Genomic DNA, 100,501 nt, shown 5'->3' with positions numbered 1-100,501 from the left:
GGACCCGCTGGACCCGCTGGACCCGCTGGACCCGCTGGACCCGCTGGACCCGCTGGACCCGCTGGACCCGCTGGACCTGCTGGACCTGCTGGACCCGCCAGTGCGTCCGCCTGCCGTCCCGCCGTCTCGCCGGCGCGTCCGCGTGCCGGAGCGTGTGTGCTTCCGGCGTCGTGCCCGCGGCCGTCGAGCCGCTCGTTCCGCGGCCCGGAAGGCCCGCTCCCGCCCGTGCTTCTGCCGCCCCTCGGATGCTGCCCGTGCGCCGCCCTGCTCCCCTTGCGAGTGCTAGCGCGGACGCGCTAGCTTGAGGTCGTGCCCAAGACTCAGCTGAACGTTCGAGTGGACGAGGCCACCGCCGAGGCGGCGCGCCAGCGCGCCCTGCAACGAGGGATGAGCGTGAACCGCTACATAGAGGAACTCGTCAAACAGGATGCGGGCGAGGTGGGACACACCTTCGTCGAGGCCGCGGCCGACTTCATGAAGCAGTACGAGTCGGTGTTCGCCGAGGAGTTCGGCCCGGAGCGCGAAGGCACCCGTTGAACCTGCAGATCGACCTTTCCTGGCTGCTGATGGTCGCCGAGCACAAGACGCCCGGTGATCCGCAGGTCGTCGACTGGGGTGCGCTCGTCGCCGCTGTCAGCCGGCACGAGGCGGAGATCTTCGGCAGCCCCGTCTACAGCGACCCCCACTCCAGGGCGGCCGCCATGCTCCAGCTGCTCCTCCACGTGCCCGCCCTCGAACACTCCAACGCGATGTTCGCCTCCGCCGTCGCCTACGGCTACCTCATCGCTTCGGGGCTGAAGGTCATCACTTCTCCCGAGCAGGTGCGCGACCTGGCCCGGCTGGTGAAGGAGGGCAAGGCGGACGTGCGGGCCATCGCCGACGAACTGCGCCGGTGGAGTCTGTGACGGTTCCGCCCGGGGCAGCCGGTAACGGTTCCGCCCGCCTCGTCGCGGCGATGAGCGCCCCGACCGCCTGACCGGGGGACCCGACCCGCCCCGACCGCCTGCCCCGGCGGACCCGGTGACCGTCGCGGCCCCTCAGCTCGCCGCCGCCGAGCGGTCCACCACGGCGGACCGGCGGGCCACACCGAGGACGCACGGGGAGTTCGGCAGCCGTACGCCCTTTTCCGGGATACGGAAGCTGCGGTACACCCCCAGCTCGAAGCCGGCCTCCTCGATGGCCGCCGGCGTGTCCCGCGCCGTGTGGCAGCCCCCGAACAGCAGCGGCCACAGCGTGCGGTCCGCCGCACGCTGAACGGTCGCCAGTGCCCGGCCGGGGGCCACGGTGTGCTCGAAGAAGCGCAGCTCACCGCCGGGCCTGAGCACCCGCTCGATCTCCGCGAGCGCCCGGGGCAGGTCGCGCACGGTGCACAGGACCAGTGAGGCCACCGCCGCGTCGAACGCCTCGCTCTTGACCGGCAGCGCCTCGGCCGTCCCCGGCACCACGTCGACCGGCACCTCCGCCCGGAACGCCGCCCCGGCCGCGAGTTGTCGCAGGCCGCGCTCGGGTTCGATCGCCACCACCTCGGACACGGTCCCCGGGTAGTGCGCGAAGTTGAGGCCGTTGCCCGCGCCGATCTCGATCACGCGCCCGGAGAGACCGCTGAGGAGTTCCCGGCGGCGGGCCGCCACACCCCCCTTGAGGTCGGCGGTCACGCTCAGCCGTGCGTAGAAGCGGGCGAATACCGGGTGGTGCACCGCGTCCCGGGGGACAGGTGAGCTGCGCCGACGCATGACGGGGCCTCCTCGGAGGGCACGTGGATACGGCTCTCCTACGATTCTCCCCCGGGCCCGCTCAGCCGCTCATCCGGGGCGACGATTCCCACCGAGCTCCGGTGCCAGCCAACCGGCCGCCCGCGCCTGGAAGTCGGCCGGCTCAAGAGCGCCCGCTCCGGCCGGCACCGCGCCGAGCAGCGGGGCGCCCGCCGAGACCGGCAGGTCGTCCAGGTTGCACCGTGCGGCCAGGTCCGGATCGGCCGGCATGCTGCCCACGACCACTCCGGGACACGAGAGCCCCCGCGCCCGCAGGGCCTCCGTCGTCAGCGCGGTGGCGTTCAGGGTGCCGAGACCCGCGGGTGCCACCACCAGCACGGGCGCCTCCATCAGCCGCGCGGCATCGGCGAGCGTGGCACCCCGCTCGTCGTAGCGGACGAGCAGGCCGCCCGCGCCCTCGACCAGGACCAGGTCGTGCTCCGTCGTCAGCTTCTGGGCCGCCTCGGCGATCTCGTACGGGCGTACGGGGGTGAGGCCGGCCCGGCGTGCTGCCGTCTCGGGCGCCAACGGCTCCGGGAAACGGGCCAGTTCGACCGCCGTGACGTGTGCGCCCGCCAGCCGCGCGACCTCGGCCGCGTCCCCCGGTTCGCCGGGGGCGAGACCCGTCTGGGCGGGCTTGAGGACCGCGACCCGGAGATCCCGGAAGGCGGCCGCCACCGCCGCGGTCACGATCGTCTTGCCGATCTCGGTGCCCGTACCGCTCACCACGAGGATCGTCATCTCAGCCCTCCTCCGCCGCGGCGCACACGGCCCGGCAGATCCGTGCCACGTCGTCGTCGCCCGTCACGTAGGGCGGCATCGTGTACACGAGGTCCCGGAACGGCCGCAGCCACACACCCTCGCGTACCGCGGCCCGCGTCGCGGCCGCCATGTCCACCTCGTGATCGAGCTGGACGACCCCGATCGCACCCAGCACCCGGACATCACGTACACCCGGTACGGCGGCGGCTTCGGCCAGTCCCTGGCGCAGCCCCGCACCGATCCGCTTCACCTCCAGCTCCCAGTCCTGGCCCAGCAGGAGGTCCACGGACGCGCAGGCCACCGCCGAGGCGAGCGGGTTGCCCATGAAGGTCGGACCGTGCGCCAGCACCGGCACGTCCCCGCTCGAGATGCCCTCCGCCACCCGTGAGGTGCAGAGCGTCGCCGCAAGCGTCAGATAACCGCCGGTCAGTGCCTTGCCGACGCACATGACGTCCGGTGACACACCTGCGTGCCCGGCCGCGAACAGCTGTCCGGTACGGCCGAACCCGGTCGCGATCTCGTCGAAGACCAGCAGCACGTCGTGCGCGTCGCACGCCTCGCGGAGCACCCGCAGATACGCGGGGGAGTGGAAACGCATCCCGCCCGCCCCCTGCACCACGGGCTCCACGATCACCGCCGCCAGTTCATCGGCGTGCGTGGCCACCAGTTCGCGCAGATGGGCCGCGTAGGCGGCGTCCGGCTCGGCGTCGAAGCCGTCCGGTGGGGCGTCCGCGAAGACCTGCCGCAGGAGGGACCCCGACCACAGCTCGTGCATCCCGCCCTCCGGGTCGCACACCGACATCGGCTGCCAGGTGTCCCCGTGGTAACCGCCGCGCCAGGTCATCAGCCGGTGCTTGCCGGGCCGCCCCGCCGAGCGCCAGTACTGCAGGCACATCTTCACCGCGACCTCGACGGAGACCGATCCCGAATCGGCGAGGAAGACGTGCCGCAGGGGCTCCGGGGTGATCTCCACCAGCCGCGTCGCCAGCCGGACGGCGGGCTCGTGCGTGAGCCCGCCGAACATCACATGGCTCATCCGGTCCAGTTGGCCGCGGGCGGCCTCGTTGAGGACCGGATGGTTGTAGCCGTGCACCGCCGACCACCACGACGACATGCCGTCCACCAACTCGTCCCGGCCGTAGGCCGGTTCGGCGAGCCGGAGACGCACCCCGGACGCGGACTCCACGACCAGCGGCTCCTGCCGGCCCGGCATCGGGCCGTAGGGGTGCCAGACGTGGGCCCGGTCCAGGGCGCGGAGTTCCGCGGGGCTGAACCGATCAGGCATTGGGAGCGAGGTCCGTTCCGGCCCCGCGACGGCGGACCGCCACCAGATCCGTACGCGCCGCCGGATCCGTACGCGCCGCAAGCACCTCCGGCGCCTCCGGGACCGCCTCGGCGGTGTCGCCGCACGGAGCGCAGCCGCCCTCGTGCGAGCCGCAGCCGCCGGCCGGTGCGCGGTGCTCGGGAAGCGTCGTCGTGTCGGCCCCCTCCACCTCGAAACCTGCGTCCGCGATCATGTCGAGGTCGGTCTGTCCCGACTGGCCCTCACTGGTCAGGTAGTCGCCCAGGAAGATGGAGTTGACCAGGTTCAGGGCGAGCGGCTGCATCGAACGCAGATGGACCTCGCGACCGCCCGCGAGCCGCACCTCGGCGTCCGGGCAGACGAACCTGACCATCGCGAGGATGCGCAGGCAGCGCTGCGGCGTGAGGTGCCAGTCCTTCGCGAGCGGGGTCCCCTCCATCGGGATCAGGAAGTTCACCGGCACCGAGTCCGGATCCAGCGCGCGCAGGGAGAAGACGACGTCCACCAGGTCGGCGTCCGTCTCGCCCATGCCCGCGATCAGCCCGGAGCACGCCGAAAGCCCCGCGGCCTGCGCCCGCTGGACGGTGTCCACCCGGTCGGCGTACGTGTGCGTGGTCGTGATGTCCCCGTACGTCCCCTCCGAGGTGTTGAGGTTGTGGTTGTACGCGTCGGCGCCCGCGGACCTCAGCCGATCGGCCTGCCCCTCCGAGAGCAGACCGAGGCAGGCACACACCTCGACGCCCTCGTGCTGCTCCTTGATCGCCTCGATCGTCTGCGACACCCGGTCGACGTCACGGTCGGTCGGCCCCCGGCCGCTCGCCACCAGGCACACCCGCTTGGCGCCACCGGCCACCCCCGCCGCGGCGGCCTTCTTCGCCTCGTCCGGCTTCAGCCAGGTGTACTTGAGGATCTCGGCCTTGGAGCCGAGCCGCTGCGAGCAGTACGAGCAGTCCTCGGGGCAGAGCCCGGACTTCAGGTTCACCAGGTAGTTGAGTTTGACGCGCCGGCCGAACCACTGGCGGCGTACCTTTCCGGCCGCGGCCACCACATCGAGCAGTTCGTCGTCGGAGGTCGCCAGTACGGCGAGTGCTTCGTCCCGGGTCGGCAGTTCGCGCCGCAGCCCCTTGTCCACCAGCGTGTTCAGCAGGTCCATGGCGTCGATCCTGACGTACGGCACCGCCTTCGGCCAAGGAGGAACCGGACAGTAGAGCCGGCCGATGCTGTGGGTATTGCCACACCCTGGCCTGTTGCGCACCCGGTTAGGGTCTGTGAGCTGCCTACAAAAAGGGACCCGCACATGTCCTACGCCCCGTTCGACTGGATCGACGACGAGGCCCGCCACCGGGCCGGCGCCGGACTCGTCCGGACGCTGCGCCCCCGTACCGCCGACACCGAACCGCTGGACCTCGCGAGCAACGACTACCTCGGGCTCACCCGCAACCCCGAGGTGACCGCGGCCGCGGCCGCGGCGGCACGCACCTGGGGCGCGGGTTCCACGGGATCCCGGCTCGTCACCGGGTCCACCGCACTGCACGCCGAACTCGAGAACGAACTGGCGGCGTTCTGCGGATTCGAGGCCGCCCTCGTGTTCTCCTCCGGCTACGCGGCCAACCTGGCCGCGCTCACGGCACTCACCGGACGCGACTCGCTGATCGTGTCCGACGCGGGCAACCACGCCTCGATCGTCGACGGCTGCCGGCTCTCCCGCGCCACCACCGCCGTCGTGCCGCACGCGGACCCCGAGGCCGTACGGAAGGCGTTCCGGACGCACGGCGGCCGGGCGCTGGCCGTCACCGACTCGGTCTTCTCGGTGGACGGCGATGCCGCCCCGCTGGCACGGCTCGCCGAGGTCTGCCGCGAGGCCGGCGCCGCCCTGCTCGTGGACGACGCACACGGACTGGGCGTCCTGGGCGAGGGCGGGCGTGGCGCGCCGGCCGCCGCCGGACTCGCCGGCGGCGAGGGCGTCGTCGCCACACTCACCCTCTCCAAGTCACTCGGCAGCCAGGGGGGAGCGGTGCTCGGCCCCGCCCGGGTCATCGGCCACCTGGTCAACACGGCCCGGACGTTCATCTTCGACACCGGTCTCGCGCCGGCGGCCGTCGGCGCCGCACTGGGCGCGCTGCGCCTGCTGCGCCGCGAGCCCGGACGCGCGGCGAGAGCCGGTGCGGTCGCCACCGAGCTGTACGACCGGCTGACGGCCGCCGGACTCACCGCGGTACGCCCCGACGCGGCCGTCGTGTCCGTCCGCGCGCCCTCGGCCGAGTCGGCGGTGCGCTGGGCCGCCGACTGCCGTGCCGCCGGACTCGCCGTGGGATGCTTCCGCCCGCCGTCGGTGCCGGACGGCATCTCACGGCTGCGGCTCACCGCCCGGGCCGACCTGACGCGGGAGCAGATCGCGACCGCCGTCGGCACGGTCCTCGCGACGGCGCCCCTGCCCGTGAGCTGACGGGGTGGGTAGGTGGCGGCCGGCGCGGTCCGGCCGCCAAGGCCGTACAGGCCGTCGCCCGGCAGCGGGCGGGGCCGCGTCGCCCGGGAGGGCCAGGGCCGCGTCGCCCGGGACACCCCGCACGGTCCGTCCGGATCCGGCGTACCTCCGGCCGTGGTCGGCCGACTCCGGGGGCATGTGCGTCCCTTACCGCGGTATACGACAGAGTTCACCGTTTTGAGCGACAGATATCTACCTATCCAGTGGGATCACCGTCACCGGGGCCCGTATCGGTGACAGTCTGGCGCGAAGCACAATCCGGGCCGCCCGCAGGCCGGCCCGGGCGGGAAGGGACGGCGTCGCCATGGCAGACCATCAGGAAGCAACCGTCACTCTGCCGAGCGATCCGCTCTCGGTCTCCGCGGCCCGGAGACACGTGGCCCGGGTACTCGCCGAATGGGGCCTCGCCGAGGACGCCGACTCCGCAGAAACCATTCGGCTGATCGTTTCGGAGCTGGCCACCAACGCCGTGCAGCACACCTTCGGGCAGTCGCCCACCTTCACCGTGGACCTGCGGCTCGACCGGGACGCGGAGTTCTATCTCGGCGTGACGGACAGTCACCCCCGCTGGCCCCAGAAGCTCCCCGCGGCGGTGCGGCAGGACAACGGCCGCGGCATGGTCATCGTCCGCGCCCTCGCGAAGGAGTACGGCGGCCGGCTCGGCGTCAGCCCCACCCCTGACGGAGGCAAGACCGTGTCGGTCACTCTTCCCTGGCCGGTGCCCGTGCGGGTGTGAGGGCGGCGTACGAGCCCTCCCCCCGGGCAGTGCGGGCGGGAAGGCGGCGCACGAGCCCTCTCCGGTGCGGGCGGGACGGCGGGTATCTCACACGGCCGAGGCCCGGCCGAAGCCGCTGCGCAGCAACGCCATCAGCGTCGTTGCCGCAGCGGTGTTCCGGTCCCCCCGGTGCACCACGGAGATCGTCCGCCGGAAGGCCGCGGGCTCCAGGCGCCGTACCGCGAGCGGCGTCGGCGACATCGCGGCCACCATCTCCGGCACCACCGCCACGCCGAGACCCGCACTGACCAGGGCGCACACCAGGGCGTAGCCGGGAGACTCGCACACCACGGCGGGGGTGGCCCCCGCCTCCGCGAGTGCGCGCTCGACCCCGCGTCGCGGCGGATGGGCGGGCGCGCTGCTGATCAGGGGCCGGCCCGCCAGTTCGGCCACGGGCAGCGGCCCGCTGCCCTCGGAGAGCATCTGCCCGGGCGCGGTGACCAGCACCAGCTCCTCCGTGAGCAGCGGCTCGGCCGCCAGTCCTGCGGGCAGCGGCTCGACGGCCGCGGGCTCGTACGCGTGGCTCAGTGCCAGGTCCACGTCGCCCGCGGCCACCGCCGCGACCCCGGCGGGCGGCTCGTAGTCCGTCACGACCAGCTCCACATCGGGGTGCGCGCGCCGGAACGAGGTGAGCACCGGCGGCAGCAGGTGGATCCCCGCCGTCACGAACGTACCGACCCGGAGCCGTCCGCCGGACAGCCCGGCCAGCCGGGCCAGCTCGTGCCGTGCCCGGTCCATCTCGTCGAGCACGCGCCTGGCCCGGCCCGCCAGCAGTTCACCGGCTGCCGTCAGGCGGGCTCCCCGGTGGTGACGGACCAGGAGTGCCGTTCCCGCTTCCCGCTCCAGCTTGGCCAGCTGCTGCGAGAGGGCGGGCGCGGTGTAGCCCAGCCGGGCGGCGGCCCGTGTGATCGAGCCGGCCTCGGCCACCGCCACCAGCGCCGCGAGCCGCGTCGGGTCGTACATTAAGCGTTCCTTTTGGCAGACCCAGAAGATTGCAAGTACACGCTAAAGGGCCCGAGCGTCCAAGGTGGACCCATGGACGCACAACTGCTCGCTTTCGTCGCCGTGGCGGCCGGAATGGTGGCGCTGCCCGGCGCCGACTTCACCGTGGTCGTACGCAACGCCCTCGCATCCCGGGCCTCGGGGCTGGCCACCGCGGTAGGGGTCGCCGGGGGGCTCCTGGTGCACACCGCGCTGGCCGTCGCCGGACTCGCCGCCGTGCTCGTGACGATGCCCGTCCTCTTCCGCACCGTCCAGCTGCTCGGCGGTGCGTACGTGCTCTACCTCGGCCTCAGCGGGCTGTACGCGCTGCGACGCCGGAGCGCGGGGGGAGCGGACGCCGGGGAGGGCGCCCCGTCCCGGGCCCCCTCCCCGGTGGGATCGCTGCGTCAGGGTTTCCTGACCAACGCCCTCAACCCGAAGGCACCCGTCCTCTTCCTCAGCCTGCTGCCCCAGTTCGTCCCCGACGGGCAGCCGCCCCTGCCCAGGACCCTGCTGCTGGCCTCGGTCGTCGTGCTGCTCGCGCTCGTCTGGTTCCCGGCCGTGGCGCTGCTGGTGGACCGGCTGGGCCGGTGGCTGCGCCGGCCGCGTACCGCCCGTGCGATCGAGGGCGGCAGCGGCACGGCGCTCACCGCGCTGGGGCTCGTGCTGGTGACGGGGCCCCTGTTGCGCTGAGCCGGGCGGAGAAGGAGGTCAGCGGACCCTCCCGTACCAGACGTTCCCGGACCAGATCTTCTCCAGCCGGACCACGGCACCGGTCTTCGGTGAGTGCCAGATCTTCCCGCTGCCCGCGTAGATGCCGACGTGGTACACGCTGCGGCCCGCGTGGAAGAAGACCAGGTCGCCGCGTTTCCGCTGCGACCTGGAGATATGGCGGGTCTTGTTGTACTGCTGCTGGGCCGTCCGGGGGAGTTTCTTGCCGGCCTTCCTGAAGGAGTAGAGCGTGAGCCCGGAACAGTCGAACCGGTGCGGGCCCGTGGCGCCCCACCTGTAGGGCGCGCCCTTCTTCGAGGCGGCGATCTTCAGTGCTTGCGTCGAGTGGGCGGCGGCTTCGGCGTCGTTCACGAGACCCGGAGCCAGCATGGTGGTGCCTACGGCGAAGGTCAGAACCGAGGCCGTACCGACCCGGGCGAACAGAGACGGGACATGAACCTGCGCAGTCATGCGCAACCCTTCGTCAGCCGCCTGTGAAGGATGACCTGTCGGGTTCGGGCTGGCGAAGTTGCCCGGCCGCGTGATGCGGCTTCACCCCGAGGGCCGTCCGGACGTCCGGGCGGCCCGTTGTGCTCGGGTCCTCCACTCCTGCCGATCCACTCCTGTCGACCAGGCATCCGGACGGCGGCAGGACTCGGCGTCCGCCCGGACCGCCCCGCCGCGGTGGCGGGGGCTTGTCGTCCCAGGGATCTTTACTCACGCGCTGCCGGATTTCCTCGCGGAAGGTGCGATATGTGAGAGTCGTCACGACTGATCCGATCGAGTGGACGCGGTCCGCGCGCGGCCCTGGCGCGCGGACCCGACCAGCCGTGTACCAGCGGCGGAACGATGTATTCCGTTCAGCGTCCGCGCCGGTTGCGCAAGTTGGGCTGTCCCCCGGGCGGGGGACCTCCTACGCTGATCGAGCGAGGGAAACTCATCGGCCCGCCGGGCGTGTCGTGAAGACACCCCGAAAAGGCCAAGGGGGCGGCCGAGTCGGGGGCCGGGACGTTCAACTCGATGGCGGCGGAGGCACGGCGACCCGCCCGGCCCGACGCTCCCCGTCCAGCAGGCGCAACGCTCTGGCCAGGGTGTCCGCGTGGATCTGCGATTCACCCCGCTCGTGCATGGACACGAGCGCTTCCCGGAGGCCGACAGCCCGGGAGGCGAGGGCCTGGGCGGCCCGCAGCGCACCGTACGTGTCGCCGCCCCGGGCGGGATTGATGCGGCCGAGCTGGTCGAGCACCTCCAGGTAGCAGTCGATGAACTCGGCCTCGGCGCGGGTCAGTGCGGGAAGCGGCGGGAACTGGGGTGGGCGCATCGGGTGTTCACCTCGCGGAATGCGGCGGCTGGGACGGCGTGCGGTTCTCCACGACGTGGTCCACCAGTCCGAACGCCACGGCGGCCCGGGCGTCGAGGATGGTGTCCCGTTCGATGTCGGCGCTGATCTCCCGCGTCGAACGTCCCGTGTGGCGGGCCAGCATGGCCGTGAGCAGCTCGCGCTCGCGCGTCAACTCACGTGCCTGGATGTCGAGATCGGAGGGCTGGCCCCGCACCGGCTCGTCCAGGGCGGGCTGCTGGATGACTACCCGTGCGCCCGGCAGGGCATGTCGGCGCCCGGGAGCCCCGGCCGCGAGCAGGACGGCGGCGCTCGAGCCGGCCTGCCCCAGGCAGAAGGTCTCCACCTGGCAGGCCAGGAAGCGCATGGTGTCGTAGACGGCCGTCATGGCGTTGAAGGATCCGCCGGGAGAGTTGATGTAGAGGGACAGCGGCCGGTCGGGATCCGCGTGTTCCAGGTACATGAACTGCGCGATCAGGTCGCTCGCCGCGGTGTCGTCGACGGGTGTGCCGAGAAAGACGATCCGCTCGGACAGCAGCTTCGCGTACGGATCCATGCTCCGGGATCCGTAGGCGGTGCGTTCGGTGAACTCGGGCAGGACGTAGCGGGCGGCGGGACGGAACATGGCGATGCCTTTCCTCGAACCTCTGCTGCGTGGAAGCGGAGTACGTAAAAAATGTACAGGACGTACAGAAGGTTAGAATGGGGTCATGGCCTACGAGATTCCGGTGACGCAAGCCCGGGCGGAGCTCGCCGAACTGATCAACCGCGTCGTCTACGGGGGCGAACGCGTGGTGGTGACGCGGCACGGAAAGCCGCTGGTCGCCCTGGTATCCGCCGCTGACCTGCAACGACTCGAGAGCGAAGAGGCCGAGGCGCGGGAGGCGGCCGCCGCCGGTGAGGAGCAGGTGATCAGCTCGGTGTCCTCGCTGCGCTCCGTGTCGTCCGCCCCTGGCGAACGGCACCGCTTCGGCATCGCCGCGGAGCACCGCGGTGGCCACGAGGAGCGGGACAGCTGACGCGCACCGGCGTGAGGTCCGGCCGGTGCGCGAGCCGGGATCGCCGGGACCGCCGGGACCGCTGGACGGCGGCCGGTTCCGGCCGCCGAGATGACGGCCGGTGGGATAAGCGCCCGGCGCGGTCTGTTCGGGTCGGCCCGTTGTGGGCCGTGAGCGGTACGGGTGGCGGTGGACCCACCGGCCGGGCTGGGGCGCGACGGTGCTGTGCGGCCGGTAGCGGGTGGATGCCGGGCGCTGACGACCGCCCGGATCGCGGGCCCGCTGGATTCGGGCGTGGTGTCGTGCGGGGTGGTACCGCCCTCGCCCCGGTCGCGGGGGGCCGTTCGCCCCGGGCGTGGCGGCGCGCGGCTCGCGTGGCCTCGGTCCAGGTCGCGAGCCCGCTGGTTTCGGGTGTGGCGCCGCGCGGGTCGTATCGCCCTCGCCTCGGGCATGACGTCGTGCGGGTCGTGTCGCCCCCGCCCCGGTCTCGGGTTCGTTCGCTCCGGGCGCGGCGTCGTGCGGGTCATGTCCCCCGTCCCGATTGCGGGTCCGCTCGCTCCGGCTGCGGTATCGCGCGGCTCGTGTGCCCCCTGCTCCGGCGGTTGGCGGCCCCGGGTGGTCGGGGCGACCCCGTCCGGCGCAGGGGCTTTTCGGTGGGCGTGACCCCGTATACGACCTGTGCCCGGTCCCTCTCGTGCACCTCCGCCGCGTCGCGGGAAGGACCGATGGCGGAGGCGTGCCCGCGCCGATCGAAAGGCGTGGGACGGTGATCGCCCGCAAGGGCCGCACCATGACGCCCTGACCGCGGTCACCGCCGACGCCAAGCGGCGCCGCGCGTTCCCGGGAGGGCTGCGGAGCCCGCCCCGTGCCGCGAGAGGCCGGCGGGGGCGGTGCGCCGCCGTGCTCGTTCTCCTGATGCGTCCGGGGTCATGGGCGGCGGACGGTCCGTGTCGGGCGCGTGGGCGGATGGCGTCCCTGGCGGAGCCGTCCACAGGTGCCGCACGGCCGGGCTGCCGCCGACGGGGACGCCTGACGGCGACATCGCCCGCACCCGGATCCCCACGGCCCTGGACGTGCCGTGGGGCGGGCCCTGTTCGGGGAGAAGGGCCGAGGCGCCCGGGGCGGGTTGTGCGGCCCGATATCCATGGATCCGCAAAAGATCAGTTAACGCGCCGGAAAAACTTCCGCCCTAACGTGCAATACCTGGCCGCGGAAACCCCTTCGTTCTTCAACAGAGTGTTGAAGGCGGGATAGGGTCCCGCTGCGCCCGGGGCCGGTACCGGGCGGAAGACGAAGAGGGTGGAAGCGTGCAACTGACTCCGCACGAACAGGAACGCCTGCTCATCCACGTGGCAGCCGATGTCGCCGAGAAGCGCAGGGCGCGCGGGCTGCGGCTGAACCACCCCGAGGCCGTCGCGCTGATCACCTCGCACCTGCTGGAAGGCGCCCGCGACGGCCGCACCGTCGCCGAGCTGATGGCATCCGGCCGGAAGGTCCTCACCCGCGAGGACGTCATGGAGGGCATCCCGGAGATGATCCACGACGTCCAGGTCGAGGCCACCTTCCCGGACGGCACCAAGCTGGTCACCGTCCACGAGCCGATCGTCTGACGGGGGAGCAGCCGATGATTCCCGGAGAGATCCTGTACGCCCAGGAGCCGGTGCCGTTCAACGAGGGGCGCCCCGTCACCCGTATCACCGTCCTCAACGCCGCGGACCGCCCCGTCCAGGTCGGCTCGCACTACCACTTCGCCGAGGCCAACACCGGCCTGGACTTCGACCGCCGTGCCGCCCACGGGCTGCGGCTGAACATCGCCGCCGGAACCGCCGTGCGCTTCGAGCCCGGGATCCCCGTCGATGTCGAACTCGTCCCGATCGCAGGCCTGCGCATCGTCCCCGGACTGCGCGGCGACACCGGAGGTCCCCTCGATGCCTGAGCTCAGCCGCCCCGTGTACGCCGACCTGTTCGGGCCCACCACCGGCGACCGCATCCGGCTCGCGGACACCGACCTCGTCGTCGAGATCGAGGAGGACCGGTCGGGCGGCCCCGGACGGGCGGGTGACGAAGCCGTGTTCGGCGGTGGCAAGGTGATCCGGGAATCGATGGGGCAGGCCCGTACCACGCGCGCCGAAGGCGCACCCGACACCGTCATCACCGGCGCCGTCATCATCGACCACTGGGGCATCGTCAAGGCGGACATCGGCATCCGGGACGGCCGGATCACCGGGATCGGCAAGGCCGGGAACCCGGACACCATGGACGGGGTCCACCCCGACCTGGTCATCGGGCCGGAGACCGAGATCATCGCGGGCAACGGCAAGTTCGTCACCGCCGGCGCCATCGACGCACACGTCCACTTCATCTCGCCGACCCTCATCGACCAGGCGCTCTCCTCCGGGATCACCACACTCGTCGGCGGCGGCACGGGCCCGGCCGAAGGGACCAAGGCCACGACGATCACCCCCGGCCCCTGGCACCTCGCCCGGATGTTCGAGGCTCTCGACGGCTACCCGGTCAACATCGGCCTGCTGGGCAAGGGCAACACGATGTCCCGCGAGGCCATGCACTCCCAACTGCGCTCCGGCGCCCTGGGATTCAAGATCCACGAGGACTGGGGCGCGACCCCCGCCGTGATCGACGCCTGCCTGAGCGTGTGCGAGGAGACGGGCGCCCAGCTCGCCATCCACACGGACACCCTCAACGAGGCCGGGTTCGTCGCCGACACGCTGGCCGCCATCGCGGGACGGTCCATCCACGCGTACCACACCGAAGGCGCGGGCGGCGGACACGCACCGGACATCATCAGCGTGGTCTCGGAGCCCTACGTCCTGCCCAGCTCCACCAACCCCACCCGGCCGCACACCGTCAACACGATCGAGGAACACCTCGACATGCTGATGGTCTGTCATCACCTCAACCCGACGGTGCCGGAGGACCTCGCCTTCGCCGAGTCCCGGATCAGGCCCTCGACGATCGCGGCCGAGGACATCCTCCACGACCTCGGAGCCATCTCGATCATCTCCTCCGACTCCCAGGCGATGGGCCGGATCGGCGAAGTGATCCTGCGTACCTGGCAGACCGCCCACGTGATGAAGCGGCGCCGCGGCGCCCTGCCGGGGGACGGGGCGGCCGACAACCACCGGGCCCGCCGCTACGTCGCCAAATACACCATCAACCCGGCGGTGGCCCAAGGCCTGGACCGGGAGATCGGCTCCGTCGAGTCCGGCAAGCTCGCCGACCTCGTGCTGTGGGACCCGGCCTTCTTCGGCGTCAAGCCGCAGACCGTGATCAAGGGCGGCCAGATCGCCTACGCGCAGATGGGCGACGCCAACGCCTCCATCCCCACCCCGCAACCGGTCCTGCCGCGCCCCATGTTCGGCGCCGTGGGCCGGGCCCCCGCCTCCAACTCCCTCAACTTCGTGTCCTCGGCCGCCATCGGCGCCGGGCTGCCGGAGCGGCTGGGGCTGGGCAAGGCGTTCGTGCCGATCACCAGCACCCGGGGCGTCACGAAGGCGGACATGCGCGAGAACGACGCCCTGCCCCGGGTCGAGGTCGACCCCGACAGCTTCGCCGTCACCATCGACGGCGATCCCGTCGAACCCGCCCCCGCCGCCGAACTCCCCATGGCTCAGCGGTACTTCCTCTTCTGAGGTCAGGACAGCACTTCATGACGACGCGCGCAGCCCTGCTCGTCCTCGCCGACGGCCGGTTCCCCGCCGGTGGCCACGCCCACTCGGGAGGCGCCGAACCGGCCGTCAAGGCGGGGCACATCCGCGACGCCCAGGACCTGGAGGCCTTCTGCCTGGGCCGGCTCCACACCACCGGGCTCACCGCCGCCGCCCTCGCCGCGGCGGCCGCCCACGGACTGGACCCGCTCGCCCTCGACGACGCCGCCGACGCCCGGACGCCCTCGCCCGCGCTGAGGGCTGTCGCCCGCAAGCTCGGACGGCAGCTGATGCGGGCGGCGCGCGCCACCTGGCCCAGCCCCGAACTGGCCGCGCTCGCCGCCGCCCGTCCACGCGGAGCCCACCAGCCCGTCGTGCTCGGCCTCACCGCACGCGCCGCGGGCCTGGGCCCCTCCGACGCCGCCCACTGCGTCGCCTACGAGACGGTCAGCGGACCGGCCACCGCGGTCGTCCGCCTGCTGTCCCTGGACCCCTTCGAGGCCACCGCCGTCCTCGCCCGGCTCACCCCCGCCCTCGACCAGGTCGCCGAACAGGCCGCCGAGGCGGCGCTGCGCGGCATCGACGCGCTGCCGGCCGCCTCCGCCCCGCTGCTCGACATCTCCGCCGAGGCCCACGCGGCCTGGCCGGTGCGCCTGTTCGCGTCCTGAACCCCGATCCCCTCCGCCCGTCACCACCAGGAGCCGCACCCATGCACCTCGACCACGCACACCACGGACCCGCAGCCGTCAGCGCCGACGCGGCACGCCCCGACGGCACCCGCCGCGCCCTGCGCGTCGGCCTCGGCGGCCCCGTCGGATCGGGCAAGACCGCCACCGTCGCCGCCCTGTGCCGCGCCCTGCGCGACCGGTACTCCATCGCCGTGGTCACCAACGACATCTACACCCGCGAGGACGCCGCCTTCCTGCTCCGCAACGCCGTACTGCCCCCCGAGCGCATCCAGGCCGTGGAGACCGGCGCCTGCCCGCACACCGCGATCCGCGACGACATCTCCGCCAACCTCGAAGCGGTCGAGGACCTGGAGGACTCCGTGGGCCCCCTCGACCTGATCCTCGTCGAATCGGGCGGCGACAACCTGACCGCCACCTTCTCCAAGGGGCTCGTCGACGCCCAGCTCTTCGTCATCGACGTCGCGGGCGGTGACGACATCCCGCGCAAGGGCGGCCCCGGGGTCACCACCGCGGACCTGCTCGTCGTCAACAAGACGGACCTCGCCCCCTACGTCGGTTCCGACCTGGACCGGATGGCGCGCGACGCCGCAGCACAGCGCGGCGGACTCCCCGTCGTGTTCACCTCCCTGACCGGGCCCGACGGGGTCGGGCCCGTCGCCGACTGGGTGCGGGAGCGGCTCGCGGACTGGGCCGCATGAGCGTCTCGGCCACCGCACGGATCAGGGCCGTCGCCGACCGGCGGGGCCGCACCGTGCTCCCGGTGCTCGAGAGCGAGGGACCGCTCGCCCTGCGCCGGACCAGGTCACCGGACCCCGACCGCGCGCGCGTCACCGTGGTCGGCGCCATGAGCGCGCCCCTCGGCGGCGACCGGCTGGCCGTCGAGGTCCGCGCCGAGGACGGCGCCCGTCTGGCCGTGGACGCGGCGGCGGCCACCGTGGCGCTGCCGGGCGCCACCCCGGAGGCCGGCCCCGCCTCGTACGACGTACGGCTGAGCGTGGGGGAGGGGGCGGAGCTGCACTGGCTCCCCGAACAGCTCGTCTCCGCAGCCGGCAGCGCGCTCGACCTGACCACCAGGGCCGAACTCGCCCCCACCGCACGCCTGGTGCTCCGGGAGGAACAGGTCCTCGGCCGGCACGGCGAGCGCACCGGGCGCCTCTCGACCCGCCTCACGGTACGCAGGGCCGGACGGCTCCTGGTCGACCAGCAACTGGCGTACGGGCCCGGAGCACCCGGAGGCTGGGACGGCCCGGCGGTCCTGGGCGGCCACCGCGCCGTCGGACAACTGCTCCTCGTCGACCCCGCGTTCGAGGACCGGCCGCCCGCCCCCCGGCTGCTCGGACCCACCGCCGCACTCACCCCGCTGGCAGGCCCCGCGGTCCTGGTGACCGCGCTCGCCGAGGACGCCCGGCTGCTGCGCGGGGTGCTGGACGAGGCGCTGGAGGACCTTCTGAAGGAGCCGAAGGCCCCGCGGAGGACGTGAGTTCGCTCAGCGGGACAGCGGGCACCGGTTATTGGTTCGGTAAAGAAACACGTGTACGCCCTGTTCTCGGCAACCTCACAGACGAAAGGATCCGCCTGGACGCACGATCCGACGCGCCGCCACCGGCGGCGCATCACGTAGGGGGAGGTTCCACTTGAGACGCACAGCGATGCTCGGTTCGGCCGGCACTCTGATCGCGGGCACGCTCATAGCGGGGGCGATAGCCGCACCGGCCGCCGGTGCCGACAGCCGGCACCACGGCGACCAGGAGGCACGCGGAGTCCAGATCGCCGCCGCCCGGGCCGCACAGTCCGGAATCGACTGGACGGACTGTCCGGCCGACTGGGCGATCGCCGCACCCATCCAGTGCGGCTGGGTGAGTGTTCCGCTCGACTACAGCAAGCCGGACGGCAAGCAGATCAAGCTCGCGGTCGACCGGCACGTCAGCACCGGCACCAGGAGCGAGCGCCAGGGCGCCCTCGTCTACAACCCCGGTGGCCCCGGTGGCTCGGGCATGGCGTTCCCGAAGCGCATCGTCACCAAGAACCCGCTCTGGACGAAGGCCGCGAAGGCGTACGACTTCGTCGGCTTCGACCCGCGCGGCGTCGGTCACTCGGCGCCGATCTCCTGCGTCGACCCGCAGGAGTTCGTGAAGGCCCCGAAGGCCGATCCGGTACCGGACAGCGAGGCCGACAAGCGCGCCCAGCGCAAGCTCGCGGCCGAGTACGCCGCAGGCTGCGCCGAGCGCAGCGGCGCGATGCTGCCGCACATGACCACGCCCAACACCGCACGCGACCTGGACGTCATCCGCGCCGCGCTCGGTGAGAAGAAGCTCAACTTCCTGGGCGTCTCCTACGGCACCTACCTGGGCGCGGTCTACGGCACGCTCTTCCCGTCGCACGTGCGCCGCATGGTCGTCGACAGCGTGGTCAACCCCGCGAAGGACAACATCTGGTACGAGGCCAACCTCAACCAGGACATCGCCTTCCAGACCCGCTGGAACGACTGGAAGGCGTGGGTCGCCGAGAACGACGCCGCCTACCACATCGGTGACACACCGGCGAAGGTCGAGCAGGCGTGGCTCACGCTGCGGGCCGCGGCCAAGAAGAACCCGATCGGTGGCGTCGTCGGCCCCGCCGAGCTCATCGGATTCTTCCAGAGCGCGCCGTACTACGACTCCGCCTGGGCGCCCACCGCCCGGATCTGGAGCGACTACCTGGCCGGTGACACCCAGGCGCTGATCGACGCCGCGGCACCCGACCTGTCGGACACCGCGGGCAACATCAGCTCGGAGAACGGCAACGCCGTGTACACGGCCGTCGAGTGCGCGGACGCCAAGTGGCCCACCAGCTGGAAGAAGTGGGACCGCGACAACACCCGGCTGCACAAGGAATACCCATTCATGACCTGGGCCAACGCCTGGATGAACCTGCCCTGTGCGACCTGGCCGTCCAAGCAGCGGACGCCGCTCGACGTCCGCACGGGCAAGGGTCTTCCCCCGGTGCTGATCGTGCAGTCCACGCGCGACGCCGCCACTCCGTACGAGGGCGCCGTCGAGCTGCACAAGCGTTTCAAGGGCTCCCGTCTCATCACCGAGAAGGGCGCCGGATCGCACGGTGTCACGGGCCTGGTCAACCCCTGCGTCAACGAGCGGGTGGACACCTACCTGCTCACGGGGCAGACCGACCGGAGCGATGTGACGTGCACCCCGCACGCCACGCCGAAGCCCTGATCACCACCTGACGTGAGCGGGCGGCCGATGACGACCGGCGGCCGTCCGCTCACCCCGCTCACGCCTTTCCGTCGTACCGCTCCAGCCAGGCGTCCTCCGCGGCGTAGTCGAAGAGCGTCCCGTAGGAGCTCGCCATCTTCGGGAAGGCCTCCCGCCAGTCGCGCCCGTCGAGCCGCTCGGCGAGCCATGCCACGGTCCGCGGCAGCGACTCCGCGTACCCCGTCACCGGGCGGTAGCCCAGCTCGCGTTCCGCGGCCGACATGTCGTAGACGACGGAGTGCGGTGCGGTCCACGGGGTCTCCCCGACACCCCCCTCCGGCGGCGCGCCCGCGACCAGCACCGTCTCGGTCTCCGCACCGAGCACCCCGTCGACGGCCGCTCCGATCTCGGCGACGGTCGGGGCCTGCGGGTCACCCGCGTTCAGCGCCCGGGAGGCCGGCCGCAGGGCGGCCAGGCGTACCAGCTCGGCGAGGTTGGACGTGTGCACCGGATGGAAGCGGCTCTCCCCGCCGTAGGCGAGGACCCGCCGTGCGCGCCCGTCCAGCAGGCGTTTGACGAAGTACAGCTCGCGCGGCACGCGACCGTGCTCCCCGTGCACCGCGCCCGCACGCAGCAGTGTCACCGGCAGCGCGTCACCGGCCGCGAGCAGGTCCTGCTCCAGCGCGACCTTCCGCCTCCCGTACGTCGTGTCCCCGGCGGCCACCGTGCGCTGCGTCTCCTGGATCGGCACCGGGTACTCCGGGAAGCCGTCCGGTTCGCCCTGCGTGTCGAAACTGCGGCCCCGGCCGTCCTCGTACACCGCGCCGCTGGAGATGACCACCGCCGAGCCGACGCGGTCCGACAGTCCCGTCAGCTGCGCCGTGTGCTTCCGGCCGAAGGCGACCATGTCGACCAGGACGTCGCAGCCGTCGCCGAGCGCGGCCGCCAGGGCGCCCTCCTCCTCACGGTCCAGTGCGACGGTACGCACACCCTCGCCCCAGGAGGCGTCCCGGCCGCCTCCCCGGGAAGCGGCGGTCACCTCCCAGCCGTCCCCGGCCAGGGCCCGCACCGCGGGCCGTCCGATCTGCCCCGTGGCACCCAGTACGAACGCTCGTCCTCTGCTCATGCGGAGAACGCTAGGGCCGCCCCGGCCACCGGAACAAGGGATGTCGGCCGAGAGCAGATTCCCCGCTCAGCGCGGCCGCCGGGGGGACTTCTCGGGCCCCTCGGCCGACGCCGCCTTCGCCTTGGCCGCGTACTCGTCCACGTACTCCTGCCCGGAGAGGCCGAGGATCGCGTACATGATCTCGTCCGTGACCGCCCGGATCGCCGCCTTCTGGTCCTCCAGGCCGGCGTACCGGGAGAAGTCCAGCGGTTCCCCGAACCGGATCGTGACCCGCTTGACCTTGGGCACCTTCTGTCCGGGCGGCTGGATCTCGAACGTGCCGACCATCGCGCAGGGGATGACCGGGACCCCCGCCCTGATCGCCATCACCGCGACGCCGACCTTGCCCTTGTACAGCCGTCCGTCGTGCGAGCGGGTGCCCTCCGGATAGATGCCCAGCAGTTCCCCCTTGCCGAGCACCCCCAGCCCCTCGCGGATCGCCGCCTGCCCCGCCTCCTTGCCGGACCGGTCCACCGGGATCTGCCCGATGCTGTGGAAGAACGCCGCGGTCAGCCTGCCCTTGACGCCGGGGCCGGTGAAGTACTCCGCCTTCGCCAGGAACGTGATGCGGCGCTTGAGGATCGCGGGCATCAGGAAGTGGTCGGAGAAGGAGAGGTGGTTGCCCGCGACGATGGCAGCCCCGTCGTCGGGGATGTGTTCGAGCCCTTCGATACGGGGGCGGAACACCAGCCGGAGCAGCGGGCCCAGTACGACGAACTTCAGGACGTAATAGAACACAGCTTCTCTCCTAGCCTTCCGGACCGGGCTGCCGGCCGCGTTCCGCCGGTTCGCGGATCGGGTGGTCGTACCCGGCCGGCCCGCCGACGGGCCGGCCTCCCCGGACGGGTACCCGCTTCTCGCCGGATCAGTTGACGGGGCATCAGCCGACGACCCGCGGGAACGCTCCTCCCCGGCGGTCGATCGTAGCCCTGTTCCGGCGGAATCCGGGCAGTCGTGCGGACCGGGAACGCAAGGCCGCCCGCGGGCATGCGGAAGGGCCCTCCGGCCGCTCCCGGAGGACCCTTCCGACGTCCGCCGCTCCTCGTACGTCCCGGGAGGTCAGTCCCGGTGGATGTCCGCGCCCGGCCCGAGCGGCAGGTCGAAACCGTAGAAGACACCCAGGGCGATCAGCCAGGCCACCAGGAAGGGGACGACGAAGACGAAGAGCCGGGAGAGGATCGTCCCCAGCTTCGCGTCGGGTTCGTAGCGGCGCAGGATGATGAGCATCAGGAAGACGTACGGATTCAGCGGGGTGATCATCTGTGTCGCCGAGTCGCCGATGCGGAACGCCGCCTGCGTGACGGCCGGTTCGAGTCCGATGAGCATGAACGCGGGTACGAAGACCGGGGCCACCAGTGACCACAGCGCCGATCCCGAGGTCACGAACAGGTTCAGCACACACACCAGCAGGACGAACAGGGCCAGCCCCGTGAAGCCCGTGAGTCCCGCCGACTCCAGGAGCCCGGCGCCCTTCACGGCCAGCAGCGTGCCGACGTTCGACCAGTCGAAGACGCCGATGACCTGCGCGATGACCAGGATCAGCACGATGTACGCGGACATGCCGGTGATGGACTCGGCCATCATCTCCGGCACGTCGCCGGCCTTGCGGACCTTGCCGGTGACCTTGCCGTGGACGACGCCCGCGATGAGGAAGGCGACGAACAGCAGGGGCACGATGCCGGTCAGCACGGGGGAGGGCACCAGCGCACCGCCCTCGCCCCGCAGCGCCGAGCCCGGCAGGAGCCAGCAGACGACGACCACCGCCGCGTACACCAGGACGGACAGCCCGGCGAACCGGAGGCCGCGGCGTTCCGTCGGGGTGACCTCCAGGGTCGGCCGGTAGCCGCCGTCCTCGGCCTCGTCCTCGCCCGCCGGTGACGCCTCCACCGCGGCGGGCAGCCGCGGTTCCAGCACGCGGTCGATGAGGAAGCCGCCGATGAGGGCGAGGACGACGCTCGCCGCGGCGGTGAAGAAGTAGTTGATGAGGATGTGCGTGGGCGCGTCCTCCCCGCCCGGCAGGACGGCCGCCGCCTGCTCCGTGATGCCCGTGTAGAGGGCGTCCAGCGCACCGATGGAGAAGCCCGCCGCGTAACCGGCGCACACGCACGCGAAGCCGCCGATCAGACCGGCGATCGGGTTGCGGCCGGCGCCCTTGAAGACGAGCGCGGCCAGCGGCGGGATGATGAGGATCGCCACGTCGCTCATCAGGTGGCCCTGCGCGGCGACGAACGCCACGAGATACGGCAGCAACGCCTTGGGGGCCCGCCCGATGGAGACACGGACGGCCGTCTCCAGCATCCCCGTGCGCTCGGCGACCCCGACGGCGGCCATCATGAGCAGCACGGTGCCCAGGGACGGGAAGCCGGTGAAGTTGGGGATGAAGTTCTCCAGCAGCCAGGTGATCCCCTCACCGGTGAACAGGCCCTTCACTTCGAGGACTTCGTCGTCGCCCGGCACCGTCACCGTGGCCCCGGCCGCGGCCAGGGCGGTGGAGATGACGCCCAGGACGGCGAAGAGGCACAGGAACAGCACGACGGGGTGCGGGAGCTTGTTGCCCGCACGTTCGATGCCGCCCAGCACCCTGTCGAGAAGTGCGCCGCCCCCGGCGGGGGAGGGGGTTCCGGTCCGAGAGGTCACCGGCTCACCGCCCCCGCGTCCGGGCGCCCGCCGGCCGCGTCCGTCAGCAGGTCCTTCCGTACGGCTCCGCGCTGCGCGACGAGGACGACACGGGACGGGTCGGCGAGCACCGAGACGTCGGCGAGCGGGTCCCCGTCGCACACCACCAGGTCGGCCTCCTTCCCCTTCTCCAGGGTGCCGACGCGGTCGTCGAGGCCGAGGAGCCGGGCGGCCGTGAGGGTGCCGGCGGTGATGGCCTGGAGCGGCGTCATCCCCAGGGACGTCAGATGGAGCAGCTCGCGCAGGTTCCGTCCGTGCGGCACCATCGCCGAGTCGGTGCCCATGGCGATCTTCATCCCGTCGGCGATGGCCGCGGCTATGTTGGTGCGGGTGATGTCCGACCAGCGCAGCTTCTTCTCGTAGTGGAAGGGCTCCATGGTGGCCCTGTCGATGCCGTCGAACACCGTGGACAGGGTCGGCACGAGGAACACCCCCCGCTCCCCGGCGAGTTCCCTGGCCTGTGCGGTCATGCCGTAGCCGTGCTCGACGCTCGTGACACCGCCGCGTACGGCGTTGAGGATGCCTGCCGTGCCCTGCGCGTGGGCGGCTACGGGCCGGCCTCCGTGCCGGTCGGCCTCCTCCACGACCGCCCGGATCTCCTCGACGGTGAGGCCTTCGTCGTCGGGCTGGTCGTACGGGCTGGACATGCCGCCGGTGGCGCAGATCTTGATCACGTCGGCCCCGGACCGCAGCAGCCTGCGGACCGCCAGGCGCACCTCGTCAGGCGTGTCGGCGACCTCGCCCATGCCGGCGCTGGTGTCGAAGCCGCAGTCCGTGTGGAAGTCGGCGTGGCCCCCGGTGTGGCTGAGGATGCGTACCGCGGTGTGCAGCCGGGGGCCGGCCGTCAGACCCTGGGCGACCGCCTCACGGAACCCGGCGGACAGTCCGCCCAGGTCACGGGCGGTGGTGATACCGGCGTCCAGTGTGACGCGCAGCCGGGAAGCGGTGCGGAAGACCTCCAGCGCGGGGTCCTCGGAGAAGCGCCGCACCATGTGCCGCGCCGACTCGACGCCGAGATGGACGTGGGCGTCGACAAATCCGGGAAGCACCGTCCGGCCCGCGACATCGACGGTACGGGCGCGGGCGGGTGCCGGGGGAGCGGTGGCGGCGGGCCCGGCGTGGACGATCACACCGCGGTCGTCCACGTCGATCACGGCGTCGGCGACCGGCCGCGCACCGGTGCCGTCGATCAGCCGGGCGCCGGTCAGGCGCAGCGAGGCGGCCGCGGGCAGGACGGGCGCGGAGGGCACGGGGGAAGGAGGGGGAGTACTCATGGCGACCTACCTTCCAGAACCGGAATTACGCGCCCGTAAAATCGCCGGAACCGGACACGGGCTCTCATCGGACGCAGGATTCGGCCACCCCATGCAGACGCAGAACATGCCGCACCCCGACGAACTGGACCTCGCGATCATCCACGCCCTCCAGACGCGGCCCAGGGCGCCCTGGACACTGATCGGCGAGGTCCTGGGCATCGACGCGGTCACCGCCGCGCGGCGCTGGGACCGGCTGGAGCGGACCGGGACGGCGTGGGTGGACGGCTACCTCTCGCCCGGACACGACGACGCGGTCTACGCACAGGTCGAGATCGACATGGGCGGCCTCCCCGTCGAGTCCACCCTGGAGAGCCTGGCCAGGGACAGCCGCGTCCTCAGCCTCAAACAGACCACCGGCAACCGGGACCTCCTCGCCATCGTGGGAGCGGCCGACCTCGACGACCTCTCCCGCCTGGTCGGCCGCCGCATCGCACCCCTGCCCGGGATCCGCACCACCCGGGTCCACGTGATCACCGCCATCCCCTACGAGGGCGACCGGTGGAGGCTGCGCAGCCTCAGCCGCGCCCAGCAGGCGGCACTCGCCGCACCCCGGGAGGAGGTGCCGGACGAGCCGCTGCGGCCGGTGGACCGGGAACTGGCACTCGCCCTCGGACACGACGGGCGCATGCCGGTACGCGAGCTGGCCGCGGCCGCCGGCACCAGCACGGCCACCGTCCGCCGCAGGCTGCGCGTGCTCACCGGCAACCGGCGTCTCGCCCTGCGGTGCACGCTCGCCCGCCCGCTCACCGGCTTCCCCGTGTCGGTGGTGTACTTCGCCTCGGTCCCGGCCCGCCATCTCGAGGACACCGTCGCCTCGCTGCGGACCCTGCCCGAACTGCGGATGTGCACGGTGACCACGGGCCGCGACAACCTGATCCTCGACCTGTGGCAGCGCGATCTGGCCGACGTCCACAGCATGGAGGCCCACCTGGAGAGCCGGCTCGCCGACCACCGGCTGCGCATCACCGAGCGGGCGATCGTGCTCCGCACCGTGAAGCACGTCGGACGCGTCCTGGACCGGAGCGGACGCAGCATCGGGCTCGCGCCGGTGAACTACTGGGCGGACCGGGAAGAGGCCTGACCACCGGGTGCGCGGGGCGACGGCCCGCGCGTCCGTCCCCGGACCCGCCCGCCTGCCGGGGTACGGCGTACGGGCGCCCCCTCACCCCCGGACCAGGCGTCCCAACGCCCACCGCGCCGGGCCCGCGTAGGCGGCGAGGGCGAGGGCCGGACCCTCGATCCGGAGCTTCGTGACCGAGCCGCCGGGCCGGCGCAGGACCTCGTGGCACAGCCGCAGGCGCACCGGCCCCAGCCGGACCCGCCACGTCCACCGCCACCGCTCCTCGTCCACCGACACGACGACGAAGGCCGCCGTGACACCGAGGAACGAGACGATCTCACCCCGGGTGCCGGGCCGCAGCCGCTCCGCGTCCACCCGCACCGCCCTGATCTGCGGCGACCAGGACGGCCAGCGGGCAGGGGTGACGTAGCGCAGCCACACGTCCTCGGCCGGCGCCCGGCCTTCGGCCCGGAGCCTGATGACCGCCATCGGGCGCTCTCAGGCCCGGATGAACTCGTTGAGGGCCTTGCCCGGCCGCAGGGCGGCCTCACCGCCCACGTGGTGGAAGCTGCCGAAGCCCACCAGGGTCACCGTTCTGCCCGCCCTGAGCGCCTCGGCGATCACCCCGGCCCCGGCGACCGTCCCGAACACCGCGTCGACGACCCGGCCGATCTGGTCGGCGGACAGCTCGCCGCCGTCCGCCGTCTTGCGTCCGATCGCCTCGACCAACCCGGACCTGTCCATGCGAAGCACTCTCTTCCGCCGACGGAGACGCGCGACGGGCGGCCCGGCCGGCTGAACCGGCCGGCCATGTGCCACGCGGTGCCACCAGCGTGACACCGGGGGAGCACCCGCGCACGGCGCCGTACGCCGGCCGCGCGGCTCAGGAGTCCCGGGTGGCGAGCATCCCCAGCGTGGCGAGTCCGAGGACCACCCAGCCGAACCAGAGCCAGCCGTTGCTCCCCAGCGCCACCGTGTACGCGGTCACCGCGACCAGGGCGCCGACGGTGAGCACCCCCATGGTTTTCGTGGATCCCGGCATGAGCGCACGCTCCTCACCCGGCCGCACGGCCGTTGCAGCCATGGTCACCCCTGGGGCACGCCCACCGCTACTGTCCGCGCGCCTGCAATGAGGCGAGGTAGGCGTTGTACGCCTTCAGCTCCTGGTCGCCGTCCCGGTCGGCCGCCCGGTCGGAGCGCTTGGCGGTCCGCTGCTCGGAGCGGTACCACTGGAAGACCAGCGCGATCAGGACCAGCACGGACGGGATCTCACTGAACGCCCAGGCGATGCCGCCGGCCGCGGACTGATCGGCCAGGGCGTCGATGCCGAGCGAGGCGGGCGGGTTCTCGTACGCCTTCACCATCGGCTGGCTCGCCATCATCAGCGCGATGCCGAAGAACGCGTGGAAGGGCATGCCCGCGAAGAGCTCCAGCATCCGCATCACGTAACCGGGGCGGTGCGGGCCGGGGTCGACGCCCATGATCGGCCAGAAGAACACCAGGCCGACCGCCAGGAAGTGCACCATCATCGCGATGTGCCCCGCCTTCGACCCCATCAGGAAGTCGAACAGCGGGGTGAAGTAGAGCCCGTACAGGCTCGCGATGAAGAGCGGGATCGTGAACACGGGATGCGTGACGACCCTCATGTAGCGGCTGTGGAGCAGCTTGAGCAGCAGCTCACGCGGGCCCGTCCGGTCCCGTCCCGCCACGGGCAGGGCCCGCAGTGCCAGCGTCACCGGGGCACCCAGCAGCAGCAGGATCGGCGACACCATGCTGATCACCATGTGCTGCACCATGTGCACGCTGAACATGACCATGCCGTAGTCGTTCAGAGCCGTGCACATCACCAGGGCGATGGACAGCACGCCGAGGACGAAGAACACGGTCCGGTTCACCGGCCACGCGTCGCCCCGGCCCCGCAGCCGCGCGACCCCGTACCCGTACAGGACGAGCGCGGCGACGCAGCCGATCAGGAAGAACGGGTCCGCGGAGAACTCCAGCCCACGGCCCAGCGTGAACGGCGGCAGGTCCATGTCCATGCCGTGCCCGCTGTGATCCATCTGTTCACTCCCGCCGGGGGCGTCCCCGTTTCGCGCCGGTTGTCCGGTCCAGACTAGAACCGCCCCCGGCCGCAGGTGCGGCCGGGGGCGGTTCACGGAGCGTCGTGACGGTCAGAGCACGACCTGCGCCTCGGCGTAGCGCTCGGCCGGGACCGTCTTCAGGGTCTCCACGGCCGCAGCCAGCGGGACCATCGTGATGTCCGTGCCGTGCAGCGCCGTCATCATGCCGAACTCGCCCCGGTGGGCCGCCTCCACCGCGTGCCAGCCGAAGCGGGTGGCGAGGACGCGGTCGTACGCGGTCGGGGTCCCGCCGCGCTGCACATGGCCGAGGATCACCGGGCGGGCCTCCTTGCCGAGGCGCTGCTCCAGCTCGCCGGAGAGCTGCGTCGCCACCCCGGCGAAGCGCTCGTGGCCGTAGATGTCCTTCGTGCCCTGGTTGAACTCCATCGAGCCCTCCCGCGGCTTGGCGCCCTCCGCCACGACGACGATCGCGAACTTCTTGCCGTCCGAGAAGCGCCGGCCGACCAGCGCGGTCAGCTCGTCGATGTCGAAGGGCCGCTCGGGAACGACGATGGCGTGCGCGCCGGCCGCCATGCCCGAGTGCAGCGCGATCCAGCCGGTGTGCCGCCCCATGACCTCGACGATCAGCACCCGCTGGTGCGACTCGGCGGTCGTCTTCAGCCGGTCGAGCGCGTCGGTGGCGACCCCGACGGCCGTGTCGAAGCCGAAGGTCACATCGGTGGAGGCGATGTCGTTGTCGATGGTCTTCGGCACACCGACGATGGGCAGGCCCGCCTCGGAGAGCAGATTTGCGGCCTTCAGCGTGCCCTCGCCGCCGATCGGGATGATCGCGTCCAGACCGAGATCGGTCACATGGCCCTTCGCGCGCTCCACACCGTCACGCAGATGCGCGGGCTGGACACGGGAGGAGCCGAGGATCGTGCCGCCCCGGGCGAGGATGCCGCCCACCGCGTCGAGGTCGAGCTTGCGGTAGTCGCACTCGAGGAGGCCCCTCCAGCCGTCGTGGAAGCCGATGACCTCGTCGCCGTGGTCGACCACCGCACGGTGCACGACGGAACGGATGACGGCGTTGAGGCCGGGGCAGTCGCCGCCGGAGGTGAGCACACCAATTCGCATTGCCCGGGAAACCTTTGCAACGTGGGCCGACCCCGGACCGCGTCGTCCGGTTGGATCCTCGTCACCCTACCGGCGCGGGGTGGCGGGACCGAACCCGCTGTCCGACTGCTGGACGTCCACCCGGTGTACACCGGTCGCCCACACGCGCGGACCGGCCGTCGGAAGGGCCGGTCCGCGCGGGTCCGCGGGTGCGTCAGGCGGGCTGGGTCGCCGCCGCGATCCGCTCGGCGCGCAGCGCCTCGTACCACCGGTCGTCGCTCGGCGGCAGCGCGTTCACGTCCAGCGCCAGCTTCAGCAGGTGGTCCGCGATCAGCGGGTTGCGCGCCAGGACCGGCCCGTGCATGTACGTGCCGAACACGGTGTCGTTGTACGCGCCCTCGGTGCCGTCACCCGTGCCGTTGCCCCCGCCGAGGCGTACCCGGGCGAACGGGCGCGCGGACGGGCCGAGATGGGTGACGCCCTGGTGGTTCTCGAAGCCGGTCAGCGGCGGCAGGCCCAGGTTCGGGTCGATGTCGCCGAGCACGTCGCCGACGCACCGGGCACCCTCGCCCCGGGTGGAGACGACGTCGAGCAGCCCGAGGCCGGGCTCCCGCTCGCCGAGGTCGTTGATGAACTCGTGGCCGAGGATCTGGTAGCCCGCGCAGACCGAGAAGATGATCGCGCCGTTGGACGCGGCCCGGCTCAGTCCGCCGTCACGGCGCAGCCGCTCCGCGGCGAGCCGCTGGGGCCGGTCCTCACCTCCGCCGATGAGGTAGATGTCGCCCGACGTCGGGATGGGCTGGTCGCTGCGCACGTCCACGCGCGACACGTCGAGGCCGCGCTGGCGTGCACGGCGCTCCACCACCAGGGCGTTGCCCTGGTCGCCGTAGGTGCTGAGGAGGTCGGGGTAGACCCACACCAGCCGCAGGCTGTTGTTGCTCATGCTTCGTCCTCTCCGGGGGTTGCCCGCGCGGGGGTCAGTTGCCGACACGACGGCGCAGATCCTGGAAGGCGGTGTAGTTCGCGATGACCTCGATGCGGCCGGGCGGTGCCATCTGGACGGCCTCGTCCAGGGTCTCGCAGACGCGGAAGTCGAGTCCGGCCACCTCGAGCCGGACCGCGAGGTCCAGCTTGCGGTCGCCGAGCACGAAGATCGGGTGACCGTAGAGCTGGGTGTAGTCGACGTCCCACAGCCAGGAGGTGTCCGTGCCGTCGGCGCCACGCGCGTTCACCGAGAGGATGACCGGGGTGGGGGGCGGGTCGATCAGGGAGAACGTCTCCAGCCAGCCCGCCGGGTTCTTCGCCAGCAGGAGCCGCAGTTCGCGGCCGAGGAAGCTGACGACGTCGTAGCGGCCGGCCACGGCCTGCACCTGGTACATCCGCTCCAGGGCGACCTGCGGCGGGACGCCGAAGACCGCAGCCACCGCGGCCGAGCTCGTCGCGTTGGCCTTGTTGGCCCGGCCCGGCAGCTGGAGGTGGATCGGCCACGCCGAACCGTGCGGGTCCAGGACGTAGTCGCCGTTCAGCGCCCAGCTGGGGGCGGGGCGGCGGAAACCGCACTCGCCGCAGAACCAGTCGTCACCGGGGCGCTGCATCACACCGCCGCAGGACGGGCACGACCAGGCGTCGTCCTTCCACGCCTGACCGGCCGCCACCCACACCACGTTGGGGGAGGAGGAGGCCGCCCAGACGATCAGCGGGTCGTCGGCGTTGGCCACGATCACGGCCTTGGAGCCCGACAGGCCCTCACGCCACTTCTCGGCCAGCATCCGGGTCTCCGCCGCGCGGTCCAGCTGGTCGCGCGAGAGGTTGAGCAGCGCGATCACCTTGGGTGTCGTGTCGCGTGCCACGCCGGCGAGGTACTTCTCGTCCACCTCGATCACGCCGTACCGCGCGTCCGAGCCCCCTGCCAGCGCGGAGGTGATCCCCGCGGGCATGTTGGCCCCGAGCGCGTTCGACACGACGGGCCCGGCGGCCCGCAGCGCCTCGGCGATCAGCCGGGTGGTCGTCGTCTTGCCGTTCGTCGCGGACACGAGGATCACGTCCAGGTGCTGCGCCAGCCGCCCGAGCAGGTCGGGGTCGAGCTTGAGCGCCACCCGGCCGCCGATCACCGATCCGCTGCCGCGCCCCGCGGCGCGCGACACCGCCGCCGCGGCCTTGCCCGCCGTCACGGCGAGCTTGGCCCGCGGCGACAACGGCTCCGTGTTGCCTGCCATCGTCCTAGATCCTCCTTGCGTAAGTCCGCGCCCAGCCTATCGATGTCCGCGGTGCCGACCGCACCTCGGCACCACGGGGGAACGTGGAGGTCACGTGGAACGTACGCTTCTCCCCATGCGAAACCGCCCGATCCCCGGCAGTTCCGGACGCGTTCGTCCCATGAGTCTGCTGGGCGCCCCGGTGCTCCACCGCCCGTGCGACGACGTCACCGAGTTCGGTCCGTCCCTCGCCCGACTGGTGGAGGACATGTTCGCGACCATGTACGCCGCCAACGGTGTCGGGCTCGCCGCGAACCAGATCGGCGTCCCGCTCAGGGTGTTCGTGTACGACTGTCCGGACGACGACGAGGTCCGGCATCTGGGCCATCTCGTCAATCCGGTGCTCGTCGAGGCCGACGGCGACACCGTACGCGGACCGGAGGGCTGCCTCTCGCTCCCGGGGCTCGAAGCCGGCACCCCGCGCTTCGACCACGCGGTGGTCGAGGGCCGCACGGTCGCGGGGGAGGCGGCGCGGGTCGCCGGCACCGGCTGGTTCGCCCGCTGCCTTCAGCACGAGTGCGACCACCTCGACGGCCGGGTCTACACCGACCGGCTGACGGGGCTGCGCCGCACCAGGGCGCTGCGCGCCGCCAGGCGGGCGCCGTGGGGGCGTACGGGGGCCGACGGCTGACCGCGGGCTCCCGGGCATCCGGGCGGGCCTCAGAACCCCTGGCCGCCGGGCAGGTCGCCCGCCTCGGCCAGCCTGCCCCACAACAGGTCGGCGAGGCTGCGCACCAGCTGCTCGCGTGAACACGGGCGGTCACCGAGCCACCAGTCGCCGGCCGCGTGCATCATGCCGACGATGCCGTGACCCCAGATGCGGGCCATCTGCTCGCTCTCCGGGCCGAGATCGACCCGTTCCACGATCACCTTGCCCAGTTCCTCGCCGAGGCGGCGCAGCAGCGGGGCGGAGTGGCGGCCGACGTCGAAGCCGTGCTCGGGCGAGGGGGCGGCGTCGTCGGAGGGGTGCATCAGGAAGCGGTAGACCTGGGGGCGCGCCTCGATGGCCGCGAGGTAGGTGTCCAGGGTCGACTCGACCCGTTCGCGCCGCCCCGAGGGTGCGTCGAGCGCGGCCCGCAGGGCGCTGAGCAGGGCGTCCGTGTGACGCTTGGCGAGAGCGCGGTAGAGACCGCCCTTGTCCCCGAAGTGCCGGTAGAGGATCGGTTTCGTGATCCCGGCCTCCGCGGCGATCGCGTTCATCGAGGCCTTCGGGCCGTCCCTGAGCACCACCCGGTCCGCGGCTTCGAGCAGTTCCCGACGGCGGCGTTCGGCCGCTGTCCGCTGCCGTTCGGCCCCGCGTCTGGTCTCCATGTCGTTTCTCCCGCCCCACCCGGCTGTCCTGCGATCTCGTCACGCCCGGGCAACGTAACACCCTGGTCCGCCGGGCGCGGATCCGTCGCTGACCGGTTGACAGAGGCTACTTGCTGGTAACAGACTGTTGTTACCGCTAGTAACGGTTTGATCCGGAAGTGCATGTGGAGGAAACCATGGCCGAGTTCACGCTCGAGCTCAACGACGACCAGAAGCAGGTCCGTGACTGGCTGCACGGATTCGCCGCCGAGGTGATCCGGCCGGCCGCTTCGGAGTGGGACGAGCGTGAGGAAACGCCCTGGCCCGTCATCCAGGAAGCGGCCAAGGTGGGTATCTACTCCCTCGACTTCTACGCCCAGCAGTTCTTCGACCCTACGGGCCTCGGCATCCCCATGGCCATGGAGGAGCTCTTCTGGGGCGACGCGGGCATCGCCCTGTCGATCGTCGGCACGGGCCTGGCCGCCGTCGGTGTCCTCGCCAACGGCACCGAGGAGCAGATCGGCACCTGGATCCCCCAGATGTACGGGGACGCCTCCGACGTGAAGGTCGCCGCCTTCTGCTCCTCCGAGCCGGACGCGGGCTCGGACGTCGCCTCCATGCGCACCCGCGCCGTGTACGACGAGGCCAAGGACGAGTGGGTCCTGAACGGCACCAAGACCTGGGCCACCAACGGCGGGATCGCCAACGTCCACGTCGTCGTGGCCGTCGTCGACCCGGAGCTGGGCTCGAAGGGCCACGCCTCCTTCATCGTCCCCCCGGCCACCCCCGGGCTCTCGCAGGGGCAGAAGTTCAAGAAGCACGGCATCCGCGCCTCGCACACCGCCGAGGTCGTCCTCGAGGACGTCCGCGTGCCCGGTCACTGCCTGCTCGGCGGCAAGGAGAAGCTCGACGAGCGTCTCGCCCGCGCCCGCGAGCGCGCCAGGTCCGGCGGCGAGCGCGTCAAGAACGCGGCGATGGCCACCTTCGAGGCCTCCCGCCCGGCCGTCGGAGCCATGGCGGTCGGCACCGCCCGCGCCGCCTACGAGGTGGCGCTGGACTACGCGAAGACGCGCACCCAGTTCGGCCGCCCGATCATCGACAACCAGGGCATCGCCTTCCAACTGGCCGACATGCGCACCTCGATCGACGCGGCGCGGCTGCTCGTCTGGCGCGCCTCCTGGATGGCGAGCGCCGGCAAGCCGTTCACCGCTGCGGAGGGCTCCATGTCCAAGCTCTACGCGAGCGAGACGGCCAAGTCGGTCACCGCGCAGGCCGTGCAGATCCTCGGCGGCAACGGCTTCACCCGCGAGTACCCGGTCGAGCGCATGCACCGGGACGCGGCGATCTACACCATCTTCGAGGGCACGAGCGAGATCCAGCGCCTCGTGATCGCCCGCACCCTGTCGGGGATGCCGATCCGCTAGGCGCGTGTCCCGAGCACGCCGCACGCGACGGGGCCGGGCCGCCTCCGCGGCCCGGCCCCGTCGCCGTACGCCCCGTCTACCGCGGCAGGTGCGCCTCGATGAGCGAAACGACCTCGGGTGCCTCCGGCTCGGTGCGGGGGCGGATCCGGGCGACGGCCTCGCCCGCCGGGGAGATCAGGAACTTCTCGAAGTTCCACTGGACGTCGCCCGCCGCGCCCTCCGCGTCGACGAGCTTCGTCAGCTCCGCGTAGAGCGGGTGCCGGTCCTCACCGTTGACGTCGGTCTTCTCCAGCAGCGGGAAGCTGACGCCGTACGTCGTCGCGCAGAACGTCCGGATCTCCTCGGCGGAACCCGGCTCCTGCCCCGCGAACTGGTTGCAGGGCACGCCCAGCACCGTGAACCCCCGGTCGCCGTACTCCTTCTGGAGCCTCTCCAGCCCGGCGTACTGCGGGGTGAGCCCGCACTTGGAGGCGACGTTCACCAGCAGGACCGCCGAGCCCTCGTAGGCCCCCAGGGTCGTCGGCTCGCCGGCGAGCGTGCGGAGCGGGATGTCGTGCAGCGTCATGGGATGTCTCCTCGATAGCGTGGCGTCGCCCCATTGTGACGCTCACTGCGCGGTGGACTCCGCGGGGCCGAGCGTCCGGTAGTAGAACGTGGTCGCCCGGGGCGTGCCGTACGGGTCCGCCGCGTAGCCCGGTACGGAACCGCACTCCGTCCACCCCGCCGCGCGGTAGAGGTGTTCGGCGTCGCTCCCCGTCTCGGTGTCCAGGACCAGCAGGGTCAGCCCCTCGGCGGACGCCCACCGTTCGAGAGCCGCGAGGAGCGCCCGTCCGACCCCCCGGCCACGGGCCGACGGCCGCACCATGAGCTTCGCGACCTCCGCGCGGTGGCGCGCGTTCGGCAGGGCGGTCCTGACCAGGCCGATCGTGCCCGCCACCCGCTCGTCGTCACGGGCGATCCAGACCTGCTGGCTCCCCTCCCCGACGGCCGCGGCCCGCTCCCGCCACCACGCGGCCGCCGCCGCCCGGTCCAGCGGGGCGAGGAACCCGACCGACGCGCCGCCCTCCACGGCCTCGATCATCAGCGCGGCGAGCTCATCGGCGTACGTGACCAGTTCGGGGCCGGACACGGGGACGATCTCGGTCATGGGGCGGGGTCCTTTCACGTTCACGGCAGGACGATCATCAGGGCGTAACGGGTCCGCTGCGGGCCCGGGCAGCGGAAGTGCGAGGGGCCGCGCAGCCGGAAGCGCAGGCAGTCGCCCTCGCACACGGTGTGCGCGGTGCCGTCGACGGTGATCTCGACGGTGCCCTCCAGCACCCAGACGTGCTGCTCCACGCCGGGCACCGGCGCGTTCCCGTACGAGATCTCCGAGCCCGCGTCGAGTGTGCCTTCGACGATCTCGGCACGCAGTCCGGCGTGCGGCGGGGAGACCGAGCGGCGGACGAATCCGGCGCGCTCGTCGCGCCACACCGGCTGCCGCGCGGCCGGAACCAGCTGCGCCGGCTCGGCCTCGACCTCCAGCAGCAGGCGCGACATCGTCCGGCCGTAGACCGTGCAGAGCTGCCCCAGGACGGCGGTGGTGGGGCTCAGTTCACCGCGCTCCAGCCGCGACAGGGTCGAGCGGCTGACACCGGCGCGACGGGACAGCTCGTCGAGCGACCAGCCGCGTTCGGTGCGGAGCAGGCCCAGCCGCGCGGCGAGCCGTGTGTCGACGGAGTCCTCGTCTCTCATATTCAGGATTGTATCTCTGTGTGGAGACAAGTCGGGCGTGGTCCGTATGCCGATCGAGTGAGGGCGTGCCAGTCTGATAAGAGGCATATAAGCCGCTTTGTCGGCACGTATGTGCCGCATCGGCTGCTGAACCAAGGAGGCCGACATGGCTGGAAGTGTCAGTGGGACGCGAACGGGTCACGACGTGACCGGAGGGCACGGGACCGCCGTCACCGGCTGGACCGTCTTCGCGGCGGTGATGATGATCTTCGGCGGGGCGATGGCCATCTTCGAGGGCATCGCCGCCATCGCCAAGGACGACCTGTTCGTCGCCACGCGCAACTACATGTTCCAGTTCAGCCTGACGGGCTGGGGCTGGGTGCATCTCATCCTGGGGATCGTCGTCGTGCTCGCCGGCATCGCCCTCTTCAGCGGCGCCCTGTGGGCGCGCGCCGTCGGGGTCCTGCTCGCGGGGCTGCTGGCGGTCGCCAACTTCCTGTGGCTGCCGTACTACCCGTTCTGGTCGATCGTCCTCATCGCGATCAACATCTTCGTCATCTGGGCGCTGTGTTCGCCGCGGAAGGACGTTCGAACCTGAGCACGAGGACGTAGGAGACCACCACGGAGACGATCACGAGCGGCATCACGGTGATGCCCTCGGACCCCAGCAGCAGCGTGGCCAGCAGCACCGAGGTCATCGGCAGTCTGAGCATGGCCACGCACATCGCCCCGATGCCCATCGCGAAGCCGGAGGTGGCGTTCAGGCCGGGCAGGTGCGAGAGCGCCAGCCCGCCCGCCGCCCCCAGGAACATCGACGGGAAGATGGGGCCGCCCCGGAAGGCGCTCAGGGAAACGGCGTAGGCGAGCGCCTTGCAGACGACCAGCACGAGGAGGACCCCGACCGTGTACGTGGTGTCCTGGTCGAGCAGGCCGCCGAGGGCGTCCTGGCCGGAGTACAGCACCTCGGACGCGGCCCGGCCCGTGTTCTCGGCGTAGAGCAGGGCGAGTACGCCGACGGCCAGGCCCATGAGCACGGTCGCGGGCACCCGCCGCTGCTCGACCCGCTCCTGGAGGGACAGGGCGAGCCTCTTGACGCCCGTGCCCACGAGGGCCGCGGCGACCCCCAGCGCGATCGCCCACCCGAACTCCGCGACGGTGGGCTGGGGGGTGTGCGGTACGTCGGGGAGCGTCAGGGAGTACGTCCCCAGGCCCGTCCACGAGCCCATCCCGATGAAGATGAGCGATCCGATGCCGGAGGCGAGCAGTCCCGGCACGAGCACGAGGCCGAGCGTCATCCCGGCGAGCCCGGAGGCCTCCATCAGCAGGAACGCCCCGAGGAGCGGCGAGCCCAGCAGGGTGCTGACGGCGGCGAAGCTCCCGGCCGCCGCCACCATGGCGCTCGCGCCCGGGGCGATGCCGGGCCTGAGCAGGCGCACCGCGTACACCGCCAGGCCGCCGCCGAGTGCGATCAGGGGCGCCTCCGGGCCGAGGACCACGCCGAGGCCGAGGGACGCCACGGCGGCGAGCGCGATCCCCGGGAGTTCCGCGGCCGTCGGTGCCCCCGTGTTGACGAAGCCCTCGGCGGGTCTGTGGCCCGCCGTTCCCGGGAGGTGACGGATGATCAGCGCGGTCAGCAGGCCCGCGACGGCGAGCAGGGGCAGCGGCCACCACGACGGTGTGCTCCCGAAGCCCAGCGCGCGGGGGAGGTCGGTGTAGGTCAGGGACTGGAGTTGGTGGACGAGGGCCAGGAAGCCGAACGCCGCGGCGGAGATGGGGACCCCGAGGACCGCGACCATGATCAGGAGCGCCGCGTATCCCCGGGTGCGGACCACCGTGAGCGGATCCGGTGACTCCGTGCCGGGTGTTCCGACCGGTTCGGCCGACATGGTCATGGTCTCCTCGGTGTCGGGTCCCGGCCGGCTCGTGCTGCCTCGCCGGGGTCCACACGGTGATACCACGATGTCCAGTTATGTCCGTGAAGTACCCGCTGGTGGTGGGTGGTGAATCCGGACCCGTCACCTCTCGCCCGCCCCGGCGGCCGGGAGCCGGCCCGCGGCCACCGCGTCGACGAGCGCCCGGTGGTCCCTCTCGTTCTGGTCGGCGTACCGCTCGGCGAACGTCTCCAGGGCGCGGTCGAACACGTCGCCGTGGCCGAGGTAGGAGGCGATGGCGATGCGGTCGCCGGAGCGCGCGTGCGCACGGGCCAGCGTCGTCCCGCACAGCTCCCCGAAGGCGGCCATGCCGCGCGGCACCATCAGTTCCGGTTCGGCGATGCCCTTCCAGTCGCGCAGCTGGCGCACGTAGAAGTCCCGGCGCTTCCCGTCGAAGCCGTCCACCCGCTCCCAGCCGAGGAAGATGTCACCGGCGGCCTGCATGAGGCGCTGGCCGGCCACCACCCGCTCACCCTGGTTGCGGTACTCGCTGGCACCCGCGTGGGGCGCCAGAACCGAGGTGTCCGCCTCCTTGGCCTGGAGGAAGAGCGGATCCCCGCCGTCCCTGCCCAGCAGCAGGAAGATCCAGCAGCGGCTCCCGACACTTCCCACGCCCACCACCTTGCGGGCCATGTCCACCGGCTGGAAGTCGGCGAGGAGGGCCCGCCGGTCGGAGGGCAGGCTCCGGCCGTAGCGGCGCAGGAGCTTGCGGAACCGCCCTTCCGTCTCCCGGCGTTCCGCGTCGGGCAGCAGGTCCGCGATCGGCATGACCAGGGGCGGGTCCGCGGCGATGCGGAGCCGCCCGTCGGCCACCTCGGTGAGTTTGCCGAACGCCTGCAGACTGTCCCTGGTGCGGGCCTTCGCCGTCGCACTCGCGACGCGCCTGCGCCCTTGCGCGGCCAGCCTTCCCGTGGCCATCGCCCTGAGCCGGTCCTCGTCGGTCTTCGTGTACCAGACGTCGAGATTGCGCATGTCCGCGAACCGGATCATCGACTCCCGGTAGGAGCGCACGGTGGCCCGTACGACCCGGGCCCTCTCCTTGTCCGTGAAGCCGTTGGCGCGCCCCGCGATGACGAGACTGGCCGCGAGGCGCTTGACGTCCCACTCCCACGGGCCGGGCAGGGTCTCGTCGAAGTCGTTGATGTCGAAGAGGAGATGGCGTTCCGGAGAGGCGAGGAGCCTGAAGTTCAGAAGGTGGGCGTCCCCGCACAGCTGGGCCCTGATGCCGGAGTCCGGTGTCCCGGCGAGGTCGGAGGCCATGATCGCCGCGGCGCCGCGGTAGAAGCGGAACGGCGACTCCGTCATCCGCCCGTACCGGATCGGGACGAGCTCGCGCACCCTGGCCGCCGACTGGGCCTCCAGCAGGGCGAGCGGGTCCGGCCGTCCGGCCGGCGGATCGTAGGCGTGATGGCTGCTTCTGGGGACCCGCTTGCGTGCCGCCTTGCCGAGCGCGGCCCTCTCCTGGGGCGTCGCGCCCGGTACGGCCCGGAGCGGTGAGGTGGGTTCCTGGGGCATGGTGGCCCTCCTGACTGCGGGCGGGGACGTGCGGACGGCCCCTGTGTCCCATCATCCCGGGCCGGTCCGGATCCGGCCGCTCGGCAGGCCCCCGCGACCGGTGTGTGCGTGGCCTCAGGCCCGCCCGCCGCCCCGGACCGCGGCCACGCGCCGCCAGATCGCACGCTGCCCCCTGAGCGAGAGCGCGCCCACCACGATGAGCACCACGATGTTGACCAGGAGCTGGACGAGCGATCCCCACGCCTCGGACCAGCTGGCGAACGCCGTCGAGACGCTGACGGCCGCGGCCGCCGGGATGGTCGTCACCGAGATGAACACCCCGAGCAGAGCGCTCGTACGGGCCTCGGTGAGCGACACGATGCCGACGACGCCGGCCAGCGCCGCGACGGCGAACGAGAAGAAGTTCGGGCTGTTGATCAGGTCCGAGACGGGCCGCAGCCCCCGGTCGAACGCCGCCGACTGCAGCCCGAAGGCGCGGATGAGCAGACTGAACAGGAGGGTCACCGCGATCGTCAGCAGCAGGCCCGCCCCCAGTGCGGACAGTCCCGCGCGGACCATGCCCCGGTCGCCCCGGTCGATGCCCAGCGCCACCGCGACGATCGCCCCGTACTCGGGGCCGACGACCATCGCGCCGACGATCAGGATCTGGGAGTTGGTCACGATGCCGACCGAGCCGATCAGGCCCGCGACCACCAGGTACAGGTAGAAACTCGGCGCGTACCTCCCCTCGGACCGGATGCGTGCCTCGACCTGCTCCCAGACGGGTGCGCCGGCCAGCGGGCCCAGCCCGCGCGCCGCGCGCTCCGACGCCCGCCCGGGGAACGCCATGTCGACCGGCTCGATGACGAGGGACCCGCGCACGTCGACCCGGAGGTCCCGCAGCCCCCGCAGGACCTCGTTCGCCGCCCCCGTCGGCACGTCGCAGGCGACCGCGTCACCGTCGGGGTTGCGCGCGGCGCCCCGCCGCACGATCAGGTTCAGGACGTACGGGTCGCCCGCGAGGAGCTCCTCGACGCGCCCGGTGAGGTCCGGAGGGCTCACGGCCCGGACATGGATCAGGTCCACACGGCACCCCCGCGGGACCGGGGGAGCGGCTGAGCGGGATGGGAACATGCGGGGTGATATGCCGGAAATCGGGCGGTCATGGACCGATACCCTCCCACAGCGGCCCGCGGTCCGGCGGGAAACCTGCGGAGGGGTGCGCCGGTTTCGGCGCGGGGCGCCGCCCACCGGTGCACCGGCCCTCTGTCACACCCGCTTGAGAGGATCCGTACGTGGAAACCCCCGAGCTCTTCCCCTCACCGCAGCCGGAAGCCGGTCACCGCGAGGTCCGCCGCCCGGTCCGGTGCGCCCTCTGCGGCAGGCCCCTGACCGGGGCCGAGTCGCGGCGCACCGGGCTCGGGCCCGCCTGCGACGCCAAACTGCATCCGGCGGGCCCGGACATCCGGACCCGCCGTCACGAGGTGGAACAGGAGACCCTGCCCGGCACCTGACCCGGGACGGGCCTACGCGCCGTCGAGACGCCGGAACAGCCCCTCCTGGACCACGGAGACCAGCAACTGCCCCTGACGGTCGTAGATCCGCCCCCTGGCCAGTCCGCGGCCGCCCGTGGCGATCGGCGACTCCTGGTCGTACAGGAACCACTCGTCGGCCCGGAACGGCCGGTGGAACCACATGGCGTGGTCCAGCGAGGCCATGTCGAAGCCGCGCGGACCCCACAGCGGCTCGACCGGGATGCGCACCGCGTCCAGCAGCGTCATGTCGCTCGCGTAGGTCAGGGCGCAGGTGTGCACGAGCGGGTCGTCGCCCAGCGGGCCCACCGCCCGCATCCACACCGCGCTCCGCGGGTCCGCGTCCTGGATCTCCTCCCGCGTCCAGCGCAGCCGGTCGACGTAGCGGATGTCGAAGGGCTGGCGCCGGGCCATCCGCTCCAGTGCCTCCGGCAGGCCGCCCAGGTGATCGCGCACCTCGTCGGCGACCGTCGGCAGCTCGTCCGGACCGGGCACGACACGGGCCGGCGGCAGCTGGTGCTCGAAGCCGGCCTCCTCGGGGCGGTGGAAGGACGCCGTCAGATTGAAGATCGTCCGGCCCTCCTGCACGGCCGTGACCCTCCGCGTCGTGAAGGACCGGCCGTCCCGCACCCGCTCCACGTCGTACACGATCGGCACGCCCGGCCGGCCCGGACGCAGGAAGTACGCGTGCAGCGAGTGCACCGGACGGTCGCCGTCCGTGGTGCGGCCTGCCGCGACCAGCGCCTGGCCCGCGACCTGCCCGCCGAAGACCCGTTGCAGGGACTCCTCGGGGCTGCGGCCGCGGAAGATGTTGACCTCGATCCGCTCCAGGTCGAGCAGATCGACCAGGCTGTCGGCGGGGTTCGTCATACGGTTCTTCTCCACTCTCGAAGCCGGTGCGCCGTCACAGCCGGCCCACGGCCGTGACCCGGACGACTGCCCGGCCCTCCTCGTCGGAGGCCGCGAGATCGACCTCCGCACGAATTCCCCAGTCGTGGTCCCCGGCCGGGTCGGCGAAGGCCTGCCACACCCGCCACAGCCCGTGCCCGGGGTCCTCGTCGATCTTCAGCAGCTTCGGGCCGCGCGCGTCCGGACCCGTGCCGAGCTCCTCGTGCTCGTCCCAGTAGCCGTCCATCGCCTCGCCCCACGCGTCCTCGTCCCAGCCCGCGTCGCCGTCCAGCTCACCCAGGTCACGGACGCGGTCCAGGGCGGCCAGCTCCACCCGGCGGAACATCGCGTTGCGCACCAGCACCCGGAAGGCGCGCGCGTTGGCCGTCACCGGCTTGACCTCGTCGGCCCGCTCCTGCGCCTGCTCGGCCGTCTCCACCTCGGGGTTGGCCAGCTGCTCCCACTCGTCCAGCAGACTGGAGTCCACCTGGCGCACCATCTCGCCCAGCCAGGCGATCAGGTCCTCCAGGTCGTCCGACTTCAGGTCGTCGGGGATGGTGTGTTCGAGGGCCTTGTAGGCGCTCGCCAGATAGCGCAGGACGATGCCCTCGGTGCGGGCCAGCTCGTAGTTCGAGGTGAACTCGGTGAAGGTCATGGCCCGCTCGAACATGTCCCGGATCACCGACTTCGGCGACACCGGGTGGTCACCGACCCACGGGTGGCTGGTGCGGTACACGTCGTACGCGTGCCACAGCAGCTCGCTCAGCGGCTTCGGGTACGTGACCTCCTGGAGCCGCTCCATCCGCTCCTCGTACTCGACACCGTCCGCCTTCATCTGCCCGACGGCCTCGCCCCGCGCCTTGTTCTGCTGGGCCGCCAGGATCTGCCGCGGGTCGTCGAGCGTCGACTCGACGACGGAGACCATGTCCAGGGCGTACGACGGCGATTCGGCGTCCAGCAGGTCGAACGCGGCCAGCGCGAACGTGGACAGCGGCTGGTTGAGCGCGAAGTCCTGCTGGAGGTCGACCGTCAGCCGCACGATCCGGCCCTCGGCGTCGGGCGTGTCGAGCTGCTCGACCACCCCGCCGTCGAGCAGCGAGCGGTAGATCGCGATGGCCCGGCGGATGTGCCTGAGCTGCGCCCGGCGCGGCTCGTGGTTGTCCTCCAGCAGATGGCGCATCGCCTCGAAGGCGTTGCCCGGGCGGGCGATGACCGACAGGAGCATCGTGTGTGTGACCCGGAAGCGGGAGGTCAGCGGCTCGGGATCGGACTGGATCAGCTTGTCGAAGGTGGTCTCCGACCAGGCGACGAACCCCTCGGGGGCCTTCTTGCGGACCACCTTGCGCTTCTTCTTCGGGTCGTCGCCCGCCTTCTTGACGGCCTTCTCGTTCTCGATGACGTGCTCGGGGGCCTGCGCCACGACGAAGCCCGCCGTGTCGAAGCCCGCGCGGCCGGCCCGCCCGGCGATCTGGTGGAACTCACGGGCGCGCAGCGTGCGCACACGGGTGCCGTCGTACTTGGTGAGCGCGGTGAACAGCACGGTGCGGATCGGCACGTTGACGCCGACACCCAGCGTGTCCGTCCCGCAGATCACCTTCAGCAGACCCGCCTGGGCGAGCTTCTCCACGAGCCGGCGGTACTTGGGCAGCATGCCCGCGTGGTGCACCCCGATCCCGTGGCGCACGTACCGGGAGAGGTTCTGGCCGAACTTGGTGGTGAAGCGGAAGCTGCCGATCAGATCGGCGATCTTCTCCTTCTCCTCCTTGGTGCACATGTTGATGCTCATCAGCGACTGCGCGCGCTCCACGGCGGCCGCCTGCGTGAAGTGCACGATGTAGACGGGCGACTGCCGGGTGTCCAGGAGCTCGGTGAGCGTCTCCGTGATCGGCGTCAGCCGGTACTCGTAGCTGAGCGGCACCGGGCGCGTCGCCGAGCGCACCACCGAGGTGGGCCGGCCGGTGCGCCGGGTCAGGTCCTCCTCGAACATCTTGACGTCACCGAGGGTCGCCGACATCAGGATGAACTGGGCCTGCGGAAGCTCCAGGATCGGGATCTGCCAGGCCCAGCCCCGGTCCGGTTCCGCGTAGAAGTGGAACTCGTCCATCACGACCTGGCCGATGTCGGCGTACTTCCCGTCCCGCAGCGCGATCGAGGCGAGGACCTCGGCGGTACAGGCGATGACCGGGGCGTCGGCGTTGACCGAGGCGTCACCGGTGAGCATCCCGACGTTCTCCGTGCCGAAGAGCTTGCACAGGTCGAAGAACTTCTCCGAGACCAGCGCCTTGATCGGCGCGGTGTAGAACGTGACCTTGTCCTGGGCCAGCGCGGTGAAGTGCGCACCCGCCGCCACCAGGCTCTTCCCGGAGCCCGTGGGCGTGGAAAGGATCACGTTCGCCCCGGAGACCACCTCGATGAGCGCCTCCTCCTGAGCCGGGTAGAGGGTGATCCCCTGCGATTCGGTCCATGACGAGAAGGCCTCGAAGAGGGCGTCCGGGTCGGCGGTCGGCGGGAGCTGATCGATAAGGGTCACGCCCCCATCTTGCCTGCCTCCCGCCCCGATGAGGGAACCGGAGGATCCGGCGAAGATCACGGACGATACGCTGCCCACTCAACTCGGCCGCCGCGTACAGGCGATGGCGGCCCGGCCGGCGCGCTCGGCCGAATCACGATGGGGGCGTATCAGCCATGATGGGACCGGCACACTCTCTGTCAGGGGCGGCGGCCTGGCTGGGGGTGGGCGCCGCGGCCTCGGCCGCGGGGCACACGATGCCCTGGCCCGTCCTGGTCGTCGGGGCCCTGATCACCGCCGGCGCGGCACTCGCCCCGGACCTCGACCACAAGTCGGCCACGATCTCGCGTGCCTTCGGTCCCGTCTCCAAGACACTCTGCGAAGTCGTCGACAAGCTCTCCTACGCCGTCTACAAGGCGACCAAGGGAACCGGGGACCCCCGCAGGACCGGCGGCCACCGCACCCTCACCCACACCTGGCTGTGGGCGGTACTGGTCGGGGCTGGCTGCTCCCTGGTGGCGATCACCGGAGGCCGCTGGGCGGTCCTGGGCATCCTCTTCGTCCACCTCGTGCTCGCCGTGGAAGGCCTGCTGTGGCGGGCCGCGCGGGTCTCCAGCGACGTCCTGGTCTGGCTGCTCGGCGCGACCAGCGCGTGGATCCTGGCGGGCGTGCTGGACCAGCCCGGCAACGGTTCCGACTGGCTGTTCACGGCACCCGGCCAGGAGTACATGTGGCTGGGACTGCCGATCATCCTCGGCGCCCTCGTCCACGACATCGGCGACGCGCTCACGGTCTCCGGCTGCCCGATCCTGTGGCCCATACCGCTCGGCCGTAAGCGCTGGTACCCGCTCGGCCCGCCGAAGTTCATGCGCTTCCGGGCCGGCAGCTGGGTCGAGGTCAAGGTGCTGATGCCCGTCTTCATGGTCCTCGGGGGCCTGGGCGCGGTGGGGGCCCTCAACGTCCTCTGACGGCCGGCAGCGGTTCCGGGGGCGGCGGGCCCGCGGCCGTAGGACCATGGCCGCATGCTCCTCGCCAGGCTCGCCCACGTGTCCCTGGAGGTCGCCGCGACGTCGGCCCGGACCCGGAAGACCGCCCTGCTCGCGGGGCTCTTCCGGGAGGCGGGGCCGGACGACGTCCCGGTCGTCATCCCGTACCTCGCCGGCCGCCTCCCGCAGGGGCGGCTCGGGATCGGGTGGAGCGCCCTGAGCGTCCCGGTGGCGCCCGCCGGTGAACCCGCGCTGACCGTGGCGGAGACCGACGCGGAACTGACGGCGATCGGAGCCCTGACCGGCCAGGGCTCGCAGGCCGCCCGCAAGGAGCGGCTGGTCCGGCTGCTCGGCGCCGCCACCGCCGACGAGCAGTACTTCCTGCGCGGACTGCTCACCGGCGAGGTGCGCCAGGGAGCCCTGGACGCCCTCGCCGTCGACGCCCTGGCGGACGCCGCCGGAGCCCCGCGCCCGGAGGTCCGGCGCGCCGTCATGCTCGCCGGCTCGCCGGTGCCCGTGGCCCGCGCGCTGCTCGCCGAGGGACCCGGGGCGCTGTCCTCCTTCCGGCTCACCGTCGGCCGGCCCGTCCAGCCCATGCTCGCCCACACCGCCCGCTCGGTCACCGAGGCGATCGACCGGCTGGGGCCCTGCGCCGTCGAGGAGAAGCTGGACGGCATCCGCGTCCAGGTCCACCGGGACGGGGACCGGGTGCGCGTCTGGACCCGCGCGCTCGACGACATCACCGACCGGCTCCCCGAGCTCGCGGCGGCGGTGGCCGGCTTCCCCGCCGGGCGGTTCATCCTCGACGGGGAGGTGATCGCGCTCGGGGCCGACGGCAGGCCCCGGCCGTTCCAGGAGACCGCCGGCCGGGTCGGATCCCGGCGTGACGTCGCGACCGCCGCGGAGGCCGTCCCCGTCGTCCCCGTCTTCTTCGACGTACTGTCCGTGGACGGGCGCGACCTCCTCGACCGCCCCTTCTCCGACCGGCACAGGGAGCTGGCCGCGCTCGTCCCCGAGGAGATGCGCGTACGGGGCGTCACCGTGGAGTACCCCGCGGACGCGGCGCGGCGCGCCGCCGCGGTGGCCTTCTCCGAGGAGACCCTGGCCCGCGGGCACGAGGGAGTGGTGGTCAAGGGCACGGCCGCGCCCTACAGCGCCGGCCGGCGCGGCGCCTCCTGGCTGAAGGTGAAGCCCGTGCACACCCTGGACCTCGTCGTCCTGGCCGCCGAGTGGGGGCACGGCAGGCGCACCGGGAAGCTCTCCAACCTGCACCTGGGGGCACGCCGGGAGGACGGCACGTACGCGATGCTGGGCAAGACCTTCAAGGGGCTCACGGACACCATGCTCCTGTGGCAGACCGAACGCCTGCGGGAACTGGCCACCGCCGACGACGGGCACGTGGTCACGGTGCGCCCGGAACTCGTGGTCGAGATCGCCTACGACGGGCTCCAGAACTCGACCCGCTATCCGGCGGGCGTCACCCTGAGGTTCGCCCGTGTCCTGCGCTACCGCGAGGACAAGCGCGCCGAGGAGGCGGACACGGTGGACACGGTCCTCGCCCGCCGGCTCTGACACCGGCACCGTCCGGCGGCCGCCTCGCGGGCGACGGACGCCTCGCGGGCGACGGCCGGACGGTCCGGGGCCGGGCGGCTCAGCCGCGGGCGTCCGATCCGGCGGTGTACGCGCGGGTCTCCTCCGGCGTGAGGTAGGCGTCGGTCCACTCGAAGTCGCGCAGGGTGGCCCGCTTGCGGGCCTGGAACCCCGTGCGCACGAAGTCGTCACCGGCGATGGCGTTCAGCAGCCAGTTGGTCATGACCCGGGTCTTGGCGACGTTCGTCCGCAGCGCCGCCCAGTGGTAGCCGCGCGCCGCGGCCTGCGCCGGCATGCCCCTCAGCTCGACGCCCAGCGGCTTGGAGACCGCGTCCCCGCCGCCGAGGTCCACGACCAGGCCGAGGTCCTTGTGGACGTAGGGCTGCAACGGGCGGCCGCGCAGGGAGGCGATGATGTTGTCCGCCAGCCTGCGGCCCTGACGCATGGCGTGCTGGGCGGTGGGCGGGCAGATCGCTCCGTCGCCCTTGGCCAGGTCCGGCACCGCCGCCGCGTCGCCCAGCGCGAACACCCCGTCCACGCCGGGCAGGCTCATCTCCGGCGTCACGGCCAGACGGCCGCGCACCGTCTCCGCGCCGAGGGTGGCGACGAGCGGACTCGCGGCGACCCCGGCCGTCCAGATCAGCGTGCGGCAGGGCAGCACCCGGCCGTCCGTGAAGGTCACCTTGTCCGGCCCCGCCTCGGCCACGGAGACACCGAGCGAGACCTCGATCCCGCGCTTGCGGAGGATCTCCAGGGCGCTGAGGCCCAGCTTGTCACCGAGCTCCGGCATGAGCTTCGGCGCGATGTCGATCAGATGCCACTTGATCAGCTTCGGGTCCAGCCGGGGGTAGTGCTTCACCGCGTTGCTGGTGAGCAGTTGCAGGGCCGCGGCCGTCTCCGTACCGGCGTACCCGCCGCCCACCACCACGAACTGCAACCGGGACGCCCGCTCCTCCTCGTCGTGGCTGGCGTCGGCCAGATCCAGCTGGGAGATCACGTGGTCCCGGATGTACGCGGCCTCGGCCAGGGTCTTCATGCCCCGGGCGTTGTCGACCAGCCCCGGGATGTCGAAGGTCCGCGTGACACTGCCGGCCGCCATCACGAGATGGTCGTACGGCTCGTTCACGATCTCGTCGGTGATCTTCCGGACGACGCAGACCTTCGCCTTCGTATCCACCCCGATGGCCCCACCGGGCACGATCCGGGTGCGATGACGCCGGCTGCGGCGCAGGGAGACGGCGACCGACTGCGGGGTGAGCACCCCGGAGGCGACCTGGGGGAGCAACGGCAGGTACAGCTGGTACGAGAACGGCGTGACGAGCGCGATGTCCGCCTCCCCGGGGGTGAGGCTGCGCTCCAGACGGCGCACGCACTCGACCCCCGCAAAGCCGGCGCCGACAACGAGAATCCTGGGTCGTGCCACGGTGTGCGTCCCTTCTCGGGCTTACGCGGTCATCGCTCGCCTGCCCCGTATCCGGAGCCAGTCACTCCCTCATCCTCACCGGAGGGGACGGAGTTCGCCTCTTGTGCACCCGGTCCCGGGTGCCGAGGGCGACGCCCGCCGGGACCGGGCGCACCCGGCCCGCCCGCGCACACCGGACACCGAGCCGCCCGCCGGGGGCGCGCGGGCGGGTACCCCCCGGCGCCGAGTGCGCCGCCCCCTGCGCCTTGAGCCGGACCCTCAGCCGTGCCAGGACCGCCACAGCGCCGCGTACGCGCCGTCCGCCGCCACCAGCTCGTCATGGCTGCCCAGTTCGCTGATCCGGCCGTCCTCCACCACCGCGATCACGTCCGCGTCGTGGGCCGTGTGCAGCCGGTGCGCGATCGCCACGACCGTACGGCCGTCCAGCACCCGCGCCAGCGAACGCTCCAGATGACGGGCCGCCCGCGGATCGAGCAGCGAGGTCGCCTCGTCCAGCACCAGCGTGTGCGGATCCGCCAGGACCAGGCGCGCCAGCGCGATCTGCTGCGCCTGCGCCGGGGTGAGCGACAGACCGCCCGAGCCGACCTCCGCGTCCAGCCCCCCGTCGAGCGCCCTCGCCCAGCCGTCCGCGTCCACCGCGGCCAGCGAGGCCCACAGCTCCGCGTCCCCGGCGTCCGTGCGGGCCAGCAGCAGGTTGTCCCGGAGCGAGCCCACGAACACGTGGTGCTCCTGGTTGACGAGAGCCACGTGCGTCCGCACCCGCTCCGCCGTCATCCGCGACAGCTCCGCGCCGCCCAGCGACACCGAACCCGCCCGGGGCGCGTAGATCCCCGCCAGCAGCCTGCCCAGCGTGGACTTGCCCGCACCGGACGGCCCGACCAGCGCCAGACGCGTCCCGGGGGCGACGTCCAGCGACACCCGGTGCAGGACGTCGACCCCCGCGCGGTAGCCGAAGCGCACCTCCTCGGCACGCACCTGCCTGCCGTCGGGACCGACGCGCTCGTCGCCCGCCTCGGGTTCGATCTCCCGCACGCCCACGAGCCTGGACAGGGACACCTGGGCGACCTGCAACTCGTCGTACCAGCGCAGGATCAGGCCGATCGGGTCCACCATCATCTGCGCCAGGAGCGCCCCCGTCGTCAGCTGGCCGACGGTGATCCAGTCCTCCATCACGAACCAGCCGCCGAGCAGCAGCACCGCCGCGAGGATCGTCACGTACGTGGCGTCGATGACCGGGAAGAGCACCGAGCGCAGGAACAGGGTGTACCGCTCCCACGCCGTCCACTCCTTGACCCGCCGGTCCGACAGCGCGACCCTGCGGGCCCCCAGCCGGTGGGACTCGACGGTCCGTCCGGCGTCCACGGTCTCCGCGAGGACGGCGGCGACCGCCGCGTACCCGGCGGTCTCCGAGCGGTACGCGGAGGGCGCCCGCCGGAAGTACCAGCGGCACCCGACGACCAGAACCGGGAGCGCGATCAGCACCGCCAGCGCCAGCGGCGGGGCGGTGACGGTCAGCGCGCCGAGCAGCAGGCCGGCCCAGACCACACCGATCGCCAGCTGCGGCACGGCCTCACGCATCGCGTTGGCCAGCCGGTCGATGTCGGTCGTGATCCGGGACAGCAGGTCCCCGGTGCCCGCCCGCTCCAGCACCCCGGGCGGCAGCCCGACCGACCGCACGAGGAAGTCCTCGCGCAGATCGGCGAGCATCTCCTCGCCCAGCACGGCCCCGCGCAGCCGCATCGTCCGCGTGAACACGGTCTGCACGACCAGCGCCAGTGCGAACACCGCGGCGGTGCGCTCCAGGTGCAGGTCGGTGACCCCGTTCGAGAGGTCCTCGACCAGCCCGCCCAGCAGATACGGGCCGGTGATCGACGCCATGACCGCGACGGCGTTGACCGTGACGAGCACCGCGAAGGGCCGTCGGTGACGCCGCAGCAGCGTCCGGACATACGTCCGTACGGTCGTCGGTGAACCGACCGGCAGGGTCGTCGCCGACTCCGGTGCGGCCGGGTCGTACTCCGGTGGTGCCAGGCCGATCATGCTCGCTCCTCGATTTCCTGTACCGCCCGCTCCGGCCGCGGCCCGTCGAGCGCGGTGGGTGCGTCCTGTGTGCCGGGCACCTCGGAACCGTCGTCCGTCTCCCGGGTCACGACCGCCCGGTACCGCGCGTCGTCCCGCAGCAGTTCGCGGTGCGTGCCGACGGCGACCACCGTGCCCCCGTGGAGGAACACGACACGGTCGGCGAGGTCCAGCAGCAGGGGGGACGAGGCGAACGCCACCGTCGTACGGCCCCGCCGCAGCCGCTCGATCCCGGCGGCGACCCTGGCCTCGGTGTGCGCGTCCACGGCGGACGTCGGTTCGTCGAGGACCAGCGCCTCCGGGTCGGTGACCAGCGAACGGGCCAGTGCGAGCCGCTGGCGCTGGCCGCCGGAGAGCGACCTGCCGCGCTCGGTGATCCGCGTGTCCATGGGATCGCCGTCCGCGTCGACGGACGCCTGGGCCAGCGCGTCGAGCACGTCACCGCACCGGGCGGCGGCCAGCGCGTCCCCGGCCGTCACACCGCCCGACGACGGGACGTCCAGCAGTTCCCGCAGCGTCCCCGAGAGCAGCACCGGGTCCTTGTCCTGCACCAGCACGGCGGCGCGTGCCGAGGCGAGCGGCAGATCGTCCAGCGGCACGCCGCCGAGCAGCACGGAGGGCAGCGGCCCGGACGCCTCACCGGGCTCGGCGTGACCGCCGAGGCGTTCCGCCAGCCGCCCCGCTTCGTCGGGGTCCCCGCAGACCACCGCGGTGAACAGGCCCCGCGGTGCCATCATCCCGGTCACCGGGTCGTACAGGTCGCCCTGTGGCGTCCCGGCGTCCGCGGTCGCCGGGCGCGTGGTGCGGCGCAGGGAAAGCACCCGCACGGCGCGCTGCGCGGACGGCCGCGAGAAGGAGTACGCCATGGCGATCTCCTCCACGTTGCGCAGCGGGAACAGCATCAGGGTCGCCGCGCTGTACACGGTGACCAGCTGGCCCACGTCGATCCGGCCGTCCCTGGCGAGCGTCGCGCCGTACCAGACCAGTGAGATGAGCAGAACTCCCGGCAGGAACACCTGGATCGCCGAGATGAGTGCCCACATCCGCGCGCTGCGCACGGCGGCCTCGCGGACCTCCTGGGACGCGCGCCGATAGCGCCCCAGGAACAGCTCCTCGCCACCGATGCCGCGGAGCACCCGCAGCCCGGCGACCGTGTCGGAGGCCAGTTCGGTGGCCCGGCCCGCCTTCTCTCGCTGCAGGTCCGCGCGGCGTGTGGCCCGGGGGAGCAACGGCAGCACGGCCAGCGCCAGGACGGGTGTGGCGACGGCGACGAGCACGCCCAGCGAGGGCAGGTAGAGGACCAGGCCCACGCAGATCAGGACGAGCGCGGTCGCGGCGGCCAGGAAGCGCGACAGCGCCTCGACGAACCAGCCGATCTTCTCCACGTCGCCGGTCGAGACGGCGACCACCTCACCGGCCGCCACCCTGCGGGTCAGCGCCGAGCCCAGCTCGGCCGTCCTGCGCGCCAGCAGCTGCTGCACCCGGGCCGCCGCGGTGATCCAGTTGGTGACCGCCGTGCGGTGGAGCATGGTGTCGCCGACGGAGATGAGGACGCCGAGCACGAGCAGGAGGGCGCCGGCCACCGCGAGGCCGCGGCCCGAACGGTCGATGACGGCCTGCACGGCCAGGCCGACGGCGAGCGGAAGACCCGCGAGCGCACCGTGGTGGAGCAGCCCCCAGGCAAGGGACTTGAGCTGGCCGGTGAGCTGACTGCGCCCGAGCCAGATCAGGAAACGGGGGCCCGACCGTACGTCGGGATCGCCGGGATCCGAGTACGGAAGATCGCGAATCTGCATGACGTCCCAAGGATCGGAAGCCGAGATCCGGGGGCGGATCTCGTGGAACAGGGGGGAGCAAACCGTGCAAGGTTCGCTTCCCGCCCCCGTCCGGGGCAACCGATTTATTCCGGTGCGTTTGCGGCTCCCGCGGGGCGGGCGCCCCGCCGCCGGCCGGGGCGGCGGGGCGCCTCCGCCTATCCGGCGGGCCGGACGGAGTCCATGCCGGAGCGGGCCTTCTTCCACTCGCCCCGGGTGAAGTCGGGGATGGGCTGCGGAGCACCCTTGGCCTTGATCGACAGGTGGCTCAGCGGTACGGGGGCCGTCCAGGTGGCGGCGTCGTACACGTCGAAGTCGGGGGCGAGCCCGAGCCGGACGCACTGCATCAGCCGGAAGACCATCATGTAGTCCATCCCGCCGTGGCCACCGGGCGGGTTCGCGTGTTCCTTCCACAGCCAGTGGTCCCAGTCGGCGTACGCCCCGAAGTCGGCCCACTCGTCGTTCGAGTGGTCCGGTTCGAGGTAGATCCGCTCGGGATAGTCCTCGAACACCCCCTTCGTGCCGCCGAGGCTGTTGATCCGTGAGTAGGGGTGCGGCGTCGACACGTCGTGCTCCAGGCGGATCACCCGGCCCTTGGCCGTCTGGACGAGGCTGATCGTCCGGTCGCTCTCGATGTAGGTCTCCTTCCAGCTCGGGTCGCCGGCCGACATGTGCTCCTTGCGGTAGGCGGCGAGGCCCAGCGAGGGGGAGCCGACGCTCGTGATGCTGACGGCGCGGTCACCTCGGTTGACGTCCATGTAGTTGGCGACGGGGCCGAAGCCGTGGTTGGGGTACAGGTCACCGCGCAGCCGGGTGTGCCACAGCCGGCGCCAGGGGCCTTCGTAGTAGTCGGGGTCGAACATCAGGCCGCGGAGGTCGTGGTTGTACGCGCCCGCTCCGTGCAGCAGGTCGCCGAAGAGGCCGGCGTGCGCCATCCGCAGCACGCGCATCTCGTTGCGCCCGTAACAGCAGTTCTCCAGCTGCATGCAGTGGCGACGGGTCCGCTCGGAGAGGTCGACGAGCTCCCAGAGCTGGTCCAGCCGCAGGGCGACCGGGCATTCGACACCGACGTGCTTGCCGTGCAGCATGGCCGTCTTCGCCATCTCGAAGTGGACGTCCCAGGGCGTCGCCACGTGGATGAAGTCGATGTCCCCGCGGGCGCAGAGATTCTCGTAGTCGTGCTCCCCCTTGGTGTAGACGGCGGGTGCGGGCTGCCCCGCCGCCGTCACCTTCGCCGCGGCCCGCTCGGCCTTGTCCTTCACCGGGTCGCAGACGGCGACGACCTGGACCCCTTCGACGGCGAGATAGAGGTCGATCATGCTGCCGCCGCGGTTGCCGAGGCCCACGATGCCGACCCGCACGGTCGAACGCCGGTCGAACCGGACCCCGGCCATGGTGGCGCCCTTGCGGGCCGGTACGTACAAGGGGTCGTCGGCCGGGGCGCGTTCGGCGGCCGCCGCCGGGCCGGAACCGAGCGCTCCGAGCCCCAGCCCGGCGCTCGCCGCTCCGACCGTCCCCGCTGTGGTGCGAAGGACGGTACGACGGCTCAAAGAGCCGTCTTCCGTGGTCCGCGGGTCGGTCCGGTCCTGGTCCTGTGGTGCGTCGTCATTCATCGGGCCTCCAGAGAGGGGGATCTGACGGTGCGCGTACGAGAGCCGGAGCCCGCGTGGACACGGGATCTCCGGCACTCCGTAAGGACCTTGGACGGTGGGGCTGTTCTTACGCAAGGGAAGGCAGTGAACTCCTGGGTTCAAACCATGGACTTCCGGCCGACCTGCGACGACTCCTGGCGCGGGTGCGGGGCGTACGGGTCGCGGTCGCCGCCCCGGGCTTCTCCCTGACTCGAATCGCCGTACGAGGTGAATCGTGCCGTCCGGGGCGCGGAGCCGGCCCTGACGCACCCGGCCGCCGTGCGGAGCGGCCGTCGTCAGAAATGTCCTGCCCACAGGCGCACGGTCCCGTCGCCGCCGCGGACGGCGACGAGGTGTCCGTCGGGGGAGAACGCCATGGACCGGGCACTGCCGGTACGCCCGGTGAGCGGTTCCCCCGACGGCGTGCCGTCCGCGACGTCCCGGAGCAGGACATCGTCACCGACGGTGCCGAGGAGCCTGCCGTGGGGGGAGAACACCACCGAGGAGACCGGTCCGGTGCAGCCGAAGGAGGTCCTCGCGCCGGGTGTCGCGGTGGCGCAGTCCCAGAGGCGCACGGTGCGGTCGTCGCTCGCGGTGGCCAGGAGGGTGCCGTCGGGGGAGAACGCCACGGACCGGACGCTGTCGGTGTGGCCGGTGAGGGGCTCCCCGAAGGGGGCGGCGGTGGCGCAGTCCCAGAGGCGCACGGTGCGGTCGTCGCTCGCGGTGGCCAGGAGGGTGCCGTCGGGGGAGAACGCCACGCACCGGACCCTGTCGGTGTGGCCGGTCAGCGGCCCGGCGAAGGGCTCGCCGCCGCGCACGTCCCACAGCCGGGGGGCGTGGCCGGCGGTGGCGAGGAGGCGACCCCTCGGTGAGAACGCCACGGACAGGACCGGGCCTTCACGGCTGGTGATCGGCCGGCCCACGGTGAGCCGAGTGGTGAGGTCCCACAGACGTACGGTCTCGTCGTGGCTCGCGGTCGTCAGGAGCCGCCCGTCGGGCGAGAAGGCCAGCGACGTGACCGCGTCGCCGTGGGCGCTGAGGGGCCGGCCCTCAGGGAGACGGGTGACCGGGTCCCACAGGATCACGGACCCCGCACGGGCCGCCGAGGCGAGGAGGCACCCGTTCGGTGAGAACGCCACCGGGACCTCGGGACCGGCATGGCCGGTGTCCAGGACGGGGAGCGGCACGCGGTGTCCCCGGCTCATGGCGTGGAGGATCGCCCGGAGCCCGGAGGTGTCCCCTGCGGCCGGCCGTGACGTGCGCGGCGTGGCACACGGACGGACGCGTACGGTCCTGTCGTGGCCGGCGCTGGCCAGGAGACTCCCGTCCGGAGAGAACGCCACGGACCAGACCTGGTCGGTGTGCCCGGTGAGGGGTTCACCTGTTGGGGCACCTGTGCCGGAGTTCCACAGCCGTACGGTCTTGTCGCGGCTGGCGGTGGCCAGCAGCCGGCCGTCGGCGGAGAACGCCACCGAGAAGACCGGGCCGGTGTGGCCGGTGAGAGGCTCGCCGAGCGGAGAGCCGGTGGCCGGGTCCCACAGCCGCGCCGTTCCGTCGGCGCCCGCTGTGGCCAGCAGCCGGCCGTCGGGGGAGAACGCCACCGACTCGACGTCGTCCGTGTGGCCGGTGAGCGGTTTTCCGAGCGGGGTGCCGCCGGCGGGGTCCCACAGCCGTACGGTCCTGTCGCGGCCGGCGGTGGCCAGCAGCCGGCCGTCGGGCGAGAACGCCACCGACCAGACCGGATCGTTGTGGCCCGTGAGAACGGTCCCAACGGGAGTGCGGGCCGTGATGCCCCACAGCCGCACGGTCTCATCGGCGCCCGCGGTGGCCAGTGTGCGACCGTCCGGGGAGAAGGCCACCGCCCAGACCTCGTCCGTGTGGCCGACGAGCGGGTCACCGACCGGAGCCCCGGTGACCGGGCTCCACAGGCGTACCGTGCGGTCTCCGCTCCCGGTGGCCACCAGACGCCCGTCGGGTGAGAACGCCACGGACGACACACCCTCGGTGTGGCCGGTGAGGGGCTCGCCCACCGGAGTGCCGGTGGCGGACTCCCACAGGCGGACCAAGGTGTCGGCGCTGGTCGTCGCGAGCAGCCGCCCGTCCGGGGAGAACGCCGCGGCGACGACCGGCCCCGTGTGGACGAGAGGCGCGTAGGCGAGGGCGTCCGGCAGGACGGGCCCGCCTACGGTCGAGGGCCGGCTCCCCTCGCGGCCGGGTCCGCCCGCGGGCTCCCGGCCGGGGGGACGATCAGCGGGCCGGGCCGGCGCCGCCCCGTGCGAGGCCGGCCCCGGCTCCGGCAGGGAACGGCCCTGCCGACGGGCGGGCCGCGCAGCCGCCGTGGCGACCCACCGGGCACGCCACGGTTCCAGGACGGGTGACCTCCGGCCGGGCGCCGGGCACTCCTGACCGTACTCGTCCCAGGACATCAGCGTGCGTACGAGCAGCATCAGCCTGTCCACGCCCACGTACCTGCCGCCGAGAGCGGCGCTCTGCGTCGCGATCGGCAACGCCGCCTTCTCCTGGGCGAACAGCTTCCGCGCCCGGGCCTCGACCGCGCGCAGCGACGGATTGCCCCTCTCCGCCCTCAGCCGGCTCAGGTGAACGGCCTGGTTCCGCAGCGCCTCACCGTAGGCGCCCGCGATATCGGTGTTCGTGTCCTGCTCGGCCATGAACGCGTCCCCCGGGTCGTGCGAAGTCGTCAGCAGCCTAGAAGCGTCAGGGCCGATCAGCACCGCACTCGGCGGAACAGGCTCGTAACGGAGGTCTGCGCGCGAGGTGTTCGGCGGTGTTCCGTCCGTGGGCAGGCGGGTCACCCGCGCGATCGGCGTTCGACGGAACTGTTCGATCTGCGCAGTTCGCGGTCTTGGAGGGCGCCATCGTCAGGGCATGGACACCGAACCGCACGTACAGCCGCCCACCCCGTCAGCAACCGGCGGGACCGCCCAGGGACAGGAGACCTTCGTATCCCTGCACACCGCCGTCGTCCTGCTGGCCGCCGTCCTCATCGGTCTCGTCGTCGGCGGCCTCACCGTACTCAGCCGGGCCCCGGTCGCAGCGGCCGTCATCGCGGGCGTGAGCAGTGCCGGCGGCAGCATCCCCGTGCTGCGCACGCTCATCCGATGACCGGACCACCAGCAGGTTCCGACCGGATCCCGCTCCCGCTCCCGGTCTCGTCCGGACGTGGGCCGACACCACGTCAGATCGTCGGCCGGGTCGCCCGTTCGAGTGCGATGAGCGCGGAGTGGTAGCGGTGGCCGGTCGCCCGGTCCATCCCGATCTCGCAGGTGCGGTTCGCCGACAGGTAGGCGTCGTACTCACGGGTGCCGACCTCGGCGGCCTCCCCTGCGGTCGCCGAGTCGGTGAGCTCCTTGTGCAGCATGCCCCGGTCGCCCGCGAATCCGCAGCAGCCCGCGTCGTCCGGCAGGACGACCTCCTCGGCGCACGCCTCGCCCAGTGCGCGCAGGTGCGGGACGTCGCCCAGATGCTCCATCGAGCAGGTGGGATGCAGGACCGCGGACCCGGTCCTGCGGAACACCGTCAGGTGGGGGAGCAGTTCGTCGGCGGCCCAGACGAGCGAGTCGACGACGGTCAGCTCCTCGTGCAGCGCCCGGTTGTCCTCCGTGAGATAGGGGACCACCTCGTGTGCCAGGCCCAGCGTGCAGGACGACGCGTCCACGACCAGGGGCAGCGCGCCGCCGCCGGTCCAGCCCCAGGCGGCCTCCACGATGCGGTTGGCCATCAGCGCGTTCGCCGCGTCGTACCCCTTGGAGTGCCAGATCGTCGCGCAGCAGGTCCCGGCGATGTTCTCCGGGATCCACACGGGCTTCGCGGCGCGCGCCGACAACGAGACGACGGACTGGGCGAGTGACAGCGACCCCGCGTCGTCGGGACCGGCGAAGATACGGTTCACACACGCCGGGTAGTAGACCGCGTGCGCACCCGCCCGGGAGGTGGGCGGCAGGGCGCGTGGGGCGGCCCCGGGCATCTCCGGCAGCCACTGCGGCACCAGATCGGGGTCCACGGCCTTGCGGGCGAGCCGGGTCGCGGCGTCGAGCAGCCGGTCGCCCGCGACCCGGGTGACCAGGCCGGCCGCGCCCAGGGCGACCCGCGCCGAGGCCTCGACGGCCTTGAAGTGCCGCGCGGTCAGCACGGCGGCCTTCTCCTCACGCGGGGAGTGCCGGCGGTGGCGGAACCCTTTCATCATCGCGCCGGTGTCGATGCCGACCGGACACGCGAGCCTGCACGTGGAATCGCCCGCGCAGGTGTCCACGGCGTCGTAGCCGTAGGCGTCCAGCAGGGCCTCCTGCACCGGGGAGCCGTCCGGCTGCCGCATCATCTCCCGGCGCAGCACGATCCGTTGACGCGGTGTGGTGGTGAGGTCCTCGCTGGGGCAGGTCGGCTCGCAGAACCCGCATTCGATGCAGGGGTCGGCGACGGTCTCGACCGTGGGGATGGTCTTGAGGCCGCGCAGGTGCCCCGCCGGATCCCGGTCCAGGACGATCCGGGGGGCCAGGACGCCGGCGGGGTCGATGGCCCGCTTCGTGCGCCACATGAGCGCGGTGGCGGTGGGGCCCCATTCCCGCTCCAGGAAGGGCGCGATGTTGCGGCCGGTGGCGTGCTCCGCCTTCAGGGAGCCGTCGAACCGGTCGACGACGAGCGTGCAGAACTCCTCCATGAAGGCGGCGTACCGGTCGACGTCCGACTGCTTCGCGGCGTCGAAGGCGAGCAGGAAGTGCAGATTCCCGTGCGCCGCGTGACCGGCGACCGCGGCGTCGAACCCGTGGCCGGCCTGGAGGGCGAGCAGCGCCTCGCACGCCTCCGAGAGGCGCGACGGCGGGACGGCGAAATCCTCGGTGATCAGCGTCGTGCCCGAGGGACGTGAGCCGCCGACGGCGGTGACGAACGCCTTGCGCGCCTTCCAGTACCCGGACACCGTGGCCGCGTCCCGGGTGAACCGGTTGGTGACCGAGGCCGCCGGAGCCACCAGGTCGAGGTCGGCGAGGGCCGAGGACGCGGCCTGCTCGAAGGCGGTCAGCCCGTCCTCGTCCGGGGCGCGGAACTCCACCAGGAGCGCCGTCGTCCCCCTCGGGAGCCCCGCCCAGTCGGAAGGGACGCCCTCGACCCTGACGGAGGCGCGCAGGGTGTTGCCGTCCATCAGCTCCACGGCCGTCGCCCCCGCCTCGTTGAACCGCGGCACCGCCGCCGCTGCCGCCGGGAGCGAGGGGAAGAACAACAGGGCGCAGGAGACCTGACGGTCGAGCGGCAGCGTGTCGAGGACGACCTCGGAGATGAAGCCGAAGGTGCCTTCGGAGCCGACCATCAGGCCCCGCAGGATCTCCACCGGTGTCGAACCGTCGAGGAACGCGTCGAGACGGTAGCCGTTGGTGTTCTTGATCTCGTACTTGGCGCGGATGCGGGCGGTGAGCCGTTCGTCGGCCTCGATCTCGGCCTTGACGGCCAGCAGTTCGTCACACAGGCGCGGTTCCGCGTGACGCAGCAGCTCGTCGGCGTCCGCCTCGCCCGTGTCGACCACCGTGCCGCTCGGCAGGACGAAGGTCAGCGAGGCGACCGTACGGTACGCGTTCCGGGTGGTCCCCGCGGTCATCCCCGAGGCGTTGTTGGCCACGACCCCGCCGACGGTGCACGCGATGGCGCTGGCGGGGTCGGGACCCAGGACCCGCCCGTGCCGGGCGAGGGTGACGTTGGCCCGCATGATCGTGGTCCCCGGCCGGATCCTGGCCCGGGCACCGTCGTCGAGGACCTCGATCCCCGTCCAGTGCCGACGTACGTCGACCAGGATGTCCTCGCCCTGCGCCTGGCCGTTGAGGCTGGTGCCGGCGGCCCGGAAGACGACCTCGCGGCCGTTGCCGTGGGCGTAGGAGAGGATCGCGGAGATGTCGTCGAGGTCCTCGGGGACCAGCACGACCTGCGGCAGGAAGCGGTAGGGGCTCGCGTCGGAGGCGTACTTCACCAGGTCGGAGACGCGCCACAGCACCTTCTCCGGGCCGAGCAGGGCCGTCAGGCCGGCCCGCAGCCCCGCCGGGGTCCCGGACGCCTTCCAGCCGGGCACCCGATCGGGGGACGGGGCGCGTCCCGGACCTGGTCGCAGGGCTTCCGGCTTCGGCTCCAGCAGCGGCATGTCAGGGTCCCCTCGACGGCGCGGTGCGGCGGCCGCACCGCCTGCCTCAGCAGCGGCGACGCTCCGGCATCCCGTTGACCAGAGCGGTGAGCAGACCGCCGAGCACCTCACGCTGCTCGGGGGTCAGTGGAGCCAGGATCTCCTCCGCGGCGGCCTTCCGCGCGTCGCGCATCGAACGGAGCACGGCCCGGCCCTCCTCCGTGATCTCGATACGGATCACCCGGCGATTGTCCGGATCCGGCGCGCGGCGCACCCGGCCGGCCGCCTCCAGCCCGTCGACCAGGGTGGTCACCGCCCTGGGGACGACGTCCAGGCGCTCGGCGAGATCGGCCATCCTGGGCGGGCCGTCGTAGTGCGCGGTCGTGCGCAGCAGGCGGAACTGGGCCGGGGTGATGCCTATCGGCTCCAGCTGCCGGCTCTGGATGCGCTGGAGGCGGCGTGTGAGCCGCAGCAGCTGCTCGGCGAGCATGCCGTCGGAGTCGGGGGATTCCATGGGGGAACAATATCAGGACGTAGTGCATTGTGAACAGAGGTAACAATGAGCTAGGCTCTCAAAAGTCCGCTCGTCCGCCGGCCCACGGAGGTCCTCCGCCGGCCGCCCGGATCCGAGCGCCCCCTCGCACGCTCTCCGAAGGAGCCCATGAAACCCGACGAACCCGCCTGGACGCCTCCAGCCGAAGATGCCGGGCAGCCGCCCGCCGAGCTTCGCCGGATCTTCCGGCTCTTCCGCCCCTACCGCGGCAGACTCGCCCTCGTGGGGCTGCTGGTCGGCGCCTCCTCGCTGGTGTCGGTCGCCTCCCCGTTCCTGCTCCGCGAAGTCCTGGACACCGCGATCCCCCAGGGCCGCACGGGCCTGCTCACGCTGCTCGCGCTGGGCATGATCCTCACCGCCGTGATGAACAGCGTCTTCGGCGTCCTGCAGACCCTGATCTCCACCACCGTCGGCCAGCGCGTCATGCACGACCTGCGCACCGCCGTCTACACCCAGCTGCAGCGGATGCCGCTCGCCTTCTTCACCCGGACGCGCACCGGCGAGGTCCAGTCACGCATAGCCAACGACATCGGCGGCATGCAGGCGACGGTCACCTCCACCGCCACCTCCCTGGTCTCGAACCTGACCTCGGTCGTCGCCACCGTGGTCGCCATGCTCGCGCTGGACTGGCGGCTCACCGTCGTCTCGCTGCTCCTGCTGCCCGTCTTCGTCTGGATCAGCCGTCGCGTCGGCCGGGAGCGCAAGAAGATCACCACGCAGCGCCAGAAGCAGATGGCCGCGATGGCCGCCACGGTCACCGAGTCGCTGTCGGTCAGCGGCATCCTGCTCGGCCGCACGATGGGCCGCTCGGACTCCCTCACCAGGTCCTTCTCCGAGGAGTCGGAGCGCCTGGTCGACCTCGAGGTGCGCTCCAACATGGCGGGCCGCTGGCGGATGTCGACCATCGGGATCGTGATGGCGGCCATGCCCGCCGTCATCTACTGGGCCGCAGGCCTCACCCTCCAGTCGGGTGCGACGCCGGTCTCCATCGGCACCCTGGTCGCCTTCGTCTCGCTCCAGCAGGGCCTGTTCCGGCCCGCCGTGAGCCTGCTCGCCACCGGTGTGCAGATGCAGACGTCTCTGGCCCTGTTCGCGCGCATCTTCGAGTACCTCGATCTCGATGTGGACATCACCGAGCCCGAGAAGCCCGTCCGGCTGGAGAGGATCCGCGGCGAGATCGCCTTCGAGGACGTCACCTTCAGCTACGACGAGAAGTCCGGCCCGACCCTGAGCGGCATCGACGTGACCGTGCCCGCCGGGAACAGCCTGGCCGTCGTCGGCCCCACCGGATCGGGCAAGTCCACGCTCAGCTACCTCGTACCCCGGCTGTACGACGTGACCGGAGGCCGGGTCACGCTCGACGGGGTCGATGTGCGCGACCTGGACTTCGACACCCTCGCCCGGGCCGTCGGCGTGGTCTCCCAGGAGACGTACCTCTTCCACGCCTCGGTCGCGGAGAACCTCCGCTTCGCCAAACCCGACGCCACCGACGAGGAGATCGAGGCGGCCGCCCGCACCGCGCAGATCCACGACCACATCGCCGGGCTGCCCGACGGCTACGACACCCTGGTCGGCGAACGCGGATACCGGTTCTCGGGCGGCGAGAAGCAGCGCCTGGCCATCGCCCGCACGATTCTCCGGGACCCGCCCGTGCTGATCCTCGACGAGGCGACCAGCGCCCTCGACACCCGTACGGAACACGCGGTGCAGCAGGCCATCGACGCCCTGTCGAAGGGCCGCACCACGCTCACGATCGCGCACCGGCTCTCCACCGTCCGGGACGCCGACCAGATCGTCGTCCTGGACGACGGCCGTGCGGCGGAGCGCGGCACCCATGAGGAACTGCTCGCACAGGACGGACGCTATGCCGCCCTGATCCGCCGGGACGGCCACCTGGCCCCGGTCGCCACCTGAGAGGCGGCCGGGCTTGCCACGAGCGCCAGGCAGCGGGGCGGACGTGGGGGAGGGTGCGGGGCAGACGCGGGGACAGGCACGGTGCATACGCTGCGGACGCGGCGGTCCCGCCGACGCACACCTCGACCGCCTTCCGCGTCACCTTGACCGGGTGCACCTCGGCCGGTCGATTCCCACCGCCATCGTCGAGACGGCCCCCTGACGGCCGACTCCCTGCGCTTCGCCGACGCGCCCTCGCGCGGGCACGGGGGAGGGACACACGGGTCCGAGGGGCGGACCGCTGCCCCGAACACAGCGGCGCCGCCGCTCCTGTGGGGCGGACAGGGCAGGGCAGGGCCGACGTGCAGGACGGAACGGTCGGACGACAGCCGGACGAGCCAACTCACGGCGCGGATGACACGGGCAAGCGGGCTGGTCAGGAAGCTTGTTGGTCACTCGGTCTGGGCGCGGTGCGGCTGCGTGGTGTGGTTGCGCGGTGTGGCTGTGGGACGTGCCTGGTCGTGGTCCGTGGTCCGTGGTCCGCGGTCCGTCGCGTCCGGGTGGTTGAACAACCGCCCCTGGACTGCCGCCCTCCCGGGCGGACATCCGCTCCCAGCCATATCGGCCCCGTTCAGACCGTCACCGTCACGCTGTCACCGTCACGCTGTCGCTGTCGCTGTCGCTGTCGCTGTCGCTGTCGCTGTCGCTGTCGCTGCCCAGCAACCGGGTGACCGACCGGACCGCTGCCCGGCCGGCCCGGTTCGCTCCGATCGTGCTGGCGGACGGGCCGTACCCGACGAGATGGACACGAGCGTCCCGCACGGCCCGAGTGTCCTCGACGCGGATGCCGCCGCCCGGCTCGCGGAGTGCGAGTGGTGCGAGGTGATCGACGGCTGCACGGAATCCGGTGGCCCAGAGGATCACGTCGGCCTCGACCGCGCGACCGTCCGGCCAGACCACGCCCTCCGGAGTGATCCGTTCGAAGATGGGGAGCCGGTCGAGGACTCCCCGCTCGCGTGCGCGCCGGACGGCGTCGTTCAGCGGAAGCCCGGTGACGCTCACCACGCTCTGCGGCGGAAGCCCGCGGCGTACGCGTTCCTCCACCATGGCGACGGCGGCGCGCCCCTGGTCCTCGTCGAACGGCCCTTCGCGGAAGACCGGGGGGCGCCGCGTCACCCAGTACGTCGCCTCCGCCACCTCGGCGATCTCCATCAGATGCTGCGTGCCCGAAGCGCCGCCGCCGACCACGACCACCCGCAGGCCGGTGAACTCCGCAGGACCTGGATAGTCCGCGGTGTGCAACTGTCGTCCCCGAAACGTCTCCTGGCCCGGATACCGCGGCCAGAACGGCCGGTCCCAGGTGCCGGTGGCGTTGATCAGCGCGCGCGTGGCGTACGTACCCTCGGAGCTCTCGACGAGCAGTCGGCCCCCTTGCCCCTCGCGTACGGTGCTCACCTCGACAGGGCGGTGCACCCGCAGGCCGAAGCGGCGCTCGTAGGCGTCGAAATAGGCGGCGATCACCTCGGACGAGGGTCTGCTGTCATCGGCCCCCGTGAGCTCCATGCCGGGCAGGGAGTGCATGCCGTGCACCTTGCCGTACGTCAGCGAGGGCCAGCGGAACTGCCAGGCGCCGCCGGGCCGGGGCGCGTGGTCGAGCACGACGAACGCCTTCTCCGGTTCGAGTCCGGCGCGCCGCAGGTGATAGGCGGCGGACAGCCCCGCCTGCCCGGCGCCGACGACGACCACGTCCAGCTCACGCACCCCGAAGTTGTTCACCTTTCTACCAACCCGGTGTGTGCCCCGGATCTTCCCGGCGCGGGATCCGACCCGGCGACGAGAGAATGGGGCCATGCCTGACACCTTCGCCACACACGTACTGAGCGTCACCACGGGACGCACGGAAACAGTCATGGACCTGACCGAGGAGTGCGCCCAGTTCCTCACCCGCACCGCTCACGGCGGGGACGGCCTGCTCAACGTCTTCGTACCGCACGCGACAGCCGGAATCGCGATCCTGGAAACCGGGGCCGGCAGCGACGACGACCTCCTGACCGCCCTCCAGACCCTGCTCCCCGCCGACACCCGCTGGCGCCACCGCCACGGAAGCCCCGGCCACGGCCGCGACCACGTACTGCCGGCGCTCGTGCCACCGCACGCCACACTGCCGGTGATCGGGGGGAGGCTGGAGCTGGGGACGTGGCAGTCGGTGTGCCTGGTGGACACGAACGTCGACAATGCGGACCGTCAGGTGCGGCTGAGCTTCCTGGGGTGAGCTTGCTGGCTTGAGCAGGATCGTCCTGGGTGTGGCCGCCCAATCTCCGTACCTTGCGTGTTCGAAACGGAGATGTCTTGCGCGGTACGGACCTGAACATGATGGAACGCCCCTACGGCTGATGCGGGAAGTGCCTGCTCGGCGTGCGACGTCTGTCGCGGATGAAGCTCGCGACATCGTCGCCGGAGCGGCAACGGGAGGACGCGCTGACCACTGCCGCGTCTGTCGGGGGCCACATCATCGGCTGGGCCGATGACTGGGAGGTGTCGGGCGCCACCGACCCGATGACCCGGCCGAAACTGGGCCCGTGGCTTCGCGATGAGGGGGGTCCTTACGACGGGCTGGTGGCTGCAGCCGTGGATCGGCTCGGCCGCAACGTCGTGGACTGCCTCAAGCAGGCGGTCGGAGATGCTGCCGGTGCCGCAGTCCAGGTCGAGGACGCGCGGCGCGGTGCCTGCCACGGCCTCGACCGTGTCGATCATGACCGGAACCGCTCCTCCCGGTCGGGCATGTACCACTCCTGCTGGCGGTCCCAGCTGGTCTGCCAGTCGGCGAGGGGTGTTGCTGTCATGGGTACGGCTGCCCCTTTCCTGGTGTTTCGCGCGGAGTGTGTCTGAGGGTTCGGGCCCACTGGTGGTGCCGGTGCGCATTGTGGGCAGAGCTGGGATGGACGCGTACGACCACCCCCATCGGCGGCCGGGAGGAGCCGGGCGCCGGTCCCGCCCACCACATACGCCACAATGGACGCACAAGGCGACGGGGACCAGGAAGCCGGTGCGATTCCGGCGCGGTCCCGCCACTGTGACCGGGGAGCGATCCTTCTGCACGCCACTGTCCGCGAGCGCGGCCGGGAAGGCGGAGGCGAGCGACGATCCGGGAGCCAGGAGACTGACCCGTCGCCGGTCTGACGTCAGGGGCGAGGACACCCCGGAGAGGATCGACTGTGACGACGCATGCCCGGACGGAGCCGGGACGGCACCCGGAGCCCGGTCGCAGAGGGGTGCTCGCCGCCGGTGGTGCGCTGGCGCTCGCCGGGACCGGCCTGCTCAGTGGCTGTGGCGGCGATACGAAGGACGGCGGCAGAGGGGACGGGTTCCGCGCCGCGTTCACGTCGGGCGGCTCGCAGGAGACCCTCGATCCGCACGTCGCCCCGAACTTCGTCGACCAGGCCCGTGCCAAGGCCCTGTACGACACCCTCGGCACGTACGCCGACGACATGTCCGTCCGTAAGAGGCTCGCGGAGTCCTGGGAGAGTGACGCCTCCGGAACACGCTGGAGCGTACGGCTGCGAAAGGCCCGGTTCCATGACGGGAAGCCGGTCACCGCCAAGGACGTCCTCTACAGCTACCGCCGCGCCGCCGACCCCGAGGTCGGCTCGCCATCGCAGGTCCTGTTGTCCGCCATCGACTTCACCGCGAGCAAGGTGGACGGCGTGCGGTCCGTCGTCTTCGTCCTCAAGGCACCCAACTTCGAGTTCCCCACCGTGTTCGCGGGCCCCGGCACGGAGATCATCCCGGACGGGACGACGGACTTCCGCAAACCCATAGGCTCCGGTCCCTTCACCTACGTGTCCTTCACGCCGGGCGGCACCGCCCGCTACAAGCGCTGGGCCGACCACTGGGACGGCGCTCCGCACATAGCCGAGCTCGAGATCGTCCCCGCGAACGAGGAATCGGCACGCCTCAACGCCCTGCTGTCCGGCCAGGTGCACTACGCGGCCGACATGGCCGGCGCCTCCGTTGAGCGGCTGAAGAAGGACGGCTCGACGCGCCTGCTCACCGCCAAGCGGGCCACCGCCCAGCAGCTACTCCTGCGCACCGGTCGGAAGCCGTTCGACGATCCGCGGCTGATACGCGCCGTGCAACTCGGCATCGACCGGCAGGCGCTGGTGCGCATCGCCCTGGCCGGACACGGCGAAGCCGGCAACGACCTCTTCGGCATGGGGCTGCGCGGCTACCCCGACGACCTCACGCCCCGCGAACGGGATGTCGACGCGGCGCGCAAGCTGGTGAAGGAGGCCGACGCGGACGGACTGCGCATCACCGTGGAGACCAGTTCGGTCGACGCGGCATGGGAACCCGCGGCGGACCTGATGGCGCGGCAGCTGCGGGAGATCGGGCTGAAGCTGACCGCCAACACCCGCGCCTCCAGCACGTACTTCAGCGAGATCAAGACCAAGGGCGTCGCCGCGTTCAACACCACCTCCACCCTGCCCGTATCCGACTTCCTCCAGCAGCGGGTCCGCGGGGGAGCGGCCCGGAACCAGACCCAGTACGCCTCGAAGAAGTTCGACGCGCTCCTCGACCGCGCGCGCACCACCCGGGACGAGCAGGAGCGGCTGAGTCTGCTCGCCCGCGCCCAGAAGATCGCCCGTGACGAGTCCGGACTGCTGGTGTGGGCCTTCTCTGACGCCAACGACGCCATCAGCCGCTCGGTCGGCGGGCTGCGCGCGGCGCCGCCGAACTCGCACGGCTGGGCCCGCTTCGACCGGGTCCGCCTCGCCTGACGTGCGCGGCTACGTACTGCGGCGCTCACTGCTCGCGGTCCTGCAGTGCCTGGTGGTGCTGGTCGCCGTGTTCGCCGTCGGCGCGCTGCTGCCCGGCGACACGGCCGACGTGCTGCGCGGTGAACTCGGCACTCCGGAACAAGTCGCGGCACTGCGCGCACAGTTGGGGCTGGACGAACCTGCCTGGCCCCGCTTCTGGCACTGGCTCGGCCACCTGCTCACCGGCGACCTGGGGCACTCGCTGACCACCGGGCTGCCGGTGGGCGACGACATCGGCCGCCGGATCGGCGTGACGCTGCTCCTGGGCGTACCGGCGCTGATCCTGGTCACCATGCTGGCGCCGCTGCTCGGCACGGTCTCCGGGCTGCGGGAAGGCGGTCGGCTCGACCGTGCCCTGAACACGGCCACGGTGCTGCTGCACGCCGTTCCCGAGTTCGTGCTCGCGCTGCTGCTGGTCGCCTCGGTCTCGCTCGCGGCAGGACTGCTTCCCGCCACCGCGGTCGGACTGGACACGGCCGGTCTGCTGTGGCAGCCGTCCGTCCTGGTGCTTCCCGTGGTCGTGCTGACGGCACGGCACCTCTGCGATCTGGCCCGGCAGGTCCGTGCCGGAGTCGCGGGGGAGCGGCACGGCCCCGTGGCCGAGCACTTGCGGCTGCTCGGGGTACAGGAGCGCACGGTGGTGCTCCGGCACGTCCTGCCCAACGTGCTCGGCCCGGCGGCGCAGCAGTACGCCCGCTGCGTGGAAGGACTGCTGGGCGGCGCCGTGCTGGTGGAAGCCGTCTTCGGATTCCGCGGGCTCGGCAACGGGTTCGTCGAGGCGGTGCAGAACCGTGACCTCCCGCAGGTGCAGACATACGCGCTGCTGTTCACCGGAACCGCGGTCGCCGTGAATCTCGTGGCCGACCTGGTCGCCCATCGCCTGGCACCCCGACGGGAGATGGCCGTATGACCACACTGACCGAGACCGCGCGTGTGCGCACGGGGCGACGTCGGCGCCCCTGGGCCGCACTGCTCCTTCTCGGAGTGCCTCTGGCCGTTGCCCTGGTGGGGCCGTGGCTCGCGGGCGACACGTCGCCGCAGACCGACGTGCTGCCCTCGCAGGCACCGGGCGCAGGGCATGTGCTCGGTACCGATGTCTTGGCGCGCGACGTGCTGTCGCTCGTCCTGCACGGCGGCGCATCAGTGCTCGGGAGTGCTCTGGGAGCGCTCCTGATCGGCCTGGTCGCGGGCGTGCCCCTGGGTCTGCTGGCCGCCGGGCCCAGGCGCGTACTCGACGAGGCGGTGATGCGAACCCTGGACCTCCTCCTCGCCTTCCCCGGGCTGCTGGTCCTGATGACCCTGGCCGCGACGGGCCACCGCGACTGGTACTGGCTGGTGACGGTCGCCGGGCTGCTCCAGGTGCCCGCCGTCGCGCGCCTGGTCCGCGGTGCCGCACTCGCTCCCGGCGCCCGCACGGTCGTCGAGGCGCTCCGCATGCAAGGACACGGCTGGGCCTACATTCATCTACGGCACTTGGCCCGGGAGCTGGCCGCGCCCCTGGCCACCGACGCGGCGGGCCGCTTCTCCGTCGTGCTCTACCTCCTGGCGTCCGCCAACTTCCTGGGCCTCGGGCTCCCCGCGTCCTCACCGGACTGGGCCGTCCTCATCGAACGCAACAGCGACGCGCTGTTCACCCAGCCCGCCGCTGTGCTCGTCCCCGCCGGGCTGCTCACGGCACTGTGCGTGGGCAGCAATCTGCTAGTGGACCGCACCCTTGCCCGTAGGAGAGGCCAACGGTGACCCCTACCGAGTCCGCGCCGCTGCTGAAGATCCCGGAGATCTCCGCCCATGCGCACGGAGCGGTGCGCCCGCTGCTGGACCGCGTCGGCCTGACCGTTCCGGCCGGGACGGTACTGGCCGTCATCGGCCCTTCGGGCAGCGGCAAGACCACGCTCGGACTGGCGGCACTCGGCGCCGCGCGCGACGGCGTCGAACTCACGGGACGCGTCTCACTCGACGGCACCGACCTCCTGTCCCTGACACCCGCCCGACGTCGCGACGCTCGGGCCGGGCGCGCCGCCCACCTGCCCCAACACCCGGAAAGCGTCCTCGACCCGGTCCGCCGGACCGGCCGCGCCCTCACGGAACTGGCCGCTCTGGCGCACGCGGGACGGGGCGCGCGCACCGCCGCCGCGATCCGGGCGCTGGCACGGACAGGCCTGGAATGGCAGACGGTGCGCCGCCGGTTCCCCCACGAACTGTCCGGCGGCCAGCAGCAGCGGGTGGCCCTCGCATCCGCTCTGGTGACCGGCGCACGACTGCTCGTCCTGGACGAGCCGACCAGCGGTCTCGACCTGGCACTCGCCCACGCTCTGGGGCGCACGGTGCGCAGCCTCGCCGACAGCGGGGCGGGCGTCCTCCTCCTCAGCCACGACCTGCCGATGGTGCGCGAGACGGCCGACCGCGTCGTCGTCCTGGAGCAAGGCCGGGCCGTGGACGAGGGGCCGACGTCCGACCTGCTCAGCGTCCCGAACGGCGCCCATCGAGGCGGCAAGCGATCCGAGGCCACTCTCGGCGCGGCCCGCCACCGCGCCACCCTCGAACTCCTCGCGGCAGAACACCGTACTGGTGCGGCCCGGGTGCCGAGTCCACGAACAACAGTGTCGGAATCGCGCGAGGGTGCCGGAATATCTGCCGCGGGCATCGTCGTACGCCGCCGATCGGGCGACCTCCTGAGTGGGCCCGTATCCATGGCGTTTCCTCCAGAAAGCCGCACCGCGCTGCTCGGCCCCTCGGGCTCGGGGAAAACAACCTTCGCTCGGGTACTGGCCGGCCTGACCACACCCACTCAGGGAAAGGTCAGGCACCGAGAAGAGCTGCTCCCCGCCCGGATCGACCGACGCTCCGCCGCACAGCGCCGCATGGTCCAGTACGTACATCAGCACAGCGCCGACTCCTTTGAGGGGCACCGCCCGATCCTGAACCAACTCGCAGACACCGCACGTCTGTTGCGAGGGCTCCGAGGTGACGAGGCAACCGCTGAGGCTGTGCAGTCAGCAAGGGCACTGGGGCTCGACGAGACGCTCCTGGCCCGCAGGTCGAGCCAACTGTCCGGCGGGCAACTGCAGCGCTGCGCACTGGTGCGGGCCCTGACGGCACACCCGGCCCTGCTGGTGTGCGACGAAGTGACCTCCGCACTGGACACCGTCTCCCGGGAACGGCTGCTGGCCGCCCTGCCCGGGCTGCTCGCCCCGGCCAGGACAGCTCTGCTGTTCGTCAGCCACGACGTGTCGGCGGTACGCATGCTGACCCAGCAGGCCGCGCTGTTCGAAGGAGGTCGCTGCGTCAGGTACGGCTCCGTGGGCGACGTCCTGCTCGCCGCGGAAGAAGACAGGAATGGTGGTGACGCAAAAGGCTGGGCGTGAAGCCTGTCGAGCTTGCTCAACCCCGGCGATCGCTTCTTGCGGTGCCTGCCGACAGTTCACGGCTACCCTGGTCGTTGTCTTGACGGAGATTCGCGGAGTCGAGGGTCAGCAACTTAAGAGCTCGTCACACGATCATGGTCGGGTCTTGTTGAGGCGTCTCCAGCAGATGAGGCTGCAGGCGAGCGAGATGAAGGCGTTGTGGAGTTCGGTTCGGCGTTCCCAGCGGATGGCGAGGCGTTTGAAGTGGTGGAGCAGGGCGAAGGTCTGCTCGACGACGTAGCGGAGTTTGCCCAGGCTCTTGATGTTGGGGCAGCCCTTGCGGGAGATGACGGGAATGATCCGTCGGTGACGGAGCTCGTCGCGGTTGGGGTTGGAGTCGTAGCCTTTGTCGCCGAGCAGTGCATCGGGCCTTCGACGCGGCCGGCCGGGGCGGCCCGCGACGGGCGGGATCCCGTCGACCAGGGCCAGGGTCTGGGTAACGTCGTTGACGTTGGCCGCAGTCGTGATGACCTTGAGCGGGGTTCCGCGTCCGTCGCAGATCAGGTGGTGTTTGCTGCCCGCTTTCCGCCGGTCGACCGGCGACGGACCGGTGTCGGCGCCCCCTTTTTCGCGCGGATGTGGGAACCGTCCACGCACGCACGTGACCAGTCGAGTTCACCGGCCGCGGTCAGCTCGGCAAGCAGGACCCGGTGCGACTGGTCGAAGACCCCCGCCTTCTGCCACCGGTCCAGTCGCCGCCAGCACGTCTGGCCGGACCCGAACCCGAGCTCCGGAGGCAGGAGTTGCCAGGCTGTGTCGTTGTGGAGGACGAACAGGATCCCCTGCAAGCAGACCCGGTCCGACACCGGCCTCGGCCCGGGCGATCGCTCCGGCCACGAGGGCAGCAGCGGCTCGATCAACGCCCACAACTCATCGTCCACCGATCCACGGTCGAGTACCCACACCCTCACGAACGGCCGAATCATCACACCGGTCACGGCCGACCAGCACACTTCAACAAGACCGTGTTACAAGCTCGAAGGGTCCCTCACGAGTTCCGGATGCCCTACACGGCCTGGAACAGCAGGGGGCGCTACGCAGGTGCCGACGCCACCACGGTCTCGAACCTCATTTACAGTGCTGGCCGTGGTTGGAAGAACCTGGGCACCGCCATCGACAGTCGTACCGGTGCCGACGTGCCGCTACCGGGGCAGCCGTGAGCATGGGCGTCCACCCTGTGAGTGAAGGGACCCCCCCATATGTCTCACCCAGATGTCGCCCGCCTGCGCGAGCTGCTTCCGCCGCCCAGCTCCGGCGGCGACGACACGGTGGACTGGGAGCAGATCGAGCGGACGACGGGCCTGGCCTTCCCGGCTGACTACCGTGAGTTCGTGGAGTTGTACGGCGGCGGCGAGATCGACGAGTACCTGTCCGTGAGCACGCCACCGGTCCCTGGCTCGCCGTACGGGGATCTCCTGGACAGAGGCGAACCCGCTCTCTCTGACCGGGATCGCCAGGAGTTGGGCTTTCTCCTGCGGGGAGGGGCTTTGCCACCGTTGCTCCCCTTCGCGGACTCGGCGAGCGGCGATGTTGCGTTCTGGCTGCGGGAGGGCGCTCCCGACGACTGGCGGGCAGCTGTCTTCCGGAGGCAGACGCCGCACGGGGCGAGCCGCTGGACGGTGTTCGACGGTGGAGTGGCAGCGTTGTGCCTGACGGCTCTGACGGGCGACGTACACCCGTTCAGCGAACGGCTCTCAACGAGCGGAGGGCATGAGTTCGTGAGCTGGCGCGGCCTGTAGCGCGCGGCAAGGCGCTTGCCCACGCCTATCGCGATCCGAACCGCCTGTCGCCAGCTGTGGCGCTTGGGGCGGGCACGCACCTCGTGGAGTAGACCGAGCGTGTGCAGGGCTTAGTTGATCAGCCGGCGGGGCCTCAAGACCTCGTCTCGGACCAGGGTCCGAACGGCTCGCGCGGAGGCAGCGGCGGGGTGGTGGCGGAGGAGCGCATCACCCGCTGCCCGAACCACCCTGCGCTGCCGGTGACCACGGCGGTCAGCTGCTCGCTCGACAGAGTGCCGTCGGTCGGCAGGCCGCGGACGGCCTCCCCGAGCAGGGTGATCCGGTCGATGGGTTCGCCCTGGCGGTGCAGCGCGCCCAGGCACCGGCAGAGCTGCCCGTGGCTGGGGTCGGCGAAGTCTCCCGGCCGCAGCCAGGCCACCACCTGGTCCATTGCCACCGGCTGTTCGGCGAGGACGGCCAGGAGGAACCGCTCGTCATCAGCGACCTGGCCGCTCTGTGCCGGAGGCGGGATGTCCGTGGCGGCAGAGGGCCCAGCGGTGGGTGGGACCGGTCGAGGATCGGTTCCCCGGCGTCGCGCAAGCTCGGTGAGCACGCCCGGTCAGGACGTCCGCCGTACGCAACGCAGCGACTTCCAGGACTGCTGCATGATCCGGTGACACTGACACCTACTCGCGGAGCAGCCCCCCTGCCTTGACCCAGCGCTCACCGCCGTCCTGGACGACTTCGCCCATCCTGGGCCCCACCCGCCCTGCGGCCGCCCTTCGACGGCGGGATCAGAGGCTCCGCGATCTCCCACAGCACGTCCGGAACAATCCAACTCCACGTACCCCGCCCCAAGACGGACTCAACGAGCCAACCCCACTTACGAAACGGTCCTGTACTCCGCTTCGATTCCCAGGTCAATACTTCGCCCTGAAACTGGATTCACGACGATTTCCATCGCTACTTTGGTCCGGAAACTGCCCGCTATTTGTATCTCCGGATCCCCTCGGCCTCATCCCGGGCACCCAATCCCGTCGCGTATGCCGGAAACCCCACCTATGGATTGACCTGCTTGGGCTCAAGGCGTGCATCGGCCAGGCCGACCCCGCGAGCCAGACAGGAAACCCTGGCATGCTCGCCGACGAAATCTCTGCACACGGTGACATCAACAAGCGGGGAATTTCGGCGGTGTAGGATGTGGAAATCCCCGAGTGCCTCGAGAGCACGATGACCGCAAAGCCTGGAATCGATATGAGGGACGCCCCGTCGGTTAACCCTCGATGGGGGTGGTGGGATGATCCGGCTGGCATCATGCTGATCCGCGAGGGATCCAACGGTACCTTCATGCAGCCAGGCGGCGGCCACAGTTGTTACTTGCGACAGCTCCAGGATTGGCACCGCGGACGCAATTTCGAGATCTCGGCATGGATCATCGGACGCACCCCGAACGGGCGAGACGTGGTCCCGCCTCAAGTGATCGGCAATCAATAGTATCGCCAAGTAAGACGCCTGCCGTTTGGGAATCGAACTCGAAGAACTTGCTCCCGCAGTTCGTGAAAAGGTTAAAGAACCATCGCATTCCATGCGCAACCTGGTTTCGTCCTGGGGGCATCTTGTGCGCCGGATGGAGTCCGGGTGGAAACTGTCGGGGCAGTATCCGATCAGCGCCTACGTCAGTGATCTGGACTCGCACAACCGACTGCGGACCGACCTGGGCAGATTGAACGATGAAGCTCAGGCGGAACTATCCCCTCTGCTGGCAGAGTTGGACAATAGCTTCAATCGTGAGTCGGTGCCTGACGATTCGGGTGAGCTCCGGCCGTGGCTGAATCCGTGCTCAGGTGCGGAGCCATACGGATTCTGGCTGCGCAAGCCTCGTAGGCACCCCTGGTAGACGTCGGACGGCCGCGAGGGGGGCGTGCAACGTGACTGCCGCCGAACCGCACACCCACACGCCATGCATTCGCCATCTGCACCCGCACCCACCCGGCCACGAGGACAGGCGCGACGGAAGCAATTGATGACAGGGATGACAGGGATGACAGAGATGACAGAGATGACAGGGATGACAGCAGTGGTCCGGCTCTAGTCGGCAGGCCGCAGGTCCGCCCGTTCCCTCAGCTGCCGCCGGGAGTTGATGCCCAGCTTGCGGTAGATGTTGCGCAGGTGGGTGTCCACGGTGCGGGGGCTGAGGAACAGTCGGGCGGCCACCTCTTTCGATGTGGCCCCGGTCGCCACCAGCCGCGCTATGTGCAGCTCCTGCATGGTGAGCCGGTCGCGGGCGTGACCTGTGCGGCTGCGTGCCGTCTCGCCCGTGGCACGTAGTTCGTCGGCCGCGCGTCGGCGGAACGCCTCGATTCCGGCGCCGGAGAACAGTTCGTGCGCGGTGCGCAGGTGGGGGCGGCAGTCCTGTCGGCGGCCCCGCCGCCGCAGCCATTCCCCGTACAGGAGGTGGGCCCTGGCCCGGTACGGGAGCATCGGCGTGCCGGTGAGGTGGGCGATCGCCTCCCGGTAGTCGTCCTCCGCTCCCGTCACCAGGGCCCGCGCGTAGGCGGCGATCCCCAGGCCCGAGGGGGTTCCGCAGGCCTCGGTGCGTTCGGTCAGCGACTCCAGGGCGGCGACGGCGGTGTCGTGCTCGCCGCACCGAACGGCGGCCTCCACCAGCTCCGGCAGGGTGAACCCCGCGGTGAAGAGTTCTCCGTCGTCGGTGGCACGTCGGGCCGCGGCCAGTGCCTGTCGGTGGTCGGACAGGCCGTTGTTGAGCACGGCGCTCGCCCAGTGGACGTTGGAGACCACCTGACCCGCGGCGGTGGCCGGAGCCAGGACGGCTTCGAAGAGCGCGGACGCCTCATCGCGGCGTCCGCGCATCGCTGCCAGCTGCAGCCGGTGGTAGATGACCGGAGGCGCACCGGTCGCGTCGGCGAGCGCCTCCTCCTCGGCGATCGCGGCCATCGCCCCGTCCAGGTCCCCGGTGAGCGCGGCGGCGGAGGCCGCCTGCGCGAGCCCCAGCCGCAGGACGAGCGGAGATCCCGACTCGCGGCCGGACTTCAGCAGCCATTCGATGATCCGCGTATGGGTGTCCGGGTCCCACAGTTCCGCCGCGAGGATGATCGCGAGAGCCGGGTGCCGGGTCCACAGGGGGCCCGCCGCCCCGTCGATGGCCTCCCTGATCAGAGGTACGGCCGCCCGGTGCCCTTCCGCGCCCAGGACGTCCAGTGCGTCCAGGATGTCCGGGGGGTGCGGCGGCGCGGACTTCGCCTCGGCGAGGACCCGGTCCGTCACACCGTTCGCGCGTCCGACGAGCAGGCTCGCTTCGAGCGCTTCCAGATAGCTCTCCCGGGAGCGCTCGGGGTCCAGGGGTGCGAGCCGGCGTGCGGCGCGCATCATGTACGCCGGACCCTCGCTGTCGTCGATGCGGACCAGGGAGATCCGTCCTCGTATCAGGTCGGTCTCCGCCTGCTGGGACTCGCTCAGCGCCGCGCTCTCGGCCGTCCCCAGCAGTGTGGCCGCCCTGTCGGTGGCGCCCGCGTCGAGGTGGGCGCGTGTGGCCGCCAGCGTCCGTTCGATCCGCCGGCCGGTGTCGAGCGACAGTTCCGCCGCGCGTTCGAGGAAGGCGGCGGTGGCCACCGCACCGCCACGGGCCCGCGCCCGGGACGCCGACCGCTCCAGCTCGGTGGCGAGGTCCTCGTCGGGGACGGCCGCGGCCTGGGCGCGATGCCACGCGCGCCGGTCGGGGTCGGCGACCGGGTCGGTGACTTCGGCCAGCACGCGGTGGGCCAGCCGCCGTTCGTCCGCTCCGGAGGCGTCGTACGCCGCGGCCCGTGCCAACGGGTGGTAGAAGCGCACGCGGGTGCCGAACTCGACCAGGCCGGTGGCGGTGGCGGCCGCGCCGGCGGACGCCAGGTCGATGTCCAGGCCCCGCGCGGCGGGCCAGAGCAGCCCGGGATCGCCGGTCGGGTCGGCGCCTGCGATCGTGAGCAGGAGCCGAGCCTGCGGGGGCAGGCCGGAGAGCGTGGCCCGGAACTCGTTCCCGACCAGGGTCGGCACCGAGGCGACGTGCGGCGGGGCGAACCCACCTGCTCGGGGCAGGGCGAGCAGAGCCAGCGGGTTGCCCCGCGCCTCCGCCACGAGCCGGTCACACACCTGCTCGTCGAGCGTCTCGTGGCTCTGCGCGGCCAGCAGCGCCCGGGCGTCGGCGTCGCCCAGCCCGTCCACGCTCAGGCCCGGCAGGACGTCCAGTTCGCGCGTCCCGCCCGGCAGCCGGACGGCGAGCACCATGGCGACCGGCTCGGCGGACACCCGCCGGGCGAGGAAGGCCAGTGCCTTCGCCGAGGCCGCGTCGAGCCAGTGCGCGTCATCGACCACGCAGAGCACCGGGCGTTCCTGGCCGGCCGCCGTCAGCAGCCCCAGGGCCGCCAGGCCGGCCCGGAACACGTCCGGTGTCCCGGACGCCAGGTCGAAGGCGATGCGCAGCGCCCGGCGGTGTTCCGCCGGCAGCCCGGCCAGGTGCTCCAGGACCGGGAGGCAGAGCTGGTGCAGTGCCGCGAACGGCAGCTCCGCCTCCAGCTGGGACCCGCCCGCGCGCAGGACGCGGAACCCGGACGCCGTCCCTTCCAGGTGCTCCAGCAACGTGCTCTTGCCGATCCCCGCCTCACCGCGCAGGACCAGGGCGCCGCCCCGACCTGCCCGTGCCGCGCCGATCAACTCGCCGAGGCGCTCGGTCTCGTACTGCCTGCCGAGCAGCGGAACGCGAGGGGGAGCCGACGTCTGCACAGCTCGTAGGCTACAGCGCCGAGTTCGCGGCGCTCATGGACCGGTCCGGCGGCGTCGGGACCGTCCTGGACGGTACCGGCGCTCCGGTCCGTCGTGCGGGACGACCCGGCCGCAGGCCCGGTGAACGGCCGTCAGCCACCGGTGGTCTCGGCCTCCTTCTTCAGGGCCTGGAGCCAGACGTCCAGCCCTCCGCCGAGCATGTCGGCGACTGCTTCACGGTCAGCGCCTCGCAACGAGTCCAGCAGCGGCGCGTCCCAGGACTCCTGGGTGTGTACGCGGGTCCCCTTGTCGGTCTCGGTGAAGATCCACAGATGCGTTCCCCTGTCGATGGTGATCGCCTCGCCCTTCGCCGGGCCCTCCCAGATCACGCACGCGCCGGGCTCCGCGTGTGTGACGCCCGACGTGATCGTCAGGGTGTCCGCCGGGGCGAAGTCCGATTCCGGCACGGGAGTGGTCCACCTGAACCGGGAGGTGGACGAGAAGGCGCCCGGGTCGAGGCGTTCGACGGTCAGGACCGCGTCCTGCCAGTCCTTCCACTTCCCGACATCGGTGTGCACGGCCCACACACGTGCGACGGATGCGTCGATGTCGATGTCGGAGGAGCGGGTGATGGCCGCCCCCGGGTCCGTGCTCCTCCCGCCGCACCGGTTGTCGCGCGGCTGCCCGGCCGACCCCGCTCCGGACGCGGTGGCAGAGGCGGTGGGGGTCCGGCTGCTCCTGGCTCCGGCCCCGGAGCCGTCGTCGGCGCAACCGCCGAGTGCCAGCGCCAGAACCGCGGCCGCGGCGACAGCGGCGGCCTTCCTTGCGGAACGGCGGGGGAAAGCGGAGACGTGCATGGAGATCCTTGTTCCTCTTCGTGGGGGTGGTGTCAGGCGTGGTGGTGTGTCCGCGGCACGGTTCCGACCTTCTCGCCGTCGCCCAGGACGACGAACTGGCCCATCATTCCGGCGTCTTCGTGCTGCAGCAGGTGGCAGTGGTACATGTACGGGGTGTTCGGGTCGGTGTGTCCGCCGAAGCGCATCGCGAGCCGGTAGTGCTTGCCCTGCGCCAGCAGGACGGTGTCCTTCCAGCCGCGCAGGTGCGGGTCCGGCTTCCCGCCGTCGACCGTCAGCACCTGGAACCGCACGTCGTGGACGTGGAAGTTGTGCGGGAACCCGTTGTCGTTGACGACGTCCCACACCTCGACCGTGCCCTCACGGACTCCGAAGTCGATACGGTCCATCGCCATCGCCCGGCCGTTGATCCGGTCCGAGGCGAGCACGAAGGAACGTTCCCGCACGGCCTTCTCGCCCGCGAGGTCCGGTGCGGTACCGAGCGTGGAAGGGATCTCCGTTCCGCCGGACAGGGTGGCCGCGGCGCGGAACCGGCAGATGTCGAGACGGTCGTCGAAGCCGTCGAGCCGTCCGAGGGTGCCGCCGTACTCGGACGGGTGGGAGCGCAGTTCGACCCGCTCGCCCGGCTCGAAGGCGACCACGATCTCGGCGCGTTCGCCCGGCGAGAGGTACAGGCGCTCGGTGTTCCACGGCCGGGCGAGCAGGCCACCGTCGGTGGCGACGAGCGAGAACGTCCGGTCGTCGGAGAAACCGAAGTGGTACAGGCGGGCGTGGGAAGCGTTGAGCAGCCGCAGCCGTACGAGCGCGGTCGTGACGTCGACGTACGGGCCGATCGCGCCGTTGACGAGGACCTCGTCACCTATCACGCCCAGCGCGCCGCCCAGTGGCACCCGCTCCTCGAACTGGTTGTCCCCGTCGAAGGCCCGGTCCTGGACGATCATCGGCAGGCCGTCGACGCCGTACCGGGAGGGGAGCTTCGACGCCTCGACGCCCTCGTCGTCGACGATGAAGAGACCGCTGAGACCCCGGTACATGTGATCGGCGGTCGAGCCGTGCACATGAGGGTGGTACCACAGCGTCGCGGCGGGCTGGTCGATCGTCCAGCGCGGCCGCCAGGTCTCTCCGGCCCGGACGACCTGGTGCGGTCCGCCGTCCATGGCGGCCGGCAGGTGCATCCCGTGCCAGTGGAGCGAGGTGTCCTGATCCAGGCCGTTGCGCACGGCGAACGCGACCCGTTCTCCGCGCCGCGCGCGGATCGTCGGCCCGAGATACGTGCCGTTCACGCCCCAGGTGCGGGTGGCCGGTCCGGCCTTGAACCGGGTCGTGCCCGACCGGATGCCGAGCGCGAAGACCCGGGCACCGGAGGCGTCGGTCTCCGATTCCGCCAGCGGCGGGACCGGCAGGGCCTTGTCGAAGGCGATCCTCCCGGCCGTGTCCTGCTTCGCGGCGGCGTAGTAGGCGCCGTAACCACCGCTGGTGAGGACCACCGCGCCCCCGACGCCGAACCCGAGGGCCTTCAGCGCTGTACGTCGTTTCATGGGGACACCGTCGCGCGCCGGACGGCCTCTTCGCGTCGGCGAAAATTGCGTAGTCCCGCCGCTCGGTCGTCGGCCCTCGGTTCCACGGCGGCCTGGCAGGTGCATGGCGCGTCAGGCCGCCCGCGCGTCGTACGGACACCCGGCTGCGGCAGACGCGCCGGCAGCGCCCGCACGCTGTCGCCCACGAAGGAGGCGAGGCCCGGGGAGTCCGGCCTCCGGCTTCGCCGAGGCGGCGGAGGGGGAGCACCCGGCCCCGCGGACTCACCCGGCCCCGCTGACTCACCCGGCCCCGCGGACTCACCAGGAGCCCGCCCAGCTCGGCACCGTGGTCCCGGCCGGCCCGCGGCGCCCCGGGCGAACCGCACGGCGGCCGGAGGCCCGGGGCCCGGGGAGCGGATCGGACTACGCAGACGTACGTAGTTCCTACCGACGCGAAGAGCCCTGCGGCTACGGGAGAGTGGGCCCATGCGGTCCCTCCCGGGCGGACCGTCCCCCGACCGTACGTTCCCGAGGAGCCCCGGCATGCCCGCCCCGCACTCCGAGTGTCCCGTGGCCCCCGGCGGGCGGCTCACGGTGCCGGACGCTGTTCGCCCTGGCCGCACCCGCATCGTCACCGTCGTGGGCCCGAGGCCGGCCCCGGCTGTCGAGTACGCGGTGGTTTCATGGGAACCAGCCTTGTGGACAAGCGATCTGACGGTCAGTGGGGTGACGGCATCGGCCCGCATCGAGTGGCTGCGCCACCACGGCCCGCCTCCGTGGGGCACCCGGGCGCGCCGACGGCACACCCCGGGCCCGGTATCCGTGCCGATCCGGGGACCCGCCGGTCCGCATCCGGCTCACCGGGCCTCTTCGGCCCGCCGCCACGGGAGGGGGCGCAGGGGCCTGCCGCACCTCGTGTCCCGCCCCGACGAGTGAAAGGGAACTGATGACCTCTCATCCGGTGCTGCCCGTCCTGGACGACCTTGCACGCGTGATCGCCGCGACGACCCCGCGACAGGACCCCGCGCCGACGCCCTGCGCCGGTCTCGACGTGGTCTCGCTGCGGCGTCATCTGCGCGGTGGGATCGGGTACTTCACCGTCGTCCTGGCCGATCCCGACGGCGACGAGCGGCCGGATCCACGGGCCTGGACCGGCCCCGACGACGCCGACGCCCTGGTCGAGGCGATCACGGAGCTCTCGGCGGTCGTGCGCGCAGCCCTGGCCGACGGCGTCGAAACGGCTGCCGTGCGGGTGCCCGCCCTGGGCGGAACGTTCCCCGGCGGCCAGGTGCTGAGCATGCTGGTGGCCGAGACGGTGGTGCACGGCTGGGACATCGCCCGCGCCACCGGTCAGGCCTGGCGGCCCGACCCCGCCGCCTCGGAGCGCGCGTACGCGCTGCTCGCCGACCGGGTCCGGCCGGAGTACCGGGGCGGCCCGGGCATGCCCTTCGCCCCCGAGGTGCCGGTGCGCCCCGACGCCCCGGCACTGGACCGGTTGCTGGGCTTCGCGGGCCGGTCACCGTCGTGGACGCCCGCACCCACGCCCCGAACCGAGGGCGGTCGACCAGGCCGCCCCGACGGCCCGTAGGCCCTTCCCGCTTCCCCTTCCGCGCGGAACCGGTTCACGCCGGGAACCGCCGCGTCCGCTCCACCGCTCCTCTGGAGGCATGTTGTCCCCGATACCCACCAGCGACGTCGATCTCTACACGGAGGCGGCGCGCATCGACCCGTACGCCATCTACGCCGAGTTACGGGAGCTCGGACCGGTGGTGTACCTCTCCCGCTACGACCTCTACGCGCTGCCCCGCTACGACGAGGTGCGCGCCGCCCTGATGGACTGGCAGACGTTCTCGTCAGCGCGCGGGGTGTTCGTGGATCCGGACGTGAACGCCCAGCTGGAGGGGATCACGCTCTGCAGCGACCCGCCCGAGCACACGGCGATGCGCTCGGTGCTGGGCCGGCCGCTGCGGCCCGACCGGATGCGCGAGGTGAGCCCGCGGATCGAGGCCGAGGCCGAGCGGGTCGTCGAACGGCTCGTCGGCCGGGGCCGGTTCGAGGTCGTCACCGAACTGGCGGAGTACCTGCCCATGACCGTGGTCTCGGACCTGGTCGGCCTCCCGGACCACGGACGGGAGAAGATGCTGGAGTGGGCCGCCGCCATCTGGAACACCCAGGGGCCCGCCGACGAGCGGGCCGCCGCGGCGGGACCGGCCGTCGAGGAGTTCATGGCCTTCGCCGTGAAGGACGCCGTGCCGGGGAGGATCGACCCCGACGGCTGGGCCGCGCAGCTCTACCAGGCCGCGGACCGCGGCGAGATCCCGCGCGACAAGTGTCCGGTCATGATGCTCGACTACGTCACGCCCAGCCTGGACACGACCATCCTCGCCATCACCAACGCGGTCGCGTTGTTCGCCCGGAACCCGGACCAGTGGGATCTGCTGCGCGCGGACCGCTCGTTGATCCCGCACGCCATCAACGAGTCGCTGCGCGTGGAGACCCCGGTGCCCCAGTTCACCCGGGTGCTCACCGAGGACCACGGGATCGGCGGAGTCCGGCTGGCCGCCGGTTCCCGGGTCGCACTGCTCTACGCCTCCGCCAACCGGGACGAGCGCCACTACCCGGATCCGACGCGCTTCGACATCACCCGCCGCCCTTCGGACCACCTCGCCTTCGGACGAGGGGAGCACGTGTGCGTCGGGATGCACCTCGCCAGACTGGAGATGAGCGCGCTGCTGGACAGGCTCGCCGACCGGGTCGCCGGCTTCGACGTACTGGACCACCGGCCGATGATCAACAACGGATTGCGCGGACTCGACCAGCTGGAAGTGGCGATCGAACCCGCGACCTGACGTGTGTGGCACCGCATCCCGGAGGACCCCCATCGGGATGCGGTGCCTGAGCCGCCGGCTCCGGGGCGCGCAGTGGTCCGGGAGACCGTCCCGGCGGGGGCACCGAGGGGTGGGCGAACGCGCGGGCCGTCCTTGCCGTCGCCCCTCTCGTGCTGCCGCTCCGTCGGGCGTTCGGCCGACCGAACACGCGACGGAGCGAAAAGATCAGGACTCAGCGTCGGTCAACGGCGGCAGATCGTTTTGACGGATCTTCGTCGCGTGCGGTAGGGAAGCCCTCTGGGCTCCCTGTCCGTCACCCGCCTCGCCCCGCCGTACCGTCCAGCGGCTAGTTTGTGTGCAGGACAGGTACGCAGGACAGGTACGCGGGCCCGTGGCGGCAGAGGTGCACGGGGGACGGGAGGTCGGGAAGAGTGTCGCTGCGCGGAGGTGATCCAGCCGAGATCGGCGGCTATCCCCTGGAAGCCCGGCTCGGCTCGGGCGGCATGGGCACGGTCTTCCTGGCCCGCACCAGCTCGGGGCGTCCTGTCGCGATCAAACTCATCCACCAGCAGTTCGCGGGGGACGACGAGTTCCGCATCCGTTTCCGGCAGGAGGTGGCGGCGGCGAGGCGGGTGAGCGGCGCGTTCACCGCCGCCGTGGTCGACGCCGCTCCCGAGGCCGACCAGCCGTGGATGGCGACGACCTACATCGAAGGGCAGACGCTCGCCCAGCGCATCGCGGCCGAAGGCCCGCTGAACGGTGCGGAGCTGCGGAGGCTCGCCGTCGGGCTGGCGGAGGCGTTGCGCGACATCCACCGGGTGGGCGTCGTCCACCGGGACCTGAAGCCGTCGAACGTGGTGCTCTCGCCCGAGGGCCCGCGCGTCATCGACTTCGGCATCTCGCGCGCGGCGGACCAGCAGACGCTGACGATGACGGGGCAGGTCATCGGTACACCGCCCTTCATGTCGCCCGAGCAGTTGCAGGCACCGCGCGGTGTGGGGCCGCGATCCGATGTCTTCTCGCTGGGGACGCTGCTGGTGTACTCGGCGACCGGCCACGGGCCCTTCGACGCGGACAGCCCGTACATGACCGCGTACCAGGTGGTGCACGAGGAGCCGTCGCTGGACGCCGTGCCGTCGGCTCTGCGCGCGGTCGTCGAACCCTGTCTGGACAAGGAGCCCGAGGGGCGCCCCTCGGCGGACGAACTCCTCGTGCTCCTGAGGGACCTGCCGGCCGACCTCGGCGGGACCGAAGCGAGCGCGACCGGGACGGGCCGCACCCGCGACGTGATCACCGAGCACCACTTCGCGATGCGGGCCACCCCGGTACCGGCCGACCCGGCCGGTACGGCGGCGGGACCCGGGACCGGGAGCAGCGGTACCCAGATCGGCCGCCGTCTGCGCCGCCGGTGGCGGCCCGTGCTCGCGGCCGCGGTCGCGGTCGCCGCGATCGGCGGAGGAGTCGCCGTGCTGAAGGCGGGCCCCTTCGGGGGGAGCGGCGGCGACGGCAAGGGCAACAGTGTCGCGGCTCCGGGCGTCGCCCTTCCGGCCGGCTTCGAGCCGTGGCGGAAGACCGTGCCGGGCGGCCGCGCGGACATCCCCGACGAACTGCGGTGCGTCGCACGCGGCGACGCGGTGTTCTGCGGGGGCGGCGGTGTCGTCGCGACCCGGATCAGCGCCACCGACGGCTCGCGGGTGTGGACGGCGAAGAGCCCGGGCGTCCCCGTCCAGGGCATGCACCTGGTGGGCGCCACCGACGACACGGTGCTCGGGTACCGCTTCGCCGACCAGGACGCCCCGCAGGGCCCTCCCGAGGAGGTCGTGGCCATCGACGCGGACAACGGCCGCGAACTGTGGTCCGTGGCGTCCGGTGCCCAGTCCCAGGCCGTCGCGGGCAGGAGCCAGAACGCGGTCGTGGTCGGCTCCGCCGTCGTGACGGTCAACGCCTCGAATTCCCGTTTCGAGGCCCGGGACGCGCACAGCGGTGAGGTGGCCTGGAAGACGTCGTTTCCCGCGGACAAACGGTGCGCCCCCGTCCTGGTGGGCACACAGCTCCTCGCGATGTGCGCGACGGACGCGGAGGTGGACGCCCTGGAGGTGCGCCACCCCGCCCTCTACCCGGTCGACCGTGCCTCGGGGACACTCGGCGAGGCCATCGCGGTCGACGGCCCCGCCGTGCCGGTGGGCTCCGCCGACGGCACGCTCGTACTCCTCCAGGCGCACATGGAGGGAACGGCCCTGGCCGGGTACGACGGCCTGGCGCGGGTCGACCCGGCCTCGCGCGAGGTCACGTACTCCTCGCTGGCCAAGACGTACGAGGGGACGCCCGGCATGGCGGGCGGCACCGTCTACCTGAGCGGGCAGACCGGTCGCGTCACGGCGCTCGACCCCGCCACCGGCCGGGAGAAGTGGTCCCGGCAGACGGGCGTGGAAGGCGCGTCAGGGCCCGTGGCGGGAACCGGTGCGCTGTACTTCAGCTCCGCCACCGGCCGGGTGGTCGCCCTGGCACCGAAGAACGGCACCCGCCTGTGGACAACCGATCCGCAGGCCGACGGTCTGACCGGCGAGCAGGGTGCGAGCCCGCGCGTGACCGTCGCCGGGCGAGTGGCGATCGTGGCGGCGGCCGACAACACGCTCTTCGCCTTCGACACCCGGAAGCCGCCGAAGGCCGACTGAGCCCGGCGGTACCACGAGGCCGGCCCACGTGTGTACGGGGAGCAGCGGTACCCCGGGGCGTGCGCCGGCGGAGACGTCCGCCGACCCTGCGCGGGGGTGCGGCGGGGAGGAGCGCGTCCGACCGCGTACGAGGAAACGTGGCCGAGCCGGTCAAGAGCGATATCGGCCCCGCGCCCTGCTGATCACCCCGGGCCAGGGGCTGACACCCCGCTGTTCATCCCCGTCGCGGAGGACCTCCGGACCGGTCGGCCCGGCAGCGGCCGTCCGCCCTTCCCACCGCATGCCGTCCGCACGCCCGGCCGGACCACGTCGGCGGACACGGGACGCACTCCTCCTCGTGAATGTCGCCGGGTTCGCGACCGTCCGGGAGCCGTCACCCGTCGCCACGTCCGGATCACCCACCAAGGATCACCCACCACGAACCACCCACTTTGACGGGGCACTTGCCGTGGGTCCGTCTGCGGTGGGTCTGCCTCCGGTGGGACCGCCTGTCGTGGACGGCGATCCGCACCTGCCGGTCCCGTCGCCCCGGACTTCGCCGCCCGCCGGGATGCCGAACTCCCCCTGATCCCGAGGCCGTGGCAGGGCAGACTGGCCGTGGCACGGCACCTGCTCGCGGCATCTCTCCAGGAAGTGAAATGCGTTCTGAATCAGCGGAGTTCGACCACCTTCTGCACTGCGTCCCCGACGTCGGCGCAGCCACCGCGGCGTATGCCGCGGCCGGCCTTCCGGCGCACGCCAACCCGCCGTACAGGGGATTCCGGAACGGCGCCTGGCGGCTCGACGCCCGCTATGTGGAGATCCTCACGGTGGTGGACCGCGCCGAGTTCGCCGACTCGCCCTTCGGCCGCGCCATGACCGGCTGGATGCCGCGTGTGGACGCGCTGCTCGCCGCGGGCGGGGGCGCGCTGAACTTCGCCGTGCACGTGATGGACGTGGACGCCACCGCACAGCGGCTCCGCAGCGCCGGGCACGAGGTGGACGTGCACGTCTTCGCCCGTGAGGGCTCGCCGGTGTCGTTCGCGGAGGCCGTGCTGAAGGACGCTCCCGCTTGGGCGCCCTTCTTCATCACGTACACCCCGGACCGGCGGACCATCCTCGACCGGTACAGCGCGGGACGGGTCGCGCGCGGGCCGCACGACCTGGCCGGGTTCGTCATCGAGACGCCCCGGCCCGCCGTTTCCGCGGCATGGCTGGGTGACCTCATCGGCATCCCGGCCGACGGATCGAGGAACGTGGTGCCCCTGCCGGGCGGGGCGGTGCACTTCGTGCCCGGCCCCGCCGACGCGCTCACCACACTGCTGCTCACCGAGGGCGATCCGCCCTCGGCCTCGGTCGCCGGCCTGGATCTGCGCCCCCTGGGGGACGTTGCGCCCGGCGGCTCCTGATCCGCCGCCGGACAGGCCCTGATCCGAGCACGCGGCGAAGACCGGGAACACCGCCCCCGAGGGCGAACCGGACGGCGGTCCCGGATCGTCCGGGACCGTACGACGGGCTACGCGGGGGCCCGCTCCCCAGGAGCGGGCCCCCGCGTCAGCCGCGGGTCAGCCGCGGGTCAGCCGCGGGTCAGCCGCGGGTCAGCCGCGGGTCAGACGCGGTCCGCCGCGATGAGGACGTACTGGAAGGATCCGTCCTTGTAGGAGTTGATGAAGGCCTCCTCGATCCCCGTGACCAGCGAGGACGTCGCCCGCAGCTCCCAGTAGGGCAGGGTGTCCGGAGTGAGGTCGATGACCGCCTGCGGCACGAGGCGGTTGTCGGCCATGGCGCGCAGGTACTCACGGCGGGAGTGGATGTTGCACTCGAAGTGCGCGTTGATCTGCGAGACCCACTTCGAGGGCTGGCCGTACCGCGGGTTCCAGCAGCCGGTGATGGTCACGTAGCGGCCGCCGACCTTGAGCATGCGGGAGTGCTCGGAGAAGAGGTCCTCCAGGTCGACGTACATGCTCGACTCGTTGTTCCAGGAGGCCGCGACCGAACCGGTCTCGAAGGGCGTGGCGAGCATGTTGCAGACGCGGGCGCGGACGTGGTCCTGGAGGTGGAGCTCACGGGCCCGGCCGTTGGCGAAGTCGGCCTGCTTGGCCGACAGGGTGACCCCCTCGACCTTGCAGCCGAAGCGCTGGTGCGCCATCACCATCGAGCCGCCACGGCCGCAGCCGGCGTCCACCAGGGTCTGGTCCCGCTTGATGTCGCCGAGGTGTCCGAGGAGGTATTCGGCCTGCGCCGACTCCAGTCGGTGCAGCTCGGCGATCAGCTTCTTCTCACTCGCGCCGTCCTCGGGGTCGCCGAGGGCGGAGTGGTCGACGTCACCGATGCCGTAGTGGTGGTGGTAGAGGCCGTCGACGTCGCCGAGCCGCAGGTTCACGGGCCGGGCCTCACCGTCCCAGTAGCGTGCGATGTCCCCCTGGTAGGGCGTCGCCGGGCGGGGGATGCGCAGGGCGGTGGAGGCGGGGGCGGCGGTGAGTTCGGTGTCGGTCACAGATGAGTCCATTTCTCTTACCAGAAGTCGGGCAGGCTGTAGCGATAGGTATTGGTGCGGTGCCAGTGGTGGTTGCCGTCGACCCACGCGGCGACCCCCCGCAGGAAGCGCTGCACGTGCGGGGCGGGGCAGGCCTCGGCCAGGGCCGAGGCCTCGCTCTCGAAGGCGTGCATGAGGTCGTTGTGGACCTCGACCGACTTCAGGTAGGCGTCCCGTTCCGAGAGGCCCTCCCGTTCGGCGATCACGACGGGCAGGTTCAGGTGCTGGCCGGGGGAGTCGAGTTCCTTGGTGTACGAGTACAGGTCGTTCACGATGGTCGTCGCGTTCCCGGCGAGGGCGATGACCTTCTGCATGGCGGCCTGGGCGTGCAGGTCCGCCGGCAGTTCGTAGCCGCCGACGGTGTCCGTGATGGTCGGGCACGGGCGGAAGTTGTTGAACTGGCGCATCGCCAGGTACTCCCACACCTCCGGGACGTGGTCCTGCTGGGCCCAGGCCGCTTCGGCGAGGTACCCTATGTGCAGCCGGGCCATGTCGTGCCGGAGCCGGTCCGCCTGGGACGGGCTGGCCGCCCGGACGAAGTACTCCATGGCGGAGCGGTAGGCGCGCCGGGGCGCGTCGGCGTGGAGGGATTCCGCCCACGCGGGCCCGTACTCCTGGGTCGTGTGCAGGGGGTCGAGGGCGGTGTGCGCGAGCAGGAGGCGTTCGCCGAGCCCGACGGGGGAGCCCCCGTGGTCCTCGCAGTAGCAGTCGTCCACCGCGTTCTCGGCGACCATCAGGCGTGTGGCGAGCATCAGGTGGTCGATGCTGGGCGCGTCCGGATGGCAGCCGACCATGTAGCGGCCCACGGAGAACCCGTCGAACTCCTCCTCCCAGTCGTCCGGGTAGAGGGAGACCTCGTCCAGTGCCCAGGCCTTGATCCTCCGGCTGACCTCCTCGACCCGCACGGGGTCGGGCTCCGGCACCGGGTGGTGGTACAGGCCGGGGACCGGCCTGCCGTCCGCCGCGGCCGGCTCCGGCGGCGCGGGTGTCCGCTGCCGCAGGATGAGCCGCAGGTCCGTCGTGCCGAGCCCGGTGGGCCCGCGCAGGACGTGCTCCGGACCGGTGCCCGGTGCGGGCGCCCCGACCGCCGGGGTGCCGGCGGCGGGCGTGGGAGGAGCGGCGGGGCGGGCGGGCAGGGAAGGGACACCGGGCACACCGCCGGTGGCGGCGCCGATATCGCGGGCGCGGGCCGCGGCGGTCGCGAGTACGTGCGCCCCGAAGTGGGCGGCGGCTTCCGGCAGGCTCGACTGCGGCGGTGGCAGCTCAGGCGCGGTCATCCATGGCTCCTTGGTGGGGTGGGCGGCTGTCCCGGAGCCCGCCGGGGCGCGGGCGACCCGCCCCGGCGGGCTCCGGGGTGTCGCACCACGCCCTTCGGGGCGGGCCCGCTACCTGGGCCAGCGGGCGATCTGCACGTTCTCCATCACGCCGACGGCGTCCGGCACGAGGATGGCGGCGGAGTAGTAGGTGGTGACGAGGTAGGACGTGATCGCCTTCTCGTCGAGTCCCATGAAGCGGACCGACAGGCCCGGTTCGTACTCGTCCGGCAGTCCGGTCTGGTGCAGGCCGATGACGCCCTGGTTCTCCTCACCCGTACGCATGGCGAGGATCGAGCTGGTCTTCTCCTTCGTGATGGGGATCTTGTTGCAGGGGAGGATCGGGACCCCGCGCCAGGCCGGGACCTGCTGACCCCCCAGGTCCGTGTGGTCCGGGTAGATCCCACGCGCGTTGAACTCACGTCCGATCGCGGCGATGGTCCGCGGGTGGGCGAGGAAGAACTTGGTTCCGCGGCGCCGGCAGAGCAGCTCGTCCATGTCGTCCGGGGTCGGCGGGCCGGAGTGCGTCTGGATGCGCTGCTTGAAGTCGGCGTTGTGGAGCAGGCCGAACTCCCGGTTGTTGACGAGCTCGTGCTCCTGGCGCTCGCGCAGCGCCTCGATGGTGAGCCTGAGCTGCTCCTCGGTCTGGTTCATCGGCCCGTTGTAGAGGTCGGCGACCCTGGTGTGGATCCGCAGAATCGTCTGGGCGACGGAGAGTTCGTACTCGCGCGGATTCAGCTCGTAGTCGACGAACGCGCCGGGCAGCTCGTGCTCGCCCTGGTGACCGGCCGACATCGCGATCTCCGCCTCACCGCGGTGGTTCTGGCGGCGGTCGGAGAGCGACGAGAACTCGTCGAGGTGGGCCCGGAGTCCCGGTGCCGTGGCCAGCACGGACTCGAAGTCGGAGCGGGACAGGGTGAGCAGGGTGCCCGAGGTCTCGGCCGTCGCGGTGTACTCCCACAGGGCGTCGCCGTCCAGCAGGGCGTTCTCGCCGAACCGGTCGCCGTCGGCGAGCACGTCCAGGGCGACCTCGTCGCCGTAACCGCCGACCGACGTCTGGTTGATGCGGCCGTGTGCGATCAGGTGGAGCTTGTCCGCGGGCGTTCCGCGCTCGACCAGCGTCTCGCCGGCGCGGAACTCACGCTGGACGCACCGGTCGGCGACGGCGGTCAGCACCTCCACGTCGTCGAAGCCGCGCAGCAGGGCCAGTTCACCGAGCTCCCGGGGGATCACCCGGACGTGGGCGCCGTCCTGGATGAACTCCACCGTCCCGTCGCCGACCGTGTAGCTGAGGCGGCGGTTCACCCGGTAGGCCCCGCCCTTGGTCTCCACCCAGGGGAGCATGCGCAGCAGCCAGCGGGAGGTGATCTCCTCCATCTGCGGGGCGGACTTGGTCGTCGAGGCGAGGTTGCGGGCAGCCGCTGTGCCCAGGCTGGACTGCCTGGGCAGCTCAACGCGCACATCCGGGCTCGGGTCAACAGTCATCGGGCACGCTTTCCTTGGTCAGGGCGGTGACGCGCGAAAAGGAACGCCATCGGTCAACAGCGGGAGAAAGAGGGGCATTTGAACGGGAACCCGTCCAGATCGAGAAGAACACTAATGGCCCTGTCGCCTGCTGGACCAAGGGAAGTCGCAGACATTAACTCGATACGATGATCGCGGCCGCGGAATGTTTGTCGGGGTACCGGCTGGATTCAGCCGTGCCCCGGGGTGCGCCCCGACGGGTGACCGGCTCGGCACCCTCGGTGCGCGATCGTCGCTCCGAGCGGAGCGGGAGCGCCGGATGCCAAGGATCCAGCGGGTTGTCGCGCCGGGGAGGCGGGCCGTCCGCCATCGCCGCAGGGCCGACGCGTGAGCGCCGGCGCCGGGTCCCCTACGGCGGAAACGCGTCACCACCGGTCGGCCGGTTGTCGGCGGGGGAGGGTATTCGAGGCCCCGGCCGGAGCGCTGTTCCCTCACGTGGTGCGGCTCCGGGCACCGGAGGCGGGCCGGCTGCCCGTACTGCGGCTGCCGGCGGGGCGCGACGGGCTCCGGCGCACCCCGTGACGGCCGGCCGGCGGTGAGGGCGTGGTGGGTGAGGGTGCCCCGGCCCGTCCTCCTATCCGGCGGCCCCGCCGGCTCCCTCGTCCCCGGCCTCCATGTCCCCGGCCACCGACGGCTCGCCGTAGGCGAGTTCGCTCGCCAGGAGCGCCGCGCCCACGACCCCCGCCCGTGGGCCGAGTTCGGACATCACGATCGGCAGGTTGCCGGTGGCGAGGGGGAGCGAGCGCTTGTACACGACACTGCGGATCTCGGCGAGCAGGGGATAGCCGAGACCGGTCAGGCCGCCGCCGATCACGATCATGGACGGGTTCATGAAGCTGACCAGTGTGGCGAGCACCTGCCCGACACGGTGGCCGCCGGCCCGGATCAGGGTGACGCTCGTGCTGTCGCCCCCGTCGGCGCACTCCGCCACGTCCACGGCGGTCAGGACCCCCCGCTCGGCCAGCCGCTCGGCGAGGGCGGGCGACCGGCCCGACTTCGCGGCCTCCGTGGCGTCCCGGGACAGCGCCACCCCGCCGAAGTACGCCTCCAGGCAGCCGGTGTTCCCGCAGGAGCAGGGAGGCCCGCCGGCCTCGGCCTCGACCTGGACGTGTCCGATGTCGCCGGCGCACCCCTCCGCGCCCCGGTACATGCGGCCGTGGTGCTGCATGCCGGAACCGATGCCACTGCCGATCTTCACGAAGAGCAGATGGTCCACGGTCCGCGCGACCCCGCTGTGCTGCTCCCCGAGGGACATGACGTTGACGTCGTTGTCGACCACGACGGGGCAGCCGTGGGCACGGGCCAGGGTGTCGCGCACCGGGAACCGGTTCCACCCGACCATGATCGGCGGCGAGACGGGTACCCCCTCCCGGAAGCTCACCGGCCCCGGCAGTCCGATGCCGATGGCGTCGAGCCGGGTGTAGTGGCCCTGCTCGGCCAGGGAGCGCAGCAGTTCGCTGACACGCCCGAGCACGGCGACCGGACCGGAGCGGATGTCCGCCGCCTCGGAGCAGGAGGCCACCGGTGCGAGGGCGCCGTCGGTGATCTCGATGTCGATGGAACTGGCGCCCAGATCGACGGCGGCGAACCGCACCCCGGGATCGATCCGGACGAGGGTGGAGCGCCGCCCGCCGCGCGAGGCGGCGGGGCCCGCCTCGCCCACCCGCCCGGCGGCGACCATGCGGTCGAGTTCGCCGAGCAGCCGCGGGCGCGGAACCTCCAGCCGGTCCGCGAGCTGGGCGCGGGACAGCGGGCCGTTGTCCCGCAGCAGACTCAACACGCGGTACTGGAGGTTCACGGACTCACTTCCTCTGGATGCCCCAGGACGGCTTTCGCCGGTTGTCGTGGGGCGGTACGGGGCCGGGCACCACGCCGCCGGGCAGGGCCCGTGTCCGGGGGCTGCGGGGCGGGGGCGACTCCCGGTAACTTTTTCACAGAACGCGGAAAGTTGCGGCACTGTTGACGGAACTCCCCGGGCGGGTACCACCGCCGGGAGACGGGTCCGGTCACCGGGCCCGGGCACAGAACTGCCCCGCCGGTGACAGCGGGGCAGTTCCGTTCGTCCGGGGTCAGCCGGTGGCGCCTCCCTTCAGCGCCCGGGCGCTCCGTGCCAGAGCGGCGCCGGCCGCACCGTCCGGCACCAGGGCGGTGTCGGAGGCGGAGACCGCGAACGATTCCAGCACGGCCGCCGCCTGCGCGGTGCGGCCCGCGACGGCGTGCGCCTCGGCCTGCGAGAGCCGGACGGTCAGCCGCTGCTCGCCCTGCGCGGTGATCAGGCCGTCGGACCGGAGCCGCGTGATCAGCGCGCGGATGTCCGCGTAGGAGGTGCGGGTCGTGAAGGACACCGTCCTCGTGGTGGTGTTGCCCGCCCTGTCGCGGGCCCTGACCGTCAGGTCATGGTTGCCGAGCGGCAGCCGCCACAGCTCCAGCGCCTGCCCGGAGGTGACGGGCTTGCCGTCCAGCGTCGCTGTGGCGGTGGCACCGCCGGACACCGCGTCCTGCGCCGAGAAGACCGGTGTCAGGCGTCCGGAGTCCCCGTGGACGCTGCCCGCGTCGAACCCGCTCACGGCCACCGTGGGACCCGTGCGGTCGATCCGTACGGTGAGTGAACCCACCTCGGAGACGTTGCCGCCGTTGTCGGTCGCCCGGTAACGGACGGTCGTGGCACCCTCGTTGGAGAGAGTGACGGCCGCGTTGGCCGACTGCCAGGTGGTTCCGCCGTCCACGGAGTACTGACGGCTTGCCACCGTCCCGTTGTCGGTCGCCGAGACCGTGAGCGACACGTTGCTGGTGTACCAGCCGTCGTCGCCGTTGGGCCGGGGCGGGTTGAGCGTGGCCGTGACCTTGGGCGGGGTCCTGTCCGCGACGCCCGGCCCCTGGAAGGTCAGCGAGTCCAGCTCGACACCGCCGGAGCTGGTGACGAAGACCTCGCCGCTGCCCGAAGGCGCGTTCTTCAGGCCGGTGGTGACGGTCTGCCAGCCCTCACCGGCCGGGACCGCGACGGTGGCGAAGGGCTCCGCGTCGGCAGCGCCCCAGCGAAGTGCCAGGGTGCCGGCACCGTTGGCCCGGGTCTTCACGCCGGTGATCCCCGCGAACGAGACCGGGTCGTAGGCGATCCAGTCACCGGCGTCGAAGGAGGTCAGCTTGCGCTGTCCGGACGCCGTCGTGTCGTCCGTGATCGTGACCCCCTCCGCCGAGTCGTAGTGTTCGGCCTGCATGAGAGCCGGGTTGAGGACCACCTGGGCCTCGCCGGTGGCCGGCGGGACGCCGCCCGCACCCTTGTCCGTGTAGGTGATCCCGAGTACGCCGAAGACGTTCTCGGTGTCCCCGTGCCCCGCGTCGGTCGGGGTCACGACGCCGCCCGAGCAGCCGGTGCCGCTGTTGACCGGGTGCCCGTGCTGGTTGTGCCCGAGCCCGAAGGTCCAGGCGGCCTTGGCGCAGTCCGGCGTGCTGCCGTCCTCGGGGTCCTCGACGGAGATGCCGTACGGCACGGCGTCGCCCCAGTTGAAGAACCCGCCGTCGGGCGGCGAGGTGATCCGCACCGTCGGCGCCGTGTTGCCCACGGTGATCTGACGGCTCGACAGGCCGGACTTGCCCTGGGGGTCGGTGACCTTGAGCCGGGCCTGGAACTGCCCGTTGTCCGGGTACGTACGGGTGGCCGTGGGCCCGGTGGCGTCGAAGGTGCCGTCGCCGTCGAGGTCCCACTGGTAGGTGAGGTCACCGTTCTCCGGGTCACTGGAACCCGTCGCGTCGAACGAGACCACCAGCGGGGCCTGACCGGACGTCCTGTCGGCCTTGATCACCGCGGTCGGCGCCTTGTTGCCCTCGGCGTAGTCGATCCGGTAGAGGCCGGCGTCGGGGTTCTGGCGGAAGAAGCCGTCGCCGTAGTCGAGGACGTAGAGCGCGCCGTCCGGGCCGAACTCCAGGTCCATCGGGTTGTCCCACGGCGGGATGCCGTTCTGCGAACGCTCGCTGTTGGGCAGGACGTTCTCCAGCTTGCTCACGGGGCCGTCCGGCCCGTCGAGCGTGAACGCCGCGACGTAGTCCTGGGAGAACTCCCCGAAGAACGCCTTGCCGTCCCAGTACTCGGGGAACTTGCCCGGGGAGGGGTTGTCCGCGTCGTAGTGGTAGACCGGTCCGGCCATGGGGGCCTGGCCGCCGGGGCCGCCGGGTCCGCGGAAGGCCGTCAGCTCGGGCCACGGCTGGTCGGTGTCCCGGTCGCCGTACCAGAGCGTGGCGGGCACCGACGCGGGCAGCTCCGTCAGGCCGGTGTTCCAGCGGGAGTCGTTGACCGGTGCCGCGCAGTCGAAGGCCGGGCCGGGCGTGAGGGTGGCGAAGTCGAAGTCCCGGTAGGGGTCACTGTTGTCCCCCGTGCAGAACGGCCACCCGCTGTTCATGGGCTTGGTCGTGGTCTGCCACTCGACGTACCCCATCGGCCCGCGGTTGGGGTCGGCGGTGCCGGCGTCGGGACCGTAGTCGCCCCACATCACCGCGTCGGTCTCGCGGTCCACCGCCAGCCGGAAGGGGTTGCGCAGCCCCATCACGAAGATCTCGGGACGGGTTCTGGCCGTCCCCGGTTCGAAGAGGTTCCCCTCCGGGATCGTGTAACTGCCGTCCTCCTGGACGTCGATCCGCAGGATCTTGCCCCGCAGGTCGTTGGTGTTGCCCGCGCCGCGGCGCTCGTCGAGCCCCGGGTTGTAGCCGGGCGCGTCGTTGATCGGCGTGTAGCCGTTGACGTTCGGCCCCGACGCGGGCGTGTTGCCGCCCGTCGCGAGGTAGAGGTTGCCCTCCCCGTCGAAGTCCACGTCACCGGCGACGTGGCAGCACTGGCCACGGTTCACGTCGACCCGGATGATCTCCTGCGCGGTGGAGAGGTCGAGCTTGTCGCCGGTCCACTTGAAGCGGGTCAGGGTGTCGTAGCCCTCCCACTGCTTCCAGTACGAGTCGTCCTGCCCGGCGGGCAGTTGGAGCGGTGCGGAGCCGGCCGGGGTGTTCAGCGGCGGCGAGTAGTAGAGGTAGACCCACTGGTTGGTGGCGAAGTCCGGGTCGAGCGTGACCGTCTGCAACCCCATCTCGGAGTTCTGGTAGACGTCGACGTGGTTCACGACCTTCGTGACACCCGAGCCGGGGTCGGTGAGCCGTACGTCGCCGTTGCGGGCGGTGTGCAGGACGCGGTTGTCGGGCAGCACGGCGAGGTCGATCGGCTCGCCGGTGTCCTTGGTCAGGGTGACCTTCTCGTAGTTCGACCAGTCCAGGGCGTGTTCGTGGCCCGGGTGCGCCTGGGCGGCGGGCGCGACGGCCACACCGCCCATCGCGGGCAGTGCCACGAGCAGGGCCCCTGTGATCAGGCGTCTCAGGGTGCGGTGCACGGTGATGCGTCTCCTCGATCGCTGGCGGAAAGGAGCGGACACGGAGGCGCCGCCGCGCGGAGGCGCCTCCCTTCTGCGAGGCCCTCTCAGCCGAGGAGCCCCTTGATCGCGGTGAAGCTGCGCTCCGCCGCACCGAGCGAACCGGGGGGATTGGGAAGGGTGTTGGGCGCCGTGTCCTGCTCCCAGATGCCCACGTGGGAGGCGCGTGACCCGATGTCGCGGACGAACCTCTCGTACGGGAGGTCACCGGCACCGAACTCGACTATGTCGAAGCCGTTCGCGTTCGCCGCGTTGGCGTCCCCGTCCTTCATGTGGAACAGCGGGTAGCGGTAGGGCTGGTTGCGCACATACGCGGCGGGGTCGAATCCGGGCCAGCGGTACTGGCCCACGTACGCCCAGTAGATGTCCAGCTCCAGATAGACGTGGCGCGGATCGGTGTTCTTGAGGAACACGTCGTACAGCCGGACCGACGGCTGGTCCGTGGCGAACGCGAACTCGCCCGCGTGGTTGTGCTGGTAGAGCTTCAGGCCGCGTGCGGTCGCCGCGGCACCCCACACGTTGAACTCGTCGGCGGCGGCGCGGTAGCCCGCGACCGTGTTCAGGTTGGAGGGCGCGTTGGCGGTGCCCACGTGCGGCATCCCCAGGATCTGCGCGGCGTCCAGCTCCGCCTGGAGGTTGGTGCGCAGATTGCCGATGCCGACGTGGCTGCCGACGGCGCGCAGTCCGTTGTCGTCGAGCAGGGTGCGGATCTCCGGGAGAGTGATCTGCCGGCCCAGGATGGAGGTCGACTGGGTGTATCCGGCGAACTCGATCTCCTTGTAGCCGATCCGGGCCAGCTCGGGGAGGACGACGCCGAAGCCGAGCGCGCTGACCTTGTCCCGGATGCTGTAGAGCTGGATGCCGATGCGGTCCTTGGGGATGGACAGATTGCTCGGCGCGGACGCCGCCGCGGCCGCGGGGCTCAGGGCGGCCCCGGCGACGGAGGCGGCGGCGACGGCCACGGTGGTACCGGCGGTGGCGCGCAGGAACGCCCTGCGGTCGAAGGACTTGCGGATATGACTCACGGTCACTCCTGGGGAAAGGGGAGAAGGGGGTACGGATCGGGGCGTGCGGCCGGGCCGCTGCTCGGCGGTGCGCCCCGCGACGGCGTTCCCACGGGCGGTGGAACGCGGCTGTACGGGCAGGGGCGGCCGGTGTGCGGACCGGCCGGACGGCTGGGCGAACCTCCGTGCTCCACGGAGGGGCGGGGGTACGGCGACGGGGGGTGGCCGCCGTCACCGCCCGCCGGTGTCGCGTGCGCCGTTGGAGATGCCGTGCGGTGTCAGAGGCGGGACGGGCCCGCCCCGTGGGCGTCGGCCTTCGCCTCGGCGGCGCGGGCGGCCGCCTTCTCGGCCAGGTCCGCCCCACGGTCCTGCGGTGCGGCCTTCTTCGCGGAGCGGGCGGCCGACGCGCCGGCCGCGGCGGTCTCCCCGGTGACGCCGCCGCGGACACGTGCCAGCTCGCCCACGGCCAGGACGGGGTTGTTGCCGGTCGCGGTGAGCCCGCCGCGCACGATCGCGTTGTCGAGCACGGACTTGGCCGTGTTGTCGGTGACCGCGAGGTTGCCGCCGAAGTAGGAGGCGCCCGCACAGGATCCGAGCAGGCCCTCGCCGCCGATCTGGAGGGTGTCGGCGTTGCCGGTGTACGTCGCGGCGCCGTACACCTCGCTGGCGCAGAACACGCCGCCGAGGGTGTTCCCGCCGACCGTCAGCGCGCCCTTGACGGTGGAGTCGTACACGTCGCTGTACTGGTTGTTCTCACCCGTCAGCGAACTGTTGAGGGTGCTGCCCGTGACGTACAGCTCGCCCGCCTTGCTGCTGACCGCCCCGCCGAGCGTGGAGTCGACCACGTAGACGAACCCCTCGGTGGCGTCGACCGCCTTGAGGGTGCTCTTCTCCACGTGCGCGCCGAAGGCGGAGGTGGTGGTGAGGGCGCCCTTGACGGTGGTGTCGGTGAGGTCGAGATAGGCGTTCTCGCCCACGGTGACCGTCCCGTTGAAGGTGGCACCCGCGGCCACGAGGTCGGCACCCGCCTCGACCGTCACCGTGCCCTTGACCTTGGTGCCGGTGAGGGTGCACGACTTCCCGGCCGGAACGACCAGGTCGTTGGTGACGGTCACGGCCCCGCCGTCACCGACGCAGGTGGTGTAGAGCGCCGCCTGGGCGGATCCGGTGAAGGCCACCAGGCTCCCGGTCGCCACCAGTGAGGCCGTGGCGATGAGCGTAAGAATCTTCATGTCGCTTCCCTTCCGCTGCGGTCGCGGCAGAGTCGGTGACCCGGCCGGTTTCCCCTGTGTCGAGGGGGCTGAAACGGTGCGTGAGCGACGACCGCTGGGAGCGGCGGTCGCCCGGTGCCTCGTGACGGGCGGTTGCCCGGCCGTGGGGGGAGAGACGTGGAAAGACTCGTGAGGTGAGGGGCGTTCGGGGGAACGTCCGTGGGCTGCGGTGTTACCTGGACGAAACGCATGTCTCGGTGGGCCGAGAGATTAGGACGCCGCGCGTGGGACTGTCCAGAGGTTCGGTGCGAATCTCTTAAACTTTCTGATGATTCATCAAAAGGTGTGCGGAGCCGGTGAAAAGACTGGTCGGGCCATCCGGGGACCCCGAGCGCCGGCGGCACGGTGTGCGGGTGTTCCTGTTCGTGAAGCCGCGCGGGACCCCGGCCGCAGACGACGCCCGCGGGTCCGTGGTGCGGCGCCGGGCCGGCCGATTGAGGTACGCACGGGTGCGGCGCGGGGCCGAGTCGGCCGTCCGGAGGTGCGGACGGAAGCCCTCGGACAAGGGGACAGGACGCGGTGAGCCGCTGTGCGGCACAGGTCGGGCGCGGGTCCGTACGCCGCGACCGGGGCTGTCGCGCGGTCGCGGAGGCCGCCGGTGCGTGAGGGTAGGCCCGCCACCCCAGGGGTCGTTCCGGCGTTCCCACTCGGGAAGGCGGGGAACCCATCCGTGCGCGTCCTCTCCGCCAGGACGGAAACGGCGACGCGGCCCGGATGCGTCGGACCTGCGACAGGGGCTGGAAGGAGGCAGCGGGCCGATGGCCGGACGCGGCCCGGAACGACGCCTCCCGGGGCGGCCGTCGGCGCCCGGCCCGCGCGCCCCGCCGGATGCCGGTGAGGAACGCCGGGGAGCGCGATCGGCGGCGGCTGCCGATCCGGTCGTGCCGCTCGCGGCCTGTCACTGCCGGGGCGCGGCCAGCAGAACGGGCGGCCCCGCCTTGCGCGGTGGGTGTCCGAGGGTGTCCCGCCACCGAGCGTGCGGCGGACCGGTCGGACGGTCACGTGGGCAGCTGCGGGGGAGCGGGCGCTCTGCGCGGCGAGGAAACCCCGTCGACGCACGGCGGTGCGGTGCCCGATCATGCGTCCATGCCTCTGAAAGACACCCTTGCCCGGGTCGACGCGGACCTGGCCAACGGCCGGGTACCCGTCGCGCGCCAGCGTCTGCGTGGGCTGGTGTCGTCCTACCCGGACGACCTGATGCTTCGCCGGCGCCTGGCCGAGGTGTACCGGCTGTACGGAGAGCCCGCGGAGGCGGGCCGCTGGATGTATCTCGAACAGGACAGGGACGCGGGTGAGACCTCCGCCTTCGAGGCGAGGTACCGCACGGCTCGGCAGCGTATGCGGGCACTTGCCTGGAAGGGGCATGAGTCCCTTGCCCGGACAGCCTTCGCCGGGGAGCAACTGGCTGCGGTGCGCAGGGCTTGTTCCGAGGCCCTGGGACGCCCCGTCGACTGGGACACGGTGCCGTCCGACGAGAGGGAGGACGGCCGGCGGCACGGCTCCTTCACCGGGTTCCTCGCCGGGGCCGGATGCCTGGTGGCCGCCTTGGTGTGCGTCGCGATCTGGGTGAACGGACTCGTCGCCCTCCTCGGCTGACGCGGGACACCGGGGCCTGCGGGCGGGGCTGCCGCTCGGGGTGCGGCCGGGGCGGTCCGGGATCCGGCCGTGGATCACCGCGTGGGCCGACAGGTCCGTGCGGCACGCTCCTCGTGGCGCGCACCGGCCGGCCAGGGAACGTACGCGCCATCCGCCGAGCGCATCGACCTTCTGACCGGGGTGGTCGCGCTGCACGCGGAAGCGCCCGGACGGGGACTTGCCGGCCGGATCCGGAAGGGGTGCTCCGGCTGATGGTCCCGGTGACCCGCGAGAGATCACGGGCTTCCCCGTCCGAGGCGTGCGGGCGCCGGAGCTCCTCCGCCCGCCGTACCGACCGGCACGGCGGGCTGCCGCGTGCCGGCGGGCAGGCCTCACGGGGTGTCGGTCAGCAACGCCCCTGAACACGAGCGTGACCAGCGGCTGGAGTGCCGCGGCCGCCCGGTCCCGGGTGCGCGCTTCGTGCCGCTTCCCCGGGGCGGGGCGGCCTGCCGTACGCGTCGCATCGGGAAGAGGGACCGCGATGGAGCGGCTTTTCCTGCTGTTTGTGTAAATACACGCGTTCTGTGCATTTACGGCTTCTGGTGGTGCGGTTCGGTATTCACTCTCATTCCGGCCCTCTTGATGCTTAACATTGTTATTCCTTGTGATGGCTGTGTGGCCACAGAGGGAGGTCCGTCGCAAGTCGATGCGCCCATTGGGCTAATTTTCGAAAGCGGGCTGACGTCCGGGTTTTGGGTGGGAGATCACCCGATCGGCGTCTTTTCCGCAATGAAAAGCTTACTGTTCCTGGTGGTGTGATGGATGCCGTCCGTCCGAAGTCGGGGCCCTGTGTGCCGGTAAATGGAACTCGTTGAACGTCCGTGATCGGTGTAGTCGTTTCTGGTGATAGCTGTCGCGCTTGCCACTCCCGATCGACATCCAGACGAAAGTTCTCCTGTGGCCTGGGGAAGGTAATTGGTCTACGATGATGCGGGGCAATGCTCCGGAGGCAATGAATTGATGCTGTGGGCCGACGGGCTGTTGTCCTGTAATGCGCATTATGAAAGTCGTATTTCCGGCCAGGAATTGGCTTCACGAATTCCTGGGTTCGCGCTCGACCTGAAAAGCTTCACACGCTTCACGCGGGAACACTCCCGCCTTGTGCACTGAGGTGAGACGGAGGTGTGGACCCATGGTGAGGCCGGCGGAGCTGCTGGAAGAGCCCACGATCGAGGACGGTGCCTCGGCGTGGCGGATCGCACGCGATTCCCGCGTGCTCGATGTGAATTCCTCCTACAGCTACCTGCTGTGGTGCCGTGACTTCGCGGCGACCTCCGTGGTCGCCCGCGACGAAACGGGCAAGGCGGTCGCCTTCGTCACCGGGTACATCCGCCCCGAGGTGCCCGGCACACTCGTCATCTGGCAGATCGCCGTGGACGAGGAGAAGCGCGGTCGTGGTCTGGCCGGGGCCATGCTGGACCACCTGGCCGCCCGTCTGCGGTCCCGGGGCGTCCTCCAGCGTCTGGAAACGACGATCAGCGCCGACAACGAGGCGTCACAGCTGCTGTTCCGCTCCTTCGCCGAGCGGCACGGGGCGCCACTGGAACGGGAGGAGCTGTTTCCCGCGCGGCTCTTCCCCGACGCACATGAGTCCGAACACCTTTACCGCATCGGGCCACTGGCTCAATCTCCCGTCCCGTCGTACGGAGCCCAGCACTCGGATGCTCGCCACTAGGAGCGTGTCATGAAGACGACCAACCCCCATGCCCTGAGTGTCTTCGAGAGCCTTGAGTCGGAGGTGCGGAGCTACTGCCGCGGCTGGCCCGTGGTGTTCGACCACGCCTTGGGTGCCCGGCTCACGGACGAGGACGGACATTCGTACCTGGACTTCTTCGCCGGTGCCGGATCCCTGAACTACGGCCACAACAACCCGGTGCTGAAACGCGCGCTGATCGACTACATCGAGCGTGACGGGATCACGCATGGCCTGGACATGGCCACGACGGCGAAGCGGGCGTTCCTGGAGACGTTCGAGAACGTCATCCTGCGTCCGCGTGACCTGCCGTACAAGGTGATGTTCCCGGGGCCGACGGGCACGAACGCCGTGGAGTCGGCGCTGAAGCTGGCGCGCAAGGTGAAGGGCCGTGAGTCGGTCGT

Annotated in this window: 82 protein-coding genes, 4 pseudogenes and 2 riboswitches; of the genes and pseudogenes, 36 read left to right on the top strand and 50 right to left on the bottom strand. The window is 71.8% G+C overall.

Going from position 1 to position 100,501, the window contains the following annotated elements; genetic code table 11:
* Positions 1-309: 309 nt before the first annotated feature.
* The gene (locus ACFVS9_RS26340; RefSeq protein ID WP_014157595.1) at positions 310-537 is read left to right on the top strand and encodes a hypothetical protein; all 228 of its coding nucleotides are present in this window, start codon (positions 310-312) and stop codon (positions 535-537) included.
* Positions 534-905, top strand: coding sequence for a fic family toxin-antitoxin system, toxin component (locus ACFVS9_RS26335; RefSeq protein ID WP_383114714.1), 372 nt, complete (start codon positions 534-536; stop codon positions 903-905). The genes ACFVS9_RS26340 and ACFVS9_RS26335 overlap by 4 nt, the downstream gene beginning before the upstream one ends.
* Before the next feature lie 132 nt (positions 906-1,037).
* Here ACFVS9_RS26335 and ACFVS9_RS26330 read toward each other — a convergent pair whose 3' ends face one another.
* The 4 genes from ACFVS9_RS26330 to bioB all read right to left on the bottom strand — a co-directional run bounded on the left by ACFVS9_RS26330 (position 1,038) and on the right by bioB (position 4,969).
* Positions 1,038-1,733, bottom strand: a complete 696-nt coding sequence (locus ACFVS9_RS26330; RefSeq protein WP_389936020.1) for a class I SAM-dependent methyltransferase — start codon at positions 1,731-1,733, stop codon at positions 1,038-1,040.
* A gap of 69 nt (positions 1,734-1,802) precedes the next feature.
* Positions 1,803-2,492 (bottom strand): dethiobiotin synthase, encoded by a 690-nt coding sequence (gene bioD, locus ACFVS9_RS26325; protein WP_383114716.1) that lies wholly within the window; start codon positions 2,490-2,492, stop codon positions 1,803-1,805.
* Position 2,493: 1 nt separating this feature from the next.
* Complete coding sequence (locus tag ACFVS9_RS26320; RefSeq protein ID WP_389936016.1) at positions 2,494-3,798, bottom strand: adenosylmethionine--8-amino-7-oxononanoate transaminase; 1,305 nt, start codon at positions 3,796-3,798, stop codon at positions 2,494-2,496.
* Positions 3,791-4,969: a biotin synthase BioB gene (bioB, locus tag ACFVS9_RS26315; protein WP_383114718.1), complete on the bottom strand. Its 1,179-nt coding sequence runs from the start codon at positions 4,967-4,969 to the stop codon at positions 3,791-3,793. The genes ACFVS9_RS26320 and bioB overlap by 8 nt, the downstream gene beginning before the upstream one ends.
* A gap of 144 nt (positions 4,970-5,113) precedes the next feature.
* On the opposite strand from bioB, the gene ACFVS9_RS26310 reads away from it, so the two are divergent.
* A complete protein-coding gene (locus tag ACFVS9_RS26310; RefSeq protein WP_389936013.1) occupies positions 5,114-6,262 on the top strand; it encodes an 8-amino-7-oxononanoate synthase in 1,149 nt (382 codons plus the stop codon).
* 343 nt (positions 6,263-6,605) lie between these two features.
* Positions 6,606-7,037 carry an ATP-binding protein gene (locus tag ACFVS9_RS26305; protein WP_383114720.1) on the top strand — a complete coding sequence of 144 codons (432 nt, stop codon included), beginning with the start codon at positions 6,606-6,608 and terminating at the stop codon, positions 7,035-7,037.
* Between the two features lie 87 nt (positions 7,038-7,124).
* Here ACFVS9_RS26305 and ACFVS9_RS26300 read toward each other — a convergent pair whose 3' ends face one another.
* Positions 7,125-8,039, bottom strand: coding sequence for a LysR family transcriptional regulator (locus ACFVS9_RS26300; protein WP_383114721.1), 915 nt, complete (start codon positions 8,037-8,039; stop codon positions 7,125-7,127).
* 72 nt (positions 8,040-8,111) lie between these two features.
* Here ACFVS9_RS26300 and ACFVS9_RS26295 point away from each other — a divergent pair, with 72 nt between their 5' ends.
* Entirely contained in the window at positions 8,112-8,750 is a 639-nt protein-coding gene (locus tag ACFVS9_RS26295) for a LysE family translocator (protein WP_389936009.1), read from the top strand.
* Between the two features lie 18 nt (positions 8,751-8,768).
* Here the strand turns inward: ACFVS9_RS26295 and ACFVS9_RS26290 are convergent, their stop codons facing one another.
* The 3 genes from ACFVS9_RS26290 to ACFVS9_RS26280 all read right to left on the bottom strand — a co-directional run bounded on the left by ACFVS9_RS26290 (position 8,769) and on the right by ACFVS9_RS26280 (position 10,732).
* Complete coding sequence (locus ACFVS9_RS26290) at positions 8,769-9,239, bottom strand: C40 family peptidase (protein WP_383114723.1); 471 nt, start codon at positions 9,237-9,239, stop codon at positions 8,769-8,771.
* A 3-nt stretch (positions 9,240-9,242) separates the two neighbouring features.
* Positions 9,243-9,439: riboswitch (cyclic di-AMP (ydaO/yuaA leader) on the bottom strand.
* 341 nt (positions 9,440-9,780) lie between these two features.
* Positions 9,781-10,089 (bottom strand): hypothetical protein, encoded by a 309-nt coding sequence (locus ACFVS9_RS26285; RefSeq protein ID WP_383114724.1) that lies wholly within the window; start codon positions 10,087-10,089, stop codon positions 9,781-9,783.
* 7 nt (positions 10,090-10,096) lie between these two features.
* Positions 10,097-10,732 (bottom strand): ATP-dependent Clp protease proteolytic subunit, encoded by a 636-nt coding sequence (locus ACFVS9_RS26280; RefSeq protein ID WP_389936006.1) that lies wholly within the window; start codon positions 10,730-10,732, stop codon positions 10,097-10,099.
* An 85-nt stretch (positions 10,733-10,817) separates the two neighbouring features.
* Between ACFVS9_RS26280 and ACFVS9_RS26275 the strand changes: the two genes are divergently transcribed.
* From ACFVS9_RS26275 to ACFVS9_RS26240, 8 genes are all read left to right on the top strand, one after another.
* Complete coding sequence (locus ACFVS9_RS26275; RefSeq protein WP_383114726.1) at positions 10,818-11,126, top strand: type II toxin-antitoxin system Phd/YefM family antitoxin; 309 nt, start codon at positions 10,818-10,820, stop codon at positions 11,124-11,126.
* Between the two features lie 1,286 nt (positions 11,127-12,412).
* Positions 12,413-12,715 carry an urease subunit gamma gene (locus ACFVS9_RS26270; protein WP_383114727.1) on the top strand — a complete coding sequence of 101 codons (303 nt, stop codon included), beginning with the start codon at positions 12,413-12,415 and terminating at the stop codon, positions 12,713-12,715.
* A gap of 14 nt (positions 12,716-12,729) precedes the next feature.
* The gene (locus tag ACFVS9_RS26265) at positions 12,730-13,041 is read left to right on the top strand and encodes an urease subunit beta (protein WP_389936002.1); all 312 of its coding nucleotides are present in this window, start codon (positions 12,730-12,732) and stop codon (positions 13,039-13,041) included.
* Positions 13,034-14,755, top strand: coding sequence for an urease subunit alpha (locus tag ACFVS9_RS26260; RefSeq protein WP_383114729.1), 1,722 nt, complete (start codon positions 13,034-13,036; stop codon positions 14,753-14,755). The genes ACFVS9_RS26265 and ACFVS9_RS26260 overlap by 8 nt, the downstream gene beginning before the upstream one ends.
* 17 nt (positions 14,756-14,772) lie before the next feature.
* Positions 14,773-15,438, top strand: a complete 666-nt coding sequence (locus ACFVS9_RS26255; RefSeq protein WP_389935999.1) for an urease accessory protein UreF — start codon at positions 14,773-14,775, stop codon at positions 15,436-15,438.
* 41 nt (positions 15,439-15,479) lie between these two features.
* Positions 15,480-16,157 carry an urease accessory protein UreG gene (gene ureG, locus ACFVS9_RS26250; protein WP_383114731.1) on the top strand — a complete coding sequence of 226 codons (678 nt, stop codon included), beginning with the start codon at positions 15,480-15,482 and terminating at the stop codon, positions 16,155-16,157.
* Complete coding sequence (locus ACFVS9_RS26245) at positions 16,154-16,939, top strand: urease accessory protein UreD (protein WP_389935996.1); 786 nt, start codon at positions 16,154-16,156, stop codon at positions 16,937-16,939. The genes ureG and ACFVS9_RS26245 overlap by 4 nt, the downstream gene beginning before the upstream one ends.
* A gap of 169 nt (positions 16,940-17,108) precedes the next feature.
* On the top strand, positions 17,109-18,671 hold the full coding sequence (locus tag ACFVS9_RS26240) for an alpha/beta hydrolase (RefSeq protein WP_389936027.1): 1,563 nt from the start codon (positions 17,109-17,111) through the stop codon (positions 18,669-18,671).
* Between the two features lie 58 nt (positions 18,672-18,729).
* Here the strand turns inward: ACFVS9_RS26240 and ACFVS9_RS26235 are convergent, their stop codons facing one another.
* The 4 genes from ACFVS9_RS26235 to ACFVS9_RS26220 all read right to left on the bottom strand — a co-directional run bounded on the left by ACFVS9_RS26235 (position 18,730) and on the right by ACFVS9_RS26220 (position 23,765).
* Positions 18,730-19,776 (bottom strand): NAD-dependent epimerase/dehydratase family protein, encoded by a 1,047-nt coding sequence (locus ACFVS9_RS26235; protein ID WP_389935993.1) that lies wholly within the window; start codon positions 19,774-19,776, stop codon positions 18,730-18,732.
* Positions 19,777-19,842: 66 nt separating this feature from the next.
* Positions 19,843-20,553: a lysophospholipid acyltransferase family protein gene (locus tag ACFVS9_RS26230; protein ID WP_383114734.1), complete on the bottom strand. Its 711-nt coding sequence runs from the start codon at positions 20,551-20,553 to the stop codon at positions 19,843-19,845.
* A gap of 321 nt (positions 20,554-20,874) precedes the next feature.
* The gene (locus ACFVS9_RS26225) at positions 20,875-22,452 is read right to left on the bottom strand and encodes an AbgT family transporter (protein WP_383114735.1); all 1,578 of its coding nucleotides are present in this window, start codon (positions 22,450-22,452) and stop codon (positions 20,875-20,877) included.
* Positions 22,449-23,765 carry an amidohydrolase family protein gene (locus ACFVS9_RS26220; RefSeq protein ID WP_389935990.1) on the bottom strand — a complete coding sequence of 439 codons (1,317 nt, stop codon included), beginning with the start codon at positions 23,763-23,765 and terminating at the stop codon, positions 22,449-22,451. Before ACFVS9_RS26220 ends, ACFVS9_RS26225 begins: the two co-directional genes overlap by 4 nt.
* A gap of 91 nt (positions 23,766-23,856) precedes the next feature.
* Between ACFVS9_RS26220 and ACFVS9_RS26215 the strand changes: the two genes are divergently transcribed.
* Complete coding sequence (locus ACFVS9_RS26215; protein ID WP_389935987.1) at positions 23,857-24,888, top strand: AsnC family transcriptional regulator; 1,032 nt, start codon at positions 23,857-23,859, stop codon at positions 24,886-24,888.
* Between the two features lie 81 nt (positions 24,889-24,969).
* Here ACFVS9_RS26215 and ACFVS9_RS26210 read toward each other — a convergent pair whose 3' ends face one another.
* From ACFVS9_RS26210 to ACFVS9_RS26180, 7 genes are all read right to left on the bottom strand, one after another.
* Positions 24,970-25,356, bottom strand: coding sequence for an SRPBCC family protein (locus tag ACFVS9_RS26210; protein WP_383114738.1), 387 nt, complete (start codon positions 25,354-25,356; stop codon positions 24,970-24,972).
* A gap of 9 nt (positions 25,357-25,365) precedes the next feature.
* Positions 25,366-25,611: an HU family DNA-binding protein gene (locus ACFVS9_RS26205; protein ID WP_383114739.1), complete on the bottom strand. Its 246-nt coding sequence runs from the start codon at positions 25,609-25,611 to the stop codon at positions 25,366-25,368.
* A 139-nt stretch (positions 25,612-25,750) separates the two neighbouring features.
* Positions 25,751-25,951, bottom strand: a complete 201-nt coding sequence (locus ACFVS9_RS26200; protein ID WP_383114749.1) for a hypothetical protein — start codon at positions 25,949-25,951, stop codon at positions 25,751-25,753.
* A gap of 25 nt (positions 25,952-25,976) precedes the next feature.
* A complete protein-coding gene (locus ACFVS9_RS26195) occupies positions 25,977-26,927 on the bottom strand; it encodes a cytochrome c oxidase assembly protein (RefSeq protein WP_383114740.1) in 951 nt (316 codons plus the stop codon).
* Positions 26,928-27,038: 111 nt separating this feature from the next.
* On the bottom strand, positions 27,039-28,064 hold the full coding sequence (locus tag ACFVS9_RS26190) for a 6-phosphofructokinase (RefSeq protein ID WP_383114741.1): 1,026 nt from the start codon (positions 28,062-28,064) through the stop codon (positions 27,039-27,041).
* Positions 28,065-28,257: 193 nt separating this feature from the next.
* Positions 28,258-28,986 carry a type 1 glutamine amidotransferase gene (locus ACFVS9_RS26185; RefSeq protein ID WP_383114742.1) on the bottom strand — a complete coding sequence of 243 codons (729 nt, stop codon included), beginning with the start codon at positions 28,984-28,986 and terminating at the stop codon, positions 28,258-28,260.
* 34 nt (positions 28,987-29,020) lie between these two features.
* Positions 29,021-30,259, bottom strand: coding sequence for a MurT ligase domain-containing protein (locus ACFVS9_RS26180; RefSeq protein ID WP_014157625.1), 1,239 nt, complete (start codon positions 30,257-30,259; stop codon positions 29,021-29,023).
* A gap of 115 nt (positions 30,260-30,374) precedes the next feature.
* On the opposite strand from ACFVS9_RS26180, the gene def reads away from it, so the two are divergent.
* Positions 30,375-30,929 (top strand): peptide deformylase, encoded by a 555-nt coding sequence (gene def, locus ACFVS9_RS26175; RefSeq protein ID WP_383114743.1) that lies wholly within the window; start codon positions 30,375-30,377, stop codon positions 30,927-30,929.
* Between the two features lie 29 nt (positions 30,930-30,958).
* On the opposite strand, the gene ACFVS9_RS26170 is transcribed toward def, so the two are convergent.
* Positions 30,959-31,609: a TetR family transcriptional regulator gene (locus ACFVS9_RS26170; RefSeq protein WP_383114744.1), complete on the bottom strand. Its 651-nt coding sequence runs from the start codon at positions 31,607-31,609 to the stop codon at positions 30,959-30,961.
* Between the two features lie 176 nt (positions 31,610-31,785).
* Here ACFVS9_RS26170 and ACFVS9_RS26165 point away from each other — a divergent pair, with 176 nt between their 5' ends.
* On the top strand, positions 31,786-33,012 hold the full coding sequence (locus tag ACFVS9_RS26165; protein ID WP_383114745.1) for an acyl-CoA dehydrogenase family protein: 1,227 nt from the start codon (positions 31,786-31,788) through the stop codon (positions 33,010-33,012).
* Positions 33,013-33,088: 76 nt separating this feature from the next.
* On the opposite strand, the gene ACFVS9_RS26160 is transcribed toward ACFVS9_RS26165, so the two are convergent.
* Genes ACFVS9_RS26160 through ACFVS9_RS26150 form a run of 3 tightly spaced genes read right to left on the bottom strand, consistent with a single transcriptional unit; the run spans position 33,089 to position 34,746 of the window.
* The gene (locus ACFVS9_RS26160; RefSeq protein ID WP_383116170.1) at positions 33,089-33,577 is read right to left on the bottom strand and encodes a glutathione peroxidase; all 489 of its coding nucleotides are present in this window, start codon (positions 33,575-33,577) and stop codon (positions 33,089-33,091) included.
* A 42-nt stretch (positions 33,578-33,619) separates the two neighbouring features.
* Positions 33,620-34,159: a GNAT family N-acetyltransferase gene (locus ACFVS9_RS26155; RefSeq protein ID WP_389935980.1), complete on the bottom strand. Its 540-nt coding sequence runs from the start codon at positions 34,157-34,159 to the stop codon at positions 33,620-33,622.
* 20 nt (positions 34,160-34,179) lie between these two features.
* On the bottom strand, positions 34,180-34,746 hold the full coding sequence (locus tag ACFVS9_RS26150) for a helix-turn-helix domain-containing protein (protein WP_389935977.1): 567 nt from the start codon (positions 34,744-34,746) through the stop codon (positions 34,180-34,182).
* A gap of 145 nt (positions 34,747-34,891) precedes the next feature.
* Between ACFVS9_RS26150 and ACFVS9_RS26145 the strand changes: the two genes are divergently transcribed.
* Complete coding sequence (locus ACFVS9_RS26145) at positions 34,892-35,323, top strand: hypothetical protein (protein WP_383116173.1); 432 nt, start codon at positions 34,892-34,894, stop codon at positions 35,321-35,323.
* On the opposite strand, the gene ACFVS9_RS26140 is transcribed toward ACFVS9_RS26145, so the two are convergent.
* The 3 genes from ACFVS9_RS26140 to ACFVS9_RS26130 form a co-directional block, all read right to left on the bottom strand.
* On the bottom strand, positions 35,280-36,611 hold the full coding sequence (locus ACFVS9_RS26140; RefSeq protein WP_389935973.1) for a chloride channel protein: 1,332 nt from the start codon (positions 36,609-36,611) through the stop codon (positions 35,280-35,282). The two genes, ACFVS9_RS26145 and ACFVS9_RS26140, sit on opposite strands and share 44 nt — an antisense overlap.
* 129 nt (positions 36,612-36,740) lie before the next feature.
* Complete coding sequence (locus ACFVS9_RS26135) at positions 36,741-38,171, bottom strand: DUF2252 domain-containing protein (RefSeq protein ID WP_389935970.1); 1,431 nt, start codon at positions 38,169-38,171, stop codon at positions 36,741-36,743.
* Positions 38,172-38,285: 114 nt separating this feature from the next.
* The gene (locus ACFVS9_RS26130; protein ID WP_389935967.1) at positions 38,286-39,236 is read right to left on the bottom strand and encodes a DUF389 domain-containing protein; all 951 of its coding nucleotides are present in this window, start codon (positions 39,234-39,236) and stop codon (positions 38,286-38,288) included.
* 209 nt (positions 39,237-39,445) lie between these two features.
* On the opposite strand from ACFVS9_RS26130, the gene ACFVS9_RS26125 reads away from it, so the two are divergent.
* Positions 39,446-39,664 (top strand): DUF6011 domain-containing protein, encoded by a 219-nt coding sequence (locus ACFVS9_RS26125; protein WP_383116177.1) that lies wholly within the window; start codon positions 39,446-39,448, stop codon positions 39,662-39,664.
* Between the two features lie 12 nt (positions 39,665-39,676).
* On the opposite strand, the gene ACFVS9_RS26120 is transcribed toward ACFVS9_RS26125, so the two are convergent.
* Both ACFVS9_RS26120 and ACFVS9_RS26115 read right to left on the bottom strand, forming a co-directional pair.
* Positions 39,677-40,552: an acyl-CoA thioesterase gene (locus ACFVS9_RS26120; protein WP_383116178.1), complete on the bottom strand. Its 876-nt coding sequence runs from the start codon at positions 40,550-40,552 to the stop codon at positions 39,677-39,679.
* Between the two features lie 34 nt (positions 40,553-40,586).
* Positions 40,587-43,100, bottom strand: a complete 2,514-nt coding sequence (locus tag ACFVS9_RS26115; RefSeq protein ID WP_389935964.1) for a DEAD/DEAH box helicase — start codon at positions 43,098-43,100, stop codon at positions 40,587-40,589.
* A 155-nt stretch (positions 43,101-43,255) separates the two neighbouring features.
* On the opposite strand from ACFVS9_RS26115, the gene ACFVS9_RS26110 reads away from it, so the two are divergent.
* Positions 43,256-44,047, top strand: a complete 792-nt coding sequence (locus tag ACFVS9_RS26110; protein ID WP_383116180.1) for a metal-dependent hydrolase — start codon at positions 43,256-43,258, stop codon at positions 44,045-44,047.
* A gap of 54 nt (positions 44,048-44,101) precedes the next feature.
* On the top strand, positions 44,102-45,637 hold the full coding sequence (locus tag ACFVS9_RS26105) for an ATP-dependent DNA ligase (RefSeq protein ID WP_383116181.1): 1,536 nt from the start codon (positions 44,102-44,104) through the stop codon (positions 45,635-45,637).
* 79 nt (positions 45,638-45,716) lie between these two features.
* Here the strand turns inward: ACFVS9_RS26105 and ACFVS9_RS26100 are convergent, their stop codons facing one another.
* From ACFVS9_RS26100 to ACFVS9_RS26080, 5 genes are all read right to left on the bottom strand, one after another.
* Complete coding sequence (locus ACFVS9_RS26100; RefSeq protein WP_383116182.1) at positions 45,717-47,078, bottom strand: NAD(P)/FAD-dependent oxidoreductase; 1,362 nt, start codon at positions 47,076-47,078, stop codon at positions 45,717-45,719.
* 258 nt (positions 47,079-47,336) lie between these two features.
* Positions 47,337-49,118, bottom strand: coding sequence for an ABC transporter ATP-binding protein (locus ACFVS9_RS26095; protein ID WP_389935960.1), 1,782 nt, complete (start codon positions 49,116-49,118; stop codon positions 47,337-47,339).
* Entirely contained in the window at positions 49,115-50,953 is a 1,839-nt protein-coding gene (locus ACFVS9_RS26090; RefSeq protein WP_389935957.1) for an ABC transporter transmembrane domain-containing protein, read from the bottom strand. Before ACFVS9_RS26090 ends, ACFVS9_RS26095 begins: the two co-directional genes overlap by 4 nt.
* A gap of 176 nt (positions 50,954-51,129) precedes the next feature.
* Positions 51,130-52,584 (bottom strand): Gfo/Idh/MocA family protein, encoded by a 1,455-nt coding sequence (locus ACFVS9_RS26085; protein WP_389935954.1) that lies wholly within the window; start codon positions 52,582-52,584, stop codon positions 51,130-51,132.
* A 314-nt stretch (positions 52,585-52,898) separates the two neighbouring features.
* Positions 52,899-55,271, bottom strand: coding sequence for a WD40 repeat domain-containing protein (locus ACFVS9_RS26080; RefSeq protein WP_389935951.1), 2,373 nt, complete (start codon positions 55,269-55,271; stop codon positions 52,899-52,901).
* Positions 55,272-55,488: 217 nt separating this feature from the next.
* Here ACFVS9_RS26080 and ACFVS9_RS26075 point away from each other — a divergent pair, with 217 nt between their 5' ends.
* On the top strand, positions 55,489-55,725 hold the full coding sequence (locus tag ACFVS9_RS26075; protein ID WP_383116187.1) for a hypothetical protein: 237 nt from the start codon (positions 55,489-55,491) through the stop codon (positions 55,723-55,725).
* A 73-nt stretch (positions 55,726-55,798) separates the two neighbouring features.
* On the opposite strand, the gene ACFVS9_RS26070 is transcribed toward ACFVS9_RS26075, so the two are convergent.
* Both ACFVS9_RS26070 and ACFVS9_RS26065 read right to left on the bottom strand, forming a co-directional pair.
* Positions 55,799-58,741 carry an FAD-binding and (Fe-S)-binding domain-containing protein gene (locus ACFVS9_RS26070; RefSeq protein ID WP_389935948.1) on the bottom strand — a complete coding sequence of 981 codons (2,943 nt, stop codon included), beginning with the start codon at positions 58,739-58,741 and terminating at the stop codon, positions 55,799-55,801.
* 46 nt (positions 58,742-58,787) lie between these two features.
* On the bottom strand, positions 58,788-59,234 hold the full coding sequence (locus tag ACFVS9_RS26065; RefSeq protein ID WP_389935945.1) for a MarR family winged helix-turn-helix transcriptional regulator: 447 nt from the start codon (positions 59,232-59,234) through the stop codon (positions 58,788-58,790).
* Positions 59,235-59,381: 147 nt separating this feature from the next.
* Between ACFVS9_RS26065 and ACFVS9_RS26060 the strand changes: the two genes are divergently transcribed.
* Complete coding sequence (locus tag ACFVS9_RS26060; protein WP_383116190.1) at positions 59,382-61,187, top strand: ABC transporter ATP-binding protein; 1,806 nt, start codon at positions 59,382-59,384, stop codon at positions 61,185-61,187.
* 624 nt (positions 61,188-61,811) lie between these two features.
* Here ACFVS9_RS26060 and ACFVS9_RS26055 read toward each other — a convergent pair.
* Positions 61,812-62,942 carry an NAD(P)-binding domain-containing protein gene (locus tag ACFVS9_RS26055; RefSeq protein WP_389935942.1) on the bottom strand — a complete coding sequence of 377 codons (1,131 nt, stop codon included), beginning with the start codon at positions 62,940-62,942 and terminating at the stop codon, positions 61,812-61,814.
* A 73-nt stretch (positions 62,943-63,015) separates the two neighbouring features.
* On the opposite strand from ACFVS9_RS26055, the gene ACFVS9_RS26050 reads away from it, so the two are divergent.
* Positions 63,016-63,438 (top strand): secondary thiamine-phosphate synthase enzyme YjbQ, encoded by a 423-nt coding sequence (locus ACFVS9_RS26050; RefSeq protein ID WP_383116192.1) that lies wholly within the window; start codon positions 63,016-63,018, stop codon positions 63,436-63,438.
* Between the two features lie 161 nt (positions 63,439-63,599).
* A pseudogene (locus ACFVS9_RS26045) lies at positions 63,600-63,773 on the top strand (recombinase family protein); the annotation flags it as partial.
* A gap of 54 nt (positions 63,774-63,827) precedes the next feature.
* On the opposite strand, the pseudogene ACFVS9_RS26040 reads toward ACFVS9_RS26045, so the two are convergent.
* Positions 63,828-64,009 (bottom strand): annotated as a pseudogene (locus ACFVS9_RS26040) (SAM-dependent methyltransferase); the annotation flags it as partial.
* 191 nt (positions 64,010-64,200) lie between these two features.
* A riboswitch (cobalamin riboswitch) is annotated at positions 64,201-64,329 on the top strand.
* A gap of 52 nt (positions 64,330-64,381) precedes the next feature.
* On the opposite strand from ACFVS9_RS26040, the gene ACFVS9_RS26035 reads away from it, so the two are divergent.
* From ACFVS9_RS26035 to ACFVS9_RS26020, 4 genes are read left to right on the top strand one after another with little or no spacing between them, the layout of a single operon-like run.
* Positions 64,382-65,944, top strand: a complete 1,563-nt coding sequence (locus ACFVS9_RS26035) for an ABC transporter substrate-binding protein (RefSeq protein ID WP_389935939.1) — start codon at positions 64,382-64,384, stop codon at positions 65,942-65,944.
* Between the two features lies 1 nt (position 65,945).
* Positions 65,946-66,893, top strand: a complete 948-nt coding sequence (locus ACFVS9_RS26030; RefSeq protein ID WP_389935936.1) for an ABC transporter permease — start codon at positions 65,946-65,948, stop codon at positions 66,891-66,893.
* Positions 66,890-67,723: an ABC transporter permease gene (locus ACFVS9_RS26025; protein WP_389935933.1), complete on the top strand. Its 834-nt coding sequence runs from the start codon at positions 66,890-66,892 to the stop codon at positions 67,721-67,723. The genes ACFVS9_RS26030 and ACFVS9_RS26025 overlap by 4 nt, the downstream gene beginning before the upstream one ends.
* The gene (locus tag ACFVS9_RS26020; protein WP_389935930.1) at positions 67,720-69,348 is read left to right on the top strand and encodes an ABC transporter ATP-binding protein; all 1,629 of its coding nucleotides are present in this window, start codon (positions 67,720-67,722) and stop codon (positions 69,346-69,348) included. The genes ACFVS9_RS26025 and ACFVS9_RS26020 overlap by 4 nt, the downstream gene beginning before the upstream one ends.
* 132 nt (positions 69,349-69,480) lie before the next feature.
* Here ACFVS9_RS26020 and ACFVS9_RS26015 read toward each other — a convergent pair.
* Positions 69,481-70,313, bottom strand: a protein-coding gene (locus tag ACFVS9_RS26015) for an IS5 family transposase (RefSeq protein ID WP_389936024.1) whose coding sequence is annotated in 2 segments (ribosomal slippage) — positions 69,481-69,954 and positions 69,957-70,313 — 831 coding nt in all. Because the reading frame shifts where the segments join, the coding sequence is not laid out codon by codon here.
* Positions 70,314-70,586: 273 nt separating this feature from the next.
* Here ACFVS9_RS26015 and ACFVS9_RS26010 point away from each other — a divergent pair.
* Entirely contained in the window at positions 70,587-71,126 is a 540-nt protein-coding gene (locus tag ACFVS9_RS26010) for an SMI1/KNR4 family protein (RefSeq protein ID WP_389935927.1), read from the top strand.
* Between the two features lie 113 nt (positions 71,127-71,239).
* Here ACFVS9_RS26010 and ACFVS9_RS26005 read toward each other — a convergent pair.
* From ACFVS9_RS26005 to ACFVS9_RS25985, 5 genes and pseudogenes are all read right to left on the bottom strand, one after another.
* A pseudogene (locus tag ACFVS9_RS26005) lies at positions 71,240-71,749 on the bottom strand (DnaB-like helicase N-terminal domain-containing protein); the annotation flags it as partial.
* Positions 71,750-71,855: 106 nt separating this feature from the next.
* Positions 71,856-71,963: pseudogene (locus ACFVS9_RS26000) on the bottom strand (IS5/IS1182 family transposase); the annotation flags it as partial.
* A 1,230-nt stretch (positions 71,964-73,193) separates the two neighbouring features.
* Entirely contained in the window at positions 73,194-75,881 is a 2,688-nt protein-coding gene (locus ACFVS9_RS25995; RefSeq protein WP_389935924.1) for an AAA family ATPase, read from the bottom strand.
* Between the two features lie 131 nt (positions 75,882-76,012).
* Entirely contained in the window at positions 76,013-76,717 is a 705-nt protein-coding gene (locus ACFVS9_RS25990; protein WP_389935921.1) for an SRPBCC family protein, read from the bottom strand.
* A gap of 32 nt (positions 76,718-76,749) precedes the next feature.
* A complete protein-coding gene (locus ACFVS9_RS25985; protein WP_389935918.1) occupies positions 76,750-78,252 on the bottom strand; it encodes a multicopper oxidase family protein in 1,503 nt (500 codons plus the stop codon).
* Between the two features lie 925 nt (positions 78,253-79,177).
* On the opposite strand from ACFVS9_RS25985, the gene ACFVS9_RS25980 reads away from it, so the two are divergent.
* The 4 genes from ACFVS9_RS25980 to ACFVS9_RS25965 all read left to right on the top strand — a co-directional run bounded on the left by ACFVS9_RS25980 (position 79,178) and on the right by ACFVS9_RS25965 (position 85,122).
* The gene (locus tag ACFVS9_RS25980; protein ID WP_389935915.1) at positions 79,178-79,819 is read left to right on the top strand and encodes a TIGR03086 family metal-binding protein; all 642 of its coding nucleotides are present in this window, start codon (positions 79,178-79,180) and stop codon (positions 79,817-79,819) included.
* A gap of 79 nt (positions 79,820-79,898) precedes the next feature.
* On the top strand, positions 79,899-81,080 hold the full coding sequence (locus ACFVS9_RS25975; RefSeq protein WP_383116201.1) for a cytochrome P450: 1,182 nt from the start codon (positions 79,899-79,901) through the stop codon (positions 81,078-81,080).
* A 410-nt stretch (positions 81,081-81,490) separates the two neighbouring features.
* On the top strand, positions 81,491-83,734 hold the full coding sequence (locus tag ACFVS9_RS25970; RefSeq protein WP_389935912.1) for a PQQ-binding-like beta-propeller repeat protein: 2,244 nt from the start codon (positions 81,491-81,493) through the stop codon (positions 83,732-83,734).
* Between the two features lie 638 nt (positions 83,735-84,372).
* The gene (locus tag ACFVS9_RS25965; RefSeq protein ID WP_389935909.1) at positions 84,373-85,122 is read left to right on the top strand and encodes a VOC family protein; all 750 of its coding nucleotides are present in this window, start codon (positions 84,373-84,375) and stop codon (positions 85,120-85,122) included.
* Between the two features lie 200 nt (positions 85,123-85,322).
* Here ACFVS9_RS25965 and ACFVS9_RS25960 read toward each other — a convergent pair whose 3' ends face one another.
* From ACFVS9_RS25960 to ACFVS9_RS25930, 7 genes are all read right to left on the bottom strand, one after another.
* Positions 85,323-86,210, bottom strand: a complete 888-nt coding sequence (locus ACFVS9_RS25960) for a geranyl diphosphate 2-C-methyltransferase (protein ID WP_383119055.1) — start codon at positions 86,208-86,210, stop codon at positions 85,323-85,325.
* 17 nt (positions 86,211-86,227) lie between these two features.
* Positions 86,228-87,526, bottom strand: coding sequence for a family 2 encapsulin nanocompartment cargo protein terpene cyclase (locus ACFVS9_RS25955; RefSeq protein ID WP_389935906.1), 1,299 nt, complete (start codon positions 87,524-87,526; stop codon positions 86,228-86,230).
* A 108-nt stretch (positions 87,527-87,634) separates the two neighbouring features.
* Entirely contained in the window at positions 87,635-89,047 is a 1,413-nt protein-coding gene (locus tag ACFVS9_RS25950; RefSeq protein WP_383118596.1) for a family 2B encapsulin nanocompartment shell protein, read from the bottom strand.
* Positions 89,048-89,660: 613 nt separating this feature from the next.
* Positions 89,661-90,884, bottom strand: a complete 1,224-nt coding sequence (locus ACFVS9_RS25945; protein ID WP_383118595.1) for an ROK family protein — start codon at positions 90,882-90,884, stop codon at positions 89,661-89,663.
* A 271-nt stretch (positions 90,885-91,155) separates the two neighbouring features.
* A complete protein-coding gene (locus tag ACFVS9_RS25940; RefSeq protein WP_389935902.1) occupies positions 91,156-94,455 on the bottom strand; it encodes a PQQ-dependent sugar dehydrogenase in 3,300 nt (1,099 codons plus the stop codon).
* Between the two features lie 86 nt (positions 94,456-94,541).
* Positions 94,542-95,519 carry a sugar phosphate isomerase/epimerase family protein gene (locus ACFVS9_RS25935; protein WP_383118593.1) on the bottom strand — a complete coding sequence of 326 codons (978 nt, stop codon included), beginning with the start codon at positions 95,517-95,519 and terminating at the stop codon, positions 94,542-94,544.
* Between the two features lie 257 nt (positions 95,520-95,776).
* Entirely contained in the window at positions 95,777-96,730 is a 954-nt protein-coding gene (locus tag ACFVS9_RS25930; protein ID WP_389935899.1) for a hypothetical protein, read from the bottom strand.
* 1,125 nt (positions 96,731-97,855) lie between these two features.
* Between ACFVS9_RS25930 and ACFVS9_RS25925 the strand changes: the two genes are divergently transcribed.
* The 3 genes from ACFVS9_RS25925 to ACFVS9_RS25915 all read left to right on the top strand — a co-directional run.
* On the top strand, positions 97,856-98,365 hold the full coding sequence (locus ACFVS9_RS25925; RefSeq protein WP_389935896.1) for a DUF6584 family protein: 510 nt from the start codon (positions 97,856-97,858) through the stop codon (positions 98,363-98,365).
* A gap of 1,171 nt (positions 98,366-99,536) precedes the next feature.
* Positions 99,537-100,079: a diaminobutyrate acetyltransferase gene (ectA, locus tag ACFVS9_RS25920; protein WP_383118590.1), complete on the top strand. Its 543-nt coding sequence runs from the start codon at positions 99,537-99,539 to the stop codon at positions 100,077-100,079.
* A 9-nt stretch (positions 100,080-100,088) separates the two neighbouring features.
* Positions 100,089-100,501: aminotransferase class III-fold pyridoxal phosphate-dependent enzyme (locus ACFVS9_RS25915; RefSeq protein WP_389935893.1), on the top strand; the 413-nt coding region annotated here is incomplete at its 3' end.

Source organism: Streptomyces sp. NPDC058008, from assembly GCF_042886395.1.
Taxonomy (GTDB): domain Bacteria; phylum Actinomycetota; class Actinomycetes; order Streptomycetales; family Streptomycetaceae; genus Streptomyces.
The sequence above is the reverse complement of the archived record's forward strand: the minus strand, read 5'-3'. Positions and strand labels throughout refer to the sequence as shown.

Excerpts from the sequence above, each read along its gene's own strand:
- ACFVS9_RS26330 (WP_389936020.1), bottom strand. The coding sequence starts at position 1,733 with ATGCGTCGGCGCAGCTCACCTGTCCCCCGGGACGCGGTGCACCACCCG.
- bioD (WP_383114716.1), bottom strand. The coding sequence starts at position 2,492 with ATGACGATCCTCGTGGTGAGCGGTACGGGCACCGAGATCGGCAAGACG.
- ACFVS9_RS26320 (WP_389936016.1), bottom strand. The coding sequence starts at position 3,798 with ATGCCTGATCGGTTCAGCCCCGCGGAACTCCGCGCCCTGGACCGGGCC.
- bioB (WP_383114718.1), bottom strand. The coding sequence starts at position 4,969 with ATGGACCTGCTGAACACGCTGGTGGACAAGGGGCTGCGGCGCGAACTG.
- ACFVS9_RS26310 (WP_389936013.1), top strand. The coding sequence starts at position 5,114 with ATGTCCTACGCCCCGTTCGACTGGATCGACGACGAGGCCCGCCACCGG.
- ACFVS9_RS26305 (WP_383114720.1), top strand. The coding sequence starts at position 6,606 with ATGGCAGACCATCAGGAAGCAACCGTCACTCTGCCGAGCGATCCGCTC.
- ACFVS9_RS26300 (WP_383114721.1), bottom strand. The coding sequence starts at position 8,039 with ATGTACGACCCGACGCGGCTCGCGGCGCTGGTGGCGGTGGCCGAGGCC.
- ACFVS9_RS26295 (WP_389936009.1), top strand. The coding sequence starts at position 8,112 with ATGGACGCACAACTGCTCGCTTTCGTCGCCGTGGCGGCCGGAATGGTG.
- ACFVS9_RS26290 (WP_383114723.1), bottom strand. The coding sequence starts at position 9,239 with ATGACTGCGCAGGTTCATGTCCCGTCTCTGTTCGCCCGGGTCGGTACG.
- ACFVS9_RS26285 (WP_383114724.1), bottom strand. The coding sequence starts at position 10,089 with ATGCGCCCACCCCAGTTCCCGCCGCTTCCCGCACTGACCCGCGCCGAG.
- ACFVS9_RS26280 (WP_389936006.1), bottom strand. The coding sequence starts at position 10,732 with ATGTTCCGTCCCGCCGCCCGCTACGTCCTGCCCGAGTTCACCGAACGC.
- ACFVS9_RS26275 (WP_383114726.1), top strand. The coding sequence starts at position 10,818 with ATGGCCTACGAGATTCCGGTGACGCAAGCCCGGGCGGAGCTCGCCGAA.
- ACFVS9_RS26265 (WP_389936002.1), top strand. The coding sequence starts at position 12,730 with ATGATTCCCGGAGAGATCCTGTACGCCCAGGAGCCGGTGCCGTTCAAC.
- ACFVS9_RS26260 (WP_383114729.1), top strand. The coding sequence starts at position 13,034 with ATGCCTGAGCTCAGCCGCCCCGTGTACGCCGACCTGTTCGGGCCCACC.
- ACFVS9_RS26255 (WP_389935999.1), top strand. The coding sequence starts at position 14,773 with ATGACGACGCGCGCAGCCCTGCTCGTCCTCGCCGACGGCCGGTTCCCC.
- ureG (WP_383114731.1), top strand. The coding sequence starts at position 15,480 with ATGCACCTCGACCACGCACACCACGGACCCGCAGCCGTCAGCGCCGAC.
- ACFVS9_RS26245 (WP_389935996.1), top strand. The coding sequence starts at position 16,154 with ATGAGCGTCTCGGCCACCGCACGGATCAGGGCCGTCGCCGACCGGCGG.
- ACFVS9_RS26240 (WP_389936027.1), top strand. The coding sequence starts at position 17,109 with ATGCTCGGTTCGGCCGGCACTCTGATCGCGGGCACGCTCATAGCGGGG.
- ACFVS9_RS26235 (WP_389935993.1), bottom strand. The coding sequence starts at position 19,776 with ATGAGCAGAGGACGAGCGTTCGTACTGGGTGCCACGGGGCAGATCGGA.
- ACFVS9_RS26220 (WP_389935990.1), bottom strand. The coding sequence starts at position 23,765 with ATGAGTACTCCCCCTCCTTCCCCCGTGCCCTCCGCGCCCGTCCTGCCC.
- ACFVS9_RS26215 (WP_389935987.1), top strand. The coding sequence starts at position 23,857 with ATGCAGACGCAGAACATGCCGCACCCCGACGAACTGGACCTCGCGATC.
- ACFVS9_RS26210 (WP_383114738.1), bottom strand. The coding sequence starts at position 25,356 with ATGGCGGTCATCAGGCTCCGGGCCGAAGGCCGGGCGCCGGCCGAGGAC.
- ACFVS9_RS26205 (WP_383114739.1), bottom strand. The coding sequence starts at position 25,611 with ATGGACAGGTCCGGGTTGGTCGAGGCGATCGGACGCAAGACGGCGGAC.
- ACFVS9_RS26200 (WP_383114749.1), bottom strand. The coding sequence starts at position 25,951 with ATGGCTGCAACGGCCGTGCGGCCGGGTGAGGAGCGTGCGCTCATGCCG.
- ACFVS9_RS26195 (WP_383114740.1), bottom strand. The coding sequence starts at position 26,927 with ATGGATCACAGCGGGCACGGCATGGACATGGACCTGCCGCCGTTCACG.
- ACFVS9_RS26190 (WP_383114741.1), bottom strand. The coding sequence starts at position 28,064 with ATGCGAATTGGTGTGCTCACCTCCGGCGGCGACTGCCCCGGCCTCAAC.
- ACFVS9_RS26185 (WP_383114742.1), bottom strand. The coding sequence starts at position 28,986 with ATGAGCAACAACAGCCTGCGGCTGGTGTGGGTCTACCCCGACCTCCTC.
- ACFVS9_RS26180 (WP_014157625.1), bottom strand. The coding sequence starts at position 30,259 with ATGGCAGGCAACACGGAGCCGTTGTCGCCGCGGGCCAAGCTCGCCGTG.
- def (WP_383114743.1), top strand. The coding sequence starts at position 30,375 with ATGCGAAACCGCCCGATCCCCGGCAGTTCCGGACGCGTTCGTCCCATG.
- ACFVS9_RS26170 (WP_383114744.1), bottom strand. The coding sequence starts at position 31,609 with ATGGAGACCAGACGCGGGGCCGAACGGCAGCGGACAGCGGCCGAACGC.
- ACFVS9_RS26165 (WP_383114745.1), top strand. The coding sequence starts at position 31,786 with ATGGCCGAGTTCACGCTCGAGCTCAACGACGACCAGAAGCAGGTCCGT.
- ACFVS9_RS26160 (WP_383116170.1), bottom strand. The coding sequence starts at position 33,577 with ATGACGCTGCACGACATCCCGCTCCGCACGCTCGCCGGCGAGCCGACG.
- ACFVS9_RS26155 (WP_389935980.1), bottom strand. The coding sequence starts at position 34,159 with ATGACCGAGATCGTCCCCGTGTCCGGCCCCGAACTGGTCACGTACGCC.
- ACFVS9_RS26150 (WP_389935977.1), bottom strand. The coding sequence starts at position 34,746 with ATGAGAGACGAGGACTCCGTCGACACACGGCTCGCCGCGCGGCTGGGC.
- ACFVS9_RS26145 (WP_383116173.1), top strand. The coding sequence starts at position 34,892 with ATGGCTGGAAGTGTCAGTGGGACGCGAACGGGTCACGACGTGACCGGA.
- ACFVS9_RS26140 (WP_389935973.1), bottom strand. The coding sequence starts at position 36,611 with ATGTCGGCCGAACCGGTCGGAACACCCGGCACGGAGTCACCGGATCCG.
- ACFVS9_RS26135 (WP_389935970.1), bottom strand. The coding sequence starts at position 38,171 with ATGCCCCAGGAACCCACCTCACCGCTCCGGGCCGTACCGGGCGCGACG.
- ACFVS9_RS26120 (WP_383116178.1), bottom strand. The coding sequence starts at position 40,552 with ATGACGAACCCCGCCGACAGCCTGGTCGATCTGCTCGACCTGGAGCGG.
- ACFVS9_RS26110 (WP_383116180.1), top strand. The coding sequence starts at position 43,256 with ATGATGGGACCGGCACACTCTCTGTCAGGGGCGGCGGCCTGGCTGGGG.
- ACFVS9_RS26105 (WP_383116181.1), top strand. The coding sequence starts at position 44,102 with ATGCTCCTCGCCAGGCTCGCCCACGTGTCCCTGGAGGTCGCCGCGACG.
- ACFVS9_RS26095 (WP_389935960.1), bottom strand. The coding sequence starts at position 49,118 with ATGATCGGCCTGGCACCACCGGAGTACGACCCGGCCGCACCGGAGTCG.
- ACFVS9_RS26090 (WP_389935957.1), bottom strand. The coding sequence starts at position 50,953 with ATGCAGATTCGCGATCTTCCGTACTCGGATCCCGGCGATCCCGACGTA.
- ACFVS9_RS26085 (WP_389935954.1), bottom strand. The coding sequence starts at position 52,584 with ATGAATGACGACGCACCACAGGACCAGGACCGGACCGACCCGCGGACC.
- ACFVS9_RS26080 (WP_389935951.1), bottom strand. The coding sequence starts at position 55,271 with ATGGCCGAGCAGGACACGAACACCGATATCGCGGGCGCCTACGGTGAG.
- ACFVS9_RS26075 (WP_383116187.1), top strand. The coding sequence starts at position 55,489 with ATGGACACCGAACCGCACGTACAGCCGCCCACCCCGTCAGCAACCGGC.
- ACFVS9_RS26070 (WP_389935948.1), bottom strand. The coding sequence starts at position 58,741 with ATGCCGCTGCTGGAGCCGAAGCCGGAAGCCCTGCGACCAGGTCCGGGA.
- ACFVS9_RS26065 (WP_389935945.1), bottom strand. The coding sequence starts at position 59,234 with ATGGAATCCCCCGACTCCGACGGCATGCTCGCCGAGCAGCTGCTGCGG.
- ACFVS9_RS26060 (WP_383116190.1), top strand. The coding sequence starts at position 59,382 with ATGAAACCCGACGAACCCGCCTGGACGCCTCCAGCCGAAGATGCCGGG.
- ACFVS9_RS26050 (WP_383116192.1), top strand. The coding sequence starts at position 63,016 with ATGCCTGACACCTTCGCCACACACGTACTGAGCGTCACCACGGGACGC.
- ACFVS9_RS26025 (WP_389935933.1), top strand. The coding sequence starts at position 66,890 with ATGACCACACTGACCGAGACCGCGCGTGTGCGCACGGGGCGACGTCGG.
- ACFVS9_RS26010 (WP_389935927.1), top strand. The coding sequence starts at position 70,587 with ATGTCTCACCCAGATGTCGCCCGCCTGCGCGAGCTGCTTCCGCCGCCC.
- ACFVS9_RS25990 (WP_389935921.1), bottom strand. The coding sequence starts at position 76,717 with ATGCACGTCTCCGCTTTCCCCCGCCGTTCCGCAAGGAAGGCCGCCGCT.
- ACFVS9_RS25985 (WP_389935918.1), bottom strand. The coding sequence starts at position 78,252 with ATGAAACGACGTACAGCGCTGAAGGCCCTCGGGTTCGGCGTCGGGGGC.
- ACFVS9_RS25980 (WP_389935915.1), top strand. The coding sequence starts at position 79,178 with ATGACCTCTCATCCGGTGCTGCCCGTCCTGGACGACCTTGCACGCGTG.
- ACFVS9_RS25975 (WP_383116201.1), top strand. The coding sequence starts at position 79,899 with ATGTTGTCCCCGATACCCACCAGCGACGTCGATCTCTACACGGAGGCG.
- ACFVS9_RS25965 (WP_389935909.1), top strand. The coding sequence starts at position 84,373 with ATGCGTTCTGAATCAGCGGAGTTCGACCACCTTCTGCACTGCGTCCCC.
- ACFVS9_RS25955 (WP_389935906.1), bottom strand. The coding sequence starts at position 87,526 with ATGACCGCGCCTGAGCTGCCACCGCCGCAGTCGAGCCTGCCGGAAGCC.
- ACFVS9_RS25950 (WP_383118596.1), bottom strand. The coding sequence starts at position 89,047 with ATGACTGTTGACCCGAGCCCGGATGTGCGCGTTGAGCTGCCCAGGCAG.
- ACFVS9_RS25930 (WP_389935899.1), bottom strand. The coding sequence starts at position 96,730 with ATGAAGATTCTTACGCTCATCGCCACGGCCTCACTGGTGGCGACCGGG.
- ACFVS9_RS25925 (WP_389935896.1), top strand. The coding sequence starts at position 97,856 with ATGCCTCTGAAAGACACCCTTGCCCGGGTCGACGCGGACCTGGCCAAC.
- ectA (WP_383118590.1), top strand. The coding sequence starts at position 99,537 with ATGGTGAGGCCGGCGGAGCTGCTGGAAGAGCCCACGATCGAGGACGGT.